Genomic DNA, 113,191 nt, shown 5'->3' on the forward strand with positions numbered 1-113,191 from the left:
TCGAATTCGACCGGAAGGGCGCGCAGCCACGGCTCCCATGGGCCGGTGGTCCTACCACGGAAGTCCGGCGCCATGTCCTCGACCACCAGCGCCGAAACCAGTTCCGGGCGCTCGGCAGCCAGACACCACGAATGCAAGGCTCCCATCGAATGTCCGACCATCCTGGTCGGCGCGCCCAGCGCCGAAACCGCGTCGCCCAGATCGGCCACGAAGCGTTCGGTGCTGATCGGGTGTGGATCGGCGACGTCACGCCCACGGTGCCAGGGCGCGTCGTAGGTGTACACGGCGCCTAACGGCGTCAGCCACGGAAGCTGACGGGCCCAGGTGGAACCCCTACCCATCAAGCCGTGCACCAGGACCAACGGCTCGCCCCGTCCGCCGCGATGGGTTAACAGATTCGCTGGCATGCGGGGCACGGTAGCCTAGCGGCATGCCAGTGGTGAAGATCAACGCAATCGAGGTGCCCGCCGGCGCTGGCCCCGAGCTGGAGAAGCGGTTCGCTCACCGCGCGCACGCGGTCGAGAACTCCCCGGGTTTCCTCGGCTTTCAGCTGTTACGTCCGGTCAAGGGTGAAGAACGCTACTTCGTGGTGACACACTGGGAGTCCGATGAAGCATTCCAGGCGTGGGCAAACGGGCCCGCCATCGCAGCCCATGCCGGACACCGGGCCAACCCCGTGGCGACCGGTGCTTCGCTGCTGGAATTCGAGGTCGTGCTTGACGTCGGTGGGACCGGCAAGACTGCATAACCGGCGCGCGGGGCGCCGGATGCTGGCGTTAAGCGCCGCGGCGGCATTGATTGTGGCGCTGGCGTCGGGTTGCTCCTCAGCTCCGACGCCGTCCGCGAACGCGGCAAATCACGGGCACCGGATCGACACCAGAACTCCGCCTGGTCTGCGGGCGCAACAGACCATGGACATGCTCAACTCGGACTGGCCGATCGGCGAGATCGGCGTTGGCACTCTCGCCGCGCCCGGGCAGGTCGACACGGTCAAGACCACCATGGAAGCGCTCTGGTGGGATCGCCCGTTCGCGCTGGCCGGCGTCGATATCGGCGCCAGTGTGGCCGCGTTGCATCTCATCTCCTCTTACGGCGCGCAACAAGACATCCGCATTCATACCGACGACGACGGCTGGGTTGACCGATTCGACGTCGAAACTCAGGCGCCGTCGATCACGTCGTGGCGCGACGTAGACGCCGTGCTGAGCAAGACCGGCGCCCGCTACTCGTATCAGGTCGCCAAGGTGGACCATGGTCGCTGCGACCCGGTGGCGGGCACCAATACCAGCGAGTCTCTGCCGCTGGCATCGATCTTCAAGTTGTACGTGTTACATGCGCTGGCCGGTGCGGTCCAGCACAACACGGTGTCCTGGGATGATCTGCTGACGGTCACCGCCAAGAGCAAAGCCGTGGGCTCCTCGGGCCTGGAACTGCCTGTGGGGGCACGTGTTTCGATTCGCACAGCCGCCGAGAAGATGATCGCCAACAGTGACAACATGGCCACCGACTTACTGATCGAAAGGCTGGGCACCCGCGCCATCGAGGAAGCGCTGGCCAGCGCCGGCCATCACGATCCGGCCAGCATGACCCCCTTCCCCACGATGTACGAGCTGTTCTCCGTCGGCTGGGGCAAGCCAGATCTGCGTGACCAGTGGAAGCATGCGACCCAACAGGTCCGTGCCCAGATACTGCGGCAAACCAATTCCACGCCCTACCAACCCGACCCAACGCGCGCTCACACTCCGGCGTCAAACTACGGTGCGGAATGGTACGGCAGCGCCGAAGATATCTGCCGTGTGCACGCGGCACTGCGAGCCGACGCGGTCGGCCCGGCCTCGCCCGTCCGACAGATCATGTCCGCCGTCCCGGGTATCCAGCTGGACCGCAGCGTGTGGCCCTATATCGGCGCGAAAGCAGGTGGCCTGCCAGGCGATCTGACGTTCAGCTGGTACGCCGTCGACAAGACCGGCCAACCATGGGTGGTGAGCTTTCAGCTGAACTGGCCCCGCGATCACGGACCGACGGTGACCGGCTGGATGCTGCAGGTCGCCAGGCAAGTCTTTGCGTTGATAGCGCCACAATAGATCGCTACAGCCCAGGCATCCGGAGGTATCCGCGGCTCGCTTCCGTAACGACCGGCCGGTCGTGCTCGACGTGAACAACGAGACACTTCCCGCGCCGGTGCGTTCGACGGCCGATTCGCTCCGGCTCACCGATAGGAGGCGCCACCGTGGGATGGATCGGCGATCCGGTTTGGCTCGAGGAGGTGCTACGGCCGGCACTCGGCGAGCGCCTGCGGGTGCTCGACGGCTGGCGGGAACGCGGACACGGCGACTTTCGCGATATCCGCGGTGTGATGTGGCACCACACCGGCAACTCACGTGAGACCGCCAAAAGCATTGCCCGCGGCCGGCCCGACTTACCCGGCCCGCTGGCCAATCTGCACATCGCGCACAGCGGGGTCGTAACGATCGTCGCGGTAGGCGTGTGCTGGCACGCCGGCCGCGGCAGCTACCCGTGGCTGCCAACCGACAACGCCAACTGGCACATGATTGGCGTCGAGTGCGCGTGGCCGACCATCCGGCGTGACGGCTCCTACGACGCCGGTGAGCGCTGGCCTGACGCGCAGATCGTGAGCATGCGAGACGTCGCCGCGGCGCTCACGCTCAAGCTCGGCTACGGGCCCGAACGCAATATTGGGCACAAAGAGTATGCCGGGGCGGCTCAAGGCAAATGGGACCCGGGAAACCTGTCGATGGACTGGTTTCGCGCCGAGGTGGCAAAGGACATGCGGGGCGAGTTCGACCACCCCCTCACCCCGCCGCCGGCGGTGATTGCCCGCCCACCGATTCTGCCCAAGCCGCGCAACCCGCGTGACGATCGCATCCTGCTCGAGGAGGTGTGGGACCAGCTACGCGGCATCGAGGGCCGCGGCTGGCCGGTACTCGGCGACAAGACGATCGTCGACTACCTAGCCGAGCTCGGCAACAAGGTCGACGCCCTGGCCGCAAAACTCGACGCGCGCGAGGGCCTCGACCGGCCCAGTGACACTCGGTAGCTGCTCCAGCAGGCGGCGGGGTGCTGACGGACCCGCTGCAACGATGTCAACCGGGCTGGCCCGGCTGGCCGGGCTGGCCGGGTGCACCTTCAGGGCCGAACTGGCCGAGGTTGCCGTCGCCGCCACGGCCCGCAGGCCCAACGCCCGGGGAGCCGGCCACACCGGGCTCACCACCGCCCCCGCCATTACCCCCGCTACCGGCGGCACCGCCCAGCCCGGAGCTACCGGAGACGCCGAACAGGCCGCCCGCGCCGCCCGCGCCGCCCGCGCCGCCGTCTCCGCCGGCGCCGCCGTCACCGCCGATCCCGCCGTTACCCCCGTCACCAGCGTCACCCCCAACGCCTGGTTGCCCGGCGCCGCCCATTCCGCCCTGACCGCCGGTGCCGCCCCGGGCGCCGATGCCGCCTTCGCCCCCTGTGCCCCCGATGCCACCTGCGCCGCCGTCGCCGACCAGGAGCCCACCCCGACCGCCAGAGCCGCCGGCCCCGCCGGTCCCCCCGGTGCCGCCGGGCGCGCCGGGGCCACCGTTTCCGCCGGTCCCGCCGGTCCCGCCAACGGACAGGCCAGTACCGCCAGTGCCACCGGTGCCACCGGTTTGCCCGAACTCGGTGCCTGGCTGGCCGGGGCCGCCCGGTTCACCGTTGTTACCCATGCTGCCCTGGCCCGCCGGGACGGTCAGGGGGTTGACCCCGGCGGCACCCGCCGCGCCGGCCGCGCCGAGCCCCCCGGCCCCACCGTTGCCGAATAGCCACGCGTTGCCGCCGGCACCACCGGCGCCGCCGTTGCCGCCGGGGATAGTCGCCGCCCCGCCGTTGCCGCCCGCGCCGCCGTTGCCGTACAGCAGCCCGCCTTGTCCGCCGGACCCGCCGGCCGCACCGGCTCCGCCGGCACCACCGGATCCGCCGTTGCCGATCAACCCGGCCGCCCCGCCGCTGCCGCCGGCAATCCCCGCGTTCACCCCGGCCGCGCCATTACCGCCATTGCCATACAGCAGCCCGCCCGCCCCGCCGTTTTGCCCGGGCGCCGTCCCGTCGGCACCATCACCGATCAACGGACGTCCCAACAGTGCCTGGGTGGGCGCATTGATCGCGTTCAGCAAACTCTGCTGAACGTTGGCGGCCTCGGCGTTGGCATACGCCCCCGCACCCGCACTCAAGGTCTGCACGAACTGGGCATGAAACGTCGCCGCCTGCGCGCTGATCGTCTGATACGCCTGGGCGTGCGCGCCGAAGAGCGCCGCAATCGCCGCCGATACGTCATCTGCGCCCGCGGCCAGCACGCCGGTGGTCGGGATGCTGGCAGCCGCGTTAGCCGCGCTGATCGTCGAACCGAGATTGGCCAAATCCGTGGCCGCCGCCGACAGGAACTCCGGAACGGCAATCACAAACGACATTGGCCACCTCCGAACAGCTTCCGGACAAACCGACGTCAGCAGAGTCTATTGTCACAGCGGATCGGCGGTCGCGGTTTTCGCCTAATACGGCCGATGGACCTAGACCGCTACCGCGCGGCCGGCTCCGGGCCGCCCGCGCTGTGCGCTCCAGCCTTGGCCAGATCCGGCTCGGCCGGAGGCTTGCGGGTACCGGTGAAGGTGAACACCGCGTCCTCGCCGGGACCTTCACCGTCCCAGTTGTCCACGTCGACGGTGACCACCTGACCCGGCCCGACCTCCTCGAAGAGGATCTTCTCCGAGAGCTGATCTTCGATCTCACGCTGGATGGTGCGCCGCAACGGGCGGGCCCCCAACACCGGGTCGAAGCCACGCTTGGCCAGCAGCGCCTTGGCTGCATCGGTCAGCACCAGCGCCATGTCCTTGCTCTTGAGCTGGCCGGCGACCCGGCTGATCATCAGGTCGACCATCCGGATGATCTCCTCGCGGGTCAGCTGGTGGAAGACGATGATGTCGTCGATGCGGTTGAGGAACTCCGGGCGGAAGTGTTTCTTCAGCTCGTCGTTGACCTTCTGTTTCATCCGCTCGTAGTCGTTCTCACCGCCGCCCTTGGAAAAGCCCAGACCGACCGGCTTGGAGATGTCGGAGGTGCCCAGATTGGACGTAAAGATCAGCACGGTGTTCTTGAAGTCCACCGTACGGCCCTGCCCGTCGGTGAGCCGGCCATCCTCAAGCACCTGCAGCAGGCTGTTGTAGATCTCCTGATGCGCCTTCTCGATCTCGTCGAACAGCACCACCGAAAACGGCTTGCGGCGCACCTTCTCGGTGAGCTGGCCGCCCTCCTCGTAGCCGACGTATCCGGGCGGCGCGCCGAATAGCCGCGACGCGGTGAACCGGTCGTGGAATTCACCCATGTCAATCTGAATGAGCGCGTCGTCGTCACCGAACAAGAAGTTGGCCAGCGCCTTGGACAGTTCGGTCTTACCGACACCGGACGGACCGGCGAAGATAAACGAGCCCGACGGGCGCTTGGGGTCTTTCAGCCCAGCCCGAGTACGCCGGATGGCCTTGGAAACGGCCTTGACGGCGTCCTCTTGCCCGATGATCCGCTTGTGCAGCTCTTCTTCCATCCGCAACAGCCGGGTGGTCTCGGCCTCGGTGAGCTTGAACACCGGGATACCGGTCCAGTTGCCCAGCACCTCGGCGATCTGCTCGTCGTCGACCTCGGCGACCACGTCAAGATCGCCTGAACGCCACTGCTTTTCGCGCTCAGCACGCTGTGCGACCAATGTCTTCTCCCGGTCACGCAGGCTGGCGGCCTTCTCGAAGTCCTGGGCGTCGATAGCCGATTCCTTCTCCCGACGAGCCTCGGCGATCTTCTCATCGAACTCGCGTAGGTCCGGCGGCGCGGTCATGCGACGAATCCGCATCCGAGCACCCGCCTCGTCGATCAGATCGATCGCCTTGTCGGGCAGGAACCGGTCGTTGATGTAGCGGTCGGCCAGGGTCGCGGCGGCCACCATCGCCGCATCGGTGATCGACACCCGGTGGTGCGCCTCGTACCGGTCCCGCAGGCCCTTGAGGATCTCGATGGTGTGCTCCACCGTCGGCTCACCCACCTGCACCGGCTGGAATCGGCGCTCCAGCGCGGCATCCTTCTCGATGTACTTACGGTATTCGTCGAGCGTGGTGGCGCCGATCGTTTGCAGTTCACCGCGAGCGAGCTTCGGTTTCAGGATCGAGGCGGCGTCGATCGCGCCCTCGGCGGCGCCGGCCCCGACCAAGGTGTGCAGCTCGTCGATAAACAGGATGATGTCACCGCGGGTGTTGATCTCCTTGAGCACCTTCTTGAGGCGTTCCTCGAAGTCACCGCGGTAGCGGCTACCCGCCACCAGCGATCCCAGATCCAGCGTGTAGAGCTGCTTGTCCTTGAGCGTCTCGGGCACCTCGCCGTGCACGATGGCCTGCGCCAGTCCTTCGACGACCGCGGTCTTGCCCACACCGGGCTCGCCGATGAGCACCGGGTTGTTCTTGGTGCGCCGGGACAGCACCTGCATGACCCGCTCGATTTCCTTCTCGCGGCCGATGACCGGGTCCAGCTTGCCTTCCATTGCGGCCGCCGTGAGGTTGCGGCCGAACTGGTCGAGCACCAAGGACGTAGACGGGGAGCCGGACTCTCCCCCGCGGCCGCCGGTGCCGGCTTCGGCGGCCTCCTTGCCCTGGTAGCCCGACAGCAGCTGGATCACCTGCTGGCGCACCCGGGTCAGCTCGGCGCCCAGCTTGACCAGCACCTGGGCGGCCACGCCTTCACCCTCCCGGATGAGGCCCAGCAAAATGTGTTCGGTGCCGATGTAGTTGTGGCCGAGCTGCAGCGCCTCACGCAAGCTCAGCTCGAGGACCTTCTTGGCGCGGGGGGTAAACGGGATGTGCCCGGACGGCGCCTGCTGGCCCTGGCCGATGATCTCCTCGACCTGACTGCGCACACCCTCCAGCGAGATCCCCAGCGACTCCAGTGACTTGGCGGCGACGCCTTCCCCTTCATGGATCAGGCCTAAAAGAATGTGCTCGGTGCCGATGTAGTTGTGGTTGAGCATCCTGGCCTCTTCCTGCGCCAGGACGACGACCCTGCGGGCACGGTCGGTAAATCGTTCGAACATCGGTGGCTACCTGCTCTCCCTCACCATCGGATACAGCGGTCGACACCGCGTACCTGCCGTCCACTGTAATGGTCGGCCTGCCAGGGTTCCTAACCTTGCGGTGCCTGGTCGGTTCCGGGGCGCAGCGCCCCAAGTCGCCGTTGAACAGAACCGCATAGGAGATAAACGAGAAAAACCGCCCAAGCGTTTCCGGCGCCGAGCGGCCATCGGTTCGCCGCCAGCGAACGCGGCAAAGTACCGGCGCCCAGGCTTTCGCCTGGGCGCCGGTAGCCAAATGTCAGGTCGCCGCGTGGTATGCGTCGATGACGTCGGCCGGGATCCGGCCTCGCGTCGACACATTGTGCCCGTTACGACGAGCCCATTCGCGGATCGCCGCGCTCTGCTCGCGGTCGATCGCGCCACGTCCACGGCCGGATCCGGAACGGCCGCGCCGGCGCCCACCGACGCGACGGCCCGCCGCCACCCATTGCTTCAGGTCGCCACGCAGTTTCGTGGCATTCTTAGTGGAAAGGTCGATCTCATAGGTCACCCCGTCAAGCCCGAATTCGACCGTTTCGTCGGCGGCGCCCGAACCGTCGAAATCGTCGACCAAGGTGACGGTTACTTTCTTCGCCATTGGCTTACCCTCGCGTTTCTTCCTGTGCAGTACGGATAGACTCCCCGGTCACCAATCTGCCATAAGAACGCAGAATACTCAATCCAGACACAACACCCACAGTTCAGTTGGAGTGTGGTCGAACAATCGGGAACAAAACTGTCTCCCTAATTGACAACCCAGTCAAAGACATCAACAACCGATCGATACCCATTCCGGTTCCGGTGCACGGTGGCATGCCGTACTCCAGAGCGGCCAGAAAATCCTCGTCAAGCACCATCGCTTCGTCATCGCCAGCGGCCGCGGCACGGGCCTGGTCGGCGAATCTCTCCCGCTGGACTACCGGGTCGCTTAATTCCGAGTAGCCGGTGGCAAGTTCGATTCCGCGCAGATAGAGGTCCCACTTCTCGGTTACGCCGGGGATACTGCGGTGCTGACGGGTCAAAGGCGTTGTCTCCACCGGAAAATCCTTGACAAATGTGGGTGCGCTCAAGCTCTTGCCCACTGTGTGCTCCCAGAGTTCCTCGATGAGTTTGCCGTGGCCGAAGCCACGGTTGTCATGAATCGCTGGGTCTTTCTCCAGGCCAAGGCTATCGGCGATCCCACGTAAGCGATCGACCGTCGTCTGCGGTGTGATCTCTTCACCGAGCGCCGCAGACAGCGACGGGTACATTTGTATAGTCGCCCATTCTCCGTCGATGTCATAGACACTGCCGTCGGGCAACGGCAGTTGTCTGGTTCCGATCGCCTCATCGGCCACCTCTTGAATAAGCTCCCGGGTGACGACTGCCGAATCGTCATAGGTTCCGTAGGTCTGGTAGGTCTCCAGCATGGAGAATTCCGGGGAATGCGTGGAATCGGCTCCTTCGTTTCGGAACACTCGATTAAGTTCGAAGACCTTGTCGAAACCACCCACGATGCAGCGCTTGAGGAACAGTTCCGGCGCGATCCGCAGGTACAGATCGATGTCTAGGGCATTGGAATGAGTGGCGAACGGACGGGCCGCCGCACCACCGGCTAACGTCTGCAAGACGGGCGTCTCGACTTCCAGGAACCCACGACGTTGAAGCGCCGTCCGGATCGCGCGGACGACGGCGATCCGTAGTCGAGCCACCGCGCGCGCTTCCGGTCGAACGATGAGGTCAACATAGCGCTGACGAACCCGCGACTCTTCACTCATCTCTTTGTGCGCGACGGGAAGCGGCCGCAGCGACTTGGCGGCGATCCGCCAGCAGTCCGCCAGGACGGACAGCTCGCCGCGGCGCGAACTGATCACCGCGCCATGCACGTAGACGATGTCGCCCAGGTCGACATCGGCTTTCCATGCGTCGAGAGCAGCCTGGCCGACCTTGTCGAGGCTGATCATCACTTGCAGCTGGGTACCATCGCCGTCCTGAAGTGTCGCAAAGCATAGCTTTCCCGAGTTGCGCGCAAAGATCACTCGGCCCGCGACGCCGACGATGTCTTCGGTCGCGGTATCGATCGGCAAGTCAGGGTGGGCGGCGCGAACCTCGGCCAACGTGTGAGTGCGCGGCACCGCGACGGGATAGGGATCGCGCCCCTGGGCCAGCAAGCGAGCGCGCTTGTCCCGGCGAATCCGGAACTGCTCAGGAAGGTCTTCTGCTGTGTCAGCGGCACTCACGACGTGCCAGCTTAAATGACCTCACGCCGACGCTCGTGGGTGGCGTCGAGCCTGTCGGCGGCGGGCGACCCGGTACCCAGACTCGATGCCGGCATCGACGTCAGCGCGCCGTCTTGAGCCGGCCGCGCTGGACTTCGAGGTTACGCTCGAACACCAGCCGCAGACCCTGCAAGGTCAGGTGCTGGTCGTAATGGTCGACGGTGTGCAATTCCGGCAGCAGCAGGGGCGCGGTATGCCCGGTGGCCACGATCGCGACATCGTGGTCGACGGAGAAACCGGACACGTCCTCGCGGATGCGGCCTACCAACCCGTCTACCAGCCCGGCGAAGCCGAACACCGCACCGGCTTGCATGCATTCGACGGTGTTCTTGCCAACCACCGAACGTGGGCGGGCCAGTTCAACGCGGCGCAATGCCGCCGAGCGGGCCGCCGCGGCATCGGAAGACACCTGCACCCCGGGCGCGATGGCGCCGCCAAGAAATTCACCCTTGGCCGATACAACATCAACACAGATCGAGGATCCAAAGTCGACGACGATGGCCGCCTTCCGGAACCGGTCATAGGCGGCCAAACAGTTCACGATGCGGTCTGCGCCCACTTCCTTCGGGTTGTCGACGAGCAAAGGGATCCCGGTGCGTACTCCGGGCTCGATCAGCACGTGCGGCACCGACGGCCAGTACTGGTCGAGCATTATCCGCACCTCGTGCAGCACGGACGGGACCGTGGACAAGGCGGCGGTACCGGTGAGCCGCTCGGAATCCTCGCCGATCAGCCCGTCGATCGTCAGTGCCAGTTCGTCGGCGGTGACTTCGGATTCGGTGCGTATCCGCCACTGCTGCACGACCTTTGCGTGCTCTTTCATTCCGGACAGCAGGCCCACAACGGTGTGGGTGTTGCGGACGTCAATCGCCAGCAGCACGGCTATCCCACACCGAGCCGGGGGTCTAGCAGCTCGCCCGCGTTTTCGGGCACAAATGCCGGATCGTGGCCCGTGTCGATCGGTTTGTTGTAAGCGTCGACAAACACGATCCGCGGCTGGTATGTGCGGGCCCGGGCGTCGTCCATCGTCGCGTACGCAATCAGAATCACCAGATCCCCCGGATGCACCAAGTGCGCGGCGGCACCGTTGATGCCAATCACACCACTGCCGCGTTCGCCGGTGATCGCGTAGGTGACCAGTCGAGCACCGTTGTCGATATCGACGATGGTTACCTGTTCGCCTTCCAGCAGGTCGGCGGCGTCCATCAAGTCGGCATCGATGGTCACCGAGCCGACGTAGTGCAGGTCGGCGCAGGTCACCGTCGCGCGGTGGATCTTCGACTTCAGCATCGTCCGTAACATCAGTTTCTCCAATGTGATTCGAGGATTGCCCGGTATCCGTCCGGGCGGTCGGTGCCGGCGAAAGTTCCGATTTCAATCGCAATGTTGTCCAGCAGCCTGGTGGTGCCAAGCCGGGCAGCAACCAGCAGCCGACCGGAACCGTTGAGCGGCATCGGGCCAAGCCCGATATCGCGCAGCTCCAGGTAGTCGACCGCCACGCCGGGTGCAGCGTCGAGCACCGCACGGGCGGCATCCAGCGCGGCCTGCGCGCCGGCCGTTGCCGCATGCGCTGCGGCCGTTAGCGCCGCGCAGAGCGCGACGGCCGCCGCACGCTGGGCCGGGTCCAGGTAGCGGTTGCGCGACGACATCGCCAGCCCGTCGGCTTCGCGCACGGTCGGCACGCCGACCACCGCGACATCGAGGTTGAAGTCCGCGACCAGCTGCCGGATCAGCACCAGCTGCTGGTAGTCCTTCTCACCGAAGAACACCCGATCCGGGCGCACGATCTGCAGCAGCTTTAGCACGACCGTCAGCACGCCGGCGAAATGGGTTGGCCGCGGGCCGCCCTCGAGTTCGGCGGCCAACGGACCGGGTTGCACGGTGGTGCGCAGGCCGTCGGGATACATCGCCGCGGTAGTTGGCGTGAAAGCGATTTCCACGCCTTCGGCCCGCAGTTGCGCCAGGTCGTCGTCCGGGGTGCGGGGATAGGCGTCGAGATCTTCCCCGGCACCGAATTGCATCGGGTTGACGAAGATCGACACGACGACGACCGATCCGGGCACCCGCTTGGCCGCACGCACCAACGCGAGGTGGCCTTCGTGCAGCGCACCCATAGTAGGCACCAACATCACTCGCCGGCCGGTGAGTCGCAGTGCGCGACTGACATCGGCGACATCCCCCGGTGCCGAGTACACATTGAGTTCACCGGGATGGAACGCAGGAATCGTCATGCCGTCAAAACCTCGACGACATCCGCGGGGGCGTGTGCGCGCTGCGCGGTCCGCAGCGCGTTTATCCGGTATGCCTGGGCCAGCGCTGCGTCGACGTCCGCGAGGGCCGCCAGATGATCCGCGACCGCGGCCGCGTCACCACGGGCGACCGGCCCGGTGAGCGCGGCCTGTCCCCGCTGCAGCGTGTTCTCCAGCGCCGCTCTGGCCAGCGGCCCAACTATGCGTTCCGCAATCCCGCCCGGCTGGTCGTCGACGGTTTGTTGGCCGAGCAGTTCCCCCCCGCGCAGGGCGGCACGCAACGCCTCGAGAGCGTCGGCCAGCACCGTCACCACGTGGTTGCTCGCATGGGCCAGCGCAGCGTGGTAGACGATGCGGGCATCTTCGCGTACGCAGAACGGCTCCCCGCCCATCTCAAGAACCAGTGACTGTCCGATCGCGTACCCGACGTCGTTGGCCGCGGTGATCCCGAAGCAGGTATCCGGCAGCCGGCCGATGTCCTCGTCGGAGCCGGTGAACGTCATCGCCGGGTGAATCGCCAGTGGTATGCAGCCCTGTTGGGCTAGCGGCGCCAGAATGGCGATCCCGTTAGCACCGGAGGTATGCGCCACAATCGTTTGTGGCCGCACCGCCGAGGTGGCGGCCAAACCGGACACCAAGCCGGCGAGTTCGCTGTCGGTGACGGCCAATAGCAGCAGCTCAGCGCTGGCCGCGACGTCCGGCGGTGGCAGCACCGGGGTATCAGGCAGCCGGCGCTGCGCGCGCCGCCGGGACGCATGAGAGATGGCGCTGCACGCCACCACAACATGGTCGGCGCGCTGCAGCGCGACCCCTAGCGCGGTGCCGACCCGGCCAGCCGAGATGATCCCCACCTTGAGCCTGGCCGGACGCAAACCGTCGAACCGCTCCATAGCAGACGGCCTCACAGGTTTCTTGGTTCGTTCCAGTCCCATGCCCGGGTACCGGACGGTCACCAAGACTGTAGTCGATTTGCACGTCAAGACCCACCCGGGGCACTGCTGATTTGGTCACTACACCAACAGTGTCGGTTGCCGGCGGCAATCGGGCGGGTACACCCTGGCACAAGCGGCGCCGCTATTCACCGCGGCGGCGACGCCGGCCGCCTCCGGTCGACTCGACCTGAAGCCTCGCCATAAGGTCGGCGACCGACTGGCCGCCGGTTAGCGGGTCCCGCGCATGCAAACCACCGGAGTCATCCGGCGGCGCGTCCGCGGTGCGGTGCCGGGGTGTGGGCTCAGCAGGCGGCGGCGGGGCCATTGGAGGTGACGGCGGACGCTCACCCGTCCCGGCACCGGAGCCGCCGTTGTCATGGTCGCGGTGCTCCGCCGAATGACGCGACCGGCGACCGGATTCACCGTATTGTGCCGCGAGCTCGACGTAGGCGGGCGGATTGTAGGCCTGGTCTGCTGGGCTGGCATGCCGGGCGCGGCGCCGGCGCCCCGGCGGCGGGGCCGCCGGCGTGGTTTCGGGTTCGACGGATGCCCACTGGCTGCCAGGTGTTCCGGCAGGCAGCCACTGCCCGTGGCTGGTGACCGGCTGCCAGACTGGTGGCTCCTGTTGCGGCGGGAGCGGCGGGGGCCGGTGGCGCGGCTCGAATAACGGCTCAGGTTGCGGCGGTGGCGGAGCCTCATAATGCCGCGGTCCTCCGCTCACCGGTGGTACCCCCACCTCCGGCACATCGATGATCGAGGCCTCGTCGGTGCGGCTGGCGCCATCACCCCCGCGGACCGCCATAACCCGATCGCTGGATACCCAGTCCGCGGGAGGGCTCTCGCCATCGAGGGCACGCGCGGCCCTGGCCTCTTTCTCCACGGTCCCCAGCGCCGGACGGTGCTCGAGGTCGGCGTCGAACAAAATCTCCAGGCTGGTTCGCAGCGCGGCCAGTTCGGCCCGCAGGGCTGCTACCTCGTCGGCGGCCTGAGCGCGCAACTCCGAGGCCAGCTCGCGGCGCAGCTGAGATTCCAGGGTCAGCTCGTACTCCCGGCGCGCCGAAATCTCGCGATCCAACTGAAGGTCATAGACCAGCTTCAGGTCACGCACCCGGGCCTGATCCACGTCGCTTTGCCGGCGGTAAAGCACCGACACAAACGCACCCGCGACCGCCGCCCACAGCGCCAGCAGAACAGCGAGCTTGAGAAGTTCCACGCGATCGGTGAAAACCAATGCGGAACTGGCCCCAATCGCCAGGACCAGCAACGCCGTCAAAAGCACCCAACCCGGCCTGCGGCCGCCGCGCCGGACCCGGGCGCCGCGGGACAGAACGGTCATGGCCTGACTGTACCCGGGCGAGGTCAATCCGCGTGTCGCGCCGGTCCGGCGATTCCCGCATGGCTTAGCCGGGTAGGCAGTTCGGCCAAATTCGCCGCGTAGACAACCCCGCATTCCGGGTCGGCCGCCCGGCCAGCAACGTCGACGACCGACGCCCATCGCCGGTTCGGCCATGGCCGACGCAGCGCGCGGCACCGTCGGGTGTGGGCTAGCTTTCCGCGCCGTCGGCGTGCTCGGTCGGATCCTGCGGAGACTTGCAACAATGTTGCAGCCAAAGCGCGGCAACCACCAACGCTAGCGCGCTGCCCGCCGCCACCACCGTGCCAGTGGTGTCCTCGGCGGCCGCCCGCAGCCATGACCGCCGCGGCAGGAAGTACGCCAGCACCCCGATCCACCACCCCGTCACCAGCGCACCCACCCAGGCCGAGGCCTTGGCTACCATCAAGCTGCGCGCCACCACAAGCGGGTGCAGCCAGCCGGGCCCGTCTCCGATCTCGCCATCGCTGATCTTGACCCGCACGTAGCGAGCCCACAACGCCTCGGCGACCGCGACCGCGAGCAAGGACAAGCCCGTCCACACCGTGATCGGCGGAAACCACCGGTAAAGCACCGCCACCAACAGATATCCCACCGCCGCGGCGCCGACCACCGCGGCGGTCAGATCACGTTTTCGGGTCGGTCCCATCAGCTTTCCGGTGCCCGACTGACGGGGTGTCTGCTATTCAGATCGAACGACGGCCTAAACAACCGCACACTGTCGCGGTCGGCGGGCTCCAGCTCGGCCAGCAGTCGCGTGACGGGCCGCGGGCACCCGGCAACCGTCAGCTGCGCCGTTGGGTCGACGGCAATCCACGGGATCAACACAAAGGCCCGCAGATGCGCCAGTGGGTGCGGCAGCGTGAGGTGGTTCTCCCGCGCGGTCACTTCGACCAGAGCCTCGGTGGCCGAGGTCTGGTAGCAGGCGATCAGGTCGACGTCGAGATTTCGTGGACCCCAGCGCTGGCCACGCACCCTGCCCGCAGCGCGCTCGAACTCCTGCGCCCGCCGCAGCCACTCCCGCGGTTCGCAGGTAGGATCGTCGGCGATCAGCACCGCATTGAGGAACTGCCCCTGCTCCACCCCACCCCAGGGGTCGGCCTCATATATCGGGGAAGCCGCAATCAACGCATCGCCGAGACCGTCGGCGACCGACCGCAATCGTGCCAGGCGGTCACCCAGGTTGGAGCCAACCGAGAGCACTACCCGCGTCATACCGCGCCGCCCGCCGGGACTACCCAACCGCGGCCGCCGCGCCGTGAGCGTCGGATCACCACCGCCACATCGTCGAACGTCTGCGGAATGGGCGCCTGCGGCTTGTGTACCGCCACCTCAACGGCATGCACTCGCTGGTCGTCCATCACGTGATCAGCGATCTCGGCCCCGACCGTTTCGATCAGCTTCCGCGGGGGTCCGGCGACGATCTCGGCCGCCCGCGAAGCCAGCCGCACGTAGTCATAGGTGTCGGCCAAATCGTCGCTGTTGGCGGCCTCGGCCAGGTCTATCCACACGGTGACATCGATGACAAACCGCTGCCCGGCCACTCGCTCGTGGTCGTAGACCCCGTGCCGACCATGCACGGTCAGGCCGCGCAGTTCGATTCGGTCAGCCATCGCGTTCTATCCTTTCCGCTCCCATCCACGCTTCGACCACCTTGATGGCATCGACCGAGGCCCGCACATCATGCACCCGCACACCCCAGGCCCCGTGCAGTGCGGCCAGCGCGGAAATCACGGCCGTCGCGGTGTCACGCCCATCGGTTGGCCGCATCACGCCGTCGGGCCCGGCCAACAACGCACCGAGGAAGCGCTTGCGCGAAGCACCCACCAGCACTGGGATTCCGGTCGCGACCAGTTCCGGAAGGGCATGCAAGATCGCCCAATTATGTTGCGCCGTCTTGGCGAATCCAAGCCCGGGATCGAGCACCAGCCTTGCCGGGTCGACGCCTGCGGCCACCGCGTCGGCGACGCTGGCCAGCAGATCGGCACGGACCTCGGCCACCACGTTGCCGTAGCGCACAGGCACATGCGGGGTATCGGCCGATACCGCCCGCCAGTGCATCAACACCCACGGCACATCGGCCTCGGCCAACAGCGGCCCCATCGCCGGATCGGCCCGCCCACCCGACACGTCGTTGACCATCTGGGCACCGTTCTGCAACGCCGCCCGAGCGACATCCGCGCGCATGGTATCGATGCTGACGGTGATGCCTTGTGCTGCAAGCTCTTTGACGACGGGTATGACACGAGACGTCTCCACCGCCGGGTCAACCCGAGTGGCACCGGGCCGGCTCGACTCACCACCGACGTCGACGATGCCCGCACCTGCGGCTGCCATCGCCAGACCGTGCTTCACCGCATCGTCGAGATCGAGATAACACCCGCCGTCCGAGAAAGAGTCGTCCGTGACGTTTAGAACCCCCATCACCTGCACGGGCGCCGGACTCACTTCCGCAAAATGAGGTCGAGCGCTTCGGCTCGAGAAGCGGCATTGGTTTTGAACAGTCCGCGCACCGCCGACGTAGTGGTGACCGAGCCGGGCTTGCGAACCCCGCGCATCGCCATGCACAGATGCTCAGCCTCGATCACCACGATTACCCCGCGTGGATCGAGTTTTTTCATCAGGGCATCGGCGATCTGACTGGTGAGCCGCTCCTGGACCTGAGGTCGCTTGGCGTACAGATCGACCAGTCGCGCGATCTTTGACAAGCCGGTCACCCTGCCGTCGTCGCCCGGGATGTAGCCGACGTGGGCCACACCGTGGAACGCCACCAGGTGGTGTTCGCAGGTGGAGTACATAGGGATTTCCTTGACCAACACCAGCTCGTCGTGGTCTTCGTCGAACATGGTGTTCAACACCGAGTCGGGGTCGGTGTAGAGCCCGGCGAACATTTCGCGGTATGACCGGGCAACCCGGGACGGGGTGGCTACCAAGCCGTCCCTATCCGGATCCTCGCCGATCGCGTACAGCAATTCGCGCACCGCGGCCTCGGCACGTTGCTGGTCGAACACACGGATACGAGCAGATGCGCTGCGCGAATCCAGCTGCGACATCGAATGCTCCGTTCGTCAGCCGTGGGCCGGCTTGGTCCGACTGACCTCGTCATCCTGCTCCGCCGAGGACTCATCGGAACCCGGATCGGCTTGACCGGTCGGGTAGGGCTGACCCGGATACGTCGGTGCCGGTTCACCGCTATAGCTGGGCCGATGAGATGACCTTGGGGGCCATCCCGGCGCATGCCAGCCCGCCGGGGCACCGTAGTCAGGCTGGGTGGAGCCGTACTGGCGGTCACCGGACCGGTGGGTGCCGGCGGGCGAACCGTTGGCGCCGTGCCCGGTTTGGCCGGCGTCGGACCGGGCGGCCTCAGCGGCTTGGGTAGCCTGCGCAATCGCCGCCTTGAACGCCGGCTCGGGGACCGGCTGGGGCCAAGGTTCGCCGCGTTCGATCGCGAGCTCGCCGGGTGTCTTGATGGGCGGTTTGTCCGACGGGATCCGGCCACCGAAGTCGTCGAACATGGTGAGCCGCGGCCGCTTTTCGACGTCAGCGAAGATGCTTTCCAACTCGGGTCGGTGCAGGGTCTCCTTTTCCAGCAGCTCGCCGGCCAAAGTGTCCAGCACGTCGCGGTATTCGGTCAGGATTTCCCACGCTTCGGTATGCGCCGCCTCGATAAGCTTGCGGACCTCTTCGTCGATCTCGCGGGCGACCTCGTGGGAGTAGTCCGGCTGGGTGCCCATGGTACGTCCGAGGAACGGGTCGCCGTGTTCGGAGCCGTATTTGACCGCGCCCAGCTTGGAGCTCATTCCAAATTCGGTGACCATTGAGCGCGCTATCTTGGTGGCCTGCTCGATGTCGGACACCGCGCCGGTGGTCGGCTCACGAAACACCAGTTCTTCGGCGGCGCGCCCACCCATCGCGAACACCAGTTGCGCGATCATTTCCGATCGGGTCCGCAGGCCCTTGTCTTCTTCCGGCACCGCCACCGCGTGCCCGCCGGTACGCCCGCGCGCCAGGATCGTCACCTTATAAATCGGCTCGATATCGGGCATCGCCCAAGCGGCCAGGGTGTGCCCGCCCTCGTGATAGGCGGTGATCTTCTTCTCCTGCTCGCTGATGATCCGGCCTTTGCGGCGCGGGCCGCCGATCACCCGGTCCACCGCTTCCTCGAGGGCGGGACCGGTGATGACGGTGCCGTTCTCCCGGGCGGTCAGCAGCGCCGCCTCGTTGATGACGTTGGCCAGGTCGGCTCCGGTCATGCCGACGGTCCGCTTGGCCAGTCCGTCGAGGTCGGCGTCCGCGGCCATCGGCTTGCCCTTGGAGTGCACGCGCAGCACCGCCCGCCGACCCGCCAGATCGGGGTTGGATACCGGGATCTGGCGGTCGAAGCGGCCCGGCCGCAACAGCGCCGGGTCCAGGATGTCGGGCCGGTTGGTGGCCGCGATCAGGATGACGCCGGCGCGATCGCCAAAACCGTCCATTTCGACTAGCAACTGGTTGAGGGTCTGCTCACGCTCGTCGTGACCGCCGCCCAGCCCGGCGCCTCTTTGTCGGCCGACGGCGTCGATCTCGTCGACGAAGATGATGCACGGGCTGTTCTGCTTGGCCTGCTCGAACAGGTCTCTGACGCGGGATGCGCCGACGCCGACGAACATTTCGACGAAGTCGGAGCCGGAGATGGTGAAGAACGGCACTCCGGCTTCGCCGGCCACCGCACGAGCCAGCAACGTCTTACCGGTTCCCGGCGGCCCGTAGAGCAGCACGCCTTTGGGGATCTTGGCGCCCAGCGCTTGGTACCTGCTGGGGTTCTGCAGGAAGTCCTTGATCTCGTAGAGCTCCTCGACCGCCTCGTCGACACCCGCGACGTCGGCGAAGGTGGTCTTGGGCATGTCCTTGCTCAGTTGCTTGGCGCGTGACTTGCCGAACCCGAAGCCCATCCGGGCGCCGCCTTGCATGCGGGAGAACATCACGAACAGCCCCACCAGCAACAGCAGCGGCAGCACGTAGACCAGCAGCTCGCCCAGGATGCTGCCTTGGTTGACGACCGTGCTGACCTTCGCGTTTTTGGCGCTGAGCGCGTTGAACAGGTCGACGGCGTACCCGGTGGGGTACTTGGTGATGACCTTCTCGGACCCGTCGGTCTCGTTGTTACCCTTCTTCAGGATCAACCGCAGCTGTTGCTCGCGATCGTCGATCTGTGCGCTCTTGACGTTGTCGCCGTTGATCTGCGCTATTGCCACCGAGGTATCAACGGGCTTGTAGCCGCGGGTGTCGTCGCTGAAGTAAAAGAACGACCAGCCGAGCAGCACCACGACGGCGATCGCTGTTATGGTGCGAGTCACGTTTTTCCGGTTCATCGATCATCGGCCGTGCCGGCCAGGTCCTTCCCGATACACGCAGCTGGAAAGTCCAGGTTACCGCTCGTGGCGATCGCAAACCCGGCGGAGCCGGGTGCAGCGGGTCGCCACCATCAGCCGCGTGGCGATCGCAAACCGGCTCTTCGCAGTTGAGGGTGTAGGGCGGGTCGGCGCGTCGTTGCCGGGTAGGGGTCGAGGTCTTCCGATGATGGGGGTTCCTACACCTCTCATCCGAAAGACCTCGACGTGCACGACGCTACCGGTGGTGCGGGCTTTGTCCGCCCCGGTCTGACCGCTTTCTGCCGGCTTGATGAGCTCGGGGTGGAGGTGACCGGCCAATACCTGGATTCCGAGCGGGCGGTGGCGGCGTGTCGGATCACCGACGAGGATCGATGGTGTCGACGTTGCGGCGAGCAAGGCCAGGTACGGGATACCGTGACCCGCCGATTGGCTCACTGGTGCACCATCCTTGTGTCGGTGATCTTGGATGGATTGCCCGATGCACCCGAGGCGCCGCTGGGTTATCGCCCTGCTCGCTTGACAGCCGTGATGTCCATCATGAGTTTTGCGGAGTCCGGCGGTTGCCCCGGACGCGCCGACCGTCGACAGGACTGAGCGCCGACGAGCGCCGAACAGTGAGCGATGCGGCAGCCGCGTTCGGGCCTCGCACGAGGGTGCCTCCCCACTGGGTCTAGCAGCGAGGAGGCTGTTATGGAGTCTACTGCCGAAACCACATTGCGCGACGAGCCGCAGAACGGCGTCACGGGTGGAATTGATTGGGCGCGAGACGATCACGCGGTATCGATCGTCGATGCGCGTGGCCGCGAGGTTCGCCGCGCCACGATCGAGCACAACGCCGCCGGACTGCGCGAGCTGCTCGAGCTGCTGAACCGGGCCGGTGTGCGCGAGGTCGCCATCGAACGCCCGGACGGCCCGGTGGTGGACACCCTGCTCGAGGCCGGGCTCACGGTGGTGGTGATCAGCCCGAACCAGCTGAAGAATCTGCGCGGCCGTTACGGCTCGGCCGGCAACAAGGACGACCGCTTCGACGCGTTCGTGCTCGCCGACACGCTGCGCACCGACCGGTCCCGGCTGCGTCCACTGCTGCCCGACACCGCGGCCACGGCCACCCTGCGCCGGACCTGTCGCGCTCGCAAAGACCTGGTCGGGCACCGGGTGGCGTTGGCCAACCAGCTGCGCGCGCACCTGCGCATCGTCTTTCCGGGCGTGGTCGGGCTGTTCGCCGACATCGACTCGCCGATCAGCCTGGCGTTCCTGACCCGATTCGACTGCCAGGACCGCGCAGACTGGTTGTCGGTCAAGCGCCTGGCCGCCTGGCTGGCCGCCGCCGGCTACTGCGGGCGCGTCGACCCCGCGGTGCTTCACGGCCGGCTCACCGGCGCCCCGCGCGGTGTCACAGGTGAGGACGGCGCCGCCAACGCACACATCACCCGCGCCCTGCTCGCTGCGCTTACCAGCATCGCCACGCAGATCAAGGCCCTCGACGCGCAGATCGCCGAGCAGCTCGCCCTGCACGCCGACGCGCACATCTTCACCTCCCTGCCCCGCTCCGGCACCGTGCGCGCGGCCCGGCTGCTCGCCGAGATCGGTGACTGCCGAGCCCGTTTTCCCACGCCCGAATCGCTGGCCTGCTTGGCCGGCGTCGCCCCCTCCACCCGCCAGTCCGGCAAAGTCACCCACGTCGGGTTCCGTTGGGCCGCAGACAAACAACTCCGCGACGCCGTCTGCGACTTCGCCGGCGACAGCCGCCGAGCCAACCCCTGGGCCGCCGACCTTTACAACCGCGCCCGAGCCCGCGGCCACGACCACCCTCACGCCGTACGCATCCTCGCCCGCGCCTGGCTTTACGTCATCTGGCACTGCTGGCAAGACGGCGTCGCTTACGATCCCACCCAACACCGAGCCCTGCAGGCTCTCCGTAACCAAGTTCGCCAAACGGCGGCTTGACACAGGGCTACTCATGAGCCCTTCGGGTGGCGCCCGACGACCTTGGTGCTCACCGTGCGCCGCTACCGGTGTGCCGGCTGCGCTCATGTGTGGCGGCAAGACAGCAGCGCGGCAGCCGAGCCGCGGGCGAAGTTGTCGCGCCATGGGCTGCGGTGGGCATTGGAAGCCGTTGTGTGCCAACACCTCACCATCGCCCGTGTCGCCGAAGGGCTGGGGGTGTCGTGGAACACCGCCAACAACGCCGTGTTGGCCGAGGGCAAGCGGGTGTTGATCGACGATGCGGGCAGGTTCGACGAAGTCACGGTGATCGGGGTCGACGAACACGTGTGGCGCCACACGCGGCGCGGCGACAAGTACGTCACCGTGATCATCGACCTGACCGGCATCCGTGAGGGCACCGGCCCGGCCCGGCTGCTGGACATGGTCGAAGGACGCTCCAAACAGGCCTTCAAGACCTGGCTGGCCGAACGAGAAGAATCCTGGCGCCAGGCGGTGGAAGTGGTGGCGATGGACGGGTTCACCGGGTTTAAGACCGCCACCAGCGAGGAACTGCCCGACGCGGTGGCGGTGATGGATCCCTTCCACGTGGTGCGGCTCGGTGGTGAGGCGCTGGATAAATGCCGGCGCCGCGTTCAACTCGACACCTGCGGACACCGCGGTCGCAAGACCGATCCGCTCTACGCCGCGCGGCGCACCCTGCAGACCGGAGCCGACCTGCTCACCGACAAGCAAAAAGACCGGCTGACAAAGCTATTCGCCGTCGACACCCACATCGAAGTCGAGGCGACCTGGGGCATCTACCAGCGCATGATCAGCGCCTACCGCCACCCCGACCGCCGCAGGGGCCGCGAGCTGATGAGCACGCTGATCGAGTCGATCAGCGACGCGGTCCCCGCGGCACTGACCGAGGTCATCACCCTGGGGCGCACATTGAAGAAACGCGCCGCCGACGTGCTGGCCTACTTCGACCGGCCGGGCACATCCAACGGACCCACCGAGGCGATCAACGGCCGCCTCGAACACCTACGCGGCTCTGCGCTGGGATTCCGCAACCTCACCCACTACATCACCCGATCCCTCCTGGAAACCGGCGGATTCAAACCCCGACTACACCCTCGATCATGAAGAGCCCGTTTGGTACGTATGCGGCGTCTTGGTGCGACCGGCCAGGGGCAGCCCGTTGGCGCCGTCGCCCAGCGTGAACTGAGGGCGGAGAATCGGCCGAAATCTCGCCCTCAGTTCACGCTCGGCGCCCGCTTGGCCTCACCCCGTCAACGTGTGTCGACGGTTACCCTTGCGACCTAGTGCCTCGGGCAGACACGCCGAGGTCTTCCTTTTCGGCAGCGTGGAACCGCCCATCATCGAAAGACCTCGACCCCTACCCGGCAACGACGCGCCGACCCGCCCTACACCCTCATCTGCGAAGAGCCCGCAAACCCCGCGCCTGGCGACAATACGGCCCGCAAAGCGGGCCGAGGAGGAGCCAGGCAATCAGCCCACAGCCGGGTGCAGCGGGTTGTCGCGCATAGGTGAGCACAGCGACCATCGCCCCCCGTGGAGTCCAGTGTTGCGGACGTGACTAAAGAGCAGCACGGGCAACGGGAGCAGAACTCGGGTCAATTGAGTCATCCAGCGCGCGAACGTGGTTCGGCGCAGCCCCGGTTGGCTGTCTGGGCGTCCAGGTGCTCCTGGGCGGCCGGCCCGCCATGAAGGCGCGCCGCAGCTTTGGCATTGAGTGCACAATATTCGACCCGTCACCAAGCAAACTCACAGGTCAACGGGCTCTATTAATGCTGAGCCGCGAATTGTGAGCCCAGTCGGGAAACACGCGGAGCACCAGAGTCACCGCAGCGGCCGGGGCGGTTCAACTCACCATGGATCGCTCTCGTCGTCTGGTGCTGGACAATCGTCGCTATAGCGCGTCGCGAACACCTCAGCTTCTGCTGCCGCGGCTTCTTCCGGCGATGGTAACCCCCAGGTTTCGCCCACGGTCTTACGTAGCAGTGCGACGCGGTGTTCATCTGCATCGACCTGTTGACTCATCCTGTCAAGGATGAAGGCGTACTGGGCCGACTGCGCCTTCTGCCGCGCCAGGTCGGCAATCACCAGGATCTCAGAAGCGAGCTGCGACTCACTCATCCAGGCCACCCTGGCCGACAGCTCGACATGGTCAATCCGGCCGTCCATCAGCGTCGATACCGACACCGTGCGTGGGGGATTCGTCACGGTAAAAAGCGCGATCTCTTGTTCGGTGTCCGTCTCCGCCTGACCGTGGGCATTGTCCAGGTCGGGTCCGGTGTCCGGGGTCGCCGCCGACCCGACGCCAATAATCGGATCCGCAGTCCAGCCCTCCGCGCCGTCGGCGCCCCAGAGATCCACGGCGTCGAAATCGTTGCTGTCAAAGTCATTTCCGGGCAAGTCCACCGTCCCTTCGGAATTCATTGCCACCCGGGAAGGGTCGGCCCGGGCAGCTGGCGTGGTCAGTCCGAACAGGTCGTTGGGAAGACGCTGTGGCCTGCACTGCGGGCAGCAAACGTGGTCAGGTAAACAACCCGTCGATAGCCTTGCGCCACGCTTCGTCGGCCTCGCTATATATCTTCGCCGCAATTCGAAGACTTTTGGCGAGATCGACACCGGCCGTATGCAAGGACGAGCCCAGGGCATTGTGGGCAGTCAAGTACACATTTAACGTGTCGTTGAACTGTGAGCAGTACGGACCGTGAGTGATCGCCACAGATTCGCCTAGGCCAGCGGCAGCTTCGACGCCCGAGGAGGCATCGACCGCCGCGTTGTCATGGTGCGACGCCAGTACACCGAGACGCTCGGGCTGGACGGTCAAGTTTTCCGTCATTGATCGTGTCCCTTCCGTTTAGCATTGCGCGTTGTTAGGCGCTGGCTAGCGATGGATTTGGCTCGCCATGCCGTTAGACGACGTTTCGTACCAGCACCTTTTGCCCACCGCCCGCGTCAGCTTCGACTGGCGCGCGCTCGGCGTCTTCAGTGCCCGCCGCCGCGCCTTCCGAGTACTTCTTCGTCGTCGTCCCTTTCGACGCCCCCGAAGAGGGGTGCATGCCGCCCATGCCTACGGGTCCGCCCATACCTTGGGAACCCTGCGCGGAGACCAGCTGCGACTGCCCGCCGACCTGCTCGGCAGCGGCGCCGACCGGGCCATCAGCTCGGGGCCGTAGCGCCTGCCGAGTTGAGGCGGCATGGACCTGAGCCAGGCTCGGCAAGCCCCCAAAACCGGACCCGCCCCCAATGCCGGCCAGGGCGGGCAAGCTGGCTGAGCTCGCCAAGCTATCCGCGTGAGCCAAGCCCGACGATGCGGACAGACCGGCCGCACCGAACAAGCCAGTCACTTGCGACAAGCCGCTGGTCGCGCCGGTCAAGCCGGGGACGCCCGCAAAGAAGGACTCCAGGTTCGACCACCCTCGAGAGAACAGTCCGGTCACCCACCCCGTGAGCTTGTCCCAAAGCTCTTTCAGGCCGTTGAGCGCGTTTGTAATGAACTCCCACACTTCTCCGAGGATGCCCTTGATGATGTCCGCCACATCCGAAATGATGTCCGCAATGGCGGCCGCGACCAACTCCGCCAATTTGGCAAGCAATTTGAGGAGTTGAGTCGCGTTGATCAGCGTTTTCACGACCAAGTAGGCAAGCGCGCCGCCCACTACGGCCATCGCGCCCGCGCAAAACGGCGCCTGGAAGGCGGCCGACAGGGCGTGCCCGACGACCGGGATGTAGGTCAGGTCCACAGCCACCGGGCGCACGAACTCGAGACCTTTCTTGGCGCCCTCCAGGATGTCGCGGGTCGTCTGGACCGCGTTGGCCTGGTCGTGGATCAGGCTGATGAGCTGACGATCGAGATCTGCCAGTTCCTGGAAAAAATTCACGTGGTTGCGGTTTTTGCCGGCGTATTTGTCCGCGGCCGAACCTAACCAGCCATCACCCGGAAACGCCGCTGCCAGCTCCTCCAGGGCTTTTTCGAAGTACTCTAGCGAGGAGTAAAGGATACCCCCTTGGTTGGGTATTCCAATCCCCAGAAGGTCGTACAAGCCGTCAATGGCACTGATCGTTGGATCGATGATGAACGCTCTGCTCATGCCTGCCGCCTATCTCAACGGTCGTCGATTCCATGCATAGACTTGATTCTGCATTGCACGCGTAGGGCCTACAGTCTGGCTGTCATGCTTGGCCGATGTCAACAGTTTTTTTCATGCTAAGCAGATCGTCAGTTTTGAGTTCGTGAAGACGGCATGTTCACTTGTTGTCGACTACATCGTCTGCGCACATTTGCCCTCCTGCAACTGCGCTGCGACAATGCGCCAACCGCCGTGTAGGCGGCGCGATCCCAAGGCAGTGTCTCCGACGTCGATGCCTGCGCTTCGCCTTCGATCGGTATGAGATCTGTTGCAGGAGAGTCTATATAGTGTGCTCATGGGGCTAGCCGGCGGCGGCCTCGTGGCGGGCACAATCACCTCGCCGGTGGCGCAATCAGGGCTGTGCTAACCCACCATCACTCACCCGATTCGGTGTCGAAGCGGGGCGCTCTCATGGTTGCGAGGCAAAGCAAATCTCGGTTGTCCTAAATCGCGTCCGCTAAACACCTAGCTAGGCCGATCTGTCATTATCTCCGATCATGTTTGATAAGGCGACGAAAACCGACGATGGAAATCCGTTGCGCTCGGCAAGATCGGCGAAGTATTGCGGCGGCCTTATCTAAACCACTGAAGTTTTAGTAATTATCCGTCCGAGATATCCGAATATAGCGAACACCGGTACCTTGCGAAGAAAAGCCTGAATCTGATAACGCCGATATCCACTCGGGAGTTATCGGGCAACGGAAAGCGAAACGGCCTCCGTCGGAGAGCGACTGGGATAGCCCTGGTTCCGGGTGGTTTGCTATCCCGGGATAACGGCAGTGCTACATGCTCGGACCGATTTGCGATGCAGCCCCACCAATGCGGTGTCTCGCCTTAGTAGACACCTGCCGAGGATGGGTTACATGGTGGTCAGCTACTGAGCCAACCGGTCGCACGGCGAGCCGTATCAAGATCACGCCAAGACAGCGGTTAATTCTATCAGCAAATGTTTCTATAGGACTCTATAGCCCGCCTGAGCTATTCCGGTGCTGTCGGCTAAGCCTGTGACCGGTGTCACTGCAGCAAGCCATTTCACCGATTGGCTCACGTTTGGGACCCTCGACTGACTGCGGTTGGTTGACCTGCTGCTTTTGTCCGCGAATTCACCGGAATTTGAACTGGACCTGGCCGGCAATCGTGGGGCAGTCACTGTGAGCTGCAGCCATGCCAGCTGCACAGGAAGTGCGATCCGGACGTCAAGGGAGGCCCGACTGGTCCGGCCGGCCGATCAATGATGCGCGGCAGCACCCGCGACAATCGCCTCTGGCTGCTCCCCAAGCCCTTCTCAGGCCGGTGCCCGGTGTGATTTGGTGAGACGATGGGCGCACCTACCGAACGGTTAGTTGATACCAACGGCGTGCGACTGCGAGTGGTCGAGGCCGGTGAGCCCGGCGCACCCGTGGTGATACTGGCCCACGGCTTTCCCGAACTGGCCTATTCATGGAGACACCAGATTCCTGCGCTTGCCGACGCCGGCTACCACGTGTTGGCTCCCGATCAGCGCGGTTACGGCGGATCGTCTCGCCCAGAGGCGATCGAGGCCTACGACATTCACCGGTTGACCGCTGACCTAGTGGGCCTACTAGATGATGTCGGTGCCGAGCGGGCGGTCTGGGTTGGTCATGACTGGGGTGCCGTGGTGGTGTGGAACGCGCCACTGCTGCACGCTGACCGAGTCGCCGCCGTTGCCGCGTTGAGCGTCCCCGCGCTGCCCCGGGCACAGGTGCCGCCGACGCAAGCGTTCCGCAGCAGGTTTGGGGAGAACTTCTTCTACATCCTTTATTTCCAGGAGCCCGGCATCGCCGACGCCGAACTCAATGGCGACCCGGCCCGCACGATGCGCCGAATGATCGGCGGTCTGCGCCCTCCGGGCGATCAGAGCGCGGCAATGCGTATGCTGGCGCCCGGCCCCGACGGCTTTATCGATCGGCTTCCGGAGCCGGCCGGGTTGCCGGCCTGGATTAGTCAGGAGGAACTCGACCACTACATCGGCGAGTTCACCCGCACCGGTTTCACCGGCGGCCTGAACTGGTACCGCAACTTCGACCGCAACTGGGAGACCACGGCCGACCTCGCCGGCAAGACGATCTCCGTGCCCTCGTTGTTCATTGCGGGCACAGCCGATCCCGTCTTGACGTTCACCCGCACCGACCGCGCTGCGGAGGTGATCTCCGGCCCGTATCGCGAGGTGCTGATCGACGGGGCCGGTCACTGGCTGCAGCAGGAACGTCCCGGTGAGGTGACCGCGGCCCTGCTGGAGTTCCTGACGGGGTTGGAGTTGCGATGAAGGCACCGTTGCGTTTTGGCGTTTTCATCACGCCATTCCATCCGACCGGTCAATCCCCGACCGTGGCGTTGCAATACGACATGGAGCGCGTCGTTGCGCTGGACCGGCTCGGCTACGACGAGGCGTGGTTTGGCGAACACCACTCCGGTGGCTACGAGCTGATCGCTTGCCCGGAGGTGTTTATCGCGGCCGCAGCGGAACGGACCACCCACATCCGGCTAGGTACCGGAGTGGTTTCGCTGCCCTACCATCATCCGCTGATGGTGGCCGACCGTTGGGTGCTGCTGGATCACCTGACCCGTGGGCGGGTCATGTTCGGCACCGGCCCCGGCGCGCTGCCGTCGGACGCCTACATGATGGGCATCGATCCGGTCGAGCAGCGACGAATGATGCAGGAGTCCCTCGAGGCGATTCTCGCGCTGTTCCGTGCCGCACCTGACGAGCGAATCGACCGCCACTCCGACTGGTTCACCCTGCGTGAAGCGCAATTGCACATCCGCCCCTACACCTGGCCGTACCCCGAAATCGCTACCGCAGCCATGATTTCGCCATCGGGTCCGCGACTGGCCGGTGCGCTGGGCACGTCGCTGTTATCACTGTCAATGTCAGTGCCCGGCGGCTACGCTGCGCTGGAAACAGCGTGGGGCGTGGTGCGGGAGCAGGCCGCCAAAGCTGGGCGGGGCGAGCCGGATCGCGCCGATTGGCGGGTGTTGAGCATCATGCACTTGTCGGACAGCCGCGACCAGGCGATCGACGACTGCACTTACGGGTTACCCGACTTCTCGAGGTACTTCGGCGCGGCAGGGTTTGTCCCGTTGGCGAACACCGTGGAAGGCACCCAGTCGTCTCGGGAATTCGTCGAGCAATACGCGGCCAAGGGAAATTGCTGCATCGGCACGCCCGATGACGCGATCGCCCACATTGAAGACTTGCTGCACCGGTCGGGTGGCTTCGGAACGTTGCTACTGCTCGGCCACGACTGGGCCCCGCCACCGGCAACCTTTCACTCCTATGAGCTGTTCGCCCGTGCTGTGATTCCTTATTTCAAGGGACAACTCGCGGCGCCGCGGGCGTCGCACGAATGGGCTAGAGGCAAGCGCGACCAATTGATTGGCCGCGCCGGCGAAGCGGTCGTCAAAGCCATCACCGAGCACGTCGCCGAACAAGGGGAAGCGGGCAGCTGACGCGCGCGGGCGCAGTGTTCCCGACGACGACATGCCCGTGTATCGGGCGCCAAAGTCGACGCTGATCGGCCCGCCCTGCGCGGACCCAACTTAGGACCCGGGTTAGGCCCAGCTGGAGCCGACGGCGCTGTCGGTTTGTGCCATGTTGTTGCCGGCAGCCTGCACCTTCTGCCCGTGGGCGTTGGCCTGCTCGTAGATCACCTGGAAGTTACGGCCCAGCTGGGTAATGAACCCCTGGCAGGCCGCCGAACCGGCGCCGCCCCAAAAGTCACTCGCGGTCAACACATCAGAAATGATGGCCTGATGCTCGGCCTCCAGCGACCCGGCCAGAGCGCGGATCATGGCGCCATGAGCGTCGACGTCCCCGAATTGATAGTTGATGGTCATGTGTCCTCCTGAGTCGTCGGGCCGGGTCAGCTGCTGAGGATCTGCTGGGAGGCCTGCTCTTGCTGTTCGTAGTTGTTGGCGTCGCGAACCAGCCCGTCACGCACCCCGTGCAGCATGTTCACGATGTTGCGAAACGCCTGATTCATCTGGGTCATGGTGTCTAGCGAGGTCGCCTCGGCCTGACCGCTCCAGCCCGCACCGGAAATGTTTTGCGCGGACGCCCACATCCGGCGAGCCTCGTCCTCCACCGTCTGGGCGTGCACCTCAAAACGGCCCGCCATGTCCCGCATCGCGTGCGGATCCGTCATAAAACGCGAGGTCATATGAATTCCTCCCTTTGAATCGTCGAATTCGATCCTCGATCAACGAACGTAGTTGGTCATCCGCCAGCCGGCGGTTGGGCGATCACGGTCGGCTTGAATCCGTATCGAGGGGCAGCGAAGTTGTTAAACGCACGTCCGGCACCGCTACCCATGAGCGGCATCCCGCCAAACGCGTGTGTCGAACCTTCAGCGGCGGCCGCGGCTCCGAGGCCGTTGGACGCCGCCAGCACCGCGGGGCTCGCCGCCGGGGTCGTGGCGGTCCAAACGGCCGGAACCTTCAATCCCCCGACCGACGCCGCCTGACCGACGGCGCCCGCAACGCCGCTCAGGCCAGCACTCGGAATGGCCGGAACGGCGGCCGGCAACGCCTTGGCGGCCTCACCGGCGGCTTTGGCGCCTTCACTCGCCCACTTCGGCAGGTCGTGCGCCAGGCCAAAGTAGTCCTTGAATTGGGTGACCATGAGCCGAGCGGGCGAGACCCATTTGCCGAACGTGTCCATGGCCACGCTGGCATCAAGTTCTGCCGACCCGGTCACACCCTGCACAAAGTCGCCAAGCACTCCGCCCACGATGAGCCCGCTACCGTCCGAGGACCAGGTGTGCCCGGTCAAACCGAGCGCCTTGCCAAGGTCGGTGAGCCAAGGCGGTTCATTGGTGAAGATTCCGCTAAGCCCAAACAACGCTTTAGGAATGTCGGTGAGGGCTTGCGCATTTGCGGCCCCGCTGACAGCTTGTCCGACAGATGCGGCCTGGCTGGCCAGCCCGGCCGGGTTGATGGTCTGCGCCGCCGGATTGAATGGCGACAACTGCGTCGCCGCCGCCGACGCGCCAGCATAGCCGTACATCGCGGCCGCATCCTGGGCCCACATCTCGGCGTATTGCGCCTCGGTGGCCGCGATCGCCGCCGTGTTCTGGCCAAGGAAGTTCGTCGCCAGCAACGCCATCAACAACGCCCTGTTGGCCGCGATCTCCGGGGGCGGCACGGTCGCGAAAAACGCCGCCTCATAAGCACTCGCCGCTGCCACCGCTTGGCTGCCGGCTTGCTCGGCCTGCCCGGCGGTGCTCCTCAACCACGCCACCTGGGGCGTGGCGGCAGCCACCATGGACGCCGCGGAGGACCCCTGCCATGGCCCGTCGGCCAGGCCAGTGATCAGAGCGTCGTAGGTGGACGCCGTGGTTTGCAACTCGGCGGCCAGCGCCTCCCAGGCCGCCGCGGCAGCCAGCATCGGTCCCGAACCGGGTCCGGCGTACATCAGCGCGGAGTTGACCTCCGGCGGTAACTGAGCAAAGTCCAGCATCGGCCTCTCCTAAGCGATCGTGGCGGCGTTGGCAGCCTCGGTGGCCGCATATGAACCGGCGCTGATGCCCAGCGTGGTCGCCAACTGCTCCTGGACCGCCATCGCCTCGGCACTAATCGCCTGGTACAGCTGTGCATGCGCGGCAAACTGGGAGGCGGTTAGCAGGGACACCAAATCAGCGGCGGCCGGAACCACACCCGTCGTCGGGCCCGCCACCGCTGCATTTCCGGCCCGCGCAACGGCGTTGATCGACTGCAGTTCCCCCGCGGTCGCAGCCAGCATCTCTGGCTCGGCGTGCATGATCGACATGGTATTTTCCTCCCTCTAATGCACGTTGCATCAATAGCTTTCGGCGTTCCCCGCTGAAGACCACACGACAGGCTAGCCATCCTTATAGGAACATCACAGACTTCACACAGGTTGTTCACGGCTAAGTCAATAACAATTCATTTACTTCAAGGGCATTTCCGTAGCTTTTGAAATTCCCCTGAAATTCATTGGTAACAAGTAATTTGAGTTTGGTATGAATTTCGGGGTACTGGCATTGGCGGGCCCTATAATGCGCAGCTTGCGCACACCACGCCACGCTGAAGCAACCGTCGACCGATTCAACGGCTCAGACGCTAGGGTGCCAGGCATGATCCGATTGGTCCGTCATTCGATCGCGCTGGTTGCCGCCGGCCTGGCCGCCGCATTGTCGGGGTGCGATTCCCACAACTCGGGATCGCTCGGCGCTGATCCGCGGCAGGTGACCGTGTTCGGATCCGGGCAAGTGCAGGGTGTGCCGGACACGTTGATCGCTGACGTCGGCATCCAGTTCACCGCGGCCGACGTCACCAGCGCGATGAACCAGACCAATGATCGCCAGCAAGCGGTGATCGATGCCCTGGTGGGTGCCGGCCTGGACCGCAAGGACATCCGCACCACCGGGGTCACCGTGGCACCGCAGTACAGCAATCCGGAACCGGCCGGAACCGCCACCATCACCGCATACCGGGCCGATAACGCCATTGAGGTCAAGATCCACCCGACCGACGCCGCATCGCGGCTGCTGGCCCTCGTCGTCAGCACCGGCGGTGACGCCACCCGGATCAGCTCGGTCAGCTACTCGATTGGCGACGACTCGCAGCTGGTGAAGGATGCCCGGGCGCGCGCCTTCCAAGACGCCAAGAACCGTGCGGAACAGTACGCACAACTGTCGGGACTGCGGCTGGGCAAGGTGATCTCGATCTCCGAGGCATCTGGCGCCGCGCCCACGCACGAGGCGCCGGCGCCGCCGCGCGGCCTATCCGCGGTGCCGCTGGAACCCGGCCAGCAGACGGTGGGCTTCTCGGTCACGGTGGTCTGGGAACTGACCTAGCCGCCTACTGATAGACCCTGGGGTCCAGCGTCCCGATGTATGACAGGTCACGGTAGCGTTCGTCATAGTCCAGGCCGTAGCCCACGACGAAGTCGTTGGGAATGTCGAAACCCACGTACGCGATTTCGACGTTGGCGTGCACCGCATCGGGCTTGCGCAGCAGCGTGCACACCCGCAATGACCGCGGATTCCGGCTCGTCAGGTTCCGCGACAACCACGAAAGCGTCAGGCCGGAGTCGACGACGTCCTCGACGATCAGCACATCGCGGCCGTGGATGTCGCGGTCGAGGTCCTTGAGGATCCGCACCACGCCCGACGAGGATGTCGATGACCCATACGAACTCACCGCCATGAACTCGAACTGGGTCGGCACGGGAATCGCGCGCGCCAGGTCGGTAACGAAGAGCACCGCGCCCTTCAGCACGGTGATCAGCAGCAGATCCTGGCCGGTGGTAGCGGACAGCTCGCGGTAGTCGTTGCCGATCTGTTCGCCGAGCTCGGCGATACGGGCCTGAATCTGCTCGGCCGTGAGCAGCACCGACTTGATGTCCCCCGGATAAAGCTCCGCCGTCTGCCCGGGGGTGATCGCCGAGGAGCTCTGGGTCACGTGCACAGCGTGCCACGCCGCGGGACCAACGACCAACGCGGGCGTCAAACGGGCTCGCGCCGCAACACAAGTACGCCGTCGCGCCGCCCGGCGACCAGTCGCTGACCACGCAACGTGGACCCAACCGCTACCCCGCCCTGACCGCGCCACGCGGTGACCAGCCGGTCCACTCCGCGGATCTGCCTGTCGGTCAGTCCGGTCGCGCCGCCGGCCAGCAGCCAGCCCCGAATAACCCGGCGCCGCACCGCATCCGGCAGCGCGGTCAAGGCGCTGGTACTCAGCTCCTGTCCCTGTGAGCCAGCAACAGCGGCTCCGGGTAGCGCCTGCGCAGCGATCGTGTCGATCAGGTCAGTGTCCTCGCGCAACGCTGTCGCGGTGCGGGCCAGCGCTTCGGCCACACCTCCGCCCAGCACGTCCTCCAGCAGTGGCAGCACTTCGGTGCGCAATCGGGTTCGGGTGAAGCGGCGGTCGGTGTTGTGCGGATCCTGCCAGGCGGTCAGGCCCAGCTCCCGGCAGGCCGCATGTGTCACGCTGCGGCGCACCCCCAGCAGCGGCCGGCACCAGGGCGGATCGTACGGACGCATGCCGGCGATCGACCGGGCCCCCGAACCACGGCCAAGCCCCAACAACACCGTCTCGGCCTGATCATCGAGCGTATGGGCCAGCAGCACCGGGCCATCGCGGTGCGCCTCCAATGCCGAGTAGCGGGCGCTGCGCGCCGCCGCCTCCCGGCCGCCGGCCCCGCCCACCTGAACGCGAAGCACCCGCGCATCCACACATCCCAGCGAAATCGCTTGTATGCGAGCTGTTTCCGCGACCGTGGCCGAGCCGGGCTGCAGACCGTGGTCCACGATCAGTGCGGTGGTGGGCCACAGCCGTGCAGCTACAGCGGTGAGCGCCAACGAGTCCGGGCCGCCGGAGAGCCCCACGGTCCAACGGTCGCAGGCGTCGAGATGGACCCGAGCGAACTGCTCCGCAGCCGCACGCAGCTGCGCTACAGCACCCTGTCGATCCATCGCTGCGGGTTTTCGATCTCGGCAGGCAACGGCAGCGTCTCGGGGCCCGACCAGATCGTGTTGAACAGCTTCATTCCCGCCCGGTCGACCACATGGTCGACGAATGCCTTGCCCCGGGTGTACTGGCTGAGCTTGGCGTCGAAGCCCAGCAGAGCTCGCACCAGCCGCTGCAGCGGCGGCTGTTTGTGATGACGACGGTCGTCGAAGCGGCGGCGGATGGTGGCCACCGAGGGCACCACCATCGGTCCGACCGCATCCATCACATGCTCGGCATGGCCTTCCAGCAGCGTGCCAAGTACCAGCAGCTGGTCTAAGGCCTTACGTTGCGGCTCGGATTGCACGGCTCGCACCAGGCCCAGAATGCCCGACGGGTTGACCGCGGAATCGTCGGTACCGTGTCCACGGCTGCGGACGAAGTCCGCCAGCCGGCTCATCACCCGCCCGATGTCGTCAACGGGTTCGAAGGTCAACAGGTTTAGCGCCTGCGACATGTAGCCGGACAGCCAGGGGTTGGCGGTGAACTGGACTCGGTGGGTGACCTCGTGCAGGCACACCCACAACCGGAAATCGGACGGCTCGACCCGCAGTTGACGCTCGACGGCGATCACATTGGGATATACCAGCAGCAAGCAGCCTTCTTCGGCGGCTCCGAACGGGTCGTACTGGCCGAGGATGCCCGAGGCCACAAACGCCAGCACGGCACCGGTCTGCGCACCGGTGATCCGACCGGTGAGAAACCCCCGCGGTTTGGCGCTTCCGTGCGTCATCGCCCGCATCGATTCGGCGGCCGAGCGAATCCACGCCGGCCGGTCGACGACACGGGCCGGCGGCACCACACCGTCGGCGATCAGACCGGTGACGTCGCGCACCGGCGGCTCGGCCTTCTCCGCCGCGACGGTCAGCTCGTCGATCACCTGGCGACGGGTGTATTCGGTGGACGGCGGAGCGGGCCGGGCCAGCCGCTCCCCGACGCTGGCCGCAAATTCCCAATCGACCGTGTTCCCCAGTGTCAGCTCGGACGCTCCGGTCACGTCGTGCACCCGCAGAACCACAACTTAGTGGCCAGAGCGTCCATCGCGTTGCGACCGTTGGGACCGGCTTCGTTGGAGATGAACGCGAAGGTGAGCACTCGGCCGCTACGGTCGGTGAGCACCCCGACTAGCGAGTTGATCGCGGTCAGCGAGCCGGTCTTGGCCCGCAACCACCCGGCCGGACCCTGGTCGGTGGCCGCGTCGAGGAAGCGCTCGCCCAGCGTGCCACTGCCACCGGCGATCGGTAGCAGATCCAGCAGCGGCCGCAACGCGGGCTGGTCGGGTCCAGCCGCGGCCTGCATCGTTGCATCGAGCGTCCGAGCGGTCAGGCGGTTGTCGAGCGACAATCCACTGGAATCCACCAGCGCAGCGCCGGCGGTGTCGATGTGTGCGGTGTTCAATCGGCTGGTCACCGCGTCGACCGCGCCACTAAAGCTCTGCGGCCGGTTGATCGCGACCGCTACCTCGCGGCCGATGCACTCGGCCATCACATTGTCGGAGGCGTTCATCATCTGAGACAGTCGCTGGATCAACGGCGCCGACTGCACCACGGCCAGCTGCCGCGCGCCGGCCGGAGCCGATGCGATCGTCACCGCCGCGGGGTCCAGGCCAAGGGCTTTGGCCAACTCCCGACCGGCATCCAGCGCCGGGGTGCGGGACCGTCTCGAATTGACGGTGGTCGGCTGGATACGCCCGGCGTCGATCATCGCCGCTTCGATCGGCGCGATGTCACCGTTGTCGATATCGGCCGGATCCCAACCCGGCGCCATCGTCGGACCGCTAAACGCCGAGGCGTCCACCTGCACGGCGGTGGGCGTCACACCGCTGCGGCGAATTTGTTCGACGAGGTCACCGATGCGAGCCGCGCCGTGATACCAGGTGTCCTGACCGGGCGGCGCTGCCGACAGCGTCGGATCGCCCGCGCCCACCAACACGACAGGTCCCTGGGGGTTCTGGCCGCCTGCCACCACCCGCGTGCTGATCCGGGCCTGTCGGTCCAGTGTCAGCAGAGCCGCCGCCGCCGTCAGGATTTTGTTGGTCGAAGCCGGCACCAAGGGCACGTCGTCTAGCCGCTGCCAAAGTTCTTGTCCGGTCAGGGCATCGGTGATCCGACCTGCTAACTTGCCCAGATCGGGATCGGCCGCCACCACCTCAAGCGCCGCGGTCACGCCAGCGGCACTCGGTGTCGCAGCGGTGTCCGCCACAGGGACCACTCCCGCCTTGACTGTGGGTGGCCGCGGTGGAGGCACGGGGGCACGCACGCCAGCCCGGTGACCACCAGTGGTGACCAGCGCTGCGGCCGCCACCACAACGGCGACAAACGCCAGCACGGCCGCGCCGACGACCACGTGCGTGGATTTCCGCCAGCGTGTGGGACCCATGAGCTCTCCTGCCTTTCCGGTCCCATTCTGCCGAACCGGCCGGGCGACGCTGCGACGGTACCGGCTCGACTAGGGTGTCCACGGACGCATTGGACCTCCCCGTTGTCCCATGCACTCTGATCTGAAGGAGCCGACGCGTGCAATTCGACGTGACCATCGAAATTCCCAAGGGCCAGCGCAACAAGTACGAGGTCGACCATGAGACGGGGCGGGTTCGTCTGGACCGGTACCTGTACACCCCGATGGCCTACCCGACCGACTACGGCTTCATCGAGGACACCCTGGGCGACGATGGCGACCCGCTGGACGCGCTGGTGCTGCTACCACAGCCGGTCTTCCCCGGGGTGCTGGTGGCGGCGCGGCCGGTGGGGATGTTCCGGATGGTCGACGAGCACGGCGGCGACGACAAAGTGCTGTGCGTCCCAGCCGGTGACCCCCGGTGGGACCACGTCCAAGACATCGGGGACGTTCCGGCTTTCGAGCTGGATGCGATCAAGCATTTCTTTGTGCACTACAAGGACCTGGAACCAGGCAAGTTCGTCAAGGCGGCCGACTGGGTCGACCGCGCCGAAGCCGAGGCAGAGGTGCAGCGTTCAGTGGAGCGCTTCAAGGCCGGCACACGCTGATTTGGGCTTAGGGCGCCCGGCCCCGCGCCTTGGCACCCTCCGCCGGTCATGATCCGAACTTCGTGGGGGACCTGACTGTTAGGCGATTGCGCCGCACACTCTCGGTGAACGCCGCCCCGATAAAAACCACCCCCACCGAAGCGGTGACCCACTCGGGGACGGCGAATCGGTGGTCGATGGACAACAACAAGATTATGGCGAGCGCGCCAATCGCCCAGTGTGCGCCGTGTTCCAGGTACACGTACCGGTCCAGTGTGTCCTGTCGCACCAGATAGATCGTGATCGACCGGACAAACATCGCACCCACCACACCAAGGCCGAGCGCGATGATGATCGGGTCCGTAGTGATAGCAAAGGCCCCGGTGACGCCGTCGAAAGAGAAGGCGGCGTCGAGCACCTCCAGATACAGGAACAACGCGCAGCCAGCCTTTCCGGCCGCCTGCCTCGCCTGCGCGCCCGGCGTGGCTTCATCCAACCCCGCCGGCCGGAACGCCCGGCTGATCCCGTTGACGATAAGATAGGTCACCATTCCCAAAAGGCCGGCGACCAGCACCGTACCCCGCTGATCGCTGGAGTGTGTCAACAGCGCGCCGGCAAGGACCAACCCAACACTGGCCACTATCACCGGGACCTGACCGAGTCGACCGATGCGGGCAAAGGGGACCTCAATCCACTTCAGCCACTTGATATCGCGGTCGTGAACGACGAAGTCCAGGAAAAGCATCAGCAGGAACATGCCGCCGAACGCCGCGATCTGCGGATGCGCCGCGGTGATCAGCTTTTCATAGCTGGGCGATCCGTCCGCAAATTCCAGCGCGCCATGGGCCGGTGGACGAAGCGCCAGCTCCATCGCGCGGACGGGGTCCAGGCCCGCGGTGGTCCAGATGATGACCAGCGGGAACACCAGCCGCATCCCGAACACCGCAATAAGAATCCCGATGGTCAGGAACATCCGCTGCCAAAACGGGCTCATCCGCTGCAGAATCGCGGCGTTGATGATGGCGTTGTCGAACGACAGCGATACCTCAAGGAGCGCCAGCACCGCCAGCAAGAACAGGGCGGTCGGCCCGCCGTGCAAATATCCGGTAACCAACGCCACCACCGTCATCAGCAGCGAGAAGCCGAAGATGCGGAACGTTGACATGGATCCTTCCGAGGAAAAACCCCACAATAGCGACGAACCGACATCAATTGGTCAGGCTCGTGCCGCGCAGCGCGGCCAACCGGCCCGCCTACTATTTTCAGTCGTGACGATCCATGTCGGTTGGCCGTTAGCGCCCCCGCGGTGACCGAAGTCGGCGATACGGCATCTCCTGTTGGCTCCTCGGGAGCCTCTGGCGGAGCTATCGCAAGCGGCAGCGTAGCCCGGGTCGGCACGGCGACCGCGGTTACCGCGCTGTGCGGCTACGCGGTGATTTATCTGGCCGCCCGCAACCTGGCTCCCAGCGGCTTCTCGGTATTCGGGGTGTTCTGGGGCGCATTCGGACTGGTCACCGGGGCCGCCAACGGCCTGCTGCAAGAAACCACCCGCGAGGTCCGCTCGCTGGGGTACTTGGACGTCTCTGCAGACTGCCGCCGTACCCATCCGCTGCGGGTCTCCGGGATGGTCGGCCTCGGCTCGTTGGTCGTGATCGCTGGTAGCTCACCGTTGTGGAGCGGGCGGGTATTCGCCGAGGCGCGGTGGCTATCGGTCGCATTGCTCAGCATCGGGCTGGCTGGGTTTTGCCTACACGCCACCCTGCTGGGCATGCTGGCCGGCACCAACCGGTGGACCCAGTACGGCGCGCTGATGGTGGCCGACGCGGTCATCCGGGTGGTGGTCGCTGCGGCCACGTTCGTGATCGGATGGCAGCTGGTCGGGTTCATCTGGGCAACCGTGGCGGGTTCGGTTGCCTGGCTGATCATGTTGATGACCTCACCCCCGACACGCGCGGCGGCCCGCTTGATGACGCCCGGCGCTACTGCGACATTCCTGAGGGGCGCCGCCCATTCGATCACCGCGGCCGGTGCCAGCGCGATATTGGTGATGGGGTTTCCGGTCTTGCTGAAGCTAACCTCCAATGAACTGGGCGCGCAGGGAGGCGTTGTCATCCTTGCGGTGACGTTAACCCGGGCACCACTGCTGGTGCCACTGACCGCCATGCAAGGCAACCTCATCGCGCATTTCGTCGATGAACGCGCCGAGCGGATTCGGGCGCTAATCGCGCCGGCGGCGCTCATCGGCGGCATTGGCGCGGTCGGGATGCTGGCGGCCGGCGTCGTAGGTCCATGGATTATGCGCGTCGCGTTCGGGTCGGAATACCAGTCCAGCAGCGCGTTGCTGGCCTGGTTGACGGCGGCCGCGGTGGCGATCGCAATGCTGACACTCACCGGTGCCGCCGCGGTCGCGGCCGCACTGCACCGGGCGTATTCGCTGGGCTGGGTTGGTGCGACGGTTGGGTCGGGCTTGTTGCTGCTGCTGCCGCTGTCCTTGGAGACCCGCACCGTGGTCGCGTTGTTATGCGGTCCGCTGGTGGGAATCGGCGTCCATTTGGTGGCGCTGGCGCGGACGGACGAGTAAGCGGCCGATCAGCCCCGGACCAACGTGTAACTTGTGGGCTTAAATGGCCTCGAAAATGGACACTGAAACGCACTACTCGGACGTCTGGGTCGTCATTCCCGCCTTCAACGAAGCCGCCGTGATCGGCAAGGTCGTCACCGATGTGCGGTCAGTCTTCGACCACGTCGTCTGCGTGGACGACGGCAGCACCGACGGCACCGGCGACATCGCCCGGCGGTCCGGTGCTCACCTCGTACGCCATCCGATCAACCTGGGCCAGGGGGCGGCCATTCAGACCGGAATCGAGTACGCCCGCAAGCAGCCGGGCGCCCAGGTCTTTGCCACCTTTGACGGCGACGGCCAGCACCGCGTCAAAGACGTGGCCGCAATGGTCGACCGGCTCGGCGCAGGTGACGTCGATGTGGTGATCGGAACGCGGTTCGGCCGGCCCGTGGGCAAAGCTTCGGCCAGCCGACCGCCACTGATGAAGCGGATCGTGCTGCAGACAGGAGCGCGGTTGAGCCGTCGAGGCCGCCGACTTGGCTTGACCGACACCAACAATGGCCTGAGGGTGTTCAACAAGACCGTGGCCGACGGGCTGAACATCACCATGAGCGGCATGAGCCACGCCACCGAGTTCATCATGTTGATCGCCGAAAACCATTGGCGGGTAGCGGAAGAACCGGTCGAGGTGCTCTACACCGAGTATTCGAAGTCGAAAGGCCAACCGCTGCTCAACGGCGTCAACATCATTTTCGACGGGTTTCTGCGAGGGAGGATGCCACGATGAACTGGATCCAGGTGCTGTTGATCGCGTCGATCATCGGGTTGCTGTTCTACCTGTTGCGGTCGCGCCGAAGCGCGCGGTCGCGTGCCTGGGTCAAGGTGGGCTATGTCTTGTTCGTGCTCGCCGGCATCTATGCCGTGCTGAGACCGGACGACACCACAGTGGTCGCAAACTGGTTTGGGGTGCGCCGCGGCACCGACCTGATGCTCTACGCACTGGTGATGGCGTTCAGTTTCACCACACTGAGCACCTACATGCGGTTCAAGGACCTCGAGTTACGCTACGCACGCATCGCCCGGGCTCTGGCACTTGAGGGCGCACAGGCGCCCGAACAGTGCCGGTAAGACCCAGCCACTTGAGGGCGCACAGGCGCCCGAATTAAGCCGCGATTCGATCTGCGCAGACCGTAGCCAGGAAGGACCCGGCGGCCTACAGTTCTTAGAGTTACTGCATCTCTGACCAGCAGGAGGCGATATGTCCGACCCTGACGACGTCACCACATCATCTGACGACCGCGACGAGGGCGAACCGGAAATAGACCTGCTGCCGGCCTGATGACCCAGAGCTCATCGGTCGAACGCCTGGTCGGCGAGATCGACGAGTTCGGTTACACCGTAGTCGAGGATGTCCTCGACGCCGATTCGGTTGCCGCATACCTAGCGGATACCCGTCGGCTGGAACGGGAGCTACCGACCGTCATCGCCAACTCCACAACCGTCGTCAAGGGCCTGGCGCGGCCCGGCCATGTCCCGGTCGACCGGGTCGACCACGACTGGGTGCGCATCGACAACTTGTTGCTGCACGGCACCCGCTATGAGGCGCTGCCGGTACACCCCAAGCTGCTGCCGGTCATCGAGGGTGTGCTCGGCCGCGACTGCCTGTTGTCGTGGTGTATGACGAGCAACCAGCTGCCAGGGGCGGTGGCTCAGCGCTTGCACTGCGACGACGAAATGTATCCGCTGCCGCGTCCGCATCAACCGCTGCTGTGCAACGCGTTGATCGCGCTGTGCGATTTCACCGCCGACAACGGCGCCACCCAAGTGGTGCCCGGTTCACATCGCTGGCCCGAGCGGCCGTCGCCGCCATACCCGGAGGGCAAGCCGGTCGAGATCAAGGCGGGCGACGCGTTGATCTGGAATGGCAGCCTGTGGCATACCGCCGCAGCGAACCGCACCGATGCCCCGCGGCCGGCATTGACCATCAACTTCTGCGTGGGGTTCGTGCGCCAGCAGGTCAATCAACAGCTGTCCATCCCGCGAGAGTTGGTGCGCCGCTTTGAACCTCGGCTACAGGAACTGATCGGCTACGGGCTATACGCCGGAAAGATGGGCCGAATCGACTGGCGACCGCCGGCCGACTATCTCGACGCCGACCGGCATCCGTTCTTGGACGCCGTAGCGGACCGTCTGCAGACTTCGGTCAGGCTCTGATCAATCAGTGTGCTTGTGCCGGAAGTACTCGACCGTGCGACGCACGCCGTCGGCCAACTCGATCTGCGGACGCCAGCCCAAAACCCGTTCGGCTAAGCCGATGTCAAGGCAGGACCGCTTAAGATCGCCCAGCCGCGGCGGGTGGAACTCAGGGTCGTCGGGCCCGCCGACAGCCGCGGCCACCGCCGAATGCAGTTGGCGGTCCGACGTTTCCTTACCGGTGCCGATGTTGAAGCGCAGCCCACCGCCGACGTCCGCGGACACCCGGACAAACGCGTCGACCACGTCGTCGACAAACACATAGTCGCGTGTATTGGTGCCGTCGCCGAACACCCTGGTGGGTTTGCCCGAGAGCAGCGCCTGCGCGAAGATCGCCACCACACCCGCTTCACCGTGTGGGTCCTGGCGAGGACCGTAGACGTTTGCCGGTGCGATATGCGAGCAGTCCAGGCCGTAGAGATGTCGAAAGGTGTTCAGGTAGATTTCGCCGGCCACTTTGCCCGCGGCATACGGCGAGGCCGGATCGGTGGGCGCTGTCTCAGGGGTTGGATACTCCGGCGGGGTGCCATAGATCGATCCTCCCGAGGAGGTGTGCACGATCTTGCGGACACCGGTCTGCCGCGCGGCCTCGGCTAGGCGCACCGTGCCGATGACATTGACCGCGGCGTCGAATTGCGGGTCAGCCACCGAACGGCGGACATCGATCTGGGCCGCCAGGTGGAATACCACCTCGGGCCGGTGCTGCTCGAGGATGGCGTGTAGATCGGCGGTCACAATGTCGGCTTCGACGAAGACGTGTGCGGGGTTGTCGGCCAGATGCTCGAGGTTGGTCGCCCGGCCGGTCGCGAAGTTGTCCAAGCCCACCACCGAATGACCATCTGCCAGTAACCGGTCGACTAACGTCGAGCCGATGAATCCGGCCGCCCCAGTGACCAGTGCGCGCACCGGCCCACCATACCGGCGGCCCATGCCAGCGCCCCGTATGCCTCGGGTCGCCCTGGTCGCCGTATTGCTGATCACGGTGCAGCTGGTGGTTCGCGCGGTGCTGGCATTTGGGGGCTATTTCTATTGGGACGACTTGATCCTCCTCGGCAGGGCCGGCACTGGGGGCCTGTTGTCGCCGTCGTACCTGTTCGACGACCACGACGGCCACGTGATGCCCGGTGCCTTCCTGGTTGCGGGCGCCATTATCCGGGTGGCACCCCTGGTGTGGACCGGACCAGCGATCAGCCTGGTGGTGCTGCAGCTGCTGGCGTCGCTGGCGTTGCTGCGCGCGTTGTATGTGATATCGAGCTGGCGGCCGGTACTCCTGATCCCATTGACGTTCGCGCTGTTCACACCGCTAGCGGTGCCGGGGTTCACGTGGTGGGCGGCTGCGCTCAACTCGCTGCCGATGCTGGCCGCGCTGGCGTGGGTGTGCGCCGATGCCATCCTGCTGGTGCGTACCGGCAACCACCGCTACGCCGCCACCGGTGTGCTGGTTTACCTCGGTGGCCTGCTGTTCTTCGAGAAGGCCGCGGTGATCCCGTTCGTCTCCTTCGCGGTGGCCGCGCTGCAGTGCCATGTGCGCGGCGACCGGTCAGCTTTGGCGACGGTGTGGCGGGCCGGTGTCCGGTTGTGGACGCCGTCGCTGGCGCTGACCGTCGGCTGGGTGGCCCTTTACCTGGCGGTGGTGGATCAACGGCGATGGAGTTCCGATCTGTCGATGACGTGGGATCTGCTGCGCCGTTCGGTCACCCACGGCATAGTGCCGGCACTGGCCGGCGGGCCGTGGGACTGGGCGCGCTGGGCTCCGGCATCCCCGTGGGCCACTCCCCCGGCGGGGGTGATGGTGCTCGGCTGGCTGGTGTTGATCGCAGTGCTTGCGCTGTCGCTGGTCCGCAAGCAACGCATCGGCCCGGTGTGGCTGACCGCGGCCGGCTACGCGGTGGCCTGCCAGGTGCCGATCTTTCTGATGCGCTCGTCGCCGTTCACCGCGCTCGAGTTGGCCCAGACCCTCCGGTACTTCCCGGATCTTGTCGTCGTGCTGGCGTTGCTAGCCGCCGTCGCGCTGCAGGCACCCAATCGCGCCGGCACGCGCTGGCTGGACGCCTCGCCGGCCCGAGCCGTTGCGACAGTCGTTGCGGCCGTGTTGTTTTTGACCAGCAGCCTGTATTCGACCGCGACGTTTCTGGCCAGTTGGCGTGACAACCCCACCGAGGGATACCTGAAGAACGCCCAGGCAAGTCTGGCCGCGGCCGCGTCAGGTGCGCCGCTACTGGATCAGGAAGTCGATCCGCTGGTGTTGCAACGAGTGGCCTGGCCGGAGAACTTGGCCAGCCACATGTTCGCCCTGCTGCGCGTCCGACCGGAATTCGCTACGACAACAACACAATTGAGAATGTTCACCAGCACGGGTCGGCTGGTCGACGCAAAAGTGACCTGGGTCCGGACGATCATCGCGGGGCCGGTGCCGCAGTGCGGCTACTTCGTCCAGCCGGACCGGCCGGAACGTCTGATCCTCGACGGCCCGTTGCTGCCCGGCGACTGGACCGTCGAACTCAACTACCTGGCCAACAGCGACGGCTCGATGGCGCTGGCACTTTCTGACGGACCTGAACAGAAGGTTCCGGTGCATCCGGGACTCAACCGGGTGTACGCCCGGCTACCAGGGGCCGGCGACGCAATCACGGTGCGAGCCAACACCACCGCGCTTTCGTTGTGCATCGCGGCGGCGCCGGTGGGATTTCTGGCACCGGCCTGACCTCAACGCCGGTCGCCACAGCCGCTCAAACGTGGCGGCCGCGCGTATTCGACCGTCCGTAGTGGTTCGTTAAAGCGTTGCAGCACAACGCATACAACAATCAACCGGCCATTGAGTTCGCACGCTCATGCAGTTGCGAATGGTCGGTGGATGCTCGAAGCCAATGCAGAAAGCGACCGGCTCGATGAGCTGCACCAGCAGTATCACCGAGATGATCTTGGCGGTAATCAGGCTTGTATCTCTTGTAGGTGTGTCGGCGGCAACTGAATACTGACCAGAGCGCGGCAACTGAAAATTGACCAGCTTCCTGGAGAGCCTTGGCTATGGGCCAAGGAGGAAGCGAGTGTTGAGCGTGGAGGATTGGGCCGAGATCCGGCGGTTGCGCCGGTCGGAGCGGTTGCCGATTTCGGAGATCGCGCGGGTGTTGAAGATTTCGCGGAACACGGTGAAGTCGGCGTTGGCCTCCGATGGGCCGCCGAAGTACCAGCGTGCGGCGAAGGGCTCGGTTGCAGATGAGGCCGAGCCGCGGATCCGGGAGTTGTTGGCAGCCTATCCGCGGATGCCTGCGACGGTGATCGCCGAGCGGATCGGTTGGTCGTATTCGATCCGGACGCTCAGCGGGCGAGTACGCGAGTTGCGGCCGCTGTATCTGCCGCCGGATCCGGCGTCGCGTACGACGTATGTGGCCGGTGAGATCGGGCAGTGCGACTTCTGGTTCCCCGATGTCGTTGTGCCGGTGGGGTACGGCCAGGTCCGCACCGCCACGGCGTTACCTGTGCTGACCATGGTGTGTGGGTATTCGCGGTGGGCCTCGGCGCTGTTGATCCCGACACGCACCGCCGAAGACTTGTATGCCGGGTGGTGGCAGCATCTTTCGACGTTGGGCGCCGTTCCAAGGGTGTTGGTGTGGGACGGCGAGGGCGCGGTCGGGCGGTGGCGGGCGCGCCAACCTGAACTGACTGCGGCATGCCATGCCTTCCGCGGCACCCTGGCCGCCAAAGTGTGGATCTGTAAACCTGGTGATCCCGAAGCCAAGGGGCTGGTCGAACGTTTCCACGACTACCTGGAGCGGGCGTTCTTGCCGGGTCGGGTCTTTGCCTCTCCGGCGGATTTCAATACCCAGTTACAGGCCTGGCTGGTGCGGGCCAATCACCGCCAGCACCGAGTGCTGGGATGTCGACCGGCAGATCGCATCGAGGCCGATACCGCAGCGATGCTGACATTGCCGCCGGTCGGGCCCAGCATCGGGTGGCGAACCTCGACACGGCTGCCGCGCGATCATTACGTGCGCCTCGACGGCAACGACTACTCGGTGCATCCGGTCGCGATCGGCCGGCGCATCGAGATCACCGCAGATCTGAGCCGGGTCCGGGTCTGGTGTGGCGGCACCCTGGTCGCCGATCATGACCGCATCTGGGCCAAACACCAGACGATCAGCGATCCCGGGCATGTCGTGGCCGCCAAACTGCTGCGACGCAAACGGTTCGACATCGTCGGTCCACCCCACCACGTTGAGGTCGAACAACGTCTCCTGACCACCTACGACACCGTGTTGGGCCTTGACGGGCCGGTGGCGTGATGGCAGCCAAGACCGCTACCAACAGCCGCGATGTGGCCGCCGAGCTGGCGTATCTGACCCGGGCGCTGAAAGCCCCCACCCTGTGCGGGGCCATCGAGCGGCTCGCTGACCGCGCCCGCACCGAGACTTGGAGCTATGAGGAGTTCCTCGCAGCGTGTCTGCAACGCGAGGTGTCGGCCCGCGAATCCCACGGCGGCGAAGGACGCATCAGGGCCGCCCGCTTCCCATCGCGCAAGTCGTTGGAGGAGTTCGACTTCGACCACGCCCGCGGTCTCAAACGCGACACCATAGCGCATCTGGGCACCCTGGACTTCGTCACCGCCAAAGACAATGTGGTGTTCCTCGGTCCACCAGGAACCGGGAAAACCCACCTAGCAATCGGGATCGCGATCCGCGCCTGCCAGGCCGGCCACCGCGTCCTATTCGCCACCGCCTCGCAATGGGTTGATCGTCTGGCCGCCGCCCACCACAGCGGCACCCTGCAATCTGAACTGATTCGGCTGGCCCGATACCCGCTGCTGGTCGTCGACGAAGTGGGCTACATCCCCTTCGAACCCGAAGCCGCCAACCTGTTCTTCCAATTGGTGTCGTCCCGCTACGAACGGGCCAGCCTCATCGTCACGTCAAATAAGCCCTTCGGGCGTGGGGGCGAAGTGTTCGGCGACGACGTCGTAGCCGCGGCCATGATCGACCGACTCGTGCACCACGCCGAAGTCATCGCACTCAAAGGAGACAGCTACCGCATCAAAGACCGAGACCTCGGCCGCGTCCCCACCGTCACGGCCGACGACCAATGAAACCAAGCTGGTCAATTTTCGATTGCCGACACCTGATCAGTTTTCGGTTGCCGTTGACATAGTGCCCAAAACACGCACCCACATCAGATGCAGAACCCCTTGACAACCAATAGGGAATCTCTTCGCATGATGGAGGTTGCTGGCACCAATCCATCAGGAAGGCCCTTGTTGACTGGCACTGGGTTGGGGGTCCACCGCGATGGGTGAGTATGGCAAGTGCGGCACGTATGCACCCGTCTTGGTGCACGCGGCCAAGGGCAGCCCGTTAGTGCCGTCGCCCAGCGTGAACTGAGGGCGGAGAATCGGCCGGAATCTCGCCCTCAGTGCACGCTCGGCGCCGTTTGGCCTCACCCGGTCAACGTGAACTGTCCGGGGCGGGCACTGTCGCGTAGCGAGCCCACGTGGGGCCGGGGTCGGCCCGCCAAAAACGCCCCGGCGCGGCCAGCTCATGAGCGGGTACGCAAGCTCAAGCAGATCTCCGTAGCCGTGACGGAGTGCTTCATCGATGTCCGCAGCGATGGCAGCGGCCAGTGCGTGCCTAAACCCGTCTTGCGCAGAGTCTTTCGCAGCGGGCGGGTAGTTGCACGTCGTCGCCGAAGTGCTGACGATCCCGTTGCGGTCGGAGACCGCGAGTAGCCAGCGCGCGTCCGGGGCAGCATCTCGCGCAGCACGCTGAAGTGTCGCGGCACCGGAAGCCGGGGGCGTGAAGAGACCCGCCATGACACCGGCTGGACGGCGCGGCGTGGCACAACGTTCGGTATCGCTGATCGGCATCAGGAGGTTAGTGCGATCAGAAGTCGTAAGTGGGCTCGGCGTCGAGGATCCCCTTGAACATCGCGACCAGGCCCGTGAGATCAGAGTTGACGCGCGCCACGTGACAAGCGCCGTGCAACTCTTCCAGGTCGGTCTTCCCCCAGTCGAGGCCAGAACCGCGTTCGGACAACAGGAGATCGAAGAACTCGCGGGTCGAGCGGCCGTTGCCCTCGCGGAACGGGTGGGCATAGTTCACGTAGTCGTACCGGTATGCGACCTGGCCAGCGAGATCACCTTCGCCGACCGCTCTGAGCCGGTCGAGCTGGTAGATCTCCGCAGCCACATGCTCCATGGGCCGACTGATGCCGCCCGGCGCGCAGAAAGACTCGTCCTCCTTCTCGATGCCGACTGTCCGCAGATCTCCCGCCCAGACGTAAATGTCCTGGAACAGCTAGCGGTGAATCGCCCGCAGGTATGCGAGATCTGTGCGGTCGCCCAGCAGATTGGGATCCTCGCGGAGTTCGATCACCCGGGCCTCAACGAGGTCGTTCTCGGCGTCACGCAGTTCGGCATGCGTTCGAGCGCCGACCCGGTTCCTCAAGACGGACATAGCGGGGATGAAGTAGCCCTGCCAATTCCGTTCGTGATCGCCGGTGTCCCATGGATGCGGCACTCCACCCCGGTTACTGGATGTTGTACCGGCGGCGGACGCGCTCACCCAACTCGGCTGCCGTGATCTTGCCGCGGGCGTAGTCGTTCTGATCGGCACGGGTGGCGGCGGTGCTGCGGGTGCCCTCCAGCTCGGTGTTGCGGCGAGTTGCCCTGACATTCCTGAAGCGCCGCTTCACCTTCTGCAACTCGGTCGCCTGGACAAACACTTCATCTCATTTGGTGGTCCTGACCAGGATAGTCGACAGCGCTGACATTGCAGGAAGTTGACCGTCAAGCACAGCACGGTTCTCCACCGCTGATGTACGACCATCATGTCTCGTTGGCCCTGTAATCGACGGCGTCCCACCGGCTCGACAAGAAATCCCACCAGGTGACTGGACGCAAGGCCGGTGGGGCCCCTACACCGTCACCATCCCGGAGTTCGGAGCCGCAGCTTTGCGCGAGCAGCGGGCACTGGTCATCCCGTTCGACCCGGTGTTTCCGGCCCGGCGCGGCACCCGCCAATCCGAGGCCAACGTCCGCACCCACTGGCGGGCGATCCGCGGAGAGGACTTCAAATGGGTTGTCCCGCACTCGATCCGCAAGTCCGTCGTCACCGCGGTGGAACGCTCGATAGGGCTGGGAGCCGCGGCCCAGCAGGCCGGGCACAGCGGCAGCGAGATCACCCGGCGGCACTACGTCGAGCGGTCCGTGACGGTGCCCGACTACACCGCCGCCCTGGACGAGTATTCGCGCCCTATCCGCGCCTTCAGGCCATTAAAGAGCAACAGGCCGGGTGATATACCGACCTGACCTGCAAAGATGGAGCCGCCTAGGAGAATCGAACTCCTGACCTATTCAAGTATTGAGGTAGCCCGAGCGCGTTCACTAGAGTCCGTTATCGTGTTGGGCACCAACACTATTCGATGCCGGCAGTCCATAACAGTATGTACGAATACGGCGTGATTTGCGGTCGTTTGTATCAGGAAAGTGGAGACTGAGAAGTCGGCGGGCGGTCCCGGCGGCGCAGGTACACCCTCACCGGAGGAGGCCGGCGTCATGAGGTGCCCTTGCCCGTGCTATGTCGACTGACCGGGTTTGACGCCGCCGGGGCCACCTGGCTATTGGGCGCGCACCCTGTACCGGTTCAGCACGGCGAGCTCGGCCAACGTCCAGCCGCTGAAGAACGTCCGTTTGTCGATGGTGATGTCCGGCGTGGTGGTGCTGGCGTTGAGTTGACGGCTGTTAGCCGCGAGCCGTGCGGAGGCGGTGGTGATGACGGCGGCGATCTCCGCGTTGGGTTCGTCGGAGTTGGGGCCGTCGTCGAAGCCGCGGCCGCGGGTGTAGGACTTGGCCAGCGCCGTGATAATCGGGATGGCGGCGCCAGGGCTGCCGATCGTGGTGGCCAGCAGCCCGGCGACGTCAGCCTCAGTGACCGCGGCCATTAGGCGGCCGTGAGGACGATGACGGCTTGCGGGTGTAGCAATCCCAGGTCATAACGGGTCACCACCCGAATCCCGATCTGGTCGTAATCCGCGTACAACTCGGACAGAAGCGTCACACTCGGGGCCATGTCGCGCGCAACCGCCACTTGCGAGACGTCAGCCAGGATCGCCACGCCGGGCTTGAGCTTGTTGGTGACGGTGACGGGTACCCCGAAGAGCCTGTAGGTGGGGCCGGACGTGACGTCGGATTCGAGGAGGTATTTCGCCGAGGTGGCGTCTTCCTTGAGCTTGCGCAGCGCGATGAAATCCGAGCCGTTGACGAACCAGCGCGTCGGCATGACTTCGGCGGCCGAGGCAAGGCCGATAGCGTCCAGCAGGCTGTCGGCGTCGGCGACATCGAGCGTCCCGGTTTGTACACCAGGCTGGTTGATCAGGCCAGTGATGCCGTTGGCGGCTTCGCCTTCGGTGCTGGTGGCCACGGTGGCGTTGGTGGCTTCCAGTTCGTCGACGGCGGTGGCGGCCAGTGCGCCGGCGAACGTCACAGTGTAGGGGCCGCCGGCGCTACCGGCGACGGTGGCGTTACCAGCCCCGATCGTCGACAAGCCTTGCAGCGCAGCCTCGACGGTGGCCGCGTCGGCGGTGTCGGCCAGGTCCGCGGTGCTCACGCCGCGGAACGACACCGTGAACGGGTCACCGGTCACCGTGACGACCTGTACCTCATTGGTGGCCTGGCCGGCGCCGGTGAGTAGCGCGGTATCCAGCTTGTCCGAAACCACCTTCACCAGCCGGTTCTTTAGGGTGGCGTCGATCCCGATCACGCTTTGGCGGGCCAACTCGCGGCTATAGCGCTCGATCACCTTGATCGACTTGCGGTCGGTCGGCATCAAAACGACCTCGTCGAAGGTCGTGTCATGATCGGAGGGAATCAACTCGTTCTCGCCGATGAAGCCGACGGTGGACGACTTTGTGAGCTTCGGGATCCGCAACACCCCAGAGGTGTCGAAGATACGCGGCCCGGACGACAACACGACGGAGGCGGCTTCGAGGGGCTGCACGAGTAGCGCTGAGACCTGATCGGCGAGCAACTGCGGATTAGCGGCGGTCGTCTCGACCATTGAATGTCCTTACGTTGACGGTGACCTTCACGTTGAAGGTCAGGTGGATTCGGGGGAATCCCACGCCACCAGGACGAAACGGGGCCTAGCCACCAGGACCGACCCCACCAGTTTAGCGTCAGGACGCAAGCCACTCCATAACGTCGCCCAACGTCATGTTGTACGGGACCGGGCCGCCGCCTGCGACAACGCAGTTGGTGTCCGCCGTGGCGATCAGATAGCCACCGCGGTGACTGTGCACATGGTATCCGTGCTGTAGCGCAATTTCCCGAACGCGCGTTGCTTTGACCTGCATGGCTGTTACCTCTCATTCTCGGGTACTGGACGCTTTCCGCGCCTGCCGAGCCACGCCGCGCCATGCGATCTCAAGTGTCGCCTATTTGGCTTGTTCCCGCAATATCGCGGCCAGGTCGACAGTGCCGCCGCCGGATGGTGTTGCGCCTTGCCCGATGTCACCGACCGGGCGCCGGTTCACGAGGTGCGGTTTGCGGGCCAGCAAGTCGTCGATCGCGGCCGCCATCTTGTCGGCGTCGTCGAGGTGCTCCGCATCGAACGGCAAGTCTGTCGGGTCGGCGAGCCTGCCGGTGGCCCGGACTAACTCGGTGTGCAGCCGTTGCGCGTACTGGTCGGCTTGCTGGGCTCGCTGCCGGTAGCGGCCGTTCTCCTGGCGCAGCTCCTCAACGTACGAGCGTGGGAACGTGTCGGGCTGCTCATGGTCGCCAGGATCGTCCGTCACCTGCTCGGTGTCACTTGCGGTGTCCTCGGTGTCATCGGCTTTGTCGACCGTGGTTGTCTCGGTGTTGGTGTCGGTCATGATGCTTGGTTCCTTTCGAGTTGCCGGGTGTACTGGGTTGATTGAATGCTTTTGGCGAGAACGATTTTCGGCGCGCAGTTGCATCCTTTGTGATGCTGAAACGGGTGAGCCTTCGGCCAGATACGGCCATTACGCCACCACCATTGGCACAGTTGGCACGGGTCGTCGTCCATCTGCCGTGTCCAGCCCTCTACTAGCGGTTGTTCGATCATGGCGGCCACGGCGGCGTTTTGGCCGGTCTCCAACGGTTCAGAGCGCGCCAGCCGCTCCAACCGCATGCCGGCGACCTCTACGGGATCACTGTCGGGCGCAAGTTCACGCCCGCGAGGCTGACCGCCGGCGGCAGGTGGTTTGAGCATTCCGATCAACCCATCGAGGATCGTATGGGCGGCTCGTAGCAGCCGGTCATAGTCATCTACCGGCGCGATGCCAGTCGACGGCGCCGGCAACGTCGTCACCCTCTCGATCTGCAAAGCAACGTAGGCGTCGGCCAGGGTGAACGCTGCCGCGTTGGCCGCGTTCACCAGCGCTGCGATCAGCTCCTCGGCTTCCTCGGTGGTGATGTGCCCGGCCCGCAGCGCGGCGTACACCTCGGCGACGCGGGCCGCGGTCCTGCCGGCCAGGGCTCCCGTCCTGGCCTGGTAGTCCCCGACGAGTGTCATGCGGCCGGCCTCGGCTCAGGCCCGGCCAGTAGGAAGTTAGCGCCGGCGGCGTCGAGTGCCTCGGCGCGCCGAGCTGTTCGAATCTTCGCAATTTCATCGTCCGAGTAGCCGAGCTTCGCGAGCGCATAGGAGGCGGGTAGCAGGCCGGCCTGATACAGCTTCACCACCGCGTCGGCCTCCTGAGCCACGCTGCGGGTGGCAGCGTCAGCCCACTGCACCCGCGCTTCCAGCTGCATGGGGTCGCGGCCGTCACGAACCGCCAGCATGAGCTTGGCGACCTGTTCCCAGCCTCTGCCAAAGGTGGCTTGCCGGGCTTCGGCACGAGCCGTCAGTGATGCCTCGGCTGCCCGGAGCGCGTCAGCGGAGGCCGGATTGTCCGTCATGACCCCGATGTAATGCGCGGGACACGCTGAGACAGCCATGATTTGGGCGGTAATAATGTTGACGGCGTTTTCGTAACCGGTGAGCGTGGCCGCGTCGAGCTGCCCGAACTTCGCGCCCTGCTCTTCGCTGATCATTGCGCGGTTGCCCTCAGGGATCGGATTCACCTCGGTGGTGACCGGCTCGCCGGTGACCTCGTCGAGCACCGGGTTGCCGTCGTCGTCGAGCACCGGTTCCTCGGTGAGTTCGATTCCTGTTGCCCAACGGCGCGGGCGGCCGGTGTACTCCGAGGTCGTCATCATGTCGACTAGTACCTTGTTGAGCGCGTCCACAAGCGGTTTGAGGTCGTCGATCTCTGAGCAGCCCCGCTCACTGAGAATCAGATCGCTATTGCGCAAGTTGACCACCGGGACGACACCAAGCGGATTCGCCAGCGTCCCAACAAGGTTGTACCCCACCGTAGTTGCCCCGGTGGCGTTGGCGCGGTAGTGGCTGATCAGGTCCGGCTGATAGAGCATTACTTCCGTGGTGGTCTTCGTCTCCCACCGTTTCGCAGCCGCGGTAATCTGCCGGGTTCCTGGGTCGTGTTGGGCGACAACCTGTTTCGCTGACTCAATCGTGACTTTGGGGCGGCCGAGCTTGTCAGCCCACACGATGACGAACGAGTCGCCGAGTAGGAGGGCTTCGCGGTGCGCGACACCTGATAGTTGGTCGAGGTCATTCCTGATCCAGTCGTCCCAAAGGTCGGCGGCATCCCCTGCGAATCCGGTGATCCGCAGCCGCTCGGCCAGCGCGGTCACGGCCAGGCGCGGAATGTTAGATGCCATGCGCCCAAACCTATCTCCCAGAGCAAGTTTCGCCTCCGGGGATAAGAAAGCCAGCGGTTGCTCTCCCTTGTAATACAGGCCCAGTTCGTTGTAGCGGGCCGCCGGCTCGTCGAGCCGCTGCATCAAGCTCAGCAATAATGCGTTGTCTTCGCTCACCTGAAACTCCTTGTCTTCCTTCGCTTCTTATGGGTTGCTCGCCACGTGGCGCGGCTGTGGGCCATGACCAGGCAGGCGGCCAGGTCGATCTTGGGAGCGGTGCGTGACCGTGACCCCTTGGACAACCGCATACCGCGCGCGTCCTCGACAATGCACGCCGCACCGACGTGCGCGGCCAACTTCGCGTCACCGCTATGCGACATACGACCGTTCACCGCGGCGCTGTACAGGTCGGTGGTGGCCGCGGTCAACCGGGCCGGCGAGTGCGGAAACTCCACCACCGGCAGCTTCTCGGCTTCCAGCGCTTGCAGGGTGCGAGTCCACCTGAAAGGGTCGGCGATGATCTCGGTCACCTGCCAACGCCGGCAGCACGCCCGGATCGTGTCTTCGACGTCGGCGATAGGAACCCGGTACTCGGTGTCCTTGCGGTGCGGGCGCTCCCACACGGCGATCGTGTCGAAATGCGGTTCCGGTGAGACAGTCCCGACCAACAACGCGGTGGTGTCGTCGGAGAACGAGCCGTCAAGCGCGATCACAACCTCGGCCCGATCGGGCACACCCACACCCGTCGACAAGTCATTCCACACCTCACTGGGCAAAAATTCCCCCTGGGTGTCAGCGGCCAACTGACACAACCGGGCCCGCCGAAACGTCGCCTCCCGCGTCTTCGGCGGCAACAACGCATGCAGCGCGTCACGATGTAGAAAATCGTCCAGGGCGGGATTGGCCAAGTCCCAGCAGTGCTCGCAGTCGACCGGGTGGTGCTCGAAGCCGGCCGCCGAAAACTCCCGCCACACCAACGACGAATCCTCAGGATGCTCAGCCGCATACGAACGCAAGTCGAGGAGGACCTGATCCTCGAGGTTCGGGCCCGGTGTGCCGATGCACACCAGCGTCGACCGCTCCCGCTTCCCCTGCGCCAAGGTCAGCACCTCATAGCTGTCGCGGTTGGCCACGCCGGCCTCGTCAAGAATCGCCAACGTGTAATCGAGACCTTCGAGTCGCTTCGGTTCCGCAGGCAGACAGTGAAACTGCGCGTCACGAACCGGAATCACGAGCCGTTCCTTGAACACCTGGCAGCGCGACTCCAACTGGCCGTTCAGCTCGACCATTCGCCGGGCGATGCCGTAAACGATGCCGGCTTGCCTCTCGTCGACGGCGACCACGCACACCACGGCACCCTCACCACCACAGAACAACTCGTACAAGCCCCACGCGGCCACCAACGACGACTTACCCTGACCCCTGGGCAGCATCCACCCCGCCGTACGCGGCTGCGGGTCACTGTCGAGCACCGACCCCACCAGGTCACGCTGCCAGCTCCGCAACCGCAACGGAGACCGAGCACCGGTGCCCTTGGGCACGACGATGTACCGCTCACAAAACCGCCCAAACCGGGCAGACCCCACCGACCGCGGCCGCCACGGCAACGGACTCGGATCAACTGACGCCTTCGGGCCAGCTTTCAACTTGAAAGTCCCCCAGTGTGTAACGCCCCCTGCGCCTTAACCCCGCGGCGGATTCCCCTTGCCTTGGGGGTGTGTCCCCTGGTCTTCCTGGCCTTTTTGGCGTTGATGGCGTTGTGGACGGCCTGGCGTTCGGTGTCGGTGCAGTGGGTGCCGCGCTTGGAGTTGCAGGGGCGGCAACGGACGGCGACGTTGGCCGCCTCGTAGGCCAGCTCGGGTGCTTCGGTGACGGGCACGATGTGGTCGGTGGTGAGGTCGTCGACGGCTCCGCAATCGAGGCACCACGGCTGGCGGCGGCGGGCTGCAGCGGACAGGCGTTTCCAGCGCCCGCCGTTCATGTGGGGGTGATCGCGGGGTAGGTCCTTGGCAGGGCGCTTAACCCGGTGCTGGTCGCATCGGGTGTTTGCTGCGGGTGTTCCGCAGACGAGGCAGGGACGCAACGTCACTAGTCGTCGTCTTGGTGTAGGCGGTCGATGAGCGCAGCTACTTGCTCGCCGTCGAGGTTGATGAGTTCGTGGAGTTGGTGGGCCAAGTCTTCAACCTGTGGGCCGGTGAGGCTGATTTCAATGGCGCCGATCGGTAGCTGTGCTTCGACGAGGAGGCCGATCGATAGCTTGCGTCCGGGCGCTGCACCGATCATCAGTTTGACGGGTCCTTGGGTGCGGATGAGGTCGGCGGGCAGTGGGCTTAGTGGTGTGCTGTAGATGCGGTCGGTGTAGTTCATGCGGTGGCTTCTCCTGTTTGCTGTGGGGTTCGGTGCTTGCCTCGGGTGCGCTGTCGTCGGCGGGGTCGCTGTGTTGGGTTGGACTTCTCACCGGTTGGTACACGAGTACTTTCGGTACACGTCTTATCTTCGCTGCTAGAGTGCGGTTTTTGAGGCGTGTACCGCTGGTACACGGGGACCTTTTGAGTTCCGCGTTGTCCTGGGGAAACGGTCACTTCGCCTTCTGTGAGTAGTCCGTCGAGTGCTGGGTCGAAGTAGTCCCGGAGATCCGCTTTCAGTGATCGGCGGATGATGTTGCGTGGTAGCTGGCGGCTGTCGGTGAGCTTGCGCAGGATGGCTTGTTTGGCGCGTTGGAGCTTGCGGTCGCTGATGATTTCTTCGCGGTCGGCGGTGGCGAGTGCGCGTGCGGCGTTGGCGGTGCGGGACTGTTCGATCAGGGCGCGTTGGCAGCGTTCGCGGGTGTAGGTGGATACGTCCATGACATATCCGGCGAGTCTCCAGTCCTCTTCGCTGACGATGGTGCGGCCGTCCAACGCCATGAGCGCGGCGGCGACTTTCAGCCGTGTCAACAAGCTGTGGCCGTCCAAGGGATCGACGTTCGGGTCTTCCCGGAGAACCGCTAGGCGGTGTGCGCGGATAGATTTGCTGGCGGTCTCGGGCACGATCAGGTTAATGGTGCTGCCGACGGCGTGTAGCCATGCGGGGCGGCTGACTTTCCAGACGCCGGGGTCCGGTGGGGGTTCGTCGGGTGCGTCGGGGTCGGAGGTGGGGAGCCAGACAAATCGTTGGGGCAGGCCGCCGTCGCTGGCGCCGAGCAGTGCGTGGGAGCGCAGGGGTTGGACTCCGATGGTCAGGCAGGCGCGGTAGGTGCCGGCGGGCACGATGACGCGGGTTTCCTTGCCGGCGTTGCCGAATCCGAGTTGCTCGCCGCTGTAGACCTTGCGTAGTTCGGCGGACAGGGTTGATCCTTGCCGGGCGACGATGGCGGCTAGGGTGTCGATTTCGGGTGCTGTGAAGATGGCCGCTACGACGGGGTTGGGGGAATCGTGTTGGGTGCCTGGCGGTCTGAAGGTGCGGGCTATGCCCTCTCCGCTGCCGAGGGGCACTGTTTCCACGATTGGGCCCTTGAAGGTAAATCCGTCCCGGGCGGCGGCTTCGGCCGCTCCCTTCCCGGCTCCGCTGGGGCCGGTGATGGCTACAAACAGGTTGAGGCTCATCGGGCCGCCAACGATGCCGGGCAGCGTGATGTCCGGTGGAATCGTGGTCACTGCTCGGGCAAGGACAGCTCCGAGTACGGCCCACGGGCCGACGCCGCGAGCACGTGCCAGGGTGCGCACGTGCCGGAGGACTTCGCGGGACTCCCAGAACGCGTCGGTCATTGCGGAATCTCCCATCGCTGGCAGATGTCTTGAACGATTGCGCGGTCCTGAGGGCTGTTTGCCCACATGGCTTGTAGTTCGGGTAGGCATGGGGCTGGTAGCAGTCCGGCGGCCAGCAGGTGTCGGGTCGCTCGGCGATAGCCGCGGGTGTAGGCGTCCATTCAGGCCACCACCTCGCGGGTGATATACACCCCGGAGCGTCTGCGGATCGCCCGCGAAAGCTCAGGCCAGTCAGCGGCTTTGGAAATCTCGCAGGATGCTTCTGCCAGTGCCGTCTGTGCGGTTTCGATCCGAAGAACGTGGTGTTCTCCGTCAATGGCCAGGGCCAGCAGCTTGCGAGGATCACCGTCGGACAAGGCGCACCACGATGGTGTTCCGGCGACCGGTATGGCCCCGTAGTTGGCCTGTTGCACAACGGCTTCTAGGAACTGGTGGACCGGCCACCACGCGCGCTGTTGCGACGGTGGAGTACCGGTCACTGATTCTCCCGGCTGTAGAACGCGGTGATCCGCTTCGGGGAGAGGTTGGTGCCGGCGCAAGCTTTGGTGATTGCACCGGCGAGCGCGTTGTACAGCAAGACCGCTTCGTCGATGCGAAGCACGCAATCTCTGCCGGCTCCCCTTCCGTCTTGAATGTCGAGGAAGATCGTCGGCGCCGGTTCTAGGTCTTCATTGAACCTGACGCCGACTCCCGCAGTCGGCATGTGTTCCCAATCGGGATGGCGGTCGGCGATCCCAGCTAGCGAATCTCCGGTCACCGGAACGTAAATCGGTGTTTGAAAATGCTCGCAGCGCTGCGATTCGGATGTGTTCGTCATGTTTTCGCACCAGTCGAATCGGCAACCGTGGGCGTTCATCGGACACCACCGATCTCGTCGGCCACCGTGAGTAAGTGGGCGGCGAGTTGACGGGCCTCGTCGGCGGTCAGTTGGACGTTGGTGTCGAGGTCGAGGTGCTGGTTGTCGTGCGGCCGATAGATGTGCAGATACACACAGGCGCGCCAGCCTGGTTTCCGGCGGTAGGCGTTGGCTCCGATCCGTGGCGGGTCGAACTGGTCCACCATGTCGGGCAAGGCGCCGTGCGGGTAGCCGTGCTCCATAGATAGACTTACATAATGGTCGGCTCCCCAGCAGGCAAGATCGTTGACGTGGTCAGTACCTGAGTCTGTGCACCACGGCGCGCAACGTGTCTCTGGGCATCGGTCGCTTGTGTGCCAGCCGTACCGGCCGCAGTGCTCGCACCGAACAAGGCCGTGGTCGGCCTGGTCGTCGTCGGGGCTTGGTACAGTCATCGTTGAATCTCCTTTTGCGTGGGCAGGTTCGGAAGGCCTCGGGGTGGCAGCCTCGGGGCCTTCGCGTTGTTGGTGGTGTTCATCAGGCGGCACCACCAGGTGCGCCGGACGCCTCTAGCGCGTTGATGTAGCCCGCGATCTGGGCATCTGTGCTGAACCGGCGCCTGCCGATCTTCACTGACGCGAGCGCGCCCGACGCCCAGAGTTGGAACACCAGTGAGCGGCTGATGCCGCCGAGCTTGAGGCTGGTGCTCTTCCAATCGTTCATTCACCCTCCCTTCAGATTTGTGTCAATCGACGCAAGTACACTCGAATGTGCGTTGATAGACACAAGAGATACCACGGGTTCGATCAAGACGCAAGTAGCGGGCTATTCTGCGTTCTATGACGCAACCGAAGAAGAGGCCGAACTGGACCGACCGTGCTCCCGCCAACTGGGGCGAGCACGAGGCCTATCGCGTGGCTAGAGAGATAGAACGGTTACGGGCCGGGCGGTCAACTCAATGGCTTGCAGACCGAACTAAAGAGCTTGGCTGCGAAGTCTCGCGGTCGGTGATTACAGACTTGGAGAACGGACGCCGGCGGTACGTCACCACTGCGGAGTTGCTGGTGTTGGCTGCTGCGTTGAACGTGCCGCCTGTCGTGTTGGTCTACCCCGGCCCGAGATACGAGGAGTACATTGAAGTGCTGCCGGGTGTGCAGAGCACGGAAATTGATGCGGTGCAGTGGTTTTCGGGTATCAGGGACCATGGTTACACGGACAGCGCGTCGCGGCCGGCTGAGTCGGCACGGTTGCGCGGGGAGTACGAGAAAAACATTGGCCGCTTGCAGGCTTGGCGCAGGCTGTTGGAAGTGGAGCACGAACTAGCTAAGCCGATACCGGCGAACCCTTCGGAAGAGGCACGCAAGCTTATCGAGGAGCGGCTTGTCCGTCTTCGCGACGAACGTCTAGAACGCCGTTTTCTACTCGGTCTTGAGCCTGATGCCTAGGCAGCGCCTGCAGCCCGGTGAACATGGCCGTATCACCGAGTGGTCTTCTGGTGGAAGGTTTTTCGCATCCACCTATGTTCGTGATTCGGATGGGAAGCGTCGGCGGGTGGAGCGTTCGAGTGGCAAGTCTGTGGAGGATGCCCGGCGGATTCTTCAGCGGCACTTGGTGAAACGCCGGGCCCCGTTGTCTGGGCAGTTGGTGACCGATCGGACGACGCTCGGGGAGTTGTTCGAGGCGTGGCTTGAGGCCAAGGTTTTTGAGGATGGGATCAAGCCGCAGACGGTGGGTCAGTATCGGCAGGTGTGGGCTAAGCATGGCGCCGAGCGGTTGGGCGCGCTGCGGGTGAGCGAACTTCCGACGTCGAAGGCCAATGCTCATATTCAGGCTGTCGCGGTGGCCACACCGTCTCAGGCCGGGTATTTACGGATCATCTTGCGGGGGATGTTCTCGCTGGCTGTCCGGTTCGATGTCCTGGCGGTGAATCCGATTGTGGAGACCAGGACTGCGAAGGTTCACCGCAAGCCCGCGCGAGCTATGACGGCCGCCGAGTTCGAGCGGGTGCGGGCGGCGGTGAAGGCGTATGCGGGCCGCGAAGGGCACGGTGGTCCGAAGCCGGGCCGGCTGTTGCCGGCGTTCGTTGAAGTGCTGGCCGCTACAGGCGCGCGGCCGAGTGAGGTGCTGGCGCTGCGGTGGTCGGATGTCGATCTCCTGGCCGACCCGCCGACTGTCACGATCTCGGGCACCCTGGTCGACCACCAACGGGTTGCGGGCAAGGCGTTGCACCGTCAGGAGACACGTAAGGGTGATGCCCCGGAGCACACTGTGGTGCTTCCCCGGTTCGGTGTGGAGGCGTTCACTGCACTGCTGGGCGAGACCGGCCCCGCGGGCCCGGTGTTCGCCAGCCGTAGCGGAGGTTGGATGTCGCTGGCCAATCTGCGACGGGGCCTGCGGGCTGCCTTGCCCGACGATCTCCGGTGGGTTACCCCGCATAGCTTCAGGCGCACGGTGGCCACGGTGGTCCGTGATGACCATGGTCCTGCGCTGGCGCAGCAGCAGCTCAGTCACTCCAAGCTGGCCACCACCGAGGCCCACTATTTGCAGCGTCATACCCATGGCCCGGACGTGCGGGGCACGTTGGATCGATTCGCTGCCGGGAAAGTAGCGGCTGAAAGTATCAGGAAAGTATCAAGTGAGCCCGATATCAGTGGGGGTAGCTAACTCTCATTGGTGTATTTCCGCTGGTAGGTGGAGCCGCCTCGGGGAATCGAACCCCGGACCTATTCATTACGAGTGAATCGCTCTACCGACTGAGCTAAGGCGGCTTTGTTCCCTGGGTGCCCGCTTGCCGGGCGGCACGAGTCTACGGCAGGCGGGCCGGCCCGCCCAAGTTTGCGGCGGTCGCTACCGCAGTTCCTGGCCGATGGTGGCGACCATGGCATCGACGGCGAACTTCGGTTTGACGTTGACCGCTAGCGCTTCCCTGCACGCCAACACCGCTTCGATGCAGCGCAGCAGCCGCTCCGGCGGGGCGTGGGCGGCCAGCGCAGCAACCCGGTCGGCCATATCCGGGTGGTTGGCCCGCACCCCACCCGCGTGGGCTGCGACCAACAGTGCATCCCGGAAGTAGGTCGCCAGATCGATCAGTGCCCGGTCCAGCGCATCGCGCGAGGCCCGCGTCTGCCGGGATTTCTGCCGTCGCTCAAGATCCTTCATCGCGCCGGTGACACCGCGCAACGCCGCGCCGGTGCCTTTACCGGTACCTCCGGCTCCCAGCGCCGTCCGCAGTTCTTCGGTCTCGGCCTCGATACGCTGCGCGGTCAACGCTAAGGCCTCGGCCTCGGCGCCGGCCACCAACTCCTCGGCGGCTGCGTAGGCACGCGAGGGTGTCGCGGCGTCACGTGCCAGCCCCAAAGCCCGCTCGCGTCGCTGCCGGGCCTGCAGATCGGTGGCCAGCCGGCGCGCTCGTCCGACATGGCCACCACTGACCGACGCCGCCCAATTGGCCGTGTCGGGGTCCAGCCCGTCGCCGTCGCTCAGCACCTGCGCGATCGCGTGGGTCGACGGAGTCACCAACGCGACATGCCTACACCGGGATCGCAGCGTGACCGCAATGTCCTCGGGATCCACCGACGGCGCGCACAGCAGGAACACCGTCGACGGCGGCGGCTCCTCGACAACCTTGAGCAACGCGTTGGCGGCGCCTTCGGTCAACCGATCGGCGTCCTCAATCACCACGATCTGCCAGTGCCCGGTAGTCGGCCGGCGCGCGGCGATTTGCACGATGGCCCGCATTTCGTCCACACCGATCGACAGACCTTCGGGAATCACCCGGCGTACGTCGGCGTGGGTGCCCGCCAGCGTGGTCGTACACGCCCGGCAGCGCCCGCACCCGGGCTCCCCGCCCGACGTACATTGCAAAGCCGCCGCGAAGCACAGCGCGGCAACCGAGCGCCCAGAACCGGGCGGACCGGTGAGCAGCCACGCGTGTGTCATAGTCCCGCCGCCACCCACGCTGTGAGCCGAGTCACGACGGGCCGCCTTGGCCGTGGCAAGCAGCTCGGCTTCCACCGCTTGCTGGCCTACCAGCCGCGTAAACACCCCGGACATCATCGGCAACAGTAGCTATCCGCGCCGACAGATACCGATCAGCGTTCGTTTCGCGACAATTCCGTGATCTTTCGTCGCCTTTTGGATGGATGCCGAGGCGTTCGTCGGTTTCCGGCAAGTCCCCGCCGCCCGATACGGTGGGCTAATGGCAACCACGGCGGCGCTACCCAGACGGATCCATGCATTCGTCCGGTGGGTAGTGCGCACTCCGTGGCCGCTGTTCTCGCTGAGCATGCTGCAGTCCGACATCATCGGCGCATTGTTCGTGCTCGGATTCCTGCGCTACGGCCTGCCGCCTCAGGACAATATCCAACTGCAGGATCTGCCACCGGTCAACCTACTGATCTTCGTCAGCACGGTAATCATCTTGTTCCTCGCCGGGGCCGTGGTGAACCTGAAGCTGCTGATGCCGGTCTTTCGATGGCAGCGCCGCGACAACCTGCTCACCGAGCCTGATCCGGCCGCCACCGAGCTGGCCCGCAGCCGCGCATTGCGCATGCCGTTGTACCGCACTCTGATCAGCCTGGCGGTCTGGGCTACCGGCGGCGGGGTGTTCATCCTCGCCAGCTGGTCGGTGGCCAAGCATGCGGCCCCCGTCGTGGCGGTGGCCACCGCGCTGGGTGCCACCGCCACCGCCATCATCGGCTACCTGCAGTCTGAACGGGTGTTACGGCCGGTGGCCGTCGCGGCGCTGCGCAGCGGTGTGCCGGAAAACGTCAACGCACCCGGCGTCATACTGCGACTGATGCTGGCGTGGATTCCGTCCACCGGCGTACCACTCCTGGCGATCGTGCTGGCCGTAGCGGCGGACAAGATTGCCTTGCTGCACGCCACACCAGAGGCGCTGTTCAATCCCATCCTGATGATGGCACTGGCCGCGCTGGGCATCGGATCCGTCAGCACCCTGTTGGTGGCCATGTCGATCGCCGACCCGTTACGCCAGTTGCGCTGGGCGCTAAGCGAGGTGCAGCGCGGCAACTACAACGCCCACATGCAGATTTACGACGCCAGCGAACTGGGCCTGCTACAAGCCGGCTTCAACGACATGGTCCGCGAGCTGTCCGAGCGGCAGCGGTTGCGTGACTTGTTCGGTCGCTACGTCGGCGAAGACGTGGCCCGGCGGGCCCTGGAGCGCGGCACCGAGTTGGGCGGTCAGGAACGCGACGTCGCGGTGCTGTTCGTGGATCTGGTCGGCTCCACGCAACTGGCCGCGACACGACCGCCCGCCGAGGTGGTCCAGCTGCTCAACGAGTTCTTCCGGGTAGTGGTCGAAACCGTCGCCCGGCACGGTGGGTTCGTCAACAAGTTCCAAGGCGACGCCGCGCTGGCCATCTTCGGTGCACCCATCGAACACCCCGACGGTGCTGGTGCCGCGCTATCGGCAGCACGTGAGCTCCACGACGAACTCATCCCAGTGCTGGGTTCCGCGGAGTTCGGCATCGGCGTGTCGGCCGGAAGGGCCATCGCCGGCCACATCGGCGCTCAAGCCCGCTTCGAGTACACCGTCATCGGCGACCCGGTCAACGAGGCCGCCCGGCTCACCGAACTGGCCAAACTCGAGGATGGCCACGTTCTGGCGTCGGCGATCGCGGTCAGTGGCGCTCTGGACGCCGAAGCATTGTGTTGGGATGTTGGCGAGGTGGTTGAGCTCCGCGGACGTGCTGCACCCACCCAACTAGCCAGGCCAATGAATCTGGCTGCACCCGAAGAGGTTTCCAGCGAAGTACGCAGCTAGTCGCGCTTGGCTGCCTTCTTCGCCGGCACCTTCCGGGCAGCTTTCCTGGCTGGCCGTTTTGCCGGACCCCGGGCTCGGCGATCGGCCAACAGCTCGGCGGCGCGCTCGTCGGTTATGGAAGCCACGTCGTCGCCCTTACGCAGGCTGGCATTGGTCTCACCGTCGGTGACGTACGGCCCGAATCGGCCGTCCTTGATGACCATTGGCTTGCCCGACGCCGGATCTGTTCCCAGCTCGCGCAGCGGCGGAGCCGAAGCGCTTTGCCGGCCACGACGTTTCGGCTCTGCGTAGATCTTCAGGGCTTCGTCGAGCGTGATGGTGAATATCTGGTCTTCGGTGACCAGTGATCGAGAATCGTTGCCGCGCTTTAGATACGGTCCATAGCGCCCGTTCTGCGCGGTAATCTCCTCACCCGAGGCGGGGTCCACTCCGACCACGCGCGGCAGTGACAGCAGCCTCAGCGCGTCTTCGAGGGTGACCGTCTGTAGGTCCATGCTCCGCAGCAACGAACCGGTGCGCGGTTTGGGCCCGGCGGCCTTCTGGCGTTTCTTGACTCCCTGAGCGGCCGCGGCCGCATCAGCCGCAGGCTCCGGCAGGATCTCGGTCACATACGGCCCAAACCGGCCTTCCCTGGCCACGATCTCGTGGCCGGTTTCTGGGTCCAAGCCCAAAGTCCGTCCCTGTTGCGGTGTGGCAAAGAGCTCTTCGGCCACCTGTAGAGTCAGCTCGTCCGGGGTAATCGAGTCGCTGAGGTTGGCCCGCTGCGGCGTGGGCTCACCGGTGTCGCCGGCCACCAAACGTTCCAGGTAGGGACCGTTCTTGCCCACCCGAACATATATGGGGCGTCCGTGGGTGTCGTCAAAAAGTTTGATAGAGTTTACTTCTCGTGCGTCGATGCCCTCGAGATTGATCCCGACAAGCTTCTTGAGGCCACCCGATCGGGCTACCGAATCGGGCACACCGTGATCGCCACCAAAGTAGAAGTTGTTGAGCCAGTTGGTGCGGCGCTCGTTGCCGGCGGCGATCTCGTCGAGCTCGTCTTCCATCGCCGCGGTGAAGTCGTAGTCGACGAGCCGACCGAAATGCTGCTCGAGCAGACCGGTTACCGCGAACGCCACCCATGACGGCACCAGTGCACTGCCCTTCTTGTGCACGTAGCCGCGGTCCTGGATGGTCTTGATGATCGACGAGTAGGTCGACGGGCGGCCGATGCCCAGCTCCTCGAGCGCTTTGACCAGCGACGCCTCGGTGTAGCGGGCCGGCGGGTTGGTGGCATGGCCGTCTGGGGTCAACTCGACGATGTCCAACCGTTGACCCGGGGTCAGATGGGGCAGTCGCCGCTCGGCATCGTCAGCCTCGCCGCCGACCAGCTCGTCCACGGTCTCCACGTAGGCCTTGAGGAAGCCCGGGAACGTCAAGGTGCGTCCGGTCGCGGAGAACACCACCTCCTGGTGCCCCGACATGCCAGTGATCCGCAGGCTCAGCGTCATGCCCCGCGCATCGGCCATCTGCGAGGCTACGGTGCGTTGCCAAATCAGCTCATAGAGCCGGAAATCATCAATGTTGGGACCGTCGAGTTCGCGACGCACCGCGTCCGGGGTGGCAAACGTTTCACCGGCGGGCCGGATAGCCTCGTGCGCTTCCTGGGCGTTCTTCACCTTGCGGGTGTATTGGCGCGGCGCCGGCGCGACGTACTCGTCGCCGTAGAGCTGGCGCGCCTGGGTACGTGCGGCGTTGATCGCCGACTCCGACAGCGTGGTGGAGTCGGTACGCATATAGGTGATGTAGCCGTTTTCGTACAGCCGCTGGGCGATGCTCATCGTCCGCTCGGCGGAGAACCGCAGCTTGCGGCTGGCCTCTTGCTGCAGCGTGGAGGTCATGAACGGCGGGTACGGGCGCCGGGCGTAGGGCTTCTCCTCGGCCGAGGCCACGGTCAGCTGCGTGCCATCCAGGCCCGCGGCCAACGCGGTCGCGCTCCCCTCGTCGAGCACAATGACTTCGTCGCCTTTGCGCAGCGTGCCCAGCGAGTCGAAATCGCGGCCAGTGGCCACCCGCCGGCCAGCCACGGCCGTCAGCCGGGCGCTGAAGGTGGGCGGCGCGGCGTCCGGGTCGGACACGCTGGCATCCAGCTTGGCAAGGATGTCCCAGTAGGCCGCGCTGCGGAACGCCATGCGGTCGCGTTCGCGCGCCACGATGATGCGGGTGGCCACCGACTGCACCCGGCCCGCCGACAACTTGGGGGCGACCTTCTTCCACAGCACTGGGCTGACTTCGTAGCCGTACAGCCGGTCCAGGATGCGCCGGGTCTCCTGCGCGTCGACCAGGTCGATGTCTAGGTCGCGGGGGTGCTCGGCGGCGGCGCGGATCGCCGGTTCGGTGATCTCGTGGAAGACCATCCGCTTGACCGGTATGCGCGGTTTGAGGGTTTCCAGCAGATGCCAGGCAATGGCTTCGCCCTCACGGTCCCCATCCGTGGCCAGATACAGCTCGTCCACGTCTTTGAGCAGGCCCCTGAGCTCGCTGACGGTGCTCCGTTTCTCCGGGCTGATGATGTAGAGCGGTTCGAAGTCGGCGTCGACGTTGACCCCGAGCCGCGCCCACGGCTGCGACTTGTACTTTGCGGGTACATCCGACGCGGCCCGCGGCAAGTCACGGATGTGCCCCCGGGAGGACTCGACGATGTAGCCAGAGCCCAGGTAGGAGGCCAGCTTGCGCGCCTTGGTGGGCGACTCGACGATGACCAGTCGCCGGCCGCTGCCATTGCCGCCGCTGCCACGGCCCTTCGTTTTCGGGTCAGCCAACTGCGCCCACGCTCCATCTCTTATCCCGGCCCCTATCGAGACCGCCCCGGTAGGTAGAGGACGCGGCCGACTGCCGAATCCCAGGTGAATTCCGGTACGCCGGCGTTCCCTCGCCTGTGGGCAACTGACAATCTCGCACTCTAGGGCGGGCCTGCGCAAACCGGCTGCAAACAGATTACCCACACCAAAGGCTCAAACGGGCCGCTCAGGACGCTCGGAGATCCGCGCGCGCCGAACTAGGTCCGATTGCCCGGCTCCTCAGCGGACCCGCTGGGGTCCGCATCGTCGCCGAGCTCAGCCCGACTGCCCGGCTCCTCAGCGGACCCGCTGGGGTCCGCATCGTCGCCGAGCTAGGTCCGAGGCCACTGTACCCATGCCTCGGCCCCGTCTGGGGGTTCCCCCACGTTCTCCACCAGGCGCGATAACCTGCGTCGCCCGCTAATCCGCAGCGCCGGTCGGGTCCCCCGGGTACCGATCAGGGTGGGCGCAATCCCGACCCTCATCAGCGCCGACGCCAGCGGAGAATGGGTGTCCGGCGCGTGTGGATCCAGGCCCAGCAAATAACGGTCGGCCTCCGGGCTGCCTGCCGCCAGAGTCCAAGCCCTCAGCTCGCGCGGCCCGGGCAGCCATCGCGGGGGCACGGTCTTGACCGCACCGCGCGTCCACTCGGCGGCGATGCCGCACAACAGCGGGTCGATGGCCGTCCGCACCAGCGGGGTGTTTTCGTCGGTACGGGCGACCTCGGGTACCAAACCAGCCTCCTGGATCATCTCGGCCAGGGCCGATGCGCGCCAGGACTCGGCGACGACTACCGACAGCCGAGCGCCGCAACCAACCAGCACGATCTGGCCCGGGCCCGCCAGCACCCCGGAAAGATCCGCGACCGCGGGAGGTACTGACTCCGCGGCGAAGAAGGAAAGCTGGCTCACCTCACCGACAGTAAGCCAGCGAGCGGGTCGCTGGCTTTAGGCATCCGGCGCGGCGGCAGCGCGCCATGTGGCGACCAGACGTAAAGCCCCCAAAACGGAACCGTTTTGGGGGCTTTTTGCGTCTGCTCGCGGGGGTAACTCAGAGCGAGCGGACTCCGGTGGCCTGGGGGCCCTTAGGGCTGTGGCCGATCTCGAACTCGACCTTCTGGTTTTCTTCAAGGGTGCGGAAGCCCGTTCCCTGGATCTCCGTGTAGTGGACAAATACATCCGCGGAACCGTCTTCGGGGGCGATGAAGCCGAACCCCTTCTCCGCGTTGAACCACTTCACAGTTCCCTGTGGCATTTCTCGATCTTTCCTTTTCTTCTGGGTGCGGTGCACCGCCTTTCGGTGCCCCGGGCCAGCTGCGACCGCCATACCTCGCCGAGTCGCCGGAACTTCACCCGACCGATAACCTCGCAGGAACCGCGGCCGCAACGTCGATCCTGCGAAAGTTTGACACGAACACAGAAGCTGCGACCGCCAATCAGTCAATCATGTTCATCGCGTCGGCAACAGCCTCTGGGTGTGGACGGAGCTACGAAGGGTCCGCAAATGGCGAGTTTCGGCAGCCACCTGCTGGCCGCAGCGGTCGCCGGGACCCCGCCGGGCGAGCGTCCGCTGCGCCACGTCGCCGAGCTGCCACCGCAGGCCGGCCGGCCGCGCGGTTGGCCGGAGTGGGCCGAGCCCGACGTGGTGGATGCGTTTGCCGACCGCGGCATCAGCTCGCCGTGGTCACACCAGGCTGAGGCCGCCGAGTTGGCGTACGCCGGCCGCCACGTGGTGATAGGCACCGGCCCGGCGTCTGGAAAGTCGTTGGCCTATCAACTTCCCGTGCTCAACGCGCTGGCAACCGACTCCCGGGCGCGTGCGCTGTATCTGTCGCCGACGAAGGCGCTCGGCCACGACCAGTTGCGCGCCGCACATGCGCTGGCGGCCGCGGTGCCACGGCTGGCTGACGTCGCGCCGACGGCCTATGACGGCGACAGTCCCGACGAGGTGCGCCGCTTTGCCCGCGAGCGCTCCCGGTGGCTGTTCTCCAACCCGGATATGACACACCTATCGGTGCTTCGAAACCATGCGCGCTGGGCTGTGCTGTTGCGGAATCTCCGCTTTGTGATCGTCGACGAATGCCATTACTACCGTGGTGTTTTCGGCTCGAATGTGGCGATGGTACTGCGCCGTTTACTACGGCTGTGCGCGCGCTACTCTGCGCACCCGACGGTGATCTTCGCCAGCGCGACAACGGCCTCGCCGGGCGCGACGGCTGCCGACCTGATCGGCCAGCCGGTCGTGGAGGTCACCGAGGACGGCTCACCCCGGGGGGCTCGCACGGTGGCATTGTGGGAGCCCTCGCTGCGGTCGGATGTGATCGGCGAGCACGGCGCCCCGGTGCGACGCTCCGCCGGTGCCGAGGCGGCCCGGGTGATGGCCGACCTGATCGTCGAGGGAGCGCAGACCTTGACGTTCGTCCGATCGCGGCGCGCGGCGGAACTGACTGCACTGGGTGCCCGGGCGCGACTGGTCGACATTGCCCCGGAACTGTCGGACACGGTGGCGTCGTATCGGGCCGGTTATCTTGCCGAGGACCGTAGCGCGCTGCACCAGGCCCTGGCCGAGGGCCGGCTGCGCGGGCTGGCTACCACCAACGCTTTGGAGTTGGGCGTTGATATCGCCGGACTGGATGCGGTGGTGCTGGCTGGTTTTCCCGGGACGGTGGCCTCGTTCTGGCAGCAGGCGGGCCGGTCGGGCCGGCGCGGCCAGGGCGCGCTGGTGGTGTTGATTGCCCGTGACGATCCGCTGGACACGTATTTGGTCCACCATCCCGCAGCATTGTTGGACAAACCGGTCGAGCGCGTGGTGATCGATCCGGTTAACCCGCACCTGCTGGGTCCCCAATTGCTTTGTGCAGCAACAGAACTGCCTTTAGACGACGCCGAGGTCCGGTCCTGGGGCGCCGTTGAGGTGGCGGAGAGTCTGGTTGACGACGGGCTGTTGCGGCGCCGGAACGGCAAGTACTTTCCGGCGCCCGGGGTGAAACCGCATGCCGCCGTGGATGTCCGGGGGGCTATCGGTGGCCAAATCGTCATCGTGGAGGCCGGAACCGGGCGGCTCTTGGGCAGCGTGGGCGTCGGTCAGGCCCCGGCCGCAGCGCACCCAGGCGCAGTGTACCTGCACCAGGGCGAGACCTACGTCGTTGACTCGCTGGATTTCCAGGACGGAATCGCCTTCGTGCACGCCGAGGATCCCGGCTATGCCACGTTCGCGCGAGAGGTCACCGACATCGCGGTCACCGGCACCGGCGAGCGGTTGGTCTTCGGGCCCGTTGCTTTGGGTTTGGTGCCGGTGACTGTCACCAATCACGTCGTCGGCTACCTGCGCCGCCAGCTGTCCGGGGAGGTGCTGGACTTCGTGGAGCTGGACATGCCGGAACACACCTTGCCCACAACCGCGGTCATGTACACAATCACTTCGGATGCATTGGTCCGCAGCGGTATTGAGGCCACACGGATTCCCGGGTCGTTGCACGCCGCCGAACACGCGGCTATCGGGCTGCTGCCGCTGGTGGCCAGCTGCGACCGCGGCGATATCGGCGGCATGTCCACAGCGACCGGGCCCGAGGGGCTGCCCAGTGTCTTTGTCTACGACGGCTATCCGGGTGGAGCCGGATTCGCCGAACGCGGCTTTCGCCGGGCCCGCACCTGGCTGGGCGCCACCGCGGAGGCCATCGAAGCCTGCGAATGCCCCAGTGGGTGTCCATCGTGTGTGCAATCCCCCAAGTGCGGCAATGGCAACGACCCCTTAGACAAGGCGGGCGCGGTGCGGGTGCTGCGGCTGGTGCTCGCCGAGTTAAGTGAGGAATCACCGTGAGCAGCCCAGCGCCCCGGCGTTGTCGGGCAAAGCGGGGTCGTCGTCTTAGCCGATGTGATGCACTTGACATCAGTGTCTTCGGCCTATCACGTAGTGGTCGTGGGCACCGGCCGAAGATCCGGGCGGGAGGTGACACGTGTCGTTTGTGATCGCGGCGCCGGAGGCGTTGGACTCGGCAGCAACGGACCTCGTGGGCCTGGGCTCGACGTTAGGCGCGGCCACTGCGGCCGCGGCGGCCCAGACGACGGGTATCGTGGCCGCGGCCCACGACGAGGTGTCGGCGGCGATCGCAGCCCTGTTTTCCGCCCACGGCCAGGCCTATCAGGCCGCCAGCGCGCAGGCCGCGGCGTTTCACACCCAGTTCGTGCAGGCGCTGGCCACCGGTGCGGGGGCCTACGCCGGCGCGGAGGCCGCTCAACGGACACTGCTCAACGCGGTCAACGGACCCGTCCAGGCGCTGACCGGGCGTCCGTTGATCGGTAACGGCGCCAATGGCGCCCCCGGGACCGGGGCCAACAGCGCACCTGGCGGGTGGTTGCTGGGTGACGGCGGCGCTGGCCGGTCGGGTGCGCCGGGCCAAAACGGGGGGCCGGCGGGGCGGCCGGGCTGATCGGCACCGGCGGACCCGGCGGGGCCGGCGGGACCTCGATCACCGGCAACGGCGGGGCTGGCGGGGCCGGCGGCGCCGGCGGCCGGCTGTGGGGCAACGGCGGGATCGGCGGGCTCGGCGGAGCGGCCTTGAACGGCGGGATCGGCGGGGCCGGCGGCGCCGGCGGGCCAGGCGGGCTCTTCGGAGCCGGTGGAGCGGGCGCACCCGGCGGAATCGGCCTTGGTGGACTCAACGCGGCCGGCGGAGCCGGCGGGAACGGCGGGGCCGGCGGGCTGCTCGGCGGGCTGCTCGGCGCCGGCGGCGGGGCCGGCGGCGCCGGCGGCGGGGCCGGCGGCGCCGGCGGGCCCGGCAGCCTCGACGGCGGCGCCGGCGGCGCCGGCGGCAACGCTGGCCTGCTGTTCGGCCCCGGCGGCTCCGGGGGTGCCGGCGGGTTCGGCCTAGGAAACAACGGCGGCGCCGGTGGTGCCGGCGGCAATGCCGGCCTGCTGTTCGGCCCCGGAGGGACCGGCGGGCAGGGCGGGTCCGGCGATTCCGGTGGCGCCGGTGGTCACGGCGGTAACGCCGGGCTGCTGGTGTCCAACGGCGGTGCGGGCGGCGCCGGCGGCTCAAGCGTGAGTGGCCCTGGCGGTTTTGGTGGGGACGGCGGCAACGCCGGACTGCTTGGTGGCGGCGGGATCGGCGGGGCCGGCGGCACCGCGCTCGCCGACATCGGCGGTACCGGCGGCGACGGCGGCCGGGCCGGCCTGCTGGTAGGCAACGGCGGTGGCGGCGGCGCCGGCGGGGAGGGCGCCACGACCGGTGGTGCCGGCGGGACCGGTGGCGACGCCGTGCTGATCGGCGCCGCCGGTAACGGTGGCAGCGGCGGGTTCGGGCCGACCATCGGCGACGCCGGAGCCAACGGCGCCGGCGGACCGCTGCAGCCGGTCTTCAACGCAATAAATGCACCCAGCGAAGCGCTCACCGGGCGCCCGTTGATCGGCAGCGGCGCCAATGGGGCCCCGGGTACCGGGCAACCCGGAGCACCCGGCGGGTGGTTGCTCGGCAACGGCGGAACCGGCGGATCGGGCAAGCTGGGCCAAGACGGTGGCGCCGGCGGCGCGGCGGGGCTGTTGGGCACTGGCGGCGCCGGCGGGGCCGGTGGGAACTCAACGACCGGCGACGCTGGGGCCGGCGGAGCCGGCGGGGCCGGCGGCTGGCTGTCCGGGGACGGCGGAATGGGCGGCGGCGGTGGCGTCGCAGCGGGAGGCGGGAATGGCGGGGCCGGCGGAGCCGGCGGAGTCGGCGGGCTGTGGGGCGCTGGCGGCGCCGGGGGGACCGGCGGATCCAGCGATAGCAGTGCCGGCGGGGCCGGCGGGGCCGGCGGGTCCGGCGGGCTGCTCGGCGGACTGGTGGGCACCGGCGGCGGGGATGGCGGGGCCGGCGGCGACGGCGCCACCATCGGGGGTGCCGGTGGCAACGGCGGTAACGCCGGTCTGCTCGGCGGGACCGGCGGAGCCGGCGGGGACGGCGGACTCAACCAGAACACCGGCGACGGTGGCGCCGGTGGGGCCGGCGGCAAGGCGGGCCTGCTGTTCGGCGCCGGTGGGGCCGGCGGGGCCGGCGGCGCCGGCACTGACAAAGGTGGGCCCGGAGGCGTCGGCGGCGACGCCGGCCTGCTGATCTCCAGCGGTGGAGCCGGCGGCGCCGGCGGATTCGGCGGCAATGACGACGGTGGTGCCGGCGGAGCCGGTGGCAATGCCAGTCTAGTTGGCAGCGGTGGGATAGGCGGGACCGGCGGATTCAGTGGAACAGCTATCGGCGGGGCCGGCGGGACCGGCGGAAGGGCCGGCCTACTGGCGGGCAACGGCGGTGCGGGCGGTGCCGGCGGAGAGAGCCTTGCCGTCGGCGGTGTCGGCGGCAACGGCGGCAACGCCGTGCTAATCGGCAACGGCGGCAACGGCGGCAACGGCGGCAACGGCGGGGGCACGTCCGGTGCCGGCGGTACCGGCGGGCTGATAGTCGGCGAGAACGGAGTCAACGGTGTACCTTAGCGCCGCTGGTGGCGGGAACCTACCCCGCCCAGGGCAAACGACATCCCTCCGGATACGTTCCTGCACAACGGCATCGATACCCTTCCGGATCGCACCTACCGGGGCGATCGGCCAACGGCGACACCGGCGCCCTATCACGCCGCGATGCCGCGCTGCCCACTGTCTCCGGTAATGCCACCTATCCCGGCGGGTAGCATCCGCCGAACACGGTGTCCGCCTGACACTTTCGGAGATGAACTCACCGGACACGTGGACTCGCCCCCCTCGACGGACGGCCTCCACGAATCGACGCAGTGACAGCCGCCACAAACGACGCATTCACGCCGCTGAGGAAACACCGCTGTTCCGTCGCCCAGCACACCCAACGGTCTGAGCAACACCATCCGTGCGCGCTCCCGACATCCGCAGCAGGAAACGACCTGTCGCCGAGTGCGATAGGCAAATCACCAGGCAACACGCCGGCAGCTCCCGTAAGGCCAACATCGACCACCTACCCAGGGCATTCCCATGCACGTCACCGCCGCATAGCAAGTTGCGGATGCTGAGTGGTTCGCTACCACCCGGTATGGCAACGCCGGTGGTCATGGCACCACCTCGGGTCTGATCTGCCTCGGAGGCCGGCCGCTGGCACGAAGGCAACGACGGTTCGGGCGGGTTGGCCTAGCGATACCACACGCATGCGCTGTCCTGCAAGGGAATTCCCTCGGCGACCACCGGTACCCCACCGAGTCAACAGCGCACCGCGTCCGTAGACTGCTCGCATGACCCACGACTGGCTGCTCGTGGAGACGCTGGGGGACGAACCGGCCGTGGTAGCACGGGGGCGTGAGCTGAAGAAGCTCGTCCCGATCACCACGTTCCTGCGTCGCAGTCCCTATTTGGCGGCGGTCCGCACAGCTATCGCCGAGACGCTGCAGACCGGCCAAAGCCTGACCAGCATCACTCCCAAGCACGATCGCGTCATCCGCACCGAACCTGTAATAATGACCGACGGCCGCATGCACGGCGTGCAGGTGTGGAGTGGCCCCACAGACGCCGAACCGCCCGACCGGCCGATCCCAGGCCCGCTGAAGTGGGACCTGACCCGTGGTGTGGCCACCGACACCCCGGAGTCACTGACCAACAGCGGCAAGAATCCCGAGGTCGAGATCACCTACGGCCGAGCCTTCGCCGAAGACCTGCCGGCGCGCGAGCTCAATCCGAACGAAACCCAGGTGCTTGCCATGGCAGTTAAAGCCAAGCCCGGCAAAACACTATGCAGCATTTGGGATCTCACTGATTGGCAAGGAACACCCATCCGGATCGGCTTCGTGGCGCGAAGCGCTCTCGAGCCGGGACCAAACGGCCGCGATCACCTGGTCGCCCGGGCAATGAATTGGCGTGCTGAGACCAAGGCCCCTGCAGTGCCCGTCGACGACTTGGCTCAGCGGATCCTCATCGGACTGGCACAGGCCGGAGTCCACCGGGCACTGGTCGATCTCAAAACCTGGACCCTGCTGAAATGGCTCGACCAACCCTGCTCTTTCTACGACTGGCGGCGTAGCGCGGCCGATGGGCCTCGTCTACATCCCGACGACCAGCACGTGATCGACGCCATGACAAGAGACCTCGCCAACGGATCGGCCAGTCATGTGCTGCGCTTGCCTGGGCACGACGTCGATTGGGTGCCGGTCCATGTCACCGTCAACCGGATAGAGCTCGAACCGGATACCTTCGCTGGACTGGTCGCTCTGCGACTGCCCACCGACGAAGAACTTGCCGACGCCGGACTGCCGAAAGCCACCGACGTCACCACCTGACAACCAGTCCTTTCGACTCAGCAACGGCAGCTGCCGATCCGCGGCTACCGTTGCTTGTCGTGAACGGTTTGACGGTGATCCGGACTGCGCGCTCGCTGAGCGGCCTACGCCCAGGCTGTCGGTCAGATTGCGTCGATGAATCCTATACGCTCTGAACTGAACTGGGCTGAATGCGCGAGCCGCCGACGTAGGGAATCGGCAACGCCCGTCGGACGACCCCGCCGATCTCGTCGTCGACATCCAGTGGCGCCGGCATCAGCAGGGTGGTGACGATTTCCCGTTCAGACAGTCGCCGCAAGGCCCCGGGCCTGCTAGGAGGTCGGGTTCCCCCGGACGTCGACCACACCCTGGTCGCAATGTCCAACGTAAGCAACAGGTTTGAGTATGAGGTGCCGGTAGCGAGGATGAATTCGCCAGTCCTGGTACACGCGCACGGACATCGCAGGCGCCGCGATGCGGCCGGCCTCTGGCCACCGCCGAATCGGCGTAGCCGTCGGGCACTTTGAAGATCGGGTCAGCGCGCCTGATGCGCACCGGGCCGCCACCTCAGCGCCATGGTGTTTCGGACATCCTCCAATCGCCGCCGATCCCCGAGGAACACCAGGTCGCCCGCGTGCGGGCGAAAGGCAGCGAGGATTTTTGGGAAACCCACGCACATGCTTCCCGGATAGCGATAAGCTGCGCTCCAGCAGATTGTCCGCCGGTGACCGGGCGGCCCTTCGATCGGCATCGCGCGGTGGTCGGACGTGTCCGATGTCATATGTGATCGCGGCGCCGGAGGCGCTGGTGGCGGCGGCCACGGATTTGGCTACTCTCGGCTCGACGATCGGCGCCGCCAACGCGGCCGCGGCGGGCTCCACGACGGCGTTGCTGGCCGCCGGTGCCGACGAGGTGTCGGCGGCGATTGCGGCCTTATTCGGAATGCACGGCCAGACCTATCAGGCGCTCAGTGCGCGGGCGGCGGCGTTCCATGAGCGGTTCGTGCAGGCCTTGGCCACAGGTGGGGGCGCCTATGCGGCCGCCGAGGCCGCCAGCGCCTCGCCGCTGCAGGGTGCGCTCGATTTGCTGAATGCGCCCACTCAGGCACTGTTGGGGCGCCCGTTGATTGGCAACGGCGCCAATGGGGCCCCGGGGAGCGGGGCAAACGGCGGCGATGGCTGGATTTTGTTCGGGTCCGGCGGGGCCGGCGGGTCCGGAGCGGCCGGCATGGCGGGTGGCAACGGCGGGGCCGCCGGGCTGTTCGGCAACGGCGGCGCCGGCGGCGCCGGCGGCAGCGCGACGGCCGGTGCGGCCGGGGCCGGCGGGAACGGCGGGGCCGGCGGGCTGCTGTTCGGTGCCGCCGGCGCCGGCGGCAACGGCGGGTTAAGCCTCGGTTTGGGCGTCACCGGCGGGGCCGGCGGGGTCGGCGGCGCCGGCGGCGTCGGCGGGGGTGGCGTCGGCGCGACCGGCGGGGCCGGCGGCAACGGCGGGGCCGGCGGGCTGTTCGGCACGGGCGGTCACGGCGGGGCCGGCGGGAACAGCACCTCCGGTGCCACCTCCGGCGCGCCGGGCGGTGCCGGCGGCAACGCCGGATGGTTCGGGCCTATTGGCGGGGACGGCGGCGCCGGCGGGGACGGCCAGGCGCCCGGACCCGGCGGGGCCGGCGGCAACGGCGGGCTGTTCGGTGTGGGCGGGAACGGCGGCACCGGCGGGCACAGCTCCATTGCCGCCGGGGACGGGGGACCCGGCGGGAACGGCGGCCTGCTGTTCGGCAACGGCGGCGCCGGCGGGGCCGGCGGCCCCGCCTCCAATGGCGGCATCGGCGGGAACGGGGGGTCAGGCGGCAACGCCGGCCTACTCGCCGGCGATGGCGGAGCCGGCGGGGCCGGCGGCGCTGGCGGCGGACGCTTCGGCGGGAATTTTGCCGGCGGCGCCGGCGGGGCCGGCGGCATGGCCGGGCTGTTCGGCAGCGGCGGCGCCGGCGGCGCCGGCGGCGCCGGCACCGAGGCCGGCGGAGCCGGCGGTCCCGGCGGCACCGCCTGGTTGATCGGCGACGGCGGCAACGGCGGTAACGGTGGGACCGGCGGGACGGCGGGCGGCAACGGCACCGGCGGCACCGCCGGGCTGCTGTTGGGCGCCAACGGGAGCAACGGCCCCGACCCCGCGTCGCCGTTACCGCCTGTGCAACAGGCCGTGCTCGACGCGATCAACGCACCCACCCAGGCGCTGGTAGGGCGCCCGCTGATCGGCAACGGCGTCAACGGGGCCCCGGGCACTGGGGCCGATGGCGCCCCCGGGGGGATCTTGCTCGGTAGCGGCGGGGCCGGCGGGTCCGGCGCAGCGGGCACGGGCCAAAACGGTGGGGCCGGCGGGGCCGGCGGGCTGTTGGGCGCCGGCGGGGCCGGCGGCGCCGGCGGATCCAACGCCGCTGGCATTGGCGGGGCCGGCGGGGCCGGCGGGGCCGGCGGGCTGTTCAGTGCCGGCGGCACCGGCGGGACCGGCGGCGCCAGCACCTCCAGCGACGGCGGGACCGGCGGGGCCGGCGGGGCCGGCGGGCTGTTCGGCACCGGCGGGACCGGCGGGGCCGGCGGGGCCGGCGACCTAGGTGGCGGGTCCGGGGGAGCCGGCGGGGCCGGCGGGCTGTTTGGCGCCGGCGGGTCCGGCGGCATCGGCGGAACCGGCTTTAACACCGTCGGCGGGGGCGGGGGGACCGGCGGGGCCGCGGGGCTGTTCGGCGCCATCGGCGGAGCTGGCGGCACCGGCGCCGACGGCTTCGATGGGGCCGGGGACGGCGGCGCCGCCGGCGCCGGCGGGTCGGGCGGTAGTGACACCGCCGGACACGGGGGGACCGGTGGTGCCGGCGGCCTGCTATTCGGCGCCGGCGGCGCCGGCGGCGCCGGCGGGCTGGGCGGATTCCGCGGTGCCGGCGGCACCGGCGGTGCCGGCGGGGACGGCGGCAACGCCGGGCTGTTCGGCGACGGCGGCGACGGCGGCGCCGGCGGCGCCGGCGAGGACGGCACAACGCCCGGTGGCAACGGTGGGGCGGGCGGTGTCGCCGGGCTGTTCGGCGACGGCGGCAACGGTGGTAACGCCGGAGTTGGCACGCCCGCGGGCAACGTCGGCGCCGGCGGCACCGGCGGCCTGCTGCTCGGCCAGGACGGCATGACCGGGTTGACGTAGCCGCGTGGCGGGGCCGCGCCTTGCTTCCGGGACTACCACCCGCAGGTCGCTGGCCGTAGTTGGTTCTCCCCGCTAGCCCACCACTAGCTTCGCTTGCCGATAGCTTCGCTTGCCGATAGAACTAGATCGTAATCAACCCGGTGTCGTGGGCACCTTGGCCGGCCCCGCCCGCGCGGTGGCGGTCGCCACACCCGCGAACGCGACAGCCACCTCGACGGTGACGACCACGTCGAGGTCCACCACCCTGCACTGCGCGTGCTCGACGCGCATCGCACGGGCCACCAGCGTCGCACGCGCGCAGGCCGCCGCCAGTCCGGACGGCAGCCGGGCGGCAGCGGCTAACGAAGCCAGATCAGCCGCCGCCTGTGCGCGGTGACGAGCCACCACCGCCGACCCTAGATATGCACCCGCACCGGTGACGCACAGCAGCACCGCGACCATCGCGACGGCAAGCACGGTGGCCGAGCCGCGGTCACTCCGGCTCGGCCACCGAAATTGCCCTAGCAGCAATGTCCAACGTAGGCAACAGGTTTGAGTGTGCTGTGACAGTGGCGACCACAAACTCGCCGTCCCGGTGCACCTGGACCAGCGCCGCACGCGGGGCGATGCTGCGGGCGACGTCGATCGCCGAGCGTGCGTCACCGCGCGCGGCCAGTCGAGCGGCCTCGCGGGCCGCGTCGATACAGCGCACCTGCATTGATACCGCGGTGACGCCCGCCAGACACAGCACCAGCACCAGCACCAGGGTGGCGATCGCCAACGCCGCCTCCACGGTGCTCGCACCCGCACACGACGCTAAACCTTGGTGCTGAGCGCGCGACCGATGATGCGGTTGAGCGCCGACACAATGGAATCCCCGGTGACGACCGTGTAGAGGATCGCACCGAAGGCAGCCGCCGCGATGGTACCGATGGCGTATTCCACGGTGGACATGCCCGACTCGTCGACCGCCAGCGCCGTCATCCGCGCCACGAGTACACGAAACATGGTGATCACCAACATATTCCTTTCTCATACCAGGCCAAACTGCAAGACATCACCTGCCAGCCCGACTACTAGCGGGACAATGCCCACACACAGAAACGCCGGTAAGAAGCACAGTCCCAGCGGGCCGGCGATCAGCACACCGGCCCGCTCGGCGGCCGCCGCGGCCGCCTGTGCGGCGTCGTGCCGAACCTGGACGGCCAGTTCAACAATGCCATCGGCGAGCGCCGCGCCCGAAGCCGCCGAACGCCGTGCCAACCGCAGTACCGCATCGGTCTGCGCATCGTGGGTGCCCGGCGGCAAATCCGGCGGCCTCGACCAGGCGATGTTGGGGTCGGCACCCAATGCCAGCAGGTCGGCGGCCCGGCGCAACACGCGCGCCAGCCGCGGCGGCGCGACCGCAGCGGTGGCGGCCGCGGCCGTCGACACCGCCATCCCCGCCGCCAGACACACGGCCAGCACGTCAAGGCTGGCTGCGACGGCTAGCGGGTCCGCGACATCCGTCCGCCCTAGCAGCAGCCCCTGGTGTGGCCGATGCGCGCGGGGCGGCATCCCGGCTCTCGCCCGTACCACCGACGGGCCGGCACCGAGCCACAACGCCATGGCCAGCAACACCGCCGCCGCACTCACAACACTGGCCGATCGGTGATCCGGTCCGACCACAGCAGCCCGGCGCAGGCCAGTGTCAGCCCGACCACCAGCAGCCATCCGCCCACGCGTCCCGTCAGCAGAAAGCTCAGCGGCCGGGCGCCGATCAGTTGACCAAGCAGCACCCCGAGCAGCGGCAGGATTGCCAATATGGCCGCACTGGCCCGGGCACCGGCCATTCCCGCTGACACCCGCGCGGAGAACCGTTGCCGCTCAGCGACATCACGTTGGGCGGCACGCATCAAACTGGCTATCGCCAAGCCGTGATCACTGCCCAGTTGCCAGCAGACCGCGAGCCGCTCCCAGTACGCGGGCAGCGCCGAGGATCGGGCCGCGGCGAGCAGGCCAGCCGTGACGTCGGCACCCAATCGTGCCCGCGCCGCGACCGCGCGCAAGGCAACGGCAACCGGGCCGCCGGTCTCGTCGGCCGCGATGCTGAATGCGCGGACTGGATGGGCGCCCGCGCGCAGTTCACCCACCACCAGCTCAAGCGCGGCCTCCAGCGCCCGCCCCTCGCGGCTGCGGCGCAGGTAGCGGCGACGCCGGCAGTAGCGCAGGCCGAGTGTTGCGCCCAGCACCGCGACGGCCACAACGGTCGACAACGGTAGCAAGGCTGCCGCACCAACCGCGACACAGCCAACACCCCAGGCAACCCGCCGGGCGCCGACCAGAAGCACCCGCCGGCCGGTGTCGTCTGGAGTAAGGCGGCACCGCGGCGACCCGGGCAACACCACGAGCGCAAGCGACAAAATCAGGGCAGCGGACGCTATACCGCTCATGCCGATGCCCGGCTTCTCAGCAAATCGTGCAGGTCGGCCGCGTCGTCACTCATCCCACGGTCCGCGTGCCACACCGTCACCGCCTGAACCCGCCCTTCAGCTTGGCGCAGCACGGCGATCTCGGCGAGCCGGCGACGGCCTGCCCGATCACGCGCGACGTGCAGCAGGACTTGGACTGCCGCGGCGAGCTGGCTGTGCAGAGCAGCGCGGTCAAGGCCGCCGAGCGCCCCCAACGCTTCCATGCGTGCAGGGACCTCACCCGGGTTGTTGGCGTGTACGGTGCCCGCGCCGCCCTCGTGACCGGTATTGAGCGCCGCCAACAGATCCACCACCTCGGCTCCCCTAACCTCACCGACCACGATGCGGTCGGGCCGCATCCGCAGCGCCTGTCGGACGAGTTGACGCACGGTTACCTCACCGATTCCTTCGACGTTCGCACGCCGCGCAACCAGCTTGACCAGATGTGGATGCCGAGGGGCCAGCTCGGCGGCATCCTCGACGCACACGATCCGCTCATCGGGCGACACGGCGCCCAACATCGCTGCCAGCAACGTTGTCTTCCCGGCACCGGTTCCGCCGCACACGAGGAATGCCAGCCGGGCGGTGACGATGTCGGCGACCAGCGCGGCGGCCGCGGGGTCGATCGCGCCCGCCGCAGCCAACGCGGCCAGATCCTGAGTCGCGGGACGCAACACCCGCAACGACAAGCAAGTGCCCTGGGGCGCCACGGGCGGCAACACCGCATGCAGCCGCACCGCGAACCCTCCGACGCCGATCCCGGTTAGTTGACCGTCCACCCAGGGTTGCGCGTCGTCGAGCCGACGGCCGGCCGCCAAAGCCAGCCGTTGTGCCAACCTTCGCACCGCTGACTCGTCAGCAAACCGAATCTGGCTGCGTCGCAATCCGTTTCCGTCGTCCACCCACACCGAGTCGGGCGCGGTGACCAGAACGTCGGTGGTGCCGTCTGCGGATAGCAGCGGTTCGAGGATGCCAGCGCCGGTCAGTTCTGTCTGCAGCACACGAAGATTCGCCAGCACTTCGGTGTCGCCGAGCATCCCCCCGGACTCGGCCCGGATCGCGGCGGCCACCACACTGGGCCGCAGCGGGCCGGATTCGGATGCCAGCCGTTCGCGGACGCGTTCGATCAGGGAGCCGGTCATGCCGCCCTACCGTGTCGCCCTGACCCAGCACGTGGCAGCACACCAAGTACCCGTCGGGCAGCCGATGCCAGCACCGATCGCCGTCGCAGTCGAAGACCCCCGTGTTCCAGCTGTTCGGCTAGCCGCGGCTGGGCCCTCATGGATGCCAGTAGCGGCACCCCGGCGACGTCCGCGACCTCTGCCGCCCGCAATCCCCCCGGGGAGGGCCCCCGCACCACCAAACCCAGGTTGGGGTTGATCGCGGTCAGCACAGGCGCCATCGTCGCGGCGGCCGCACATGCCCGCACATCGCATGGGCTGACCAGGACGACGAGATCGGCGGCATCCAGCGCTGCTTGGGTGGCATCGGTCAGACGACGTGGAAGATCGCAGACCACGGTGACTCCCCCACGTCGGCCGGCGTCGATCACGGCGTCCACCGGCCCGGCGTCTAACTCGTAGCCGCGCCGAGTTCCCGAGAGCACGCTGATCCCCCGCGGTCGCGGCAATGCCGCACGCACCGCCGACCAATTCAGCCGTCCACCCTGTAGCGCCAGGTCGGGCCAACGCAGACCGGGGGCGGTTTCGCCGCCCACCAGAAGATCGATGCCGCCGGCCCACGGATCGAGATCGACCAACAGCGCATCAGCGGCGGCCTGCGCCAGGGCAACCGCAAACAACGATGCCCCAGCGCCACCGCGACCCCCGATGACCGCGACCACCGCCCCGCAGATCCCGTCATCGCGTGCCGATTCAGCAGCTTCGGCGAGCTCGCGGACCAGTTCACCCTCCTGCTCGGGCATCCTCAGCACGTGCTGGGCCCCGACGGTGATGGCAGCCGCCCAGGTCGCCGTCGGGGCTTCGGTTCCGGTCAACACGCTGACGTGGGTGCGCCGGGGTAGCGCGAGCCGCCCACACCGGTCCGCCGCCGCGTGGTCGAGCACCACAGCCGCCGCCGCCGACCACGTCTTTCTGCTCACCGGATGGCGGCCGCCGAGATGAACAACGCGAACCCCGACGGCTGCGGCGACTCGGTCCAGCTCGTCGCGCAACCCCGGATCGGTCAGCATCGCCAACACGCCCGAGCCCACCGGGTGGCTACCAGACGGGCCACCAGGACCTGAGAAGACTGTCACCCACCCACCGTGCGGGGTCCATGGTGTGGGACACCAGTCCCAAAGGCGCAATTGGGGACAGACGTGCAACTGTGCACAAACGCCCCTGAGGGGGCCCGGGCAACACGATTCCCGCAACGCCCACAAAGCTGGGCTAAGCACCGGGCTGACGACGTTTGCGTGGCTGCCAAAAGGGACGACCCCCGCCAGGGGGGGAGGAGGCGAGGGTCGTCGTGCATCAGCCCCGGGGGGTCGGACTGATACACCCTCGGCTATGGCCGAGTAATGCTTACTATACACATGACAGTGCGCAGTCACGCAAGTACCGGACGCAATGGAAAGCACAGCTTGAGCCGTGTAAATGCTCTTGACTTCTCGACAACATCGGTAGTCAATTGACCTGTTCGGGAACAAGGTCGCCGGCCGGTCCAACTGCCGACCTATGCTGGGTCGGTGACCGTCTCCGACTCGCCCGCCCAGCGGCAAACCCCACCGCAAACACCGGGAGGCACCGCTCCGCGAGCCCGCACCGCGGCCTTTTTCGACCTGGACAAGACCATCATTGCCAAGTCCAGCACACTGGCGTTCAGCAAACCTTTCTTCGCTCAGGGACTGCTCAACCGCCGCGCCGTGCTGAAGTCCAGCTACGCGCAGTTCATCTTTCTGCTGTCCGGTGCTGACCATGACCAGATGGACCGGATGCGCACCCACCTGACCAACATGTGCGCCGGTTGGGACGTAGCCCAGGTGCGGTCGATAGTCAACGAAACCCTGCACGACATCGTGACCCCACTGGTGTTCGCCGAGGCCGCGGACCTCATCGCCGCCCACAAGCTGTGCGGCCGCGACGTCGTGGTGGTCTCGGCTTCGGGCGAGGAGATTGTCGGCCCGATCGCCCGCGCGCTGGGCGCGACCCATGCGATGGCGACCCGGATGATCGTCGAGGACGGCAAGTACACCGGCGAGGTCGCGTTCTACTGCTACGGCGAAGGTAAGGCGCAAGCCATCCGTGAGCTGGCTGCCAGTGAGGGCTACCCGCTGGAACACTGCTACGCGTACTCCGACTCGATCACCGACCTGCCGATGCTTGAGGCGGTTGGGCATGCCTCGGTGGTCAACCCTGATCGCGGCTTACGAAAGGAAGCCAGCGTGCGCGGTTGGCCCGTGTTGTCGTTCTCTCGGCCGGTGTCGCTGCGCGACCGGATCCCGGCACCGTCAGCCGCGGCGATCGCCACGACTGCGGCGGTGGGTATCAGCGCCCTAGCCGCCGGCGCGGTCACCTACGCGCTACTACGCCGCTTCGCGTTTCAGCCCTAGCGACGATGCGGGCCACACAGTGGCCCGAGGAGGAGCGGGGCCATCGTTTCAGCCCTAGCGACGATGCGGGCCACACAGTGGCCCGAGGAGGAGCGGGGCCACGAAGCAGGCCGCCGGATCGCGCCCGAGCGGGCGGGCAGCAAACGTCTAGCCCACGCAATCCAAAGCCGCTTCGTAACTTTCGCAGAATTGGGCCTTGCTGTGTTAAAGGTCTAGTAGTACAAAGGAACCACGGAAGCCCGGTGAGGCCAAGGCTCGATCCAGAAGAGAAGGTTCGGTCTCCCGACCCGGGCGCCCAGCATGGTTCCCGGCACCCACGCGGAGTCATAGCCACGATAACGGCAGAAGTGTTGCGGGTCTGCGTAATTGCGAACAGCAGATGGCATCGACGGCCCTTTGGGTGGGGCTACAGCTAGAAGCGTCGCAAGATCGCCGAGGCCACCCACGCAACCCCAGGAGTGCACGCTTGGTAACCGAGAACCGTGTTGGTGGGCGGCGATTCGAGTTCTTCGGGTCGCCGCCCGCTTTTTGTTTTCTGGATCAAGTATTACGGCCATTCGAGGCCCGCCGGTTAGCCGCTCGGCTATCTAGGCGCGTAATTCAGTGACCGTTTGCCCGGGCTGTCTCGCGGCTGTGCCAGATCACAGCGGCGAAGTGCCGCAGCCGTGACCCGCTCGGGGTAGCCGGGCTGTTTGAGCAACCAGACACGCCGAACGTGCAACCACGGCGGCTCCACCCGGCGGGGCGTGTCCCCGCCACCAATGCACGTTCGGCGCAGCCGGCGCACCCTCGGCGCGGAGTTTAGGAACTACTCATCCAGGTGACAACGACTCGGCAATCGACAAAGCCTCCCGCGCGCCGTCGAGCATCGCGCCGCAACACAGCAACAGCCAGCCCGCCACCCCATCAGGTGTGCCCCCGGCGAACCTGCGGGCAGCGTCGCGGTATTCGGTGGGTTGGCGCATCCAAATCACTTCGGGAACACCCAGCCCGTGCGGATCCAGTCCGGTGGCGATTGTCACCAGCCGCGACACCGCGCGGGCCACCACACCGTCGGCACAGCCAAACGGCCTCAGCGTCAAGAGCTCCCCGTGTGCGACCGCAGCAACCACCGGCGCCGATGCCAGGGTGGGGCGGGTTACCACATCCGCGAGCAACTCCAAACGCGGGCCAACGTCGGCATCGGACCGCGGACGCCCAAGCCGATCGTCATCGACCTGGTCGGCGGCCGCCAGCATGTGTAGGCGGGCCAGCGCCTGCAACGGTGCCCGCCGCCACACCCCGACCACCGGACCCGCGCCGCCTTCCAGCGCCTGCCCCACCCGAAGCGCTCCCGCGAACACCGGATCGCTGAGCGCCGCCTTGCCCGAGGTGGGCGCCCCCGCGTCGTGCAGCCGCGCAGGACCACCGTCGAGCACCGAGGAGGCCCGCGCCGCCCGCAACGAGGCCTCGGCGGCGGCCACCCGCCAGCCCCGCAGGTTGGCCCGGTGCCGGTGCGCGCGGCTCAGCGCGTCGCGCACCCGGTCGCTGGCCGCAGCAACGCCCGGGAGCTCCATTAGCGGAGCCAGCGGGTCGACCGTCACAGGTTGCCAACCTTTCGGGGAGCTGAGGGGGCACCGGGAATGGCCTGAAGCAACTGGCGGGTGTACTCGTGGCGGGGCAGGCTGAACACCTCCTCGGTAGAGGCGTGCTCCACCACCCGGCCGGCCCGCATGACCAGGACGTCGTCGGCAATCTGCCGGATCACCGCCAGATCATGGCTGATGAACAAATACGTCAAACCCAGGTCGGCCTGCAGATCGGCCAGCAGATCCAGGATCTGTGCCTGCACCAATACGTCGAGCGCCGACACCGCTTCGTCGCACACCAATACCTCCGGGCGCAGCGCCAGCGCACGCGCGATCGCTACCCGCTGCCGCTGACCACCCGACAGCTCACGGGGCCGCCGGCCCAGTATCGACGACGGCAGCGCCACCTGATCGACCAGCTCACGCACCGCCCTTTGCCGCTGCCAGCGGTCACCGACGTGATGGACGCGTAACGGTTCCTCGATGGCGCGAAACACCGAGTACATGGGATCCAGGCTGCTGTATGGGTTTTGGAACACCGGCTGGACCCGGCGGCGAAAGGCCAGCACCTGGTCCCGGGCCAGCGCGCCGACGTCGTAGGTGCCGTCGAAAACGACCGTGCCCGAGGTAGGTTGGAGCAGCCCAAGCACCATCCGCGCTAGCGTCGACTTGCCTGACCCGGATTCGCCCACGATCGCCAACGTGCTCGCCCGCGGTAGCCGGAATGACACCCCGTCCACGGCGCGAGACTCCACCCGCCGCCACGGCGCGCCGCGGGACTCCCGGTAAGTCTTGGTCAGCTCCGAGACGACGAGAATGTCGCCGGCCTGCGTGGTTGCCCGCGACCGGGATTCCGGCGGACGTCTGCTGCGCGCCGTCAGCGATGGAGCCGCGGCCACCAGGCGCCGGGTGTACTCGTGCTGAGGGCTTTGCAGGATTGACTGCGCCGCACCGGATTCCACCACCACTCCACGACGGACGACGACGACATCCTCGGCCCGCTGCGCGGCCAACGCCAGATCGTGGGTGATCAGTAGCAGCGCGGTGCCTAGTTCGTCGGTGAGTCCCTGAAGATGATCGAGCACCTGCCGCTGCACGGTGACATCCAACGCGGACGTCGGCTCATCGGCGATCAGCAGCCGCGGCCTGCCCGCCAAGCCGATCGCAATCAACGCCCGCTGGCACATGCCGCCGGACAGCTGATGCGGGTAGCGTCCGGCTTGCTTCGCCGGATCCGGCAGGCCCGCCTCAGCGAGTAGCTCCACCGCCCGTCGTCGTGCTGCGCGACCGTCGGTATTGGCCCGCAACGCTTCTGTGACCTGAAAGCCGACCTTCCAAACCGGATTGAGGTTGGTCATCGGATCCTGGGGAACATAGCCGATCTCCCGTCCCCTTATCGACCGTAGCCGCTTGGCATCGGCCCCGGTGATGTCGCGCCCGTCGAACACAACGCGTCCAGCGGTGATCCGTCCACCAGCCGGAAGCAACCCAAGAATCGCCGCGGCCGTCGTGGATTTGCCCGACCCGGACTCACCCACCACGGCGACGGTTTGACCGCTCCGGACGGCCAGATCCACCCCACACACGGCGGGAGCATCGGTGCCGAACGTAACTTCCAGGCCCTCCACCGACAACAGCGGCGCTGCTGGGACGCTCATGCCCGCCATGCCCGCGAAGCCGGATCCAGCGCGTCGCGCAAAGCGTCGCCCATCATCATGAACGCCAGCACCGTAATCGCCAGCGCGCCCGCAGGATAGAACAAAATTGGCGAGCCCGACCGTAGCCGGGTCTGCGCGACATTGATGTCGCCACCCCAGGACACCACCGACGTCGGCAATCCGACCCCGAGGTAGGACAGCGTGGCCTCGGTGACGATGAAGATCCCCAGAGCGACGGTAGCCACCGCGATCACCGGGCCCACGGCGTTGGGCAGCGCGTGCCGAAGCAGAATCTGAAACCTATTCAACCCCAATGCCTTAGCTGCAAGGACGTAATCGCTGGCACGCACCTCGAGCACCGCACCGCGGGCGATCCTGGCCACTTGCGGCCAGCCGAACAATGCCAAGATGGCGATCACCGTCCACACCGTGCGGTGATGCATGACTTGCATGAGCACGATGGCGGCCAACAGCAACGGCAAGCCGAGAAACACATCGGTGACCCGCGAAACCACCGCATCGATCCAGCTCCCGTAAAAACCGGCCAATGCGCCTAACGCCCCGCCCACGACGAACACGGCCAGCGTTGCCCCCAACCCGACCGTGACCGAAGCCCGCGCACCATACACCGTGCGCGAATAGATGTCGTGGCCCTGCAGGTCGGTGCCGAACCAGTGCGCGGCCGATGGCGCAAGCATGCTTTGGCTGGGATCGGCATAGGTGGGATCGGCTGCGGTAAACAACGACGGAAACGCCGCCACGACAAGAATCAGCAGGATCAGCGCCGCGGCGATCACGAATTTAGGACGCCGGCGCAACCCGCGCCAGGCATCGAGCCAGAACCCCGTGTGCTCAGCCATAGCGGATCCGCGGGTCCAGGGCCGCATACAGCAGATCCACCAACAGATTGGTGATCAGGTAGATCAGCACCAGCACCGTCACGATCGACACCACCGTCGGCGTCTCCTGACGCGTGACCGCTTGATACAGCACGCCCCCGACGCCGTGGATGTTGAAGATTCCTTCGGTCACAATCGCTCCGCCCATCAGCGCGCCCAGATCCGCGCCCAGGAAGGTCACCACCGGAATCAGCGAATTGCGCAGAATGTGCACCGTCACCACGCGGGGCCGCGACAACCCCTTGGCGGTGGCGGTGCGGACATAGTCAGCGTGTGCGTTGGCCGCCACCGCCGAGCGGGTCAATCGCACCACGTAGGCGAATGACATGGCGCCCAGCACGATCCCGGGTAGCAGCAGGCGGCCGACGCTCGCCCGTTCGCCCACCGTGACCGGCGCGATTTCGAGCTGGACCCCGAATAAGAACTGCACCAGAAAGCCCAGCACGAAGATGGGGATCGCAATAATGACAAGTCCGGTAACCAGCACCGCGGAATCGAAGATTCCACCCTGACGTAGGCCGGCGATCACGCCGAATCCGATTCCGAGCACGGCCTCCACCGCCAGGGCGATCAAGGCCAGCCTGATGGTGACCGGAAACGCATGCGCCAGAACGGCACTGACCGGCAGCCCAGAATACGCACGACCCAAGTCACCGTGCAGAATTCCGCCCAGATAGCGCAGGTATTGCACGAGGAACGGATCGTCGAGGTGGTAATGCGAACGCAGCTGCGCGGCCACCGCGGAAGTCAACGGACGGTCGCCCGCCAGCGCGGCAACTGGGTCACCGGGCAGCAGAAAGACCATGCCGTAGATCAGCAATGTCGCGCCCAGGAAAACCGGCACCATCACGGCGACTCGGCACGCAACATACCAGCCCATGTCAGGCCTTGACGATGTTCTCGTAGTCGGGCAGACCATTCCAGGTGACGGTGACGTTGCTGACTTGCGACGACCATCCGACCACACTGATGTAATCCCAGAGCGGCACAACTGGCATGTCGTGAAACAGGATTCGCTGCGCGTCGTTGACCAGCTCGTGGGATTCGGTTAACGTGGGGGCGGCTTCGGCGGCGGCCAGCGCCGCGTCGAATTCCGGGTTGATGTAGCCGACGTCGTTGGATCCGGCGCCGGCGGTGAACAGCGGAGCGAGAAACTCGATCATCGACGGGTAGTCGCCCTGCCATCCAGCGCGAAATGCACTGTCGATGGTGCGGTTGGTGATCTGGGTGCGAAATCCGGCGAAGGTGGGCTGCGGCGCGGCTACCGCATCGATGCCCAACACGTTCTTGATGCTGTTGGCCACCGCGTCCACCCAATCCCGATGGCCGGCGTCAGCGTTATAGGCGATCGCGTACCGGCCGCTCCACGGTGAGATCGCATCGGCCTGCGCCCAGAGCCGCCGAGCCCGCTGCGGGTCGTAGTCCAGCACCTCGTTGCCCGGCAGGTTGGGATCGAAGCCCGGCAACGACCGGGCGGTGAAATCGCGGGCCGGACTGCGGGTTCCGGCGAAGATCTGCTGGCAGATTTGCGGCCGGTTGATGGCGGCCGACAGCGCCAACCGGCGCAGCCGCCCCTCCTCGCCACCGAAATGCGGCAGCCGCAACGGAGTGTCGAGGGTCTGATTGATCGCTGCGGGCCCGCTGGTAGCGTGGTCGCCCAGGTCGCGCTGGTAGACCGTCAACGCGCTCGGCGGAATCGTGTCCAGGACATCGAGATTGCCGGACAGCAAGTCGGCATAGGCGGTGTCCAGATTGGCGTAGAACTCGAATCGCAAACCTTTGTTACGGGGCTTGCGGTTGCCGTGGTAGTCGGGGTTGGGCACCAGGTCGATTCTGACGTTGTGTTCCCAGGCCGGCCCGGCTGGGCCGTCGGCGAGTTTGTACGGGCCGTTGCCGATCGGGTTGCGGCCGAACGCGGCCATGTCCCGAAATGCGGAGTCCGGCAGCGGATAAAACGAGCTGTGGCCAAGGCGCAACGTGAAGTCGATGGTCGGCGCCTTAAGCCGCACGGTGAACTCCAGGTCGTTGACCACGCGCAACCCGGACATGGTGGTCCGGCTCTTATCCCCTGGCGCGCCGGCCACGTCATCGAACCCTTCGATCGGGCTGAAAAAGTGCTGCTGCAGTTGGGCATTGGTGCTCAGGGCTCCGAAGTTCCACGCGTCGACGAACGAGTGGGCCGTCACCGGCGAGCCGTCGGTGAACTTCCAGCCGGGTTTGACAGTGATCCGGTAGTTGACGTTATCGGCGCTCTCGATTGACTGCGCGACCTCCAGCGACGGCTTGCCGGCGGCGTCATAGGACATCAGGCCGGCGAACAACCGATCGATGATGCGCCCACCGTTGCTGTCGTTGGTGCCGGTCGGGATCAGCGGGTTGGGCGGTTCCCCGCCGTTGACCAGCACCACGTCAGGGCTCAGGACACCGCCGCCACAACCGGCCACGGGCGCAAGCACCAGCAATCCGGTGGCAAGGGCTGCCAGGGCCGCCCGCATCCGACGCACCATGACAGCGACCCTAAAGCCTTCTTGTGCGGTCCGGCTCCCCAGCCGGTGAAGTGCGGCCTGGCCAGCGCAGCCGACACACTCGCCGGTGACCGTTAGCTACCACGCCACCCAGAGTGCCGGCGAACCGGTGGGACGATGTTTTGGGAACGCTCACGCCGTCGTTCGCGATCCGGTGTTGGCTACCCACCGCGACTGCGCTTCCCAAGGGAAGACCTCGCCCGACCGGGCGATCCTGGTCAGCGATTGCACTGTGACGACTTTGCCCAGCTCAACCTCTGCCATGCCGGCTGTATCGTCGCGCGGTTAGGCTCACATCCGTGAGTGAGTCCACCCCCGAAGTCTCCTCGTCATACCCGCCGCCAGCGCACTTCGCCGAGCACGCGAACGCCCGCGCCGAGCTTTACCGCGAGGCCGAGGAAGACCGGCTGGCTTTTTGGGCCAAGCAGGCCAACCGACTGTCCTGGACGACGCCGTTCACCGAGGTGTTGGACTGGTCGGGGGCGCCGTTCGCCAAGTGGTTCGTGGGCGGCGAGCTCAACGTCGCCTACAACTGTGTGGATCGTCACGTCGAGGCCGGCCACGGAGATCGGGTAGCCATCCACTGGGAAGGCGAGCCGGTCGGCGACCGGCGCACGCTGACCTATTCCGATCTGCTTGCCGAGGTGTCCAAAGCCGCGAACGCGCTCACCGACCTCGGTCTGGTGGCCGGTGACCGCGTCGCCATCTACCTGCCGTTGATCCCTGAGGCCGTGATCGCCATGCTGGCCTGTGCCCGGCTAGGCATCATGCATAGCGTTGTTTTCGGCGGGTTCACCGCTGCGGCCTTGCAGGCCCGGATCGTCGACGCCCAAGCCAAGCTGCTGATCACCGCGGACGGGCAGTTTCGGCGCGGCAAGCCATCGCCCCTCAAGGCGGCCGCTGACGAGGCCCTTGCAGCGATCCCCGACTGCTCGGTCGAGCATGTTCTGGTGGTGCGGCGCACGGGAATTGAGATGGCCTGGAGCGAGGGCCGCGACCTGTGGTGGCACCATGTCGTCGGCTCAGCTTCACCGGCACACACCCCGGAGCCTTTCGATTCCGAGCACCCGCTGTTCCTGCTGTACACGTCAGGCACCACCGGCAAGCCCAAAGGCATTATGCACACCAGCGGCGGCTATCTCACTCAGTGTTGCTACACGATGCGCACCATTTTCGATGTCAAGCCGGACAGCGACGTGTTCTGGTGCACCGCCGATATCGGCTGGGTCACCGGCCACACCTACGGCGTCTACGGCCCGCTGTGCAACGGAGTCACCGAGGTTCTCTACGAGGGCACGCCGGATACCCCCGACCGACACCGGCATTTCCAGATCATCGAAAAATACGGCGTGACAATCTATTACACCGCCCCCACCCTCATCCGGATGTTTATGAAGTGGGGCCGTGAGATCCCCGACAGCCACGACCTGTCCAGCCTGCGGCTGCTGGGGTCGGTCGGCGAACCGATCAACCCCGAGGCTTGGCGTTGGTACCGCGATGTCATCGGCGGCGGACGCACCCCGCTGGTAGACACCTGGTGGCAGACCGAGACCGGCTCCGCGATGATCTCCCCGCTGCCCGGAATCGCTGCGGCCAAGCCGGGTTCAGCGATGACGCCGCTGCCCGGGATCTCGGCCAAGATCGTCGACGATCACGGTGATCCGTTGCCACCGCACACCGAGGGCGCCCAGCATGTTACCGGGTACCTCGTCCTAGACCAGCCGTGGCCGTCGATGTTGCGCGGCATCTGGGGCGACCCCGCGCGGTATTGGCACGCTTACTGGTCCAAATTTTCCGACAAGGGCTACTACTTCGCCGGGGACGGCGCTCGCATAGACCCCGACGGCGCGATCTGGGTACTAGGCCGCATCGACGACGTGATGAACGTGTCCGGGCACCGGATCTCGACCGCCGAGGTGGAATCGGCGCTGGTCGCTCACTCTGGCGTGGCCGAGGCGGCGGTGGTCGGGGTTACCGACGAGACCACGACCCAGGCCATCTGTGCGTTCGTCGTGCTACGCGCCAACTACGCCCCCCATGACCGCACAGCCGAAGAGTTGCGCACCGAAGTGGCTCGAGTGATCTCGCCCATCGCACGGCCACGCGACGTCCACGTAGTGCCCGAACTACCCAAGACTCGTAGCGGCAAAATCATGCGTCGACTGCTGCGCGACGTCGCGGAAAACCGTGAGCTTGGCGACACGTCGACGCTGCTCGATCCCACCGTATTCGACGCGATCCGGGCCGCCAAGTAGGTCGCGGCACGATCAACCGGGTCAGCCCAGCCAACTCAGGCCGGTACCGGGACGAATCCCGCGCCCGGCCGGTTCTTGGCGTTGATGTCGGCCAGGTCGGCGTTGATCGACATCACCACCGCCGGGGTGTGCAGCGGGATGTATTTGGTGATGCAACTCGGCAGATTGTCGCTGAATGCACCGTGGATCATCCCGACCAGCAGATTGTCGACGGTCACCGGCGCACCGGAGTCGCCCGGTCCGCCGCAGACCTGCATCACAAGGGTGCCCGGACTTTCCCCTGGCCCCCAGGTAACCCCGCACGAGTTACCGGTGGTGCGGCCCTGCTTGCAGGCGATCTGGCCGAACGACGGGTCCGGGCCAATGCCGTTGATCGCAAACCCGTTGAAGACGGCCACCGGGGTCACCTTGGCCGGGTCGAACTTGATCACCGCGTAGTCCAGGCCGTCGTTGCCGGCGACCATGATGCCTACCGGGCCCGCGTTCTCGGCACCCTCAGCGGCGATCTGCGCGCCCGGGCCCCCACAGTGGGCGGAAGTGAAGCCGATGAGGTCACCGTTCTTGTCATGGCCGATGGTGGTTAGGGTGCACATGGTGTCCCCGTTGACGACGATGCCCGCACCACCGCCCAGCGGTAGCTTGTCGTCGGCTGCCGCGGTGTTCGCAGGTAGGCACACAACGGCCAAAAGCACGGCCGCGAATGCCGCGGCAAAGCGCCTGTGCGCCGTCTGCAACGCAATGCTCCCGTCATATCGTCAGACACTTGAGAACAGATCCGCCAGTTTAGACGATCGCACCGCAACATCGGCCTCTGTTCAAACGGCCGCACACGTCAAGACGTGGCTAACTCTGTCCCGCCGCCCTTGGTGTTGGCTGGCCTCGTATGGCACCGCACCGCATGGCAACATGAACCGCGATGCCAGCCGAACCGCTCGGCGACGATGCGGGCCGGATGACGGCCCGAGGAGGAGCCGAGCAATCGAACCGAGCTCGGCGACGATGCGGGCCGGATGACGGCCTAGGGTGGGGTACCGCCGCTGGCGAGGGCGAGCCGAGCAATCGAATCGAGAGGACCGTCTGTGAGCAAGATCGATCGCAAGAACGGTGTGCCCAGCACGCTGACCACGATTCCGTTGGCCGACCCGCACGCCGGACCTGCTGAGCCGTCGATCGGTGACCTGATCAAAGACGCGACAACGCAGATGTCGACGCTGGTCCGAGCCGAGGTCGAGCTGGCCCGCGCCGAGATCACCCGGGACGTCAAGAAGGGACTGACCGGCAGTGTTTTCTTCATCTCCTCGCTGGTGGTCGGGTTCTACTCCACCTTCTTTTTCTTCTTTTTCCTCGCCGAACTGCTCGATACCTGGATCTGGCGCTGGGTGGCTTTCTTGCTCGTGTTCGCCATAATGGTCGTGGTCACCGCCGTGTTGGCCCTCTTGGGTTTCCTGAAAGTCCGGCGCATCCGGGGACCGCGGCAGACCATTGCGTCGGTCAAAGAGACGCGCACCGCACTTACCCCGGGCCATGACAAAACCCCTGTGACACCAAAACCCATCACATCTGATCGCGCGACGCCGGTTGACCCCTCGGGTTGGTAGATGGCGGCACCAGATCCGTCGATGACCCGCATCGCCGGGCCATGGCGTCATCTGGACGTGCACGCCAACGGCATCCGATTCCACGTCGTCGAGGCTGTGCCGTCCGGCCAGCCGGAGGGCCCGGATGCGGCTACGCCCCCCATCCAGCCGGCCCTGGCGAGGCCGCTGGTCATACTGCTCCATGGTTTCGGCTCGTTCTGGTGGTCCTGGCGTCATCAGTTGTGCGGCCTGACCGGGGCGCGGGTGGTCGCGGTCGATCTGCGCGGCTACGGCGGCAGCGACAAACCGCCCCGCGGGTACGACGGCTGGACGCTGGCCGGCGATACGGCCGGTCTCATCCGTGCGCTCGGGCACCCATCGGCGACGCTGGTCGGCCACGCCGATGGCGGACTGGCCTGCTGGACCACCGCGCTGCTGCATTCGCGGCTGGTGCGCGCCATAGCGCTGATCAGCTCACCGCACCCCGCCGCGCTACGGCGATCCACGCTGACCCGGCGTGATCAGCGGCACGCACTGTTGCCGACATTGCTGCGTTACCAGCTGCCGATCTGGCCGGAGCGCTTGCTGACCCGCAACAACGCAGCGGAGATCGAGCGCCTCGTGCGCGCCCGTGGCTGCGCCAAATGGCTTGCATCCGAGGACTTCTCGCAAGCAATCGACCACCTTCGACAGGCGATCCAGATCCCGGCGGCGGCGCATTGCGCACTCGAGTACCAGCGCTGGGCGGTACGCAGCCAGCTGCGCAGCGAAGGGCGGCGATTCATCAGGGCGATGACACAGCAACTGGGGATGCCGCTGCTGCACTTACGAGGCGACGCCGACCCTTACGTGCTGGCCGACCCGGTAGAGCGCACCCAGCGCTACGCACCACACGGGCGGTACATATCCATTGCCGGCGCAGGACATTTCAGCCACGAAGAGGCGCCGGAGGAAGTCAACCGACATCTGATGCGTTTCCTCGAGCAGGTGCACCAGCTCAGCTGACGCAGGCCCCGGTGCCGACCGGTTGGGTAGCACCGATTTTGGCAAGCTGCCCCGCCACCTCGCCGGCCGTCAGCACAAACCCAGTTTCGGCGTCGTCGACGGCTGCGCCGAACACCACACCGAGCACCTGACCGTTGAGGTCGATCAGGGGCCCACCCGAATCACCTTGCTCCACATCGGCTCTGATGGTGTACACGTCGCGGGTAACCGGCTCCGGGTCCCGGTAAATATCGGGGCCACTGAGTCTGATGGCCTCGCGAATCCTGGCGGGTGTGGCAGTGAAATTGCCGCCGCCGGGATAACCCAGCACCACAACGTCGGCACCGGTTTTCGCCGGCTCCGCAGCGAAGACCAGCGGCGGCGGCGGCAAGTGCGGAACGGCCAGGATCGCTACGTCGACCGACGGGTCGTAGGACACCACCGTGGCCTCGAAGGGCTTGTCGCCGGCATACACCGTGACGTTGTTGGATCCGGCCACCACGTGCGCGTTTGTCATCACCCGATCGGGTGAGATCACGAAGCCGGTGCCCTCCAACACTTTCTGGCATCTGGGTGCCAGGCTGCGGATTTTGACGACACTTGGCTCGGTGGCCGCCACCACCGGATTGTTGACCAGCGCTGGGTCGGGTGAGGCCACTGGAATGACCGGCGTGCGGCTGAACGGCTCCAAAACCGCGGGCAGGCCGGAGGTGTTCAGCAGGGCCGACAGCCGCTTGGGCACCGTCTTCAGCCAGGTGGGTGCCGCCTCGTTGACCCGGGCGAGCACCCGCGAACCCTTCACCGCGGCAGCCAGCTCGGGCTGCTCTTTCGACTGTGTCAGCGGCATCGCCAACAACCACGCCGCGGTGAGCACCACGACCAGCTGCACCCCTACCCCAATGACCGAGTCGATCAACCGGATCGGCCGGTTACGGATCGCCCCGCGGACGGCGCGGCCCAGCACCACACCAGCGACCTCGCCGACTACGACCAGTGCCAGGATCAGGAACAGCGCGGCAAACAGTTTGGCCCGCGGAGCGCTGATTTGACTGACGATATGCGGCGCCAGCAGCACGCCGGCTGTCGCGCCCAGCAGCACCCCGCCAAACGACAGCATTGAGCCCAGCGCACCGGCACGCCAGCCGGAGATGGCTGCAATAAATGCGACCGCCAAGACGGCGATATCCAGCCACTGCGACGGGGTCATCGAATTCATCGCGGGTCACTCTCGTCGTCGACCAGCACCATTGCCGCGTCCAACTCGCGGATGTCACCGGTGTCCCAGGGTTGTGCCCAGCCCGCGACATCGAGCACCGCGGAAATCACCTGGCCAGTGAAGCCCCATACCAGCATCTGGTTTAACAGGAACGCCGGCCCGGCCCAGCGACGAGTGTGCGGGCGGCGGTACACCATGAGCCGATTGGCCGGATTGATGAAGGCGCGCACCGGTACCCGCGCGACTATCGCCGTTTCGGCCTCGTTGACGACGGCCACCGGCCCGGGATCCGGCGAGTACGCCAGCACCGGGACAACATGGAACCGCGACGGCGCAATGAACGTCCGCTCCATGGTGGCCAGCGGATGCAGCCTGGACGGGTCAATCCCGGTTTCTTCGTTCGCCTCGCGCAAGGCGGTGGCCACCGGCCCGTCGTCGGCGGGGTCGACCACACCGCCGGGAAAAGCCGCCTGGCCGGCATGGTGGCGCAATGTCGAGGCCCGCACGGTCAGCAGTAGGTCGGCGTCGTCTGGAACACCACCGTCGCCTGGCCCGGCCTCCGGGCCAGAAAACAGCACCAGAACGGCCGCCTCGCGGTGATCCCGGCGCGACGATGTCATTGCCGACACAGCCCCGGCGGCCGTCACCATCGCCAGCACATCGGCGGGCAACCGACGCCGGTAGGCGTCGGGTATCTGGCCAACGTTGTCGACCAGTGGACGCAGCCAGGACGGGCCGGCATCAGGCCGCAGGGCAACCGTCCCCCGTGAACCGGTGGGGGTCGCTCCCGCTTGCAGGGGGGTACCCCCAGCACTCATCGGCGCCTCCTTTGGGTCCAAAGTTGCCCAGCTCCTCTTCAAGCCGCTAACCCGGCCCACATCACCGCCGAGTGGAGCCCACCTGCTCAGAGCAGGCCGGACCGGCTACGCGGCCCGCACCGCAACCGTACTCATCCCGCGTCGTTCCCGACCGCAGCCACGATCTCGTCGGCACTGCCGAAAGCCCGCGGCAGGGTCTGGGCAACGCTACCGTCCGGCCGCAGAACCACCGTCGCGGGCATCACATTTGCGACCCGCAGCGCGGCCGCCACCCTGCGGCGGTCATCCTGCAGCGTCGGCAACCGGACGCCGAGATCGGCCAGCCGCGACAGCGCGGCCGCCTCGTTCTGGTCCTGATGCACCGTCACGACCAGCACGGCGGGCCCGACCCGTCGTTGATATTCGGCCATCACGGGCAGCTCGGTCATGCACGGCGCGCACCAATGCGCCCACAGATTGATGACCACCCGACGTCCGGCCAGCGCGCGGGCGACGTCGACGGCCGAACCGTCGCCCGCACACACCACCACAACACCGCGTAGTGCCGCCGCACCCGGACCGTTACCTGCCGCGGGACAGGGCGGCAGGTTTGCGCGCTGCCGGGACCAAGCCAATGCTTCCGGGGTATCGCCGTCGCGATGTTCGCGCGGGGCGGGCCGCTGGCTGATCATGCTCGAGGCGGAATAGTCATGCAGTTGGGCAACCAGCGCCGCCATCAGCGCTGCCACCACCGCCAGGATCGCGATGGTCCAGCGGGTCTTTCCGGTTAACGTCGTCATTGCGGTCTCAGCGGGGGTTGTTGGCAGGCTTGGCATTACAGTCCAGCCAGGGCCAGCAGGTGATCGGTCTCGGGGCCCTGGACCAGGGGCGCCGCGAGCAGCGGTTCAGTGGGGCCAAGCCCGAAGGAGGGGCAGTCTTTGGCAAGCACACAAACACCACACGCCGGTCTGCGGGCGTGGCACACCCGCCGTCCGTGAAAGATCACTCGGTGGCTGAGCAAGGTCCACTCCTTGCGTTCGATCAGCTCACCGACCGCCTGCTCCACCTTGACCGGGTCCTCTGCGGTGGTCCAGCGCCACCGGCGCACCAATCGTCCGAAATGAGTATCCACCGTGATTCCGGGGATACCGAATGCGTTACCCAGGATGACATTGGCGGTTTTGCGCCCCACCCCGGGCAACGTCACCAACTTGTCCATGGTGGCCGGCACCTCACCGCCAAACCGCTCAACTAGGGCCTGCCCCAGGCCGATGAGAGAGGCCGCTTTGTTGCGGTAGAAGCCGGTGGGGCGGATGAGGCTCTCGAGCTCGGTGCGATCCGCCTGGGCGTAGTCCCGTGCCGTCCGATACCGCGCGAACAAGGCTGGCGTCGTCAAATTCACCCGTTTGTCGGTGCTCTGCGCCGAAAGTATGGTTGCCACGGCTAGCTCGAGCGGCGTGGTGAAGTCCAGCTCGCAGTATACGTGCGGAAATGCCTGTGCCAAAGCGCGATTCATTCGCCGCGCCCGTCGCACCAAGGCGAGCCGGGTTTCTGCAGACCAGCGCCCGGGCACGTCGGCGGCACGCGCCGCTGGCTTCGATCTGGATGACTTCGCCGCTGTCACCTACGACAGAGTACTGATTTCGTGATCTCACTGAGACCTCGTGTTGATTCGAAGCCATGTTTACTCTCCTTGTGTCATGGTTGCTCGTGGCCTGCGTTCCTGGGTTGTTGATGCTGGCGACCCTCGGGTTGGGACGGCTGGAAAGGTTTCTGGCCCGAGACACGGTCACGGCGACCGACGTCGCGGAGTTTCTCGAGCAGGCCGAGGCCGTGGATGTGCATACGCTCGCTCGGAATGGAATGCCGGAGGCGCTGGATTACCTGCATCGACGTCAAGCCCGGCGAATCACCGATTCACCGCCGCTTGGGTCTGGCGCTGGGCCACGGTATGCCGGGCCGCTGTTTGTCACCGATCTCGATAGCCCCGTCGAGCCACCCCGGCATGGCCAGCCCAATCCGCAGTTTAGAACGGCTCGACACGCAAATCACGTGTAGCGTTGGCACGGCGAACCGGTTGGCCTACCTCTAGACTCTTCTCGTTGGCAAACGGTTAGTGCGCCCGTATCACTTCGTCGGAAAGTTGAAGAGGCAACGTGGACGAGATCCTGGCCAGGGCAGGAATCTTCCAAGGCGTGGAGCCCAGCGCAATCGCCGCACTGACGAAACAGCTGCAGCCCGTCGACTTCCCCCGTGGACACACGGTCTTCGCGGAAGGGGAGCCGGGCGATCGGCTGTACATCATCATCTTGGGGAAGGTCAAGATCGGTCGCCGGGCACCAGACGGCCGAGAAAACCTGCTAACCATCATGGGCCCGTCGGACATGTTCGGCGAGTTGTCGATCTTCGACCCGGGTCCGCGCACGTCCAGCGCGACCACGATCACCGAGGTGCGGGCGGTGTCGATGGACCGCGACGCGCTGCGGTCATGGATCGCCGATCGTCCCGAGATCTCCGAACAGCTGCTGCGGGTGCTGGCCCGCCGGCTTCGCCGCACCAACAACAACCTGGCCGACCTCATCTTCACCGATGTGCCCGGTCGGGTGGCCAAGCAGCTGTTGCAGCTCGCCCAGCGCTTCGGCACCCAGGAAGGTGGCGCATTGCGGGTCACCCACGACCTGACACAGGAAGAAATCGCCCAGCTGGTCGGGGCCTCACGCGAGACGGTGAACAAGGCACTGGCTGATTTCGCTCACCGCGGCTGGATCCGCCTTGAGGGCAAGAGCGTGCTGATCTCTGACTCCGAAAGACTGGCCCGCCGAGCGAGGTAAGCGCGCAGCGCGGGCGCAACCGAGCGAGCTAGATTCCTCACGCCCAGCAGACACAGAGTCGCACGCAAACGACGGATTTTGTGCGATTGTGCGGCTGCTCGCGCTACCGAGTCCGCAGATAGTCCAGTTGTGCCTGCACCGACCATTCGGCCGCATTCCAAAGCTTTTCGTCAACGTCGAGGTAGACGTGTTCGACGACCTCGCGGACCGTGGCGTCGTCACCGAGATCCCGCAACGCGGCGCGTATCTGCTCCAGACGTTCGTGCCGGTGCAGCAGGTATCCCGATGCAATCGCTTCCAGGTCGAGCAAGTCCGGCCCGTGCCCCGGCAGCACGGTCCGCCGGCCCAGGCCACGCAGCCGGTGCAGCGATTCCAAGTAGTCGGCTAGGCTGCCGTCTTCCTTGTCGATGACGGTGGTCCCGCAACCCAACACGGTGTCGGCGGTCAACACGGCGTCGTCGAGGACAAATGACAGCGAATCTGCGGTGTGGCCAGGGGTGGCCAACACGGTAATGGTTAACCCGGCAACGTCGATCACTTCCCCGTCGGTCAGCGTCTCCCCATCACGTCGCAAGAACTGCGGATCCGCGGCCCGTACCGGCGCCCCGGTCAGCGCGACCAGTTTGTCGATGCCGCTGGTGTGGTCGCCATGACGATGACTGATCAGTACCAACGCGATGCGGCCAAGCGCGGCAACCCGTGCCAGGTGTTCGTCGTCGTCCGGGCCTGGATCGACAACGACCAGCTCGTCACTGAGCGGGCCGCGCAGCACCCAGGTGTTGGTGCCGTCCAACGTCAGCAAACCGGGGTTGTCGGCCAACAGGACCGACGCGGTGTCGGTGACCGCGCGCAGCTGGCCGTAGGCGGGATGGGTCAGCGACTCAGCTGTCTTCGACATCGGCCGCTAGCCGACCTCCACGATCAACTCGACTTCCACCGGCGCATCCAACGGTAGCTCGGATACGCCGACCGCCGAACGCGCATGCGCGCCGCTATCGCCGAACACCTCGGCCAGCAGGTCGGAGGCCCCGTTGATCACGCTCGGCTGGCCGTGAAACCCCGGTGCCGAAGCGACAAACCCGACGACTTTGACCACCCGGGTCACCGCGTCGAGATCCACCAGCGAATCAACGGCTGCCAGCGCATTGAGCGCGCAGATCCGCGCGAGCGTCTTGCCCTCCTCCGGGTTGACGTCGGCGCCGAGCTTGCCGGTCCGCACCAGCTTGCCGGCCTCCAACGGCAGCTGGCCCGCGGTGTAGACCAGGTTGCCGGTGCGCACAGCTGGAACGTAGGCCGCCAGCGGCGCCGCCACTTGCGGTAGCGTGACACCGAGTTGCCCTAATCGGGCTTTAGCGCTCATTAACCCCGATACCTCCTACTTCGGGCGCTTCAGGTAGGCGACGTGCTGCTCACCGGTGGGCCCGGGCAGCACCGCCACCAGCTCCCAGCCATCGGCTCCCCACTGGTCGAGGATCTGTTTGGTGGCGTGCGTCAACAGCGGGACCGTGGCGTACTCCCATGCGGTGGGTTGGGTCATGACGCGAGCTTATCGGTCGGACTGGACCCGCTCCGCTCAGCCCGGTAGCCCGGAAAGATCGCGAGGCCATCGGGCTAGCATGCCATGGTGGCAACCACATCTAGCGGCGGTAGTTCCGTCGGCTGGCCGTCACGCTTGTCGGGGGTCCGACTGCACCTTGTCACCGGCAAAGGCGGTACCGGGAAGTCGACGATCGCGGCCGCGCTCGCGCTGACGCTGGCAGCGGGCGGCCGCAAAGTCCTACTCGTCGAAGTCGAGGGGCGCCAGGGGATTGCGCAACTCTTCGACGTCCCGCCACTGCCCTACCAGGAACTTAAGATCGCGACCGCCGAGCGCGGCGGCCAGGTCAACGCCTTGGCAATCGACATCGAGGCCGCCTTCCTGGAATACCTCGACATGTTTTACAACCTCGGTATCGCAGGCCGGGCCATGCGCCGTATCGGCGCGGTCGAGTTCGCGACGACGATCGCGCCCGGTCTGCGCGACGTGCTGCTCACCGGCAAGATCAAGGAGACGGTGGTGCGCCTCGACAAGAACAAGCTGCCGGTCTATGACGCAATCGTCGTCGATGCGCCTCCGACCGGGCGCATCGCGCGCTTCCTGGATGTCACCAAGGCGGTGTCCGATCTGGCCAAGGGCGGACCGGTGCATGCGCAAAGCGAAGGCGTGGTGAAGTTACTGCACTCCAACCAGACCGCCATCCATTTGGTCACTCTGTTAGAAGCGCTGCCGGTGCAGGAGACACTGGAAGCCATCGAGGAGCTTGCGCAGATGGAACTGCCGATCGGCAGTGTGATCGTGAACCGCAACATCCCCGCCCATTTGGAGCCTCAGGACTTGGCGAAGGCCGCCGAGGGCGAGGTCGATGCAGACTCGGTGCGGGCCGGGTTGTTGATGGCCGGGGTCAAGCTTCCCGACGCCGATTTCGCCGGCCTGCTTACCGAGACCATCCAGCATGCCACCCGAATCACCGCTCGCGCCGAAATCGCACAACAGCTTGACGCCTTGCAGGTTCCGCGATTGGAATTGCCGACGGTCTCTGACGGCGTCGACCTTGGCAGCCTCTACGAGCTCTCGGAATCACTTGCCCAGCAGGGGGTTCGATGAGTGTCACACCGAAGACCCTCGATATGGGCGCAATCCTGGCCGACACATCCAACCGGGTGGTGGTGTGCTGCGGCGCCGGTGGGGTCGGCAAGACCACTACCGCGGCCGCGCTGGCGTTGCGCGCGGCCGAATATGGCCGCACTGTAGTCGTTTTGACGATTGACCCAGCCAAGCGATTGGCACAAGCGCTGGGGATCAACGATCTTGGCAACACACCACAACGCGTGCCATTGGCACCCGAGGTTCCCGGCGAGCTACACGCGATGATGCTCGACATGCGCCGCACGTTTGACGAAATGGTTATGCAATACTCTGGACCCGAACGGGCGCAATCGATTCTGGACAACCAGTTCTATCAGACCGTCGCCACATCGCTTGCCGGCACCCAAGAGTACATGGCTATGGAGAAGCTGGGTCAACTGCTAAGCCAGGACCGCTGGGACCTGATTGTGGTAGACACTCCGCCGTCGCGTAACGCGCTGGACTTCTTAGACGCGCCAAAGCGACTGGGCAGCTTCATGGATAGTCGGCTGTGGAGGCTGTTACTCGCTCCCGGCCGGGGCATCGGGCGGCTGATCACCGGCGTGATGGGATTGGCCATGAAGGCGTTGTCCACCGTGCTCGGTTCCCAGATGCTGGCCGACGCAGCAGCGTTCGTTCAATCGCTGGACGCCACGTTCGGTGGTTTCCGCGAGAAGGCAGACCGCACTTACGCGTTGTTGAAACGGCGCGGCACCCTGTTCGTCGTGGTGTCGGCGGCCGAACCCGACGCACTGCGCGAGGCGTCCTTCTTCGTCGACCGGCTATCGCAGGAGAGCATGCCGCTAGCGGGGCTGGTCTTCAACCGCACGCACCCGATGCTGTGCGCATTGCCGATCGAGCGGGCAATCGACGCCGCCGAAACGTTGGATGCCGAGACCACCGACTCCGACGCCACATCGCTGGCCGCAGCGGTGCTGCGTATCCATGCCGAGCGCGGGCAGACAGCCAAACGGGAGATCCGGCTGCTGTCCCGGTTCACCGGAGCCAACCCCACCGTGCCGGTCGTTGGGGTACCGTCGCTCCCGTTTGACGTCTCTGACCTGGAAGCGCTGCGGGCGCTCGCCGATCAGCTCACCACGGTCGGCGACGATGCGGGCCGCGCAGCGGGCCGCTGAGGAACCGGCCCATCAGTGACGGTCGGCGACGATGCGGGCCGCGCAGCAGGCCGCTGAGGAACCGGCCCATCAGTGACGGTCGGCGACGATGCGGGCCGTACAACATCTGACCGGGATCCGGCTATTGGGCACAAGCCAGTTCCTATTGGGCACAAGCCAATTAGAAATGAATGGCTTTTGCTGTAACCAAACCGTAATCAGAAGCGACGGGACCGCGACACCTATCCGCAGTCCCTGAGTGGCTATCCGGCGGTGCCGGTGCGGCGCTTGCGCTTCTCAAGGTAGTCCGACCACGAAACCACCTCGGGATGTTGCTTGAGCAGAGCCCTGCGCTGGCGCTCGGTCATGCCACCCCAAACACCGAACTCGACCTTGTTGTCCAGCGCATCTGCCGCACACTCTTGCATTACCGGACAGTGACGGCAGATCACCGCGGCCTTGCGTTGTGCAGCTCCCCGAACAAAGAGTTCGTCAGGGTCGGTAGTCCGGCACAGCGCCTTGGATACCCACGCGATCCGCTCTTCCGCGTCTACGCTGCGTACCACGTTCTGTGCAGCCGTGAGGTTAGTCCTTCGAGCGGCTGGACGTGTTCCTGACACGAGCTGATCCCTTCCTCCCGGCCGCCGTGTGCGACCGCCCTCCTCGGAAACAGCCGATGCTGCGAGCGACGCCACACCATGCACATCGGTGTTACCTGTATCTCACTGATCTGTATAAGTTAGGTGGTCGTGTGCCAATTGCGCAACAGTACGATAACGCTTTTTTGGGACGAGCGTGCCGTCTTGTCTGGATCGGCCGGGGGAAATGCCGCCGCTTCGGTCCCGTTTAGGGGGCCTGACCAGTGACGCAGCCGCAAATATCGCGCCCGCCCCGATCCCGCAGTGACTCACCCGCCCGCGGAAAGATTCTATTAGACCAAGCGGCACGGTGGAGTGACAGGAGGTCGCTACTGTAGTACGCATGCCCGAGCGCCTCCCGGCCGCGATCACCGTTCTGAAGCTGGCTGGGTGTTGTCTGTTGGCCAGTGTCGTCGCCACTGCGCTGACGTTCCCGTTCGCAGGCGGGCTAGGGCTGATGTCCAATCGTGCCTCTGAGGTCGTTGCCAACGGCTCGGCCCAGCTGCTCGAGGGGCAAGTGCCTGCGGTATCGACGATGGTCGACGCGAAGGGCAACACGATCGCGTGGCTGTACTCGCAGCGCCGGTTCGAGGTGCCCTCGGACAAGATCGCCAACACGATGAAGCTGGCGATCGTCTCGATTGAAGATAAGCGGTTCGCCGACCACAGCGGCGTGGACTGGAAGGGCACCCTGACCGGCCTGGCGGGCTACGCGTCCGGCGACCTCGACACGCGCGGCGGCTCGACGCTCGAACAACAGTACGTGAAGAACTACCAACTGCTGGTGACAGCCCAAACCGATGCCGAGAAGCGAGCGGCCGTCGAAACCACTCCGGCCCGCAAGCTTCGCGAGATCCGGATGGCACTCACGCTGGACAAGACCTTCACAAAATCTGAAATCCTGACCCGATACTTGAACCTGGTCTCGTTCGGCAATAACTCGTTCGGCGTGCAGGACGCGGCGCAAACGTACTTCGGCATCAACGCGTCCGACCTGAATTGGCAGCAAGCGGCGCTGCTGGCCGGCATGGTGCAATCGACCAGCACGCTCAACCCGTACACCAACCCCGACGGCGCGCTGGCCCGGCGGAACGTGGTCCTCGACACCATGATCGAGAACCTTCCCGGGGAGGCGGAGGCGTTGCGTGCCGCCAAGGCCGAGCCGCTGGGGGTACTGCCGCAGCCCAATGAGTTGCCGCGCGGCTGCATCGCGGCCGGCGACCGCGCATTCTTCTGCGACTACGTCCAGGAGTACCTGTCTCGGGCCGGGATCAGCAAGGAGCAGGTCGCCAAGGGCGGGTACCTGATCCGCACCACCCTGGACCCAGAGGTGCAGGCACCGGTCAAGGCCGCCATCGACAAGTACGCCAGCCCGAACCTGGCCGGTATTTCCAGCGTGATGAGCGTGATCAAACCGGGTAAGGATGCGCACAAGGTGTTGGCCATGGCCAGCAACCGCAAATACGGGCTGGATCTAGAAGCCGGCGAAACCATGCGGCCGCAGCCATTCTCCCTGGTTGGCGACGGCGCCGGGTCTATCTTCAAGATCTTCACCACGGCCGCTGCTCTGGACATGGGCATGGGTATTAACGCCCAACTCGACGTGCCGCCCCGATTCCAGGCCAAAGGTCTGGGAAGTGGCGGGGCAAAGGGGTGCCCCAAAGAGACCTGGTGTGTGGTGAACGCCGGCAACTACCGCGGCTCGATGAATGTCACCGACGCGCTGGCAACCTCGCCAAACACCGCGTTCGCCAAGCTGATCTCGCAGGTCGGGGTGGGGCGTGCGGTCGATATGGCCATCAAACTCGGGCTGAGGTCTTATGCGAATCCCGGCACCGCACGCGACTACAACCCCGACAGCAATGAGAGCTTGGCTGACTTCGTCAAACGACAGAACCTCGGTTCGTTCACCCTCGGCCCCATCGAGTTAAACGCGCTGGAGCTGTCCAACGTGGCGGCCACGTTGGCATCCGGCGGCGTGTGGTGCCCCCCCAACCCAATCGACCAGCTCATCGACCGCAACGGCAACGAAGTCGCGGTCACCACCGAGACGTGCGACCAGGTGGTGCCCGCAGGGCTGGCGAACACCCTCGCCAACGCGATGAGCAAGGACGCCGTGGGCAGCGGCACGGCGGCCGGTTCCGCCGGCGCGGCGGGCTGGGATCTGCCGATGTCCGGCAAAACCGGCACCACCGAGGCGCACCGGTCGGCCGGCTTCGTGGGCTTCACCAACCGCTACGCGGCGGCGAACTACATCTACGACGACTCCAGCTCGCCGACAGATCTGTGTTCCGGCCCGCTGCGCCATTGCGGCAGCGGCGACTTGTACGGCGGCAACGAGCCATCCCGCACCTGGTTCGCCGCGATGAAGCCGATCGCCAACAACTTCGGCGAAGTGCAGCTACCACCGACCGATCCACGCTATGTCGACGGCGCACCAGGCTCACGGGTACCAAGCGTGGCCGGTCTGGATGTCGACGCCGCACGCCAGCGCCTCAAGGACGCGGGCTTCCAGGTCGCCGACCAAACCAACTCGGTCAACAGCTCCGCCAAGTATGGCGAGGTGGTCGGAACGTCGCCCAGCGGTCAAACAATTCCGGGTTCGATCGTCACGATCCAGATCAGCAACGGCATCCCGCCGGCTCCGCCTCCGCCACCGCTGCCCGAGGATGGTGGGCCGCCACCGCCGGTCGGATCGCAGGTGGTGGAGATTCCGGGGCTGCCGCCGATCACCATTCCGCTGCTGGCGCCACCACCCCCAGCGCCTCCCCCGTAGACCCTCCCAATGGCCCTCGTGCCGCTGCAGACGCGCGATCAGACCTCGACCGGCAGTAGGCTGCGTGCATGGCTGCTGTCTTGCCCACCTTGATCCGCACCGGCGCCGTGGCGTTGGGCTCGGCCATCGCCGGGATTGGTTACGCTGCGCTGGTCGAGCGCAATGCATTCGTCCTGCGCGAGGTGACCATGCCAGTCTTGACTCCGGGCTCCACACCGCTGCGGGTGCTGCACATCAGCGATCTGCATATGCTGCCCAACCAGCACCGCAAACAGGCCTGGCTGCGCGAGCTCGCCAGCTGGGAGCCGGATCTGGTCGTCAACACCGGTGACAACCTGGCTCACCCCAAGGCGGTGCCCGCCGTCGTCCAAACCCTGAGCGATCTGCTGTCCCGGCCGGGTGTCTTCGTGTTCGGCAGCAACGACTACTTTGGGCCGCGCCTGAAGAACCCAATGAACTATCTGACCAGCCCGGATCACCGCGTCCGCGGAGCAGCGCTGCCCTGGCAGGATCTGCGGGCGGCGTTCACCGAACGTGGGTGGCTCGACCTAACCCATACCCGCCGCGAGTTCGAAGTTGCCGGTCTGCACATCGCCGCTGCGGGCGTCGACGACCCGCATATCGACCGAGACCGCTACGACACCATCGCCGGCCCGGCCAGCCCGGCCGCCAACCTGCGGCTGGGGCTCACCCATTCACCGGAGCCGCGGGTGTTGGACCGCTTCGCCGCCGATGGTTACCAGTTGGTGCTGGCCGGCCACACCCACGGCGGGCAGCTGTGCCTGCCGTTGTACGGGGCGCTGGTCACTAACTGCGGTCTGGACCGCTCCCGGGCCAAAGGAGCGTCACAATGGGGTGCAAACATGCGGCTGCACGTCTCCGCCGGGATCGGCACTTCGCCGTTTGCGCCGGTGAGATTCTGCTGCCGGCCCGAAGCAACCCTGCTGACGTTGATCGCGACCCCAATGGGCGGGCGCGATTCGAGCAGCAACCTGGGCCGCTCACAGCCGACAGTGTCGGTGCGTTGAGCGGCGGGGCCTGTATCGCGGTCCGCAGCCTATCCCGGAGCTGGACGGACAACGCGATCCGGTTGATCGAGGCGGACGCCCGCCGTAGCGCCGACACCCACCTGCTGCGCTACCCACTGCCCGCTGCCTGGTGCACGGATGTCGACGTCGAGCTGTACCTCAAGGACGAGACGACCCATATCACCGGCAGTCTCAAACACCGGTTGGCACGTTCGTTGTTCCTCTATGCGCTATGCAACGGCTGGATCAACGAGAACACCACGGTGGTGGAGGCATCGTCGGGTTCAACGGCGGTGTCCGAGGCCTATTTCGCGGCGCTGCTGGGTCTGCCGTTCATCGCCGTGATGCCGGCCGCGACCAGCGCTTCCAAAATCGCGTTGATCGAATCACAAGGTGGCCGTTGTCATTTCGTCCAGAATTCAAGTCAGGTGTACGCCGAGGCGGAGCGCGTCGCCAAGGAAACCGGCGGCCACTATCTGGACCAGTTCACCAACGCGGAGCGCGCAACCGACTGGCGCGGCAACAACAACATCGCCGAGTCGATCTACGTGCAAATGCGCGAAGAGAAGCACCCCACCCCGGAATGGATCGTCGTGGGTGCGGGCACCGGCGGAACCAGCGCGACGATCGGCCGCTACATCCGCTACCGACGGCACGCGACCCGGCTGTGCGTCGTCGATCCGGAGAATTCCGCGTTCTTCCCCGCGTACTCCGAAGGCCGGTACGACATCGTCATGCCCACATCGTCCCGTATCGAGGGCATCGGCCGGCCGCGGGTCGAGCCGTCGTTTCTGCCCGGTGTGGTCGACCGCATGGTGGCGGTCCCCGACGCGGCGTCGATCGCTGCCGCCCGGCATGTCAGCGCCGTTCTGGGGCGCCGAGTGGGACCGTCTACCGGCACCAACCTCTGGGGCGCGTTCGGACTGCTCGCCGAGATGGTCAAGCAGGGCCGCAGCGGCTCGGTGGTCACACTGCTCGCCGACAGCGGCGATCGCTACGCCGACACCTACTTTTCCGACGAGTGGGTCAGTGCCCAGGGGCTCGATCCGGCCGGGCCGGCTGCGGCGCTGGTGGAATTCGAGCGCTCCTGTCGATGGACGTGACGGTCGGACCTGCGGTTTGGCTAGTCAACGGTCCGGTGCGATAGGCTGTCGTGGCTTCAAGCGGGGTGTGGCGCAGCTTGGTAGCGCGCTTCGTTCGGGACGAAGAGGCCGTGGGTTCAAATCCCGCCACCCCGACCGAGAGATCGCTGACGACAGCCTTACCCGGCGCAGCGTGGTAGCTTGCTGCAGTCTGCTCGGGCGGCAGCGCCACCCTGACGGTGCTGGTTGACCATGCCGGACAGCACGTCAACGCACAGGCATTTCCAACGGAAGTTGTAGGTTACCGGCCGCCCTAAAACACGGTGCACTTTTCGTTAAAGGTTGTGGGTGTGGATCCAACGAAATTCGTTGCCCCGGCGTGGGCAGCGCCGTGTCCACAGGGGGACCCGCCGCGCATTACGCCTATGGGCCCACCCCCGTACCGCGGGAGTTGGCTCTGCACCCCGAGCCAATCATGCTTCTCTCGGAGTCCGACGCGGGACTGGGACGACTCGCATGAGCCGGACGCCTCCTGCCTGACCCCCACCTGCTAGGAACGTAAACCGGGAGAGTTTCGTCGGAGCCAGAATTAGATTTCCTCCCCGAGCAATCGGCCCGAAACCGCGGGGTTGTTTCCGCCGACCGTCGACAACATGTGGCGTGCGTTGGATGACTGGGAAATGTATCTCCACGACGCAGCGCCACAACTGCCGCTCTTGATCCGTTGCGCCCTGGTGCATTACCAATTCGAGGCGATCGGGCCATTTCTCGACGGCAACGCACGACTCGGGCGTCTGTTCATCATCCTTTGCCTTGTTGCATTGGGACGGTTGCCGCTAACGGGCGGGGCGAAACCGCACCCGAGTGCCGCGGCGGGGCACAAGCATGATGGAGCGCCGCACGATCCGCTCTGGCTCGTCGTCGACGGCGGTGAACTCGCCCTCGCGCAGCAGCACGTGCAATACGGTGATCAACTCTCGCATCGAAAAGTTCGCACCCAGACAGCGTTTCACGCCGCCGCCGAACGGAACCCAGGCATAGGTTTGCGGCCGCGTACCGAGGAACCGCTCGGGGCGGAACTCGTGTGGGTGCTCATACACCTCGGCGCTGCGGTTGATCGCGATGATGTGGACCACGATTCGTGTGCCAGCCTCCACACGGTAACCGCCGATGGTTAGTGGTTGCGCGGCGACACGAGCCGTCAACGGCGCGGGCGGACGCACCCGCAACGTCTCGTTGATCACCGCCGTCGTGAAGGCTTCCCCACCGCCAACGGCCTCCGCTCGCACGCGCCGCAACGCGTCCGGATGGTGCAGCAGCAAGTCGAACGCCCACGCCAACGTGGTCGCCGTGGTTTCATGCCCCGCCAGCACGAGGGTGATCAGATCGTCGCGAATCTCGCTGTCTGACAACTGTTCCCCGGACTCTCCGCGCGCGCTCACGAGCAACGACAGGACGTCGTGTCGCTCGCCCAGGCGTGGATCGGCGCGCCGCTGCGCAATGAGCGCCATGACGACGTCGTCGATCTCGGTGTTGGCGCGGGCGCGTGCAGGCCAGACTCGTAGTGCGCCCAACCGACGCAGTACGTAGCGCACGGTCAACTGCTCTGAAACACCAAGATTCAACAGCCGCTCGAACGGCCGGCCCAAGCGCCGGGCCTCCTCGGGGTCGTCGACCCCGAATATGACCTTGACGATCACATCCAGCATCAGCGACCGCGCCACCGTCAACATCGCAAACGGACGGTCAACCGGCCATGTATGCATCGCCGCGCGAGTGGAGTTCTCGATAATCGGAACGTAACGATCCAGCGCAGCGCCATGTAATGGCGGCGTCAAGAGTTTTCGACGCCGAAGATGCTCCGGCTCCTCCTGGACAAACATCGACCCCGACCCATAGATCGCCGCTGCCGGCCCCACCCCCTCGCCCCCGAGCAGGACGTCGGTGGGAGCGGTGAAAACCTCCTTGGCCAGCGCCGGGTCGGACACGATCGCAACGTCACCCAGGCTGAGAATGGGCATCGTCATGATCGGTCCGTACCGACGGATCAGTCGCAGCATCCGGCGCTCGCCACCCGCCAGGTAGGCAACCGCGTAGGCGGCCGCGAAGGCCGCGCGAAATCCGCGGGGCGCCGGCAAGCCCGGTGGGCCGCCCAAAGCATCCGGCGCGTGCTCCCGGCGAACCGCAAACGCTGCCACGCCTACGACAGAAGCACAGCGTTTCGGGTCGGTCAACGCAGCAGGGCTAGCAAGCGACCTCAGCACCATCGGTTCCCGAAGGTGCGGTCCGGCGCTACCGCGTCGAAAATCGCAGACCGCGCCAGCCGGTTGGGAATGAGGCCGTTTCACCGGCGGGCGTCCCGCGCAGCGTTTCGCCGCAGACCCTATGTTGGCCATGCGCGATATAGGCCACCCGGCACCAAGGTGCCATGACCGCCACAACCAGGGCCGCGGCGGCAACCGCCAGGTGTCCGATCGTCAGCGCAACTAAACCCGCAACCAGCCCGACAGCCCACACGGCAGCCACCACCAGCCCCGGCACATTGACACTCGCGGGGACGCTGCCGCTACCGCTTGGCTGCGGCGCGGATGCATGATCACCGGCGTCACTCCCGGTGTAGACCATGACCACTCCCAGCGATAAAAGGTTGCCGATCAAGGTAACCCATACAGGCCGTCGGCAGCCACCGGCGAACAGCTCTTCGAGGATGCCGTCAGGACATTGACAGCTACCAGACACCATTTCCACACCGTCAAAATGTGGCGCGTGACACGCACGGCGGCGCGCTGGCAACGTGGCGTGCGCCGCAGGCCTCGACTATCTGGTGCCGATCACAGCATGCATGCTCGTCGGTTTGTACGGCGTTACCGGTCGATCCTGCCGCCCCGTACCCCAGTCAAGGCATCGTGGAGCGTGGAAAACAACCGAAAGGTCTTGTCCAGACCCATCAGATGAATCGGCCTTCTGGTTACCGAACCCCGTGCAACCACCCCGAACTTGACGGATTGGCCTATCTTTTCGGATGTTGCCGCCAAAATCTTCAGCCCCACCGACCCCAGAAACTCCACCGCGGAAAGGTCGATGACTAGCGCCGTCGGATTGTCGGCCACAACTTCGCCGATGGCCTCTTCAAGTGCCGCAGCGGTGATCAAATCAATCTCGCCACCGATGCTGAGCACGGCGACCCCGTTATGGTCGGCAACCGTGACGGTGATCGAGTCGGGAGCTGACAATGGCGATCCTCTTGTCCGAGCCGTCCGTGTGGTGAAAGCCTAGCCCGCCTGCGAACTGCGGCGGCGGCCCATTAGCGTAGGATTTGCCGGCTGCACACGACCTGTGTGCGGGCCGCAATCGCGGCGAAGGCGCTGGGGCGTGGGTGAATTGCCTAACAACCCTCGAGTGCGGACACGCATATAGCCTCCGTCGAAATTGGCCTATAGGCGTTCCTTGACCGCCGCCGACAAGCGTGCGCCGTCGGCTTTCCCGGCGGCGATCACGGTGGCCGCCTTCATTACCAGACCCATCTGTTTCATGCTGGGCCGATGCCCGAGTTGTTCGGCCACCTCGGCTATGGCGGTGTCGGCGACATCGG

107 protein-coding genes, 2 tRNA genes and 9 pseudogenes (2 of these 118 cut by a window edge) are annotated in these 113,191 nt (G+C 66.2%); 40 read left to right on the forward strand and 78 right to left on the reverse strand.

All coding sequences use genetic code 11. The features are described 5' to 3' along the window. Nucleotides 1-416: the 5' portion of an alpha/beta fold hydrolase gene (locus MCAN_RS18915; RefSeq protein ID WP_014001822.1), read on the reverse strand. It extends 358 nt beyond the left edge of the window; 416 of the gene's 774 nt are visible here — the first part of the coding sequence; it begins with the start codon at nucleotides 414-416; its stop codon lies off the left edge, out of view. Nucleotides 417-430: 14 nt separating this feature from the next. Between MCAN_RS18915 and mhuD the strand changes: the two genes are divergently transcribed. The 3 genes from mhuD (at nucleotide 431) to MCAN_RS18930 (ending at nucleotide 3,058) form a co-directional block, all read left to right on the forward strand. Then, nucleotides 431-748, forward strand: a complete 318-nt coding sequence (gene mhuD / locus MCAN_RS18920) for a mycobilin-forming heme oxygenase MhuD (protein WP_003419501.1) — start codon at nucleotides 431-433, stop codon at nucleotides 746-748. Beyond that, on the forward strand, nucleotides 726-2,084 hold the full coding sequence (locus MCAN_RS18925; RefSeq protein WP_014001823.1) for a serine hydrolase: 1,359 nt from the start codon (nucleotides 726-728) through the stop codon (nucleotides 2,082-2,084). The genes mhuD and MCAN_RS18925 overlap by 23 nt, the downstream gene beginning before the upstream one ends. A gap of 146 nt (nucleotides 2,085-2,230) precedes the next feature. Next, nucleotides 2,231-3,058 (forward strand): peptidoglycan recognition protein family protein, encoded by an 828-nt coding sequence (locus tag MCAN_RS18930; RefSeq protein WP_014001824.1) that lies wholly within the window; start codon nucleotides 2,231-2,233, stop codon nucleotides 3,056-3,058. A gap of 46 nt (nucleotides 3,059-3,104) precedes the next feature. Here the strand turns inward: MCAN_RS18930 and MCAN_RS18935 are convergent, their stop codons facing one another. The 16 genes and pseudogenes from MCAN_RS18935 to MCAN_RS23210 form a co-directional block, all read right to left on the reverse strand. After that, nucleotides 3,105-4,451 carry a PE family protein gene (locus MCAN_RS18935; RefSeq protein WP_003419510.1) on the reverse strand — a complete coding sequence of 449 codons (1,347 nt, stop codon included), beginning with the start codon at nucleotides 4,449-4,451 and terminating at the stop codon, nucleotides 3,105-3,107. Between the two features lie 107 nt (nucleotides 4,452-4,558). Beyond that, nucleotides 4,559-7,105, reverse strand: a complete 2,547-nt coding sequence (gene clpC1, locus MCAN_RS18940; protein WP_003419511.1) for an ATP-dependent protease ATP-binding subunit ClpC — start codon at nucleotides 7,103-7,105, stop codon at nucleotides 4,559-4,561. A gap of 277 nt (nucleotides 7,106-7,382) precedes the next feature. After that, nucleotides 7,383-7,721: a histone-like nucleoid-structuring protein Lsr2 gene (gene lsr2, locus MCAN_RS18945; RefSeq protein ID WP_003419513.1), complete on the reverse strand. Its 339-nt coding sequence runs from the start codon at nucleotides 7,719-7,721 to the stop codon at nucleotides 7,383-7,385. A 103-nt stretch (nucleotides 7,722-7,824) separates the two neighbouring features. Beyond that, nucleotides 7,825-9,342, reverse strand: a complete 1,518-nt coding sequence (gene lysS, locus MCAN_RS18950; RefSeq protein ID WP_014001825.1) for a lysine--tRNA ligase — start codon at nucleotides 9,340-9,342, stop codon at nucleotides 7,825-7,827. Nucleotides 9,343-9,442: 100 nt separating this feature from the next. Beyond that, nucleotides 9,443-10,261 (reverse strand): type III pantothenate kinase, encoded by an 819-nt coding sequence (locus tag MCAN_RS18960; protein ID WP_003419517.1) that lies wholly within the window; start codon nucleotides 10,259-10,261, stop codon nucleotides 9,443-9,445. Nucleotides 10,262-10,263: 2 nt separating this feature from the next. Next, nucleotides 10,264-10,683, reverse strand: coding sequence for an aspartate 1-decarboxylase (gene panD / locus MCAN_RS18965; protein WP_014001826.1), 420 nt, complete (start codon nucleotides 10,681-10,683; stop codon nucleotides 10,264-10,266). Further along, the gene (gene panC / locus MCAN_RS18970; protein WP_014001827.1) at nucleotides 10,683-11,612 is read right to left on the reverse strand and encodes a pantoate--beta-alanine ligase; all 930 of its coding nucleotides are present in this window, start codon (nucleotides 11,610-11,612) and stop codon (nucleotides 10,683-10,685) included. Before panC ends, panD begins: the two co-directional genes overlap by 1 nt. Next, nucleotides 11,609-12,520, reverse strand: a complete 912-nt coding sequence (locus MCAN_RS18975) for a Rossmann-like and DUF2520 domain-containing protein (RefSeq protein ID WP_014001828.1) — start codon at nucleotides 12,518-12,520, stop codon at nucleotides 11,609-11,611. Before MCAN_RS18975 ends, panC begins: the two co-directional genes overlap by 4 nt. 184 nt (nucleotides 12,521-12,704) lie before the next feature. Continuing rightward, nucleotides 12,705-13,898, reverse strand: coding sequence for a DUF6779 domain-containing protein (locus MCAN_RS18980; RefSeq protein ID WP_014001829.1), 1,194 nt, complete (start codon nucleotides 13,896-13,898; stop codon nucleotides 12,705-12,707). Between the two features lie 208 nt (nucleotides 13,899-14,106). Further along, nucleotides 14,107-14,583 carry a DUF3180 domain-containing protein gene (locus MCAN_RS18985; RefSeq protein ID WP_003419535.1) on the reverse strand — a complete coding sequence of 159 codons (477 nt, stop codon included), beginning with the start codon at nucleotides 14,581-14,583 and terminating at the stop codon, nucleotides 14,107-14,109. Beyond that, nucleotides 14,583-15,149, reverse strand: coding sequence for a 2-amino-4-hydroxy-6-hydroxymethyldihydropteridine diphosphokinase (gene folK / locus MCAN_RS18990; RefSeq protein ID WP_003419536.1), 567 nt, complete (start codon nucleotides 15,147-15,149; stop codon nucleotides 14,583-14,585). Before folK ends, MCAN_RS18985 begins: the two co-directional genes overlap by 1 nt. Continuing rightward, nucleotides 15,146-15,547: a dihydroneopterin aldolase gene (gene folB, locus MCAN_RS18995; protein ID WP_003419537.1), complete on the reverse strand. Its 402-nt coding sequence runs from the start codon at nucleotides 15,545-15,547 to the stop codon at nucleotides 15,146-15,148. The genes folK and folB overlap by 4 nt, the downstream gene beginning before the upstream one ends. Beyond that, complete coding sequence (gene folP / locus MCAN_RS19000; protein WP_003899596.1) at nucleotides 15,540-16,382, reverse strand: dihydropteroate synthase; 843 nt, start codon at nucleotides 16,380-16,382, stop codon at nucleotides 15,540-15,542. Before folP ends, folB begins: the two co-directional genes overlap by 8 nt. Next, nucleotides 16,379-16,987 (reverse strand): GTP cyclohydrolase I FolE, encoded by a 609-nt coding sequence (folE, locus tag MCAN_RS19005; protein ID WP_003899597.1) that lies wholly within the window; start codon nucleotides 16,985-16,987, stop codon nucleotides 16,379-16,381. The genes folP and folE overlap by 4 nt, the downstream gene beginning before the upstream one ends. 15 nt (nucleotides 16,988-17,002) lie before the next feature. Further along, nucleotides 17,003-19,285, reverse strand: coding sequence for an ATP-dependent zinc metalloprotease FtsH (ftsH, locus tag MCAN_RS19010; protein WP_014001830.1), 2,283 nt, complete (start codon nucleotides 19,283-19,285; stop codon nucleotides 17,003-17,005). Between the two features lie 452 nt (nucleotides 19,286-19,737). Further along, nucleotides 19,738-19,918, reverse strand: a pseudogene (locus tag MCAN_RS23210) (hypothetical protein); the annotation flags it as partial. A 78-nt stretch (nucleotides 19,919-19,996) separates the two neighbouring features. On the opposite strand from MCAN_RS23210, the gene MCAN_RS19020 reads away from it, so the two are divergent. Both MCAN_RS19020 and MCAN_RS19025 read left to right on the forward strand, forming a co-directional pair. After that, the gene (locus MCAN_RS19020; RefSeq protein ID WP_014001439.1) at nucleotides 19,997-21,253 is read left to right on the forward strand and encodes an IS110 family RNA-guided transposase; all 1,257 of its coding nucleotides are present in this window, start codon (nucleotides 19,997-19,999) and stop codon (nucleotides 21,251-21,253) included. A 3-nt stretch (nucleotides 21,254-21,256) separates the two neighbouring features. Then, nucleotides 21,257-22,378 (forward strand): annotated as a pseudogene (locus MCAN_RS19025) (ISL3 family transposase); the annotation flags it as partial. Nucleotides 22,379-22,832: 454 nt separating this feature from the next. Here MCAN_RS19025 and MCAN_RS19030 read toward each other — a convergent pair. The 4 genes from MCAN_RS19030 to espA form a co-directional block, all read right to left on the reverse strand. Then, the gene (locus tag MCAN_RS19030) at nucleotides 22,833-22,994 is read right to left on the reverse strand and encodes a hypothetical protein (protein ID WP_014001833.1); all 162 of its coding nucleotides are present in this window, start codon (nucleotides 22,992-22,994) and stop codon (nucleotides 22,833-22,835) included. 128 nt (nucleotides 22,995-23,122) lie between these two features. Then, the gene (gene espD / locus MCAN_RS19035) at nucleotides 23,123-23,677 is read right to left on the reverse strand and encodes a type VII secretion system ESX-1 target EspD (RefSeq protein WP_003419545.1); all 555 of its coding nucleotides are present in this window, start codon (nucleotides 23,675-23,677) and stop codon (nucleotides 23,123-23,125) included. A gap of 115 nt (nucleotides 23,678-23,792) precedes the next feature. After that, nucleotides 23,793-24,104, reverse strand: a complete 312-nt coding sequence (gene espC / locus MCAN_RS19040; RefSeq protein WP_003899599.1) for a type VII secretion system ESX-1 filament-forming target EspC — start codon at nucleotides 24,102-24,104, stop codon at nucleotides 23,793-23,795. 73 nt (nucleotides 24,105-24,177) lie between these two features. Next, nucleotides 24,178-25,356, reverse strand: a complete 1,179-nt coding sequence (espA, locus tag MCAN_RS19045) for a type VII secretion system ESX-1 target EspA (RefSeq protein WP_003419551.1) — start codon at nucleotides 25,354-25,356, stop codon at nucleotides 24,178-24,180. Nucleotides 25,357-26,713: 1,357 nt separating this feature from the next. Between espA and ephA the strand changes: the two genes are divergently transcribed. Then, on the forward strand, nucleotides 26,714-27,682 hold the full coding sequence (gene ephA, locus MCAN_RS19050; RefSeq protein ID WP_003899600.1) for an epoxide hydrolase EphA: 969 nt from the start codon (nucleotides 26,714-26,716) through the stop codon (nucleotides 27,680-27,682). Further along, on the forward strand, nucleotides 27,679-28,866 hold the full coding sequence (locus tag MCAN_RS19055; protein WP_003899601.1) for an LLM class flavin-dependent oxidoreductase: 1,188 nt from the start codon (nucleotides 27,679-27,681) through the stop codon (nucleotides 28,864-28,866). Before ephA ends, MCAN_RS19055 begins: the two co-directional genes overlap by 4 nt. A 102-nt stretch (nucleotides 28,867-28,968) precedes the next feature. Here the strand turns inward: MCAN_RS19055 and esxV are convergent, their stop codons facing one another. From esxV to MCAN_RS19075, 4 genes are read right to left on the reverse strand one after another with little or no spacing between them, the layout of a single operon-like run. Continuing rightward, entirely contained in the window at nucleotides 28,969-29,253 is a 285-nt protein-coding gene (gene esxV, locus MCAN_RS19060) for a type VII secretion system protein EsxV (RefSeq protein ID WP_003405333.1), read from the reverse strand. A 26-nt stretch (nucleotides 29,254-29,279) separates the two neighbouring features. Beyond that, entirely contained in the window at nucleotides 29,280-29,576 is a 297-nt protein-coding gene (gene esxW, locus MCAN_RS19065) for a type VII secretion system protein EsxW (protein WP_014001834.1), read from the reverse strand. A 56-nt stretch (nucleotides 29,577-29,632) separates the two neighbouring features. Continuing rightward, a complete protein-coding gene (locus MCAN_RS19070; RefSeq protein ID WP_003900723.1) occupies nucleotides 29,633-30,874 on the reverse strand; it encodes a PPE family protein in 1,242 nt (413 codons plus the stop codon). 9 nt (nucleotides 30,875-30,883) lie between these two features. Then, nucleotides 30,884-31,183 carry a PE family protein gene (locus tag MCAN_RS19075; RefSeq protein WP_003899605.1) on the reverse strand — a complete coding sequence of 100 codons (300 nt, stop codon included), beginning with the start codon at nucleotides 31,181-31,183 and terminating at the stop codon, nucleotides 30,884-30,886. Between the two features lie 328 nt (nucleotides 31,184-31,511). Here MCAN_RS19075 and MCAN_RS19080 point away from each other — a divergent pair, with 328 nt between their 5' ends. Further along, a complete protein-coding gene (locus MCAN_RS19080) occupies nucleotides 31,512-32,234 on the forward strand; it encodes an SIMPL domain-containing protein (RefSeq protein WP_014001835.1) in 723 nt (240 codons plus the stop codon). 4 nt (nucleotides 32,235-32,238) lie between these two features. On the opposite strand, the gene hpt is transcribed toward MCAN_RS19080, so the two are convergent. The 4 genes from hpt to dacB are packed head-to-tail and all read right to left on the reverse strand — an operon-like array spanning nucleotide 32,239 to nucleotide 36,270. Further along, nucleotides 32,239-32,889, reverse strand: a complete 651-nt coding sequence (hpt, locus tag MCAN_RS19085) for a hypoxanthine phosphoribosyltransferase (RefSeq protein ID WP_003419558.1) — start codon at nucleotides 32,887-32,889, stop codon at nucleotides 32,239-32,241. Next, entirely contained in the window at nucleotides 32,886-33,857 is a 972-nt protein-coding gene (tilS, locus tag MCAN_RS19090) for a tRNA lysidine(34) synthetase TilS (protein ID WP_014001836.1), read from the reverse strand. The genes hpt and tilS overlap by 4 nt, the downstream gene beginning before the upstream one ends. Then, complete coding sequence (locus MCAN_RS19095) at nucleotides 33,836-34,888, reverse strand: zinc-dependent metalloprotease (protein ID WP_014001837.1); 1,053 nt, start codon at nucleotides 34,886-34,888, stop codon at nucleotides 33,836-33,838. The genes tilS and MCAN_RS19095 overlap by 22 nt, the downstream gene beginning before the upstream one ends. Then, nucleotides 34,885-36,270 carry a D-alanyl-D-alanine carboxypeptidase/D-alanyl-D-alanine endopeptidase gene (dacB, locus tag MCAN_RS19100; protein ID WP_014001838.1) on the reverse strand — a complete coding sequence of 462 codons (1,386 nt, stop codon included), beginning with the start codon at nucleotides 36,268-36,270 and terminating at the stop codon, nucleotides 34,885-34,887. The genes MCAN_RS19095 and dacB overlap by 4 nt, the downstream gene beginning before the upstream one ends. Before the next feature lie 137 nt (nucleotides 36,271-36,407). Here dacB and ppa point away from each other — a divergent pair, with 137 nt between their 5' ends. Continuing rightward, a complete protein-coding gene (ppa, locus tag MCAN_RS19105) occupies nucleotides 36,408-36,896 on the forward strand; it encodes an inorganic diphosphatase (RefSeq protein ID WP_014001839.1) in 489 nt (162 codons plus the stop codon). Between the two features lie 46 nt (nucleotides 36,897-36,942). On the opposite strand, the gene MCAN_RS19110 is transcribed toward ppa, so the two are convergent. Continuing rightward, nucleotides 36,943-38,040, reverse strand: a complete 1,098-nt coding sequence (locus MCAN_RS19110) for a DUF475 domain-containing protein (protein ID WP_014001840.1) — start codon at nucleotides 38,038-38,040, stop codon at nucleotides 36,943-36,945. A 120-nt stretch (nucleotides 38,041-38,160) separates the two neighbouring features. Here MCAN_RS19110 and MCAN_RS19115 point away from each other — a divergent pair, with 120 nt between their 5' ends. The 4 genes from MCAN_RS19115 (at nucleotide 38,161) to MCAN_RS19130 (ending at nucleotide 41,652) form a co-directional block, all read left to right on the forward strand. Continuing rightward, nucleotides 38,161-39,456 carry a hypothetical protein gene (locus MCAN_RS19115; protein ID WP_014001841.1) on the forward strand — a complete coding sequence of 432 codons (1,296 nt, stop codon included), beginning with the start codon at nucleotides 38,161-38,163 and terminating at the stop codon, nucleotides 39,454-39,456. A gap of 43 nt (nucleotides 39,457-39,499) precedes the next feature. Continuing rightward, nucleotides 39,500-40,225 carry a glycosyltransferase family 2 protein gene (locus tag MCAN_RS19120; protein ID WP_003419585.1) on the forward strand — a complete coding sequence of 242 codons (726 nt, stop codon included), beginning with the start codon at nucleotides 39,500-39,502 and terminating at the stop codon, nucleotides 40,223-40,225. Then, complete coding sequence (locus MCAN_RS19125) at nucleotides 40,222-40,566, forward strand: DUF2304 domain-containing protein (protein ID WP_003419590.1); 345 nt, start codon at nucleotides 40,222-40,224, stop codon at nucleotides 40,564-40,566. The genes MCAN_RS19120 and MCAN_RS19125 overlap by 4 nt, the downstream gene beginning before the upstream one ends. A gap of 210 nt (nucleotides 40,567-40,776) precedes the next feature. Continuing rightward, nucleotides 40,777-41,652: a phytanoyl-CoA dioxygenase family protein gene (locus MCAN_RS19130; RefSeq protein WP_014001842.1), complete on the forward strand. Its 876-nt coding sequence runs from the start codon at nucleotides 40,777-40,779 to the stop codon at nucleotides 41,650-41,652. On the opposite strand, the gene galE1 is transcribed toward MCAN_RS19130, so the two are convergent. Further along, nucleotides 41,653-42,597, reverse strand: coding sequence for a UDP-glucose 4-epimerase (gene galE1 / locus MCAN_RS19135; protein ID WP_014001843.1), 945 nt, complete (start codon nucleotides 42,595-42,597; stop codon nucleotides 41,653-41,655). 22 nt (nucleotides 42,598-42,619) lie between these two features. Here galE1 and MCAN_RS19140 point away from each other — a divergent pair, with 22 nt between their 5' ends. The 3 genes from MCAN_RS19140 (at nucleotide 42,620) to istB (ending at nucleotide 46,771) form a co-directional block, all read left to right on the forward strand. Continuing rightward, nucleotides 42,620-44,395: a hypothetical protein gene (locus MCAN_RS19140; protein ID WP_014001844.1), complete on the forward strand. Its 1,776-nt coding sequence runs from the start codon at nucleotides 42,620-42,622 to the stop codon at nucleotides 44,393-44,395. A gap of 343 nt (nucleotides 44,396-44,738) precedes the next feature. After that, complete coding sequence (gene istA, locus MCAN_RS19145; RefSeq protein ID WP_014001845.1) at nucleotides 44,739-45,974, forward strand: IS21 family transposase; 1,236 nt, start codon at nucleotides 44,739-44,741, stop codon at nucleotides 45,972-45,974. Further along, nucleotides 45,974-46,771, forward strand: a complete 798-nt coding sequence (gene istB, locus MCAN_RS19150) for an IS21-like element helper ATPase IstB (protein WP_014001846.1) — start codon at nucleotides 45,974-45,976, stop codon at nucleotides 46,769-46,771. The genes istA and istB overlap by 1 nt, the downstream gene beginning before the upstream one ends. Before the next feature lie 790 nt (nucleotides 46,772-47,561). Here the strand turns inward: istB and MCAN_RS19160 are convergent. Further along, a pseudogene (locus MCAN_RS19160) lies at nucleotides 47,562-48,197 on the reverse strand (Fic/DOC family protein). Between the two features lie 10 nt (nucleotides 48,198-48,207). Continuing rightward, nucleotides 48,208-48,402: an antitoxin VbhA family protein gene (locus tag MCAN_RS19165; RefSeq protein ID WP_003419627.1), complete on the reverse strand. Its 195-nt coding sequence runs from the start codon at nucleotides 48,400-48,402 to the stop codon at nucleotides 48,208-48,210. Between the two features lie 394 nt (nucleotides 48,403-48,796). Between MCAN_RS19165 and MCAN_RS19170 the strand changes: the two genes are divergently transcribed. Further along, nucleotides 48,797-48,988, forward strand: a complete 192-nt coding sequence (locus MCAN_RS19170; protein ID WP_014001848.1) for a hypothetical protein — start codon at nucleotides 48,797-48,799, stop codon at nucleotides 48,986-48,988. Nucleotides 48,989-49,296: 308 nt separating this feature from the next. Here MCAN_RS19170 and MCAN_RS19175 read toward each other — a convergent pair whose 3' ends face one another. From MCAN_RS19175 to MCAN_RS19235, 14 genes are all read right to left on the reverse strand, one after another. Then, nucleotides 49,297-49,620 carry a hypothetical protein gene (locus MCAN_RS19175; RefSeq protein ID WP_014001849.1) on the reverse strand — a complete coding sequence of 108 codons (324 nt, stop codon included), beginning with the start codon at nucleotides 49,618-49,620 and terminating at the stop codon, nucleotides 49,297-49,299. Continuing rightward, the gene (locus tag MCAN_RS19180) at nucleotides 49,620-50,735 is read right to left on the reverse strand and encodes a phage major capsid protein (protein WP_014001850.1); all 1,116 of its coding nucleotides are present in this window, start codon (nucleotides 50,733-50,735) and stop codon (nucleotides 49,620-49,622) included. Before MCAN_RS19180 ends, MCAN_RS19175 begins: the two co-directional genes overlap by 1 nt. Nucleotides 50,736-50,853: 118 nt before the next feature. Further along, complete coding sequence (locus MCAN_RS22760; protein ID WP_158309804.1) at nucleotides 50,854-51,030, reverse strand: hypothetical protein; 177 nt, start codon at nucleotides 51,028-51,030, stop codon at nucleotides 50,854-50,856. A gap of 81 nt (nucleotides 51,031-51,111) precedes the next feature. Continuing rightward, nucleotides 51,112-51,549 carry a hypothetical protein gene (locus MCAN_RS19185; RefSeq protein ID WP_014001851.1) on the reverse strand — a complete coding sequence of 146 codons (438 nt, stop codon included), beginning with the start codon at nucleotides 51,547-51,549 and terminating at the stop codon, nucleotides 51,112-51,114. Then, nucleotides 51,546-52,211 carry a hypothetical protein gene (locus MCAN_RS19190; RefSeq protein ID WP_014001852.1) on the reverse strand — a complete coding sequence of 222 codons (666 nt, stop codon included), beginning with the start codon at nucleotides 52,209-52,211 and terminating at the stop codon, nucleotides 51,546-51,548. The genes MCAN_RS19185 and MCAN_RS19190 overlap by 4 nt, the downstream gene beginning before the upstream one ends. Beyond that, nucleotides 52,208-53,542 (reverse strand): phage portal protein, encoded by a 1,335-nt coding sequence (locus tag MCAN_RS19195; protein ID WP_014001853.1) that lies wholly within the window; start codon nucleotides 53,540-53,542, stop codon nucleotides 52,208-52,210. The genes MCAN_RS19190 and MCAN_RS19195 overlap by 4 nt, the downstream gene beginning before the upstream one ends. Before the next feature lie 29 nt (nucleotides 53,543-53,571). Beyond that, a complete protein-coding gene (locus MCAN_RS19200) occupies nucleotides 53,572-55,044 on the reverse strand; it encodes a terminase large subunit domain-containing protein (RefSeq protein ID WP_041180168.1) in 1,473 nt (490 codons plus the stop codon). Beyond that, a complete protein-coding gene (locus MCAN_RS22000) occupies nucleotides 55,041-55,379 on the reverse strand; it encodes an HNH endonuclease (RefSeq protein WP_145974193.1) in 339 nt (112 codons plus the stop codon). The genes MCAN_RS19200 and MCAN_RS22000 overlap by 4 nt, the downstream gene beginning before the upstream one ends. Before the next feature lie 107 nt (nucleotides 55,380-55,486). Continuing rightward, entirely contained in the window at nucleotides 55,487-55,765 is a 279-nt protein-coding gene (locus MCAN_RS19210) for a hypothetical protein (protein ID WP_041180170.1), read from the reverse strand. After that, nucleotides 55,762-57,144, reverse strand: a complete 1,383-nt coding sequence (locus MCAN_RS19215) for a hypothetical protein (RefSeq protein WP_049805712.1) — start codon at nucleotides 57,142-57,144, stop codon at nucleotides 55,762-55,764. The genes MCAN_RS19210 and MCAN_RS19215 overlap by 4 nt, the downstream gene beginning before the upstream one ends. Before the next feature lie 161 nt (nucleotides 57,145-57,305). Beyond that, complete coding sequence (locus MCAN_RS19220) at nucleotides 57,306-57,623, reverse strand: DUF2742 domain-containing protein (RefSeq protein WP_041180171.1); 318 nt, start codon at nucleotides 57,621-57,623, stop codon at nucleotides 57,306-57,308. After that, complete coding sequence (locus MCAN_RS23755; RefSeq protein ID WP_232505283.1) at nucleotides 57,620-57,961, reverse strand: hypothetical protein; 342 nt, start codon at nucleotides 57,959-57,961, stop codon at nucleotides 57,620-57,622. Before MCAN_RS23755 ends, MCAN_RS19220 begins: the two co-directional genes overlap by 4 nt. A 35-nt stretch (nucleotides 57,962-57,996) precedes the next feature. Then, nucleotides 57,997-58,242: a hypothetical protein gene (locus MCAN_RS19230; RefSeq protein ID WP_041180173.1), complete on the reverse strand. Its 246-nt coding sequence runs from the start codon at nucleotides 58,240-58,242 to the stop codon at nucleotides 57,997-57,999. 274 nt (nucleotides 58,243-58,516) lie between these two features. Further along, on the reverse strand, nucleotides 58,517-58,702 hold the full coding sequence (locus tag MCAN_RS19235; RefSeq protein WP_041180174.1) for a hypothetical protein: 186 nt from the start codon (nucleotides 58,700-58,702) through the stop codon (nucleotides 58,517-58,519). 116 nt (nucleotides 58,703-58,818) lie between these two features. Between MCAN_RS19235 and MCAN_RS20810 the strand changes: the two genes are divergently transcribed. Then, on the forward strand, nucleotides 58,819-59,424 hold the full coding sequence (locus MCAN_RS20810; RefSeq protein WP_014001857.1) for a helix-turn-helix domain-containing protein: 606 nt from the start codon (nucleotides 58,819-58,821) through the stop codon (nucleotides 59,422-59,424). Beyond that, a complete protein-coding gene (locus MCAN_RS19245; RefSeq protein ID WP_014001858.1) occupies nucleotides 59,417-60,643 on the forward strand; it encodes a tyrosine-type recombinase/integrase in 1,227 nt (408 codons plus the stop codon). Before MCAN_RS20810 ends, MCAN_RS19245 begins: the two co-directional genes overlap by 8 nt. A gap of 28 nt (nucleotides 60,644-60,671) precedes the next feature. Here the strand turns inward: MCAN_RS19245 and MCAN_RS19250 are convergent. After that, nucleotides 60,672-60,747 (reverse strand) — tRNA-Thr (locus MCAN_RS19250). Nucleotides 60,748-60,826: 79 nt separating this feature from the next. Further along, a complete protein-coding gene (locus MCAN_RS19255) occupies nucleotides 60,827-62,032 on the reverse strand; it encodes a DNA polymerase III subunit delta' (RefSeq protein ID WP_014001859.1) in 1,206 nt (401 codons plus the stop codon). Between the two features lie 85 nt (nucleotides 62,033-62,117). Here MCAN_RS19255 and MCAN_RS19260 point away from each other — a divergent pair, with 85 nt between their 5' ends. Next, nucleotides 62,118-63,767, forward strand: a complete 1,650-nt coding sequence (locus MCAN_RS19260) for an adenylate/guanylate cyclase domain-containing protein (protein WP_014001860.1) — start codon at nucleotides 62,118-62,120, stop codon at nucleotides 63,765-63,767. Here MCAN_RS19260 and topA read toward each other — a convergent pair. The 3 genes from topA to cspA form a co-directional block, all read right to left on the reverse strand. Next, nucleotides 63,764-66,568: a type I DNA topoisomerase gene (gene topA, locus MCAN_RS19265; protein ID WP_003899617.1), complete on the reverse strand. Its 2,805-nt coding sequence runs from the start codon at nucleotides 66,566-66,568 to the stop codon at nucleotides 63,764-63,766. The genes MCAN_RS19260 and topA overlap by 4 nt on opposite strands. Before the next feature lie 350 nt (nucleotides 66,569-66,918). Next, the gene (locus tag MCAN_RS19270) at nucleotides 66,919-67,497 is read right to left on the reverse strand and encodes a hypothetical protein (RefSeq protein WP_014001861.1); all 579 of its coding nucleotides are present in this window, start codon (nucleotides 67,495-67,497) and stop codon (nucleotides 66,919-66,921) included. 139 nt (nucleotides 67,498-67,636) lie between these two features. Further along, nucleotides 67,637-67,840, reverse strand: a complete 204-nt coding sequence (cspA, locus tag MCAN_RS19275) for a cold shock protein CspA (RefSeq protein ID WP_003419650.1) — start codon at nucleotides 67,838-67,840, stop codon at nucleotides 67,637-67,639. 249 nt (nucleotides 67,841-68,089) lie between these two features. On the opposite strand from cspA, the gene MCAN_RS19280 reads away from it, so the two are divergent. The 4 genes and pseudogenes from MCAN_RS19280 (at nucleotide 68,090) to MCAN_RS19300 (ending at nucleotide 74,844) form a co-directional block, all read left to right on the forward strand. Beyond that, nucleotides 68,090-70,405, forward strand: coding sequence for a DEAD/DEAH box helicase (locus MCAN_RS19280; protein ID WP_014001862.1), 2,316 nt, complete (start codon nucleotides 68,090-68,092; stop codon nucleotides 70,403-70,405). Between the two features lie 136 nt (nucleotides 70,406-70,541). After that, nucleotides 70,542-70,778: pseudogene (locus tag MCAN_RS23760) on the forward strand (PE family protein); the annotation flags it as partial. 365 nt (nucleotides 70,779-71,143) lie between these two features. Next, nucleotides 71,144-73,045, forward strand: a complete 1,902-nt coding sequence (locus MCAN_RS23765) for a PGRS repeat-containing protein (RefSeq protein ID WP_014001864.1) — start codon at nucleotides 71,144-71,146, stop codon at nucleotides 73,043-73,045. A gap of 761 nt (nucleotides 73,046-73,806) precedes the next feature. Further along, a complete protein-coding gene (locus MCAN_RS19300; RefSeq protein WP_003419657.1) occupies nucleotides 73,807-74,844 on the forward strand; it encodes a PAS domain-containing protein in 1,038 nt (345 codons plus the stop codon). 142 nt (nucleotides 74,845-74,986) lie between these two features. Here MCAN_RS19300 and MCAN_RS23020 read toward each other — a convergent pair whose 3' ends face one another. Continuing rightward, nucleotides 74,987-75,142: a hypothetical protein gene (locus MCAN_RS23020; RefSeq protein WP_015294573.1), complete on the reverse strand. Its 156-nt coding sequence runs from the start codon at nucleotides 75,140-75,142 to the stop codon at nucleotides 74,987-74,989. A 455-nt stretch (nucleotides 75,143-75,597) separates the two neighbouring features. Between MCAN_RS23020 and MCAN_RS23775 the strand changes: the two are divergent. The 3 pseudogenes from MCAN_RS23775 to MCAN_RS24240 all read left to right on the forward strand — a co-directional run. Further along, nucleotides 75,598-75,816, forward strand: a pseudogene (locus MCAN_RS23775) (PE family protein); the annotation flags it as partial. Nucleotides 75,817-75,906: 90 nt separating this feature from the next. Beyond that, nucleotides 75,907-76,533, forward strand: a pseudogene (locus MCAN_RS23780) (PGRS repeat-containing protein); the annotation flags it as partial. Between the two features lie 900 nt (nucleotides 76,534-77,433). Continuing rightward, nucleotides 77,434-78,003: pseudogene (locus tag MCAN_RS24240) on the forward strand (PE family protein); the annotation flags it as partial. A 132-nt stretch (nucleotides 78,004-78,135) separates the two neighbouring features. On the opposite strand, the gene MCAN_RS19310 reads toward MCAN_RS24240, so the two are convergent. The 7 genes and pseudogenes from MCAN_RS19310 to ssd all read right to left on the reverse strand — a co-directional run bounded on the left by MCAN_RS19310 (nucleotide 78,136) and on the right by ssd (nucleotide 82,623). Further along, on the reverse strand, nucleotides 78,136-78,444 hold the full coding sequence (locus tag MCAN_RS19310) for an Rv3654c family TadE-like protein (protein WP_012054375.1): 309 nt from the start codon (nucleotides 78,442-78,444) through the stop codon (nucleotides 78,136-78,138). Then, nucleotides 78,399-78,775: pseudogene (locus MCAN_RS19315) on the reverse strand (apoptosis inhibitor). The gene MCAN_RS19310 and the pseudogene MCAN_RS19315 overlap by 46 nt, the downstream one beginning before the upstream one ends. 23 nt (nucleotides 78,776-78,798) lie before the next feature. Beyond that, nucleotides 78,799-79,005 (reverse strand): DUF4244 domain-containing protein, encoded by a 207-nt coding sequence (locus MCAN_RS19320; RefSeq protein WP_003419673.1) that lies wholly within the window; start codon nucleotides 79,003-79,005, stop codon nucleotides 78,799-78,801. Nucleotides 79,006-79,014: 9 nt separating this feature from the next. Further along, on the reverse strand, nucleotides 79,015-79,617 hold the full coding sequence (locus MCAN_RS19325; protein WP_178125315.1) for a type II secretion system F family protein: 603 nt from the start codon (nucleotides 79,615-79,617) through the stop codon (nucleotides 79,015-79,017). Further along, nucleotides 79,614-80,414, reverse strand: coding sequence for a type II secretion system F family protein (locus MCAN_RS19330; protein ID WP_014001868.1), 801 nt, complete (start codon nucleotides 80,412-80,414; stop codon nucleotides 79,614-79,616). The genes MCAN_RS19325 and MCAN_RS19330 overlap by 4 nt, the downstream gene beginning before the upstream one ends. Next, entirely contained in the window at nucleotides 80,411-81,574 is a 1,164-nt protein-coding gene (locus tag MCAN_RS19335; RefSeq protein ID WP_041180177.1) for a TadA family conjugal transfer-associated ATPase, read from the reverse strand. The genes MCAN_RS19330 and MCAN_RS19335 overlap by 4 nt, the downstream gene beginning before the upstream one ends. Continuing rightward, nucleotides 81,571-82,623, reverse strand: a complete 1,053-nt coding sequence (ssd, locus tag MCAN_RS19340) for a septum site-determining protein Ssd (RefSeq protein ID WP_014001870.1) — start codon at nucleotides 82,621-82,623, stop codon at nucleotides 81,571-81,573. The genes MCAN_RS19335 and ssd overlap by 4 nt, the downstream gene beginning before the upstream one ends. Before the next feature lie 498 nt (nucleotides 82,624-83,121). Here ssd and MCAN_RS19345 point away from each other — a divergent pair, with 498 nt between their 5' ends. Beyond that, nucleotides 83,122-83,985 carry an HAD-IB family hydrolase gene (locus MCAN_RS19345; RefSeq protein ID WP_003419689.1) on the forward strand — a complete coding sequence of 288 codons (864 nt, stop codon included), beginning with the start codon at nucleotides 83,122-83,124 and terminating at the stop codon, nucleotides 83,983-83,985. Nucleotides 83,986-84,797: 812 nt separating this feature from the next. On the opposite strand, the gene MCAN_RS19350 is transcribed toward MCAN_RS19345, so the two are convergent. The 5 genes from MCAN_RS19350 to MCAN_RS19370 are packed head-to-tail and all read right to left on the reverse strand — an operon-like array spanning nucleotide 84,798 to nucleotide 90,617. Next, nucleotides 84,798-85,568, reverse strand: coding sequence for a hypothetical protein (locus tag MCAN_RS19350; protein WP_014001871.1), 771 nt, complete (start codon nucleotides 85,566-85,568; stop codon nucleotides 84,798-84,800). Continuing rightward, complete coding sequence (locus tag MCAN_RS19355; protein WP_014001872.1) at nucleotides 85,565-87,211, reverse strand: dipeptide ABC transporter ATP-binding protein; 1,647 nt, start codon at nucleotides 87,209-87,211, stop codon at nucleotides 85,565-85,567. Before MCAN_RS19355 ends, MCAN_RS19350 begins: the two co-directional genes overlap by 4 nt. Beyond that, complete coding sequence (locus MCAN_RS19360) at nucleotides 87,208-88,071, reverse strand: ABC transporter permease (protein WP_003899628.1); 864 nt, start codon at nucleotides 88,069-88,071, stop codon at nucleotides 87,208-87,210. Before MCAN_RS19360 ends, MCAN_RS19355 begins: the two co-directional genes overlap by 4 nt. After that, entirely contained in the window at nucleotides 88,064-88,990 is a 927-nt protein-coding gene (locus tag MCAN_RS19365; RefSeq protein ID WP_014001873.1) for an ABC transporter permease, read from the reverse strand. Before MCAN_RS19365 ends, MCAN_RS19360 begins: the two co-directional genes overlap by 8 nt. Nucleotide 88,991: 1 nt before the next feature. Next, entirely contained in the window at nucleotides 88,992-90,617 is a 1,626-nt protein-coding gene (locus MCAN_RS19370; RefSeq protein ID WP_014001874.1) for a peptide ABC transporter substrate-binding protein, read from the reverse strand. Nucleotides 90,618-90,934: 317 nt separating this feature from the next. On the opposite strand from MCAN_RS19370, the gene acs reads away from it, so the two are divergent. Then, nucleotides 90,935-92,890 (forward strand): acetate--CoA ligase, encoded by a 1,956-nt coding sequence (gene acs / locus MCAN_RS19375; protein WP_014001875.1) that lies wholly within the window; start codon nucleotides 90,935-90,937, stop codon nucleotides 92,888-92,890. Nucleotides 92,891-92,925: 35 nt separating this feature from the next. On the opposite strand, the gene MCAN_RS19380 is transcribed toward acs, so the two are convergent. Continuing rightward, a complete protein-coding gene (locus MCAN_RS19380) occupies nucleotides 92,926-93,624 on the reverse strand; it encodes a protease (protein WP_003419708.1) in 699 nt (232 codons plus the stop codon). A 345-nt stretch (nucleotides 93,625-93,969) separates the two neighbouring features. Here MCAN_RS19380 and MCAN_RS19385 point away from each other — a divergent pair, with 345 nt between their 5' ends. Together MCAN_RS19385 and MCAN_RS19390 are read left to right on the forward strand one after the other, a co-directional pair. Next, entirely contained in the window at nucleotides 93,970-94,488 is a 519-nt protein-coding gene (locus MCAN_RS19385; protein WP_014001876.1) for a phage holin family protein, read from the forward strand. Further along, complete coding sequence (locus MCAN_RS19390) at nucleotides 94,489-95,472, forward strand: alpha/beta fold hydrolase (protein WP_014001877.1); 984 nt, start codon at nucleotides 94,489-94,491, stop codon at nucleotides 95,470-95,472. Here the strand turns inward: MCAN_RS19390 and marP are convergent. The 4 genes from marP to nth all read right to left on the reverse strand — a co-directional run bounded on the left by marP (nucleotide 95,465) and on the right by nth (nucleotide 99,037). Further along, nucleotides 95,465-96,658 (reverse strand): acid resistance serine protease MarP, encoded by a 1,194-nt coding sequence (gene marP / locus MCAN_RS19395; protein WP_014001878.1) that lies wholly within the window; start codon nucleotides 96,656-96,658, stop codon nucleotides 95,465-95,467. The two genes, MCAN_RS19390 and marP, sit on opposite strands and share 8 nt — an antisense overlap. 5 nt (nucleotides 96,659-96,663) lie before the next feature. Next, a complete protein-coding gene (locus tag MCAN_RS19400; protein WP_014001879.1) occupies nucleotides 96,664-97,485 on the reverse strand; it encodes an NUDIX hydrolase in 822 nt (273 codons plus the stop codon). A 131-nt stretch (nucleotides 97,486-97,616) separates the two neighbouring features. After that, the gene (locus MCAN_RS19405; protein WP_041180179.1) at nucleotides 97,617-98,264 is read right to left on the reverse strand and encodes a TlpA family protein disulfide reductase; all 648 of its coding nucleotides are present in this window, start codon (nucleotides 98,262-98,264) and stop codon (nucleotides 97,617-97,619) included. A gap of 35 nt (nucleotides 98,265-98,299) precedes the next feature. After that, nucleotides 98,300-99,037 carry an endonuclease III gene (gene nth / locus MCAN_RS19410; protein WP_003419724.1) on the reverse strand — a complete coding sequence of 246 codons (738 nt, stop codon included), beginning with the start codon at nucleotides 99,035-99,037 and terminating at the stop codon, nucleotides 98,300-98,302. A 107-nt stretch (nucleotides 99,038-99,144) separates the two neighbouring features. Here nth and MCAN_RS19415 point away from each other — a divergent pair, with 107 nt between their 5' ends. Together MCAN_RS19415 and crp are read left to right on the forward strand one after the other, a co-directional pair. Further along, the gene (locus MCAN_RS19415) at nucleotides 99,145-99,522 is read left to right on the forward strand and encodes a hypothetical protein (protein ID WP_003899635.1); all 378 of its coding nucleotides are present in this window, start codon (nucleotides 99,145-99,147) and stop codon (nucleotides 99,520-99,522) included. 98 nt (nucleotides 99,523-99,620) lie between these two features. After that, a complete protein-coding gene (crp, locus tag MCAN_RS19420; RefSeq protein WP_014001881.1) occupies nucleotides 99,621-100,295 on the forward strand; it encodes a cAMP-activated global transcriptional regulator CRP in 675 nt (224 codons plus the stop codon). A 103-nt stretch (nucleotides 100,296-100,398) separates the two neighbouring features. On the opposite strand, the gene MCAN_RS19425 is transcribed toward crp, so the two are convergent. The 3 genes from MCAN_RS19425 to MCAN_RS19435 are packed head-to-tail and all read right to left on the reverse strand — an operon-like array spanning nucleotide 100,399 to nucleotide 101,832. Further along, on the reverse strand, nucleotides 100,399-101,193 hold the full coding sequence (locus MCAN_RS19425) for an MBL fold metallo-hydrolase (protein ID WP_003419731.1): 795 nt from the start codon (nucleotides 101,191-101,193) through the stop codon (nucleotides 100,399-100,401). Between the two features lie 6 nt (nucleotides 101,194-101,199). Then, nucleotides 101,200-101,655 carry a RidA family protein gene (locus MCAN_RS19430; protein WP_003419733.1) on the reverse strand — a complete coding sequence of 152 codons (456 nt, stop codon included), beginning with the start codon at nucleotides 101,653-101,655 and terminating at the stop codon, nucleotides 101,200-101,202. Nucleotides 101,656-101,670: 15 nt separating this feature from the next. Continuing rightward, nucleotides 101,671-101,832, reverse strand: coding sequence for a DUF4177 domain-containing protein (locus MCAN_RS19435; protein WP_003419736.1), 162 nt, complete (start codon nucleotides 101,830-101,832; stop codon nucleotides 101,671-101,673). A gap of 84 nt (nucleotides 101,833-101,916) precedes the next feature. On the opposite strand from MCAN_RS19435, the gene MCAN_RS19440 reads away from it, so the two are divergent. Continuing rightward, nucleotides 101,917-102,939 carry an ArsA-related P-loop ATPase gene (locus MCAN_RS19440; protein ID WP_014001882.1) on the forward strand — a complete coding sequence of 341 codons (1,023 nt, stop codon included), beginning with the start codon at nucleotides 101,917-101,919 and terminating at the stop codon, nucleotides 102,937-102,939. After that, nucleotides 102,936-104,096, forward strand: coding sequence for an ArsA family ATPase (locus MCAN_RS19445; RefSeq protein ID WP_014001883.1), 1,161 nt, complete (start codon nucleotides 102,936-102,938; stop codon nucleotides 104,094-104,096). The genes MCAN_RS19440 and MCAN_RS19445 overlap by 4 nt, the downstream gene beginning before the upstream one ends. 242 nt (nucleotides 104,097-104,338) lie before the next feature. On the opposite strand, the gene whiB4 is transcribed toward MCAN_RS19445, so the two are convergent. Then, on the reverse strand, nucleotides 104,339-104,695 hold the full coding sequence (gene whiB4 / locus MCAN_RS19450; RefSeq protein WP_003419743.1) for a transcriptional regulator WhiB4: 357 nt from the start codon (nucleotides 104,693-104,695) through the stop codon (nucleotides 104,339-104,341). Nucleotides 104,696-105,056: 361 nt separating this feature from the next. Here whiB4 and ponA2 point away from each other — a divergent pair, with 361 nt between their 5' ends. The 5 genes and pseudogenes from ponA2 to MCAN_RS23885 all read left to right on the forward strand — a co-directional run. Beyond that, nucleotides 105,057-107,489, forward strand: coding sequence for a transglycosylase/D,D-transpeptidase PonA2 (ponA2, locus tag MCAN_RS19455; RefSeq protein WP_014001884.1), 2,433 nt, complete (start codon nucleotides 105,057-105,059; stop codon nucleotides 107,487-107,489). Between the two features lie 68 nt (nucleotides 107,490-107,557). After that, complete coding sequence (locus MCAN_RS19460; protein WP_014001885.1) at nucleotides 107,558-108,517, forward strand: metallophosphoesterase; 960 nt, start codon at nucleotides 107,558-107,560, stop codon at nucleotides 108,515-108,517. Next, complete coding sequence (cds1, locus tag MCAN_RS19465) at nucleotides 108,514-109,620, forward strand: L-cysteine desulfhydrase Cds1 (protein ID WP_003419750.1); 1,107 nt, start codon at nucleotides 108,514-108,516, stop codon at nucleotides 109,618-109,620. Before MCAN_RS19460 ends, cds1 begins: the two co-directional genes overlap by 4 nt. A 61-nt stretch (nucleotides 109,621-109,681) precedes the next feature. Continuing rightward, nucleotides 109,682-109,755: transfer RNA gene (locus MCAN_RS19470), tRNA-Pro, on the forward strand. 473 nt (nucleotides 109,756-110,228) lie between these two features. Next, a pseudogene (locus tag MCAN_RS23885) lies at nucleotides 110,229-110,402 on the forward strand (Fic family protein); the annotation flags it as partial. Between the two features lie 33 nt (nucleotides 110,403-110,435). Here the strand turns inward: MCAN_RS23885 and MCAN_RS19475 are convergent. The 4 genes from MCAN_RS19475 to MCAN_RS19490 all read right to left on the reverse strand — a co-directional run. Beyond that, on the reverse strand, nucleotides 110,436-111,866 hold the full coding sequence (locus MCAN_RS19475; RefSeq protein ID WP_014001886.1) for a cytochrome P450: 1,431 nt from the start codon (nucleotides 111,864-111,866) through the stop codon (nucleotides 110,436-110,438). Between the two features lie 25 nt (nucleotides 111,867-111,891). Then, on the reverse strand, nucleotides 111,892-112,224 hold the full coding sequence (locus MCAN_RS19480; RefSeq protein ID WP_003901696.1) for a hypothetical protein: 333 nt from the start codon (nucleotides 112,222-112,224) through the stop codon (nucleotides 111,892-111,894). Nucleotides 112,225-112,463: 239 nt separating this feature from the next. Then, on the reverse strand, nucleotides 112,464-112,832 hold the full coding sequence (locus tag MCAN_RS19485) for an STAS domain-containing protein (RefSeq protein WP_003419762.1): 369 nt from the start codon (nucleotides 112,830-112,832) through the stop codon (nucleotides 112,464-112,466). A 201-nt stretch (nucleotides 112,833-113,033) separates the two neighbouring features. Beyond that, nucleotides 113,034-113,191: the 3' portion of a GatB/YqeY domain-containing protein gene (locus tag MCAN_RS19490; RefSeq protein ID WP_014001887.1), read on the reverse strand. The gene runs 307 nt beyond the window's last position; only the last 158 of its 465 coding nucleotides appear in the window; its start codon lies off the right edge, out of view — the gene reads right to left on this strand; the stop codon is at nucleotides 113,034-113,036.

This window comes from Mycobacterium canetti CIPT 140010059 (assembly GCF_000253375.1).
Classification (GTDB): domain Bacteria; phylum Actinomycetota; class Actinomycetes; order Mycobacteriales; family Mycobacteriaceae; genus Mycobacterium; species Mycobacterium tuberculosis.

Excerpts from the sequence above, each read along its gene's own strand:
- MCAN_RS19185 (WP_014001851.1), bottom strand. The coding sequence starts at position 51,549 with ATGACCGACACCAACACCGAGACAACCACGGTCGACAAAGCCGATGAC.
- lsr2 (WP_003419513.1), bottom strand. The coding sequence starts at position 7,721 with ATGGCGAAGAAAGTAACCGTCACCTTGGTCGACGATTTCGACGGTTCG.
- MCAN_RS19190 (WP_014001852.1), bottom strand. The coding sequence starts at position 52,211 with ATGACACTCGTCGGGGACTACCAGGCCAGGACGGGAGCCCTGGCCGGC.
- MCAN_RS19445 (WP_014001883.1), top strand. The coding sequence starts at position 102,936 with ATGAGTGTCACACCGAAGACCCTCGATATGGGCGCAATCCTGGCCGAC.
- MCAN_RS19430 (WP_003419733.1), bottom strand. The coding sequence starts at position 101,655 with ATGAGCGCTAAAGCCCGATTAGGGCAACTCGGTGTCACGCTACCGCAA.
- MCAN_RS19405 (WP_041180179.1), bottom strand. The coding sequence starts at position 98,264 with ATGACGACGTTAACCGGAAAGACCCGCTGGACCATCGCGATCCTGGCG.
- MCAN_RS22760 (WP_158309804.1), bottom strand. The coding sequence starts at position 51,030 with ATGCAGGTCAAAGCAACGCGCGTTCGGGAAATTGCGCTACAGCACGGA.
- MCAN_RS19335 (WP_041180177.1), bottom strand. The coding sequence starts at position 81,574 with ATGACCGGCTCCCTGATCGAACGCGTCCGCGAACGGCTGGCATCCGAA.
- MCAN_RS18980 (WP_014001829.1), bottom strand. The coding sequence starts at position 13,898 with ATGACCGTTCTGTCCCGCGGCGCCCGGGTCCGGCGCGGCGGCCGCAGG.
- MCAN_RS19230 (WP_041180173.1), bottom strand. The coding sequence starts at position 58,242 with ATGGAGCACGGCTACCCGCACGGCGCCTTGCCCGACATGGTGGACCAG.
- MCAN_RS19255 (WP_014001859.1), bottom strand. The coding sequence starts at position 62,032 with ATGTCCGGGGTGTTTACGCGGCTGGTAGGCCAGCAAGCGGTGGAAGCC.
- MCAN_RS19080 (WP_014001835.1), top strand. The coding sequence starts at position 31,512 with ATGATCCGATTGGTCCGTCATTCGATCGCGCTGGTTGCCGCCGGCCTG.
- ftsH (WP_014001830.1), bottom strand. The coding sequence starts at position 19,285 with ATGAACCGGAAAAACGTGACTCGCACCATAACAGCGATCGCCGTCGTG.
- mhuD (WP_003419501.1), top strand. The coding sequence starts at position 431 with ATGCCAGTGGTGAAGATCAACGCAATCGAGGTGCCCGCCGGCGCTGGC.
- MCAN_RS19110 (WP_014001840.1), bottom strand. The coding sequence starts at position 38,040 with ATGTCAACGTTCCGCATCTTCGGCTTCTCGCTGCTGATGACGGTGGTG.
- MCAN_RS19440 (WP_014001882.1), top strand. The coding sequence starts at position 101,917 with ATGGTGGCAACCACATCTAGCGGCGGTAGTTCCGTCGGCTGGCCGTCA.
- espC (WP_003899599.1), bottom strand. The coding sequence starts at position 24,104 with ATGACGGAAAACTTGACCGTCCAGCCCGAGCGTCTCGGTGTACTGGCG.
- MCAN_RS19360 (WP_003899628.1), bottom strand. The coding sequence starts at position 88,071 with ATGGCTGAGCACACGGGGTTCTGGCTCGATGCCTGGCGCGGGTTGCGC.
- MCAN_RS19070 (WP_003900723.1), bottom strand. The coding sequence starts at position 30,874 with ATGCTGGACTTTGCTCAGTTACCGCCGGAGGTCAACTCCGCGCTGATG.
- ssd (WP_014001870.1), bottom strand. The coding sequence starts at position 82,623 with ATGCTGACCGATCCGGGGTTGCGCGACGAGCTGGACCGAGTCGCCGCA.
- espA (WP_003419551.1), bottom strand. The coding sequence starts at position 25,356 with ATGAGCAGAGCGTTCATCATCGATCCAACGATCAGTGCCATTGACGGC.
- MCAN_RS19055 (WP_003899601.1), top strand. The coding sequence starts at position 27,679 with ATGAAGGCACCGTTGCGTTTTGGCGTTTTCATCACGCCATTCCATCCG.
- folB (WP_003419537.1), bottom strand. The coding sequence starts at position 15,547 with ATGGCTGACCGAATCGAACTGCGCGGCCTGACCGTGCATGGTCGGCAC.
- MCAN_RS19180 (WP_014001850.1), bottom strand. The coding sequence starts at position 50,735 with ATGGTCGAGACGACCGCCGCTAATCCGCAGTTGCTCGCCGATCAGGTC.
- MCAN_RS19400 (WP_014001879.1), bottom strand. The coding sequence starts at position 97,485 with ATGAGTGCTGGGGGTACCCCCCTGCAAGCGGGAGCGACCCCCACCGGT.
- MCAN_RS19020 (WP_014001439.1), top strand. The coding sequence starts at position 19,997 with ATGGAGTCTACTGCCGAAACCACATTGCGCGACGAGCCGCAGAACGGC.
- MCAN_RS19280 (WP_014001862.1), top strand. The coding sequence starts at position 68,090 with ATGGCGAGTTTCGGCAGCCACCTGCTGGCCGCAGCGGTCGCCGGGACC.
- MCAN_RS18935 (WP_003419510.1), bottom strand. The coding sequence starts at position 4,451 with ATGTCGTTTGTGATTGCCGTTCCGGAGTTCCTGTCGGCGGCGGCCACG.
- panC (WP_014001827.1), bottom strand. The coding sequence starts at position 11,612 with ATGACGATTCCTGCGTTCCATCCCGGTGAACTCAATGTGTACTCGGCA.
- cspA (WP_003419650.1), bottom strand. The coding sequence starts at position 67,840 with ATGCCACAGGGAACTGTGAAGTGGTTCAACGCGGAGAAGGGGTTCGGC.
- MCAN_RS19215 (WP_049805712.1), bottom strand. The coding sequence starts at position 57,144 with ATGACCGACGCGTTCTGGGAGTCCCGCGAAGTCCTCCGGCACGTGCGC.
- MCAN_RS18985 (WP_003419535.1), bottom strand. The coding sequence starts at position 14,583 with ATGGGACCGACCCGAAAACGTGATCTGACCGCCGCGGTGGTCGGCGCC.
- MCAN_RS23755 (WP_232505283.1), bottom strand. The coding sequence starts at position 57,961 with ATGACGAACACATCCGAATCGCAGCGCTGCGAGCATTTTCAAACACCG.
- ephA (WP_003899600.1), top strand. The coding sequence starts at position 26,714 with ATGGGCGCACCTACCGAACGGTTAGTTGATACCAACGGCGTGCGACTG.
- panD (WP_014001826.1), bottom strand. The coding sequence starts at position 10,683 with ATGTTACGGACGATGCTGAAGTCGAAGATCCACCGCGCGACGGTGACC.
- esxW (WP_014001834.1), bottom strand. The coding sequence starts at position 29,576 with ATGACCTCGCGTTTTATGACGGATCCGCACGCGATGCGGGACATGGCG.
- istB (WP_014001846.1), top strand. The coding sequence starts at position 45,974 with ATGGCAGCCAAGACCGCTACCAACAGCCGCGATGTGGCCGCCGAGCTG.
- marP (WP_014001878.1), bottom strand. The coding sequence starts at position 96,658 with ATGACCCCGTCGCAGTGGCTGGATATCGCCGTCTTGGCGGTCGCATTT.
- MCAN_RS19140 (WP_014001844.1), top strand. The coding sequence starts at position 42,620 with ATGCCAGCGCCCCGTATGCCTCGGGTCGCCCTGGTCGCCGTATTGCTG.
- MCAN_RS19355 (WP_014001872.1), bottom strand. The coding sequence starts at position 87,211 with ATGAGCGTCCCAGCAGCGCCGCTGTTGTCGGTGGAGGGCCTGGAAGTT.
- MCAN_RS19460 (WP_014001885.1), top strand. The coding sequence starts at position 107,558 with ATGGCTGCTGTCTTGCCCACCTTGATCCGCACCGGCGCCGTGGCGTTG.
- MCAN_RS19320 (WP_003419673.1), bottom strand. The coding sequence starts at position 79,005 with ATGTTGGTGATCACCATGTTTCGTGTACTCGTGGCGCGGATGACGGCG.
- folE (WP_003899597.1), bottom strand. The coding sequence starts at position 16,987 with ATGTCGCAGCTGGATTCGCGCAGCGCATCTGCTCGTATCCGTGTGTTC.
- MCAN_RS20810 (WP_014001857.1), top strand. The coding sequence starts at position 58,819 with ATGACGCAACCGAAGAAGAGGCCGAACTGGACCGACCGTGCTCCCGCC.
- folK (WP_003419536.1), bottom strand. The coding sequence starts at position 15,149 with ATGACGCGGGTAGTGCTCTCGGTTGGCTCCAACCTGGGTGACCGCCTG.
- MCAN_RS19390 (WP_014001877.1), top strand. The coding sequence starts at position 94,489 with ATGGCGGCACCAGATCCGTCGATGACCCGCATCGCCGGGCCATGGCGT.
- ponA2 (WP_014001884.1), top strand. The coding sequence starts at position 105,057 with ATGCCCGAGCGCCTCCCGGCCGCGATCACCGTTCTGAAGCTGGCTGGG.
- MCAN_RS19370 (WP_014001874.1), bottom strand. The coding sequence starts at position 90,617 with ATGGTGCGTCGGATGCGGGCGGCCCTGGCAGCCCTTGCCACCGGATTG.
- MCAN_RS19130 (WP_014001842.1), top strand. The coding sequence starts at position 40,777 with ATGACCCAGAGCTCATCGGTCGAACGCCTGGTCGGCGAGATCGACGAG.
- MCAN_RS19330 (WP_014001868.1), bottom strand. The coding sequence starts at position 80,414 with ATGAGCGGTATAGCGTCCGCTGCCCTGATTTTGTCGCTTGCGCTCGTG.
- MCAN_RS19235 (WP_041180174.1), bottom strand. The coding sequence starts at position 58,702 with ATGAACGATTGGAAGAGCACCAGCCTCAAGCTCGGCGGCATCAGCCGC.
- dacB (WP_014001838.1), bottom strand. The coding sequence starts at position 36,270 with ATGGGTCCCACACGCTGGCGGAAATCCACGCACGTGGTCGTCGGCGCG.
- MCAN_RS19120 (WP_003419585.1), top strand. The coding sequence starts at position 39,500 with ATGGCCTCGAAAATGGACACTGAAACGCACTACTCGGACGTCTGGGTC.
- MCAN_RS19175 (WP_014001849.1), bottom strand. The coding sequence starts at position 49,620 with ATGGCCGCGGTCACTGAGGCTGACGTCGCCGGGCTGCTGGCCACCACG.
- MCAN_RS19435 (WP_003419736.1), bottom strand. The coding sequence starts at position 101,832 with ATGACCCAACCCACCGCATGGGAGTACGCCACGGTCCCGCTGTTGACG.
- MCAN_RS19125 (WP_003419590.1), top strand. The coding sequence starts at position 40,222 with ATGAACTGGATCCAGGTGCTGTTGATCGCGTCGATCATCGGGTTGCTG.
- esxV (WP_003405333.1), bottom strand. The coding sequence starts at position 29,253 with ATGACCATCAACTATCAATTCGGGGACGTCGACGCTCATGGCGCCATG.
- MCAN_RS19195 (WP_014001853.1), bottom strand. The coding sequence starts at position 53,542 with ATGCAGCGGCTCGACGAGCCGGCGGCCCGCTACAACGAACTGGGCCTG.
- MCAN_RS19210 (WP_041180170.1), bottom strand. The coding sequence starts at position 55,765 with ATGAACTACACCGACCGCATCTACAGCACACCACTAAGCCCACTGCCC.
- MCAN_RS19260 (WP_014001860.1), top strand. The coding sequence starts at position 62,118 with ATGGATGCCGAGGCGTTCGTCGGTTTCCGGCAAGTCCCCGCCGCCCGA.
- MCAN_RS19475 (WP_014001886.1), bottom strand. The coding sequence starts at position 111,866 with ATGGTGCTGAGGTCGCTTGCTAGCCCTGCTGCGTTGACCGACCCGAAA.
- MCAN_RS18975 (WP_014001828.1), bottom strand. The coding sequence starts at position 12,520 with ATGGAGCGGTTCGACGGTTTGCGTCCGGCCAGGCTCAAGGTGGGGATC.
- MCAN_RS19075 (WP_003899605.1), bottom strand. The coding sequence starts at position 31,183 with ATGTCGATCATGCACGCCGAGCCAGAGATGCTGGCTGCGACCGCGGGG.
- MCAN_RS19425 (WP_003419731.1), bottom strand. The coding sequence starts at position 101,193 with ATGTCGAAGACAGCTGAGTCGCTGACCCATCCCGCCTACGGCCAGCTG.
- tilS (WP_014001836.1), bottom strand. The coding sequence starts at position 33,857 with ATGGATCGACAGGGTGCTGTAGCGCAGCTGCGTGCGGCTGCGGAGCAG.
- MCAN_RS19415 (WP_003899635.1), top strand. The coding sequence starts at position 99,145 with ATGTTTACTCTCCTTGTGTCATGGTTGCTCGTGGCCTGCGTTCCTGGG.
- MCAN_RS19365 (WP_014001873.1), bottom strand. The coding sequence starts at position 88,990 with ATGGGCTGGTATGTTGCGTGCCGAGTCGCCGTGATGGTGCCGGTTTTC.
- MCAN_RS19310 (WP_012054375.1), bottom strand. The coding sequence starts at position 78,444 with ATGGTCGCGGTGCTGCTGTGCGTCACCGGTGCGGGTGCATATCTAGGG.
- MCAN_RS19245 (WP_014001858.1), top strand. The coding sequence starts at position 59,417 with ATGCCTAGGCAGCGCCTGCAGCCCGGTGAACATGGCCGTATCACCGAG.
- MCAN_RS19300 (WP_003419657.1), top strand. The coding sequence starts at position 73,807 with ATGACCCACGACTGGCTGCTCGTGGAGACGCTGGGGGACGAACCGGCC.
- MCAN_RS22000 (WP_145974193.1), bottom strand. The coding sequence starts at position 55,379 with ATGAACGGCGGGCGCTGGAAACGCCTGTCCGCTGCAGCCCGCCGCCGC.
- clpC1 (WP_003419511.1), bottom strand. The coding sequence starts at position 7,105 with ATGTTCGAACGATTTACCGACCGTGCCCGCAGGGTCGTCGTCCTGGCG.
- MCAN_RS19480 (WP_003901696.1), bottom strand. The coding sequence starts at position 112,224 with ATGGTCTACACCGGGAGTGACGCCGGTGATCATGCATCCGCGCCGCAG.